Origin of the sequence: Aliiglaciecola sp. M165 (assembly GCF_007197995.1) — a bacterium.
Taxonomy (GTDB): Bacteria; Pseudomonadota; Gammaproteobacteria; order Enterobacterales; family Alteromonadaceae; genus Aliiglaciecola.
Window position 1 is genome coordinate 634385 of record NZ_VKKH01000002.1, and the last position, 115343, is coordinate 749727.

General features: G+C 43.3%; 121 protein-coding genes and 1 pseudogene (2 of these 122 running past the window's edge). 31 read left to right on the forward strand and 91 right to left on the reverse strand.

Annotated features, from left to right (window positions below):
• The 6 genes from FM019_RS05080 to lexA all read right to left on the reverse strand — a co-directional run.
• On the reverse strand, positions 1-797 hold the 5' portion of the coding sequence (locus FM019_RS05080; RefSeq protein WP_143834803.1) for a cytochrome c oxidase subunit 3. 100 nt of this gene lie to the left of the window's left edge; only the first 797 of its 897 coding nucleotides appear in the window; it begins with the start codon at positions 795-797; its stop codon lies off the left edge, out of view.
• Between the two features lie 13 nt (positions 798-810).
• A complete protein-coding gene (locus FM019_RS05085; protein ID WP_409553360.1) occupies positions 811-1380 on the reverse strand; it encodes a cytochrome c oxidase assembly protein in 570 nt (189 codons plus the stop codon).
• A gap of 11 nt (positions 1381-1391) precedes the next feature.
• Positions 1392-2981 (reverse strand): cytochrome c oxidase subunit I, encoded by a 1590-nt coding sequence (gene ctaD / locus FM019_RS05090; RefSeq protein ID WP_143834804.1) that lies wholly within the window; start codon positions 2979-2981, stop codon positions 1392-1394.
• Positions 2982-2991: 10 nt separating this feature from the next.
• Positions 2992-4122, reverse strand: coding sequence for a cytochrome c oxidase subunit II (gene coxB / locus FM019_RS05095; protein ID WP_143834961.1), 1131 nt, complete (start codon positions 4120-4122; stop codon positions 2992-2994).
• A gap of 316 nt (positions 4123-4438) precedes the next feature.
• Positions 4439-5596, reverse strand: a complete 1158-nt coding sequence (gene chrA / locus FM019_RS05100; protein WP_143834805.1) for a chromate efflux transporter — start codon at positions 5594-5596, stop codon at positions 4439-4441.
• 140 nt (positions 5597-5736) lie between these two features.
• Positions 5737-6360 (reverse strand): transcriptional repressor LexA, encoded by a 624-nt coding sequence (gene lexA, locus FM019_RS05105; protein ID WP_143834806.1) that lies wholly within the window; start codon positions 6358-6360, stop codon positions 5737-5739.
• A 209-nt stretch (positions 6361-6569) separates the two neighbouring features.
• Between lexA and plsB the strand changes: the two genes are divergently transcribed.
• Positions 6570-9020: a glycerol-3-phosphate 1-O-acyltransferase PlsB gene (plsB, locus tag FM019_RS05110; protein ID WP_143834807.1), complete on the forward strand. Its 2451-nt coding sequence runs from the start codon at positions 6570-6572 to the stop codon at positions 9018-9020.
• A gap of 168 nt (positions 9021-9188) precedes the next feature.
• On the opposite strand, the gene ilvA is transcribed toward plsB, so the two are convergent.
• Together ilvA and ilvD are read right to left on the reverse strand one after the other, a co-directional pair.
• A complete protein-coding gene (ilvA, locus tag FM019_RS05115) occupies positions 9189-10736 on the reverse strand; it encodes a threonine ammonia-lyase, biosynthetic (RefSeq protein WP_143834808.1) in 1548 nt (515 codons plus the stop codon).
• The gene (ilvD, locus tag FM019_RS05120; protein ID WP_143834809.1) at positions 10737-12584 is read right to left on the reverse strand and encodes a dihydroxy-acid dehydratase; all 1848 of its coding nucleotides are present in this window, start codon (positions 12582-12584) and stop codon (positions 10737-10739) included.
• Between the two features lie 471 nt (positions 12585-13055).
• Between ilvD and FM019_RS05125 the strand changes: the two genes are divergently transcribed.
• Entirely contained in the window at positions 13056-13682 is a 627-nt protein-coding gene (locus tag FM019_RS05125; RefSeq protein WP_143834962.1) for a trimeric intracellular cation channel family protein, read from the forward strand.
• Between the two features lie 85 nt (positions 13683-13767).
• Positions 13768-15282 carry a YifB family Mg chelatase-like AAA ATPase gene (locus tag FM019_RS05130; protein ID WP_143834810.1) on the forward strand — a complete coding sequence of 505 codons (1515 nt, stop codon included), beginning with the start codon at positions 13768-13770 and terminating at the stop codon, positions 15280-15282.
• A gap of 24 nt (positions 15283-15306) precedes the next feature.
• Here the strand turns inward: FM019_RS05130 and ilvY are convergent, their stop codons facing one another.
• The gene (ilvY, locus tag FM019_RS05135; RefSeq protein ID WP_143834811.1) at positions 15307-16170 is read right to left on the reverse strand and encodes an HTH-type transcriptional activator IlvY; all 864 of its coding nucleotides are present in this window, start codon (positions 16168-16170) and stop codon (positions 15307-15309) included.
• A gap of 171 nt (positions 16171-16341) precedes the next feature.
• Here ilvY and ilvC point away from each other — a divergent pair, with 171 nt between their 5' ends.
• Both ilvC and FM019_RS05145 read left to right on the forward strand, forming a co-directional pair.
• Positions 16342-17826: a ketol-acid reductoisomerase gene (ilvC, locus tag FM019_RS05140; RefSeq protein WP_143834812.1), complete on the forward strand. Its 1485-nt coding sequence runs from the start codon at positions 16342-16344 to the stop codon at positions 17824-17826.
• A gap of 541 nt (positions 17827-18367) precedes the next feature.
• A complete protein-coding gene (locus FM019_RS05145; protein WP_143834813.1) occupies positions 18368-18700 on the forward strand; it encodes a hypothetical protein in 333 nt (110 codons plus the stop codon).
• Between the two features lie 39 nt (positions 18701-18739).
• Here the strand turns inward: FM019_RS05145 and FM019_RS05150 are convergent, their stop codons facing one another.
• From FM019_RS05150 to can, 4 genes are all read right to left on the reverse strand, one after another.
• Positions 18740-20050, reverse strand: a complete 1311-nt coding sequence (locus FM019_RS05150; protein WP_143834814.1) for a multidrug effflux MFS transporter — start codon at positions 20048-20050, stop codon at positions 18740-18742.
• A gap of 181 nt (positions 20051-20231) precedes the next feature.
• Complete coding sequence (locus FM019_RS05155; RefSeq protein WP_143834815.1) at positions 20232-22160, reverse strand: alpha/beta hydrolase family protein; 1929 nt, start codon at positions 22158-22160, stop codon at positions 20232-20234.
• A 115-nt stretch (positions 22161-22275) separates the two neighbouring features.
• Complete coding sequence (locus FM019_RS05160) at positions 22276-24882, reverse strand: TonB-dependent receptor plug domain-containing protein (RefSeq protein WP_143834816.1); 2607 nt, start codon at positions 24880-24882, stop codon at positions 22276-22278.
• Between the two features lie 192 nt (positions 24883-25074).
• The gene (can, locus tag FM019_RS05165) at positions 25075-25671 is read right to left on the reverse strand and encodes a carbonate dehydratase (RefSeq protein ID WP_143834817.1); all 597 of its coding nucleotides are present in this window, start codon (positions 25669-25671) and stop codon (positions 25075-25077) included.
• A gap of 124 nt (positions 25672-25795) precedes the next feature.
• Between can and FM019_RS20900 the strand changes: the two genes are divergently transcribed.
• Positions 25796-25963, forward strand: a complete 168-nt coding sequence (locus tag FM019_RS20900; RefSeq protein WP_221934357.1) for a hypothetical protein — start codon at positions 25796-25798, stop codon at positions 25961-25963.
• A 6-nt stretch (positions 25964-25969) separates the two neighbouring features.
• On the opposite strand, the gene FM019_RS05170 is transcribed toward FM019_RS20900, so the two are convergent.
• Positions 25970-26557 carry a hypothetical protein gene (locus tag FM019_RS05170; protein ID WP_143834818.1) on the reverse strand — a complete coding sequence of 196 codons (588 nt, stop codon included), beginning with the start codon at positions 26555-26557 and terminating at the stop codon, positions 25970-25972.
• Positions 26547-27047: an RNA polymerase sigma factor gene (locus FM019_RS05175; RefSeq protein ID WP_143834819.1), complete on the reverse strand. Its 501-nt coding sequence runs from the start codon at positions 27045-27047 to the stop codon at positions 26547-26549. Before FM019_RS05175 ends, FM019_RS05170 begins: the two co-directional genes overlap by 11 nt.
• A gap of 167 nt (positions 27048-27214) precedes the next feature.
• Here FM019_RS05175 and FM019_RS05180 point away from each other — a divergent pair, with 167 nt between their 5' ends.
• A complete protein-coding gene (locus tag FM019_RS05180; RefSeq protein WP_143834820.1) occupies positions 27215-27487 on the forward strand; it encodes a hypothetical protein in 273 nt (90 codons plus the stop codon).
• 43 nt (positions 27488-27530) lie between these two features.
• On the opposite strand, the gene FM019_RS05185 is transcribed toward FM019_RS05180, so the two are convergent.
• From FM019_RS05185 to FM019_RS05195, 3 genes are all read right to left on the reverse strand, one after another.
• Complete coding sequence (locus FM019_RS05185; protein ID WP_143834821.1) at positions 27531-27956, reverse strand: hypothetical protein; 426 nt, start codon at positions 27954-27956, stop codon at positions 27531-27533.
• A 48-nt stretch (positions 27957-28004) separates the two neighbouring features.
• Complete coding sequence (locus FM019_RS05190) at positions 28005-28529, reverse strand: helix-turn-helix domain-containing protein (protein ID WP_260681528.1); 525 nt, start codon at positions 28527-28529, stop codon at positions 28005-28007.
• Between the two features lie 153 nt (positions 28530-28682).
• Complete coding sequence (locus FM019_RS05195) at positions 28683-29591, reverse strand: DMT family transporter (protein WP_143834822.1); 909 nt, start codon at positions 29589-29591, stop codon at positions 28683-28685.
• Positions 29592-29725: 134 nt separating this feature from the next.
• Between FM019_RS05195 and FM019_RS05200 the strand changes: the two genes are divergently transcribed.
• Positions 29726-31189 carry a M20 family peptidase gene (locus FM019_RS05200; protein ID WP_143834823.1) on the forward strand — a complete coding sequence of 488 codons (1464 nt, stop codon included), beginning with the start codon at positions 29726-29728 and terminating at the stop codon, positions 31187-31189.
• Between the two features lie 251 nt (positions 31190-31440).
• Here the strand turns inward: FM019_RS05200 and FM019_RS05205 are convergent, their stop codons facing one another.
• From FM019_RS05205 to FM019_RS05260, 11 genes are all read right to left on the reverse strand, one after another.
• A complete protein-coding gene (locus FM019_RS05205; protein WP_143834824.1) occupies positions 31441-32688 on the reverse strand; it encodes a glutamate-5-semialdehyde dehydrogenase in 1248 nt (415 codons plus the stop codon).
• 33 nt (positions 32689-32721) lie between these two features.
• A complete protein-coding gene (gene proB / locus FM019_RS05210) occupies positions 32722-33819 on the reverse strand; it encodes a glutamate 5-kinase (protein WP_143834825.1) in 1098 nt (365 codons plus the stop codon).
• 183 nt (positions 33820-34002) lie between these two features.
• Complete coding sequence (locus FM019_RS05215) at positions 34003-34425, reverse strand: hypothetical protein (RefSeq protein ID WP_143834826.1); 423 nt, start codon at positions 34423-34425, stop codon at positions 34003-34005.
• Between the two features lie 157 nt (positions 34426-34582).
• On the reverse strand, positions 34583-34942 hold the full coding sequence (locus tag FM019_RS05220; protein WP_143834827.1) for a TerB family tellurite resistance protein: 360 nt from the start codon (positions 34940-34942) through the stop codon (positions 34583-34585).
• Between the two features lie 157 nt (positions 34943-35099).
• Positions 35100-36794 carry a Mur ligase family protein gene (locus FM019_RS05225; RefSeq protein WP_143834828.1) on the reverse strand — a complete coding sequence of 565 codons (1695 nt, stop codon included), beginning with the start codon at positions 36792-36794 and terminating at the stop codon, positions 35100-35102.
• Positions 36795-36868: 74 nt separating this feature from the next.
• Positions 36869-39685 (reverse strand): cyanophycin synthetase, encoded by a 2817-nt coding sequence (gene cphA, locus FM019_RS05230; RefSeq protein WP_143834829.1) that lies wholly within the window; start codon positions 39683-39685, stop codon positions 36869-36871.
• Between the two features lie 213 nt (positions 39686-39898).
• Positions 39899-40714, reverse strand: a complete 816-nt coding sequence (locus FM019_RS05235) for a cyanophycinase (protein WP_143834830.1) — start codon at positions 40712-40714, stop codon at positions 39899-39901.
• A 2-nt stretch (positions 40715-40716) separates the two neighbouring features.
• Positions 40717-41889 carry a beta-aspartyl-peptidase gene (iadA, locus tag FM019_RS05240; RefSeq protein ID WP_143834831.1) on the reverse strand — a complete coding sequence of 391 codons (1173 nt, stop codon included), beginning with the start codon at positions 41887-41889 and terminating at the stop codon, positions 40717-40719.
• 140 nt (positions 41890-42029) lie between these two features.
• The gene (locus FM019_RS05245) at positions 42030-43223 is read right to left on the reverse strand and encodes a hypothetical protein (RefSeq protein WP_143834832.1); all 1194 of its coding nucleotides are present in this window, start codon (positions 43221-43223) and stop codon (positions 42030-42032) included.
• 305 nt (positions 43224-43528) lie between these two features.
• Positions 43529-44860 carry a DASH family cryptochrome gene (locus FM019_RS05255; protein ID WP_143834833.1) on the reverse strand — a complete coding sequence of 444 codons (1332 nt, stop codon included), beginning with the start codon at positions 44858-44860 and terminating at the stop codon, positions 43529-43531.
• Positions 44861-44910: 50 nt separating this feature from the next.
• A complete protein-coding gene (locus tag FM019_RS05260; protein ID WP_143834834.1) occupies positions 44911-46125 on the reverse strand; it encodes an alpha/beta fold hydrolase in 1215 nt (404 codons plus the stop codon).
• Between the two features lie 206 nt (positions 46126-46331).
• Between FM019_RS05260 and FM019_RS05265 the strand changes: the two genes are divergently transcribed.
• Positions 46332-46958 carry a hypothetical protein gene (locus tag FM019_RS05265; protein WP_143834835.1) on the forward strand — a complete coding sequence of 209 codons (627 nt, stop codon included), beginning with the start codon at positions 46332-46334 and terminating at the stop codon, positions 46956-46958.
• 57 nt (positions 46959-47015) lie between these two features.
• Here the strand turns inward: FM019_RS05265 and FM019_RS05270 are convergent, their stop codons facing one another.
• The 3 genes from FM019_RS05270 to FM019_RS05280 all read right to left on the reverse strand — a co-directional run bounded on the left by FM019_RS05270 (position 47016) and on the right by FM019_RS05280 (position 49157).
• Positions 47016-47456: a VOC family protein gene (locus FM019_RS05270; protein ID WP_143834836.1), complete on the reverse strand. Its 441-nt coding sequence runs from the start codon at positions 47454-47456 to the stop codon at positions 47016-47018.
• Between the two features lie 76 nt (positions 47457-47532).
• Positions 47533-47835, reverse strand: coding sequence for a DUF6482 family protein (locus FM019_RS05275; RefSeq protein ID WP_143834837.1), 303 nt, complete (start codon positions 47833-47835; stop codon positions 47533-47535).
• A 71-nt stretch (positions 47836-47906) separates the two neighbouring features.
• The gene (locus FM019_RS05280) at positions 47907-49157 is read right to left on the reverse strand and encodes a sterol desaturase family protein (RefSeq protein WP_143834838.1); all 1251 of its coding nucleotides are present in this window, start codon (positions 49155-49157) and stop codon (positions 47907-47909) included.
• A 180-nt stretch (positions 49158-49337) separates the two neighbouring features.
• On the opposite strand from FM019_RS05280, the gene FM019_RS05285 reads away from it, so the two are divergent.
• From FM019_RS05285 to FM019_RS05305, 5 genes are all read left to right on the forward strand, one after another.
• Positions 49338-50189, forward strand: a complete 852-nt coding sequence (locus FM019_RS05285) for a DUF3014 domain-containing protein (RefSeq protein WP_143834839.1) — start codon at positions 49338-49340, stop codon at positions 50187-50189.
• An 18-nt stretch (positions 50190-50207) separates the two neighbouring features.
• On the forward strand, positions 50208-50744 hold the full coding sequence (locus tag FM019_RS05290; RefSeq protein WP_143834840.1) for a DUF1285 domain-containing protein: 537 nt from the start codon (positions 50208-50210) through the stop codon (positions 50742-50744).
• Positions 50745-50962: 218 nt separating this feature from the next.
• A complete protein-coding gene (locus tag FM019_RS05295) occupies positions 50963-52204 on the forward strand; it encodes an amidohydrolase family protein (protein ID WP_143834965.1) in 1242 nt (413 codons plus the stop codon).
• Positions 52205-52223: 19 nt separating this feature from the next.
• Complete coding sequence (locus FM019_RS05300; RefSeq protein ID WP_143834841.1) at positions 52224-52940, forward strand: hypothetical protein; 717 nt, start codon at positions 52224-52226, stop codon at positions 52938-52940.
• Between the two features lie 136 nt (positions 52941-53076).
• Positions 53077-53841 (forward strand): class I SAM-dependent methyltransferase, encoded by a 765-nt coding sequence (locus tag FM019_RS05305; RefSeq protein ID WP_143834842.1) that lies wholly within the window; start codon positions 53077-53079, stop codon positions 53839-53841.
• A 229-nt stretch (positions 53842-54070) separates the two neighbouring features.
• On the opposite strand, the gene FM019_RS05310 is transcribed toward FM019_RS05305, so the two are convergent.
• From FM019_RS05310 to FM019_RS05330, 5 genes are all read right to left on the reverse strand, one after another.
• Complete coding sequence (locus FM019_RS05310; protein ID WP_143834843.1) at positions 54071-55030, reverse strand: family 16 glycosylhydrolase; 960 nt, start codon at positions 55028-55030, stop codon at positions 54071-54073.
• Between the two features lie 170 nt (positions 55031-55200).
• On the reverse strand, positions 55201-55464 hold the full coding sequence (gene tusA, locus FM019_RS05315; protein ID WP_143834844.1) for a sulfurtransferase TusA: 264 nt from the start codon (positions 55462-55464) through the stop codon (positions 55201-55203).
• Positions 55454-56095, reverse strand: a complete 642-nt coding sequence (gene pyrE / locus FM019_RS05320) for an orotate phosphoribosyltransferase (protein ID WP_143834845.1) — start codon at positions 56093-56095, stop codon at positions 55454-55456. Before pyrE ends, tusA begins: the two co-directional genes overlap by 11 nt.
• Before the next feature lie 28 nt (positions 56096-56123).
• Complete coding sequence (gene rph, locus FM019_RS05325; RefSeq protein WP_143834846.1) at positions 56124-56837, reverse strand: ribonuclease PH; 714 nt, start codon at positions 56835-56837, stop codon at positions 56124-56126.
• Between the two features lie 122 nt (positions 56838-56959).
• Positions 56960-58918 (reverse strand): alpha/beta hydrolase family protein, encoded by a 1959-nt coding sequence (locus FM019_RS05330; protein ID WP_143834847.1) that lies wholly within the window; start codon positions 58916-58918, stop codon positions 56960-56962.
• Between the two features lie 270 nt (positions 58919-59188).
• Between FM019_RS05330 and FM019_RS05335 the strand changes: the two genes are divergently transcribed.
• The 10 genes from FM019_RS05335 to FM019_RS05385 all read left to right on the forward strand — a co-directional run bounded on the left by FM019_RS05335 (position 59189) and on the right by FM019_RS05385 (position 65648).
• Positions 59189-60052 carry a YicC/YloC family endoribonuclease gene (locus FM019_RS05335; protein ID WP_143834848.1) on the forward strand — a complete coding sequence of 288 codons (864 nt, stop codon included), beginning with the start codon at positions 59189-59191 and terminating at the stop codon, positions 60050-60052.
• Between the two features lie 469 nt (positions 60053-60521).
• On the forward strand, positions 60522-60878 hold the full coding sequence (locus tag FM019_RS05340; protein WP_143834849.1) for a hypothetical protein: 357 nt from the start codon (positions 60522-60524) through the stop codon (positions 60876-60878).
• A 551-nt stretch (positions 60879-61429) separates the two neighbouring features.
• Entirely contained in the window at positions 61430-61744 is a 315-nt protein-coding gene (locus FM019_RS05345; protein WP_143834850.1) for a hypothetical protein, read from the forward strand.
• Between the two features lie 135 nt (positions 61745-61879).
• Positions 61880-62242: a hypothetical protein gene (locus tag FM019_RS05350; protein WP_143834851.1), complete on the forward strand. Its 363-nt coding sequence runs from the start codon at positions 61880-61882 to the stop codon at positions 62240-62242.
• 126 nt (positions 62243-62368) lie between these two features.
• A complete protein-coding gene (locus tag FM019_RS05355; RefSeq protein WP_143834852.1) occupies positions 62369-62701 on the forward strand; it encodes a hypothetical protein in 333 nt (110 codons plus the stop codon).
• A gap of 113 nt (positions 62702-62814) precedes the next feature.
• Positions 62815-63129, forward strand: a complete 315-nt coding sequence (locus FM019_RS05360; RefSeq protein ID WP_143834853.1) for a hypothetical protein — start codon at positions 62815-62817, stop codon at positions 63127-63129.
• A gap of 151 nt (positions 63130-63280) precedes the next feature.
• Positions 63281-63649 carry a hypothetical protein gene (locus FM019_RS05365; protein ID WP_143834854.1) on the forward strand — a complete coding sequence of 123 codons (369 nt, stop codon included), beginning with the start codon at positions 63281-63283 and terminating at the stop codon, positions 63647-63649.
• A gap of 140 nt (positions 63650-63789) precedes the next feature.
• Positions 63790-64119 (forward strand): hypothetical protein, encoded by a 330-nt coding sequence (locus tag FM019_RS05370; RefSeq protein WP_143834855.1) that lies wholly within the window; start codon positions 63790-63792, stop codon positions 64117-64119.
• A gap of 96 nt (positions 64120-64215) precedes the next feature.
• Positions 64216-64587 carry a hypothetical protein gene (locus FM019_RS05375; RefSeq protein ID WP_143834856.1) on the forward strand — a complete coding sequence of 124 codons (372 nt, stop codon included), beginning with the start codon at positions 64216-64218 and terminating at the stop codon, positions 64585-64587.
• Between the two features lie 719 nt (positions 64588-65306).
• Complete coding sequence (locus tag FM019_RS05385; protein WP_143834858.1) at positions 65307-65648, forward strand: hypothetical protein; 342 nt, start codon at positions 65307-65309, stop codon at positions 65646-65648.
• An 84-nt stretch (positions 65649-65732) separates the two neighbouring features.
• On the opposite strand, the gene FM019_RS05390 is transcribed toward FM019_RS05385, so the two are convergent.
• The 20 genes and pseudogenes from FM019_RS05390 to FM019_RS05480 form a co-directional block, all read right to left on the reverse strand.
• On the reverse strand, positions 65733-66104 hold the full coding sequence (locus tag FM019_RS05390) for a hypothetical protein (RefSeq protein WP_143834859.1): 372 nt from the start codon (positions 66102-66104) through the stop codon (positions 65733-65735).
• A 155-nt stretch (positions 66105-66259) separates the two neighbouring features.
• Positions 66260-66541 (reverse strand): annotated as a pseudogene (locus FM019_RS21120) (DUF5992 family protein); the annotation flags it as partial.
• 189 nt (positions 66542-66730) lie between these two features.
• Positions 66731-67048, reverse strand: a complete 318-nt coding sequence (locus tag FM019_RS05395; RefSeq protein ID WP_143834860.1) for a hypothetical protein — start codon at positions 67046-67048, stop codon at positions 66731-66733.
• Between the two features lie 106 nt (positions 67049-67154).
• Positions 67155-67514, reverse strand: coding sequence for a hypothetical protein (locus FM019_RS05400; protein ID WP_143834861.1), 360 nt, complete (start codon positions 67512-67514; stop codon positions 67155-67157).
• A gap of 286 nt (positions 67515-67800) precedes the next feature.
• Positions 67801-68160 (reverse strand): hypothetical protein, encoded by a 360-nt coding sequence (locus FM019_RS05405; protein ID WP_143834862.1) that lies wholly within the window; start codon positions 68158-68160, stop codon positions 67801-67803.
• A 70-nt stretch (positions 68161-68230) separates the two neighbouring features.
• Positions 68231-68575, reverse strand: a complete 345-nt coding sequence (locus tag FM019_RS05410; RefSeq protein WP_143834863.1) for a hypothetical protein — start codon at positions 68573-68575, stop codon at positions 68231-68233.
• 152 nt (positions 68576-68727) lie between these two features.
• The gene (locus tag FM019_RS05415; RefSeq protein WP_143834864.1) at positions 68728-69021 is read right to left on the reverse strand and encodes a hypothetical protein; all 294 of its coding nucleotides are present in this window, start codon (positions 69019-69021) and stop codon (positions 68728-68730) included.
• A 196-nt stretch (positions 69022-69217) separates the two neighbouring features.
• On the reverse strand, positions 69218-69526 hold the full coding sequence (locus FM019_RS05420) for a hypothetical protein (protein ID WP_143834865.1): 309 nt from the start codon (positions 69524-69526) through the stop codon (positions 69218-69220).
• A 144-nt stretch (positions 69527-69670) separates the two neighbouring features.
• Positions 69671-70018, reverse strand: a complete 348-nt coding sequence (locus FM019_RS05425; protein ID WP_143834866.1) for a hypothetical protein — start codon at positions 70016-70018, stop codon at positions 69671-69673.
• 104 nt (positions 70019-70122) lie between these two features.
• Positions 70123-70455, reverse strand: a complete 333-nt coding sequence (locus tag FM019_RS05430; protein WP_143834867.1) for a hypothetical protein — start codon at positions 70453-70455, stop codon at positions 70123-70125.
• 435 nt (positions 70456-70890) lie between these two features.
• Positions 70891-71154: a hypothetical protein gene (locus FM019_RS05435; RefSeq protein WP_143834868.1), complete on the reverse strand. Its 264-nt coding sequence runs from the start codon at positions 71152-71154 to the stop codon at positions 70891-70893.
• Positions 71155-71682: 528 nt separating this feature from the next.
• On the reverse strand, positions 71683-72300 hold the full coding sequence (locus FM019_RS05440; RefSeq protein ID WP_221934358.1) for an NADAR family protein: 618 nt from the start codon (positions 72298-72300) through the stop codon (positions 71683-71685).
• Position 72301: 1 nt separating this feature from the next.
• The gene (locus tag FM019_RS05445; RefSeq protein ID WP_143834870.1) at positions 72302-79546 is read right to left on the reverse strand and encodes an FG-GAP-like repeat-containing protein; all 7245 of its coding nucleotides are present in this window, start codon (positions 79544-79546) and stop codon (positions 72302-72304) included.
• A gap of 129 nt (positions 79547-79675) precedes the next feature.
• Positions 79676-80014 (reverse strand): hypothetical protein, encoded by a 339-nt coding sequence (locus FM019_RS05450; protein WP_143834871.1) that lies wholly within the window; start codon positions 80012-80014, stop codon positions 79676-79678.
• A gap of 11 nt (positions 80015-80025) precedes the next feature.
• Entirely contained in the window at positions 80026-80421 is a 396-nt protein-coding gene (locus FM019_RS05455) for a hypothetical protein (RefSeq protein ID WP_143834872.1), read from the reverse strand.
• A 430-nt stretch (positions 80422-80851) separates the two neighbouring features.
• Positions 80852-81091 carry a helix-turn-helix transcriptional regulator gene (locus FM019_RS21125; protein WP_143834873.1) on the reverse strand — a complete coding sequence of 80 codons (240 nt, stop codon included), beginning with the start codon at positions 81089-81091 and terminating at the stop codon, positions 80852-80854.
• 524 nt (positions 81092-81615) lie between these two features.
• Positions 81616-82503: a nucleotidyl transferase AbiEii/AbiGii toxin family protein gene (locus FM019_RS05465; protein ID WP_185969198.1), complete on the reverse strand. Its 888-nt coding sequence runs from the start codon at positions 82501-82503 to the stop codon at positions 81616-81618.
• The gene (locus FM019_RS05470; RefSeq protein WP_185969199.1) at positions 82484-83545 is read right to left on the reverse strand and encodes a type IV toxin-antitoxin system AbiEi family antitoxin; all 1062 of its coding nucleotides are present in this window, start codon (positions 83543-83545) and stop codon (positions 82484-82486) included. The genes FM019_RS05465 and FM019_RS05470 overlap by 20 nt, the downstream gene beginning before the upstream one ends.
• A gap of 308 nt (positions 83546-83853) precedes the next feature.
• A complete protein-coding gene (locus FM019_RS05475) occupies positions 83854-84306 on the reverse strand; it encodes a YybH family protein (protein WP_143834876.1) in 453 nt (150 codons plus the stop codon).
• A 126-nt stretch (positions 84307-84432) separates the two neighbouring features.
• A complete protein-coding gene (locus FM019_RS05480) occupies positions 84433-85884 on the reverse strand; it encodes a winged helix-turn-helix domain-containing protein (protein WP_143834877.1) in 1452 nt (483 codons plus the stop codon).
• A 299-nt stretch (positions 85885-86183) separates the two neighbouring features.
• Between FM019_RS05480 and FM019_RS05485 the strand changes: the two genes are divergently transcribed.
• The 5 genes from FM019_RS05485 (at position 86184) to FM019_RS05505 (ending at position 93666) form a co-directional block, all read left to right on the forward strand.
• Positions 86184-87785, forward strand: coding sequence for an ankyrin repeat domain-containing protein (locus tag FM019_RS05485; RefSeq protein ID WP_143834878.1), 1602 nt, complete (start codon positions 86184-86186; stop codon positions 87783-87785).
• Positions 87785-88867 (forward strand): ankyrin repeat domain-containing protein, encoded by a 1083-nt coding sequence (locus FM019_RS05490; protein ID WP_143834879.1) that lies wholly within the window; start codon positions 87785-87787, stop codon positions 88865-88867. The genes FM019_RS05485 and FM019_RS05490 overlap by 1 nt, the downstream gene beginning before the upstream one ends.
• A gap of 137 nt (positions 88868-89004) precedes the next feature.
• Complete coding sequence (locus tag FM019_RS05495; protein ID WP_143834880.1) at positions 89005-91833, forward strand: TonB-dependent receptor plug domain-containing protein; 2829 nt, start codon at positions 89005-89007, stop codon at positions 91831-91833.
• A gap of 272 nt (positions 91834-92105) precedes the next feature.
• Positions 92106-92639, forward strand: a complete 534-nt coding sequence (locus FM019_RS05500; protein ID WP_143834881.1) for a DUF962 domain-containing protein — start codon at positions 92106-92108, stop codon at positions 92637-92639.
• Positions 92640-92763: 124 nt separating this feature from the next.
• A complete protein-coding gene (locus FM019_RS05505; RefSeq protein WP_143834882.1) occupies positions 92764-93666 on the forward strand; it encodes a substrate-binding periplasmic protein in 903 nt (300 codons plus the stop codon).
• Positions 93667-93683: 17 nt separating this feature from the next.
• On the opposite strand, the gene FM019_RS05510 is transcribed toward FM019_RS05505, so the two are convergent.
• Positions 93684-96302: an ATP-binding protein gene (locus tag FM019_RS05510; RefSeq protein WP_260681529.1), complete on the reverse strand. Its 2619-nt coding sequence runs from the start codon at positions 96300-96302 to the stop codon at positions 93684-93686.
• Positions 96303-96865: 563 nt separating this feature from the next.
• Between FM019_RS05510 and FM019_RS05515 the strand changes: the two genes are divergently transcribed.
• Complete coding sequence (locus FM019_RS05515) at positions 96866-97048, forward strand: hypothetical protein (RefSeq protein WP_143834883.1); 183 nt, start codon at positions 96866-96868, stop codon at positions 97046-97048.
• Positions 97049-97093: 45 nt separating this feature from the next.
• Here the strand turns inward: FM019_RS05515 and FM019_RS05520 are convergent, their stop codons facing one another.
• The 3 genes from FM019_RS05520 to FM019_RS05530 all read right to left on the reverse strand — a co-directional run bounded on the left by FM019_RS05520 (position 97094) and on the right by FM019_RS05530 (position 100768).
• Positions 97094-98293, reverse strand: coding sequence for an HD-GYP domain-containing protein (locus FM019_RS05520; protein WP_185969200.1), 1200 nt, complete (start codon positions 98291-98293; stop codon positions 97094-97096).
• Between the two features lie 107 nt (positions 98294-98400).
• Positions 98401-98742, reverse strand: a complete 342-nt coding sequence (locus FM019_RS05525) for an MGMT family protein (protein WP_260681530.1) — start codon at positions 98740-98742, stop codon at positions 98401-98403.
• Positions 98743-98755: 13 nt separating this feature from the next.
• Entirely contained in the window at positions 98756-100768 is a 2013-nt protein-coding gene (locus FM019_RS05530; RefSeq protein WP_143834886.1) for a tyrosine-type recombinase/integrase, read from the reverse strand.
• Positions 100769-100968: 200 nt separating this feature from the next.
• Here FM019_RS05530 and FM019_RS05535 point away from each other — a divergent pair, with 200 nt between their 5' ends.
• A complete protein-coding gene (locus FM019_RS05535) occupies positions 100969-101538 on the forward strand; it encodes a tRNA-uridine aminocarboxypropyltransferase (protein WP_143834887.1) in 570 nt (189 codons plus the stop codon).
• 34 nt (positions 101539-101572) lie between these two features.
• Here FM019_RS05535 and FM019_RS20970 read toward each other — a convergent pair whose 3' ends face one another.
• The 30 genes from FM019_RS20970 to FM019_RS05680 form a co-directional block, all read right to left on the reverse strand.
• Positions 101573-101869 carry a hypothetical protein gene (locus tag FM019_RS20970; RefSeq protein ID WP_260681531.1) on the reverse strand — a complete coding sequence of 99 codons (297 nt, stop codon included), beginning with the start codon at positions 101867-101869 and terminating at the stop codon, positions 101573-101575.
• A gap of 132 nt (positions 101870-102001) precedes the next feature.
• On the reverse strand, positions 102002-102391 hold the full coding sequence (locus FM019_RS05545; RefSeq protein ID WP_143834888.1) for a DoxX-like family protein: 390 nt from the start codon (positions 102389-102391) through the stop codon (positions 102002-102004).
• Positions 102392-102433: 42 nt separating this feature from the next.
• Entirely contained in the window at positions 102434-102832 is a 399-nt protein-coding gene (locus FM019_RS05550) for a hypothetical protein (RefSeq protein WP_143834889.1), read from the reverse strand.
• 146 nt (positions 102833-102978) lie between these two features.
• A complete protein-coding gene (locus FM019_RS05555; protein ID WP_143834890.1) occupies positions 102979-103302 on the reverse strand; it encodes a hypothetical protein in 324 nt (107 codons plus the stop codon).
• 64 nt (positions 103303-103366) lie between these two features.
• Positions 103367-104266, reverse strand: coding sequence for a prenyltransferase (locus FM019_RS05560; RefSeq protein ID WP_143834891.1), 900 nt, complete (start codon positions 104264-104266; stop codon positions 103367-103369).
• 78 nt (positions 104267-104344) lie between these two features.
• Positions 104345-104803 (reverse strand): energy transducer TonB, encoded by a 459-nt coding sequence (locus FM019_RS05565; protein WP_143834892.1) that lies wholly within the window; start codon positions 104801-104803, stop codon positions 104345-104347.
• Positions 104804-104996: 193 nt separating this feature from the next.
• Positions 104997-105212, reverse strand: coding sequence for a TIGR02450 family Trp-rich protein (locus tag FM019_RS05570; RefSeq protein ID WP_143834893.1), 216 nt, complete (start codon positions 105210-105212; stop codon positions 104997-104999).
• A gap of 106 nt (positions 105213-105318) precedes the next feature.
• A complete protein-coding gene (locus FM019_RS05575; protein ID WP_143834894.1) occupies positions 105319-105663 on the reverse strand; it encodes a DUF4144 family protein in 345 nt (114 codons plus the stop codon).
• A gap of 12 nt (positions 105664-105675) precedes the next feature.
• Positions 105676-105951 carry a hypothetical protein gene (locus FM019_RS05580; protein WP_143834895.1) on the reverse strand — a complete coding sequence of 92 codons (276 nt, stop codon included), beginning with the start codon at positions 105949-105951 and terminating at the stop codon, positions 105676-105678.
• Between the two features lie 76 nt (positions 105952-106027).
• The gene (locus tag FM019_RS05585) at positions 106028-106414 is read right to left on the reverse strand and encodes a DUF6713 family protein (RefSeq protein WP_143834896.1); all 387 of its coding nucleotides are present in this window, start codon (positions 106412-106414) and stop codon (positions 106028-106030) included.
• Positions 106415-106451: 37 nt separating this feature from the next.
• Positions 106452-106898, reverse strand: coding sequence for a hypothetical protein (locus FM019_RS05590; protein WP_143834897.1), 447 nt, complete (start codon positions 106896-106898; stop codon positions 106452-106454).
• A 54-nt stretch (positions 106899-106952) separates the two neighbouring features.
• Entirely contained in the window at positions 106953-107561 is a 609-nt protein-coding gene (locus tag FM019_RS05595) for a class I SAM-dependent methyltransferase (protein ID WP_143834898.1), read from the reverse strand.
• A 21-nt stretch (positions 107562-107582) separates the two neighbouring features.
• Entirely contained in the window at positions 107583-108041 is a 459-nt protein-coding gene (locus FM019_RS05600; RefSeq protein WP_143834899.1) for an SRPBCC domain-containing protein, read from the reverse strand.
• Between the two features lie 109 nt (positions 108042-108150).
• The gene (locus tag FM019_RS05605; protein WP_143834900.1) at positions 108151-108309 is read right to left on the reverse strand and encodes a YqaE/Pmp3 family membrane protein; all 159 of its coding nucleotides are present in this window, start codon (positions 108307-108309) and stop codon (positions 108151-108153) included.
• 90 nt (positions 108310-108399) lie between these two features.
• Positions 108400-108744: a DUF2834 domain-containing protein gene (locus tag FM019_RS05610; RefSeq protein ID WP_143834901.1), complete on the reverse strand. Its 345-nt coding sequence runs from the start codon at positions 108742-108744 to the stop codon at positions 108400-108402.
• Positions 108745-108832: 88 nt separating this feature from the next.
• Positions 108833-109198 carry a DUF4870 domain-containing protein gene (locus FM019_RS05615; protein ID WP_185969201.1) on the reverse strand — a complete coding sequence of 122 codons (366 nt, stop codon included), beginning with the start codon at positions 109196-109198 and terminating at the stop codon, positions 108833-108835.
• A gap of 378 nt (positions 109199-109576) precedes the next feature.
• Positions 109577-109846: a hypothetical protein gene (locus FM019_RS05620; protein WP_143834902.1), complete on the reverse strand. Its 270-nt coding sequence runs from the start codon at positions 109844-109846 to the stop codon at positions 109577-109579.
• Between the two features lie 120 nt (positions 109847-109966).
• The gene (locus FM019_RS05625) at positions 109967-110311 is read right to left on the reverse strand and encodes a lactoylglutathione lyase (protein ID WP_143834903.1); all 345 of its coding nucleotides are present in this window, start codon (positions 110309-110311) and stop codon (positions 109967-109969) included.
• A gap of 557 nt (positions 110312-110868) precedes the next feature.
• Positions 110869-111114 carry a DUF2164 domain-containing protein gene (locus FM019_RS05630; RefSeq protein ID WP_143834904.1) on the reverse strand — a complete coding sequence of 82 codons (246 nt, stop codon included), beginning with the start codon at positions 111112-111114 and terminating at the stop codon, positions 110869-110871.
• Positions 111115-111230: 116 nt separating this feature from the next.
• The gene (locus FM019_RS05635; protein ID WP_143834905.1) at positions 111231-111542 is read right to left on the reverse strand and encodes a cupin domain-containing protein; all 312 of its coding nucleotides are present in this window, start codon (positions 111540-111542) and stop codon (positions 111231-111233) included.
• Between the two features lie 225 nt (positions 111543-111767).
• On the reverse strand, positions 111768-112127 hold the full coding sequence (locus FM019_RS05640) for a hypothetical protein (RefSeq protein ID WP_143834906.1): 360 nt from the start codon (positions 112125-112127) through the stop codon (positions 111768-111770).
• 121 nt (positions 112128-112248) lie between these two features.
• Entirely contained in the window at positions 112249-112635 is a 387-nt protein-coding gene (locus FM019_RS05645; protein ID WP_143834907.1) for a hypothetical protein, read from the reverse strand.
• 154 nt (positions 112636-112789) lie between these two features.
• Positions 112790-112942: a hypothetical protein gene (locus tag FM019_RS20790; RefSeq protein WP_185969202.1), complete on the reverse strand. Its 153-nt coding sequence runs from the start codon at positions 112940-112942 to the stop codon at positions 112790-112792.
• Between the two features lie 161 nt (positions 112943-113103).
• Complete coding sequence (locus FM019_RS05650) at positions 113104-113367, reverse strand: Txe/YoeB family addiction module toxin (RefSeq protein ID WP_143834908.1); 264 nt, start codon at positions 113365-113367, stop codon at positions 113104-113106.
• Entirely contained in the window at positions 113364-113606 is a 243-nt protein-coding gene (locus tag FM019_RS05655; RefSeq protein WP_143834909.1) for a type II toxin-antitoxin system Phd/YefM family antitoxin, read from the reverse strand. Before FM019_RS05655 ends, FM019_RS05650 begins: the two co-directional genes overlap by 4 nt.
• A 179-nt stretch (positions 113607-113785) precedes the next feature.
• Positions 113786-114082, reverse strand: a complete 297-nt coding sequence (locus FM019_RS05660; protein ID WP_143834910.1) for a type II toxin-antitoxin system RelE/ParE family toxin — start codon at positions 114080-114082, stop codon at positions 113786-113788.
• Complete coding sequence (locus tag FM019_RS05665) at positions 114070-114327, reverse strand: type II toxin-antitoxin system Phd/YefM family antitoxin (RefSeq protein ID WP_143834911.1); 258 nt, start codon at positions 114325-114327, stop codon at positions 114070-114072. The genes FM019_RS05660 and FM019_RS05665 overlap by 13 nt, the downstream gene beginning before the upstream one ends.
• A gap of 170 nt (positions 114328-114497) precedes the next feature.
• A complete protein-coding gene (locus tag FM019_RS05670; RefSeq protein WP_143834912.1) occupies positions 114498-114719 on the reverse strand; it encodes a hypothetical protein in 222 nt (73 codons plus the stop codon).
• Positions 114720-114832: 113 nt separating this feature from the next.
• Positions 114833-115126: a HigA family addiction module antitoxin gene (locus tag FM019_RS05675; RefSeq protein WP_143834913.1), complete on the reverse strand. Its 294-nt coding sequence runs from the start codon at positions 115124-115126 to the stop codon at positions 114833-114835.
• Positions 115126-115343: the 3' portion of a type II toxin-antitoxin system RelE/ParE family toxin gene (locus tag FM019_RS05680; RefSeq protein ID WP_143834914.1), read on the reverse strand. Its footprint extends 61 nt past the window's final position; only the last 218 of its 279 coding nucleotides appear in the window; its start codon lies off the right edge, out of view; its stop codon occupies positions 115126-115128. The genes FM019_RS05675 and FM019_RS05680 overlap by 1 nt, the downstream gene beginning before the upstream one ends.

Consider the following 115343-nt stretch of genomic DNA (forward strand, 5'->3'; position numbering starts at 1 on the left):
AAGTGTCCTTTTAGTACGCGCAAGAACAACACAATCAGGATAATAGTTCCCAGGGTTACGTGCATACCATGGAAGCCGGTTAACAAGAAGAAGGTGTTACCATAAATACCTGATTGCAGCGTAAGACCCATATCATTGTACGCATGAATATATTCCACTACTTGCATATAAAGGAAAAAACAGCCCAACAAAATGGTGATGCCTAACCATACTTTAAGTTTGGTGCGTTCATTTTTTTCCAAAGCAACGTGTGCCATATGACAGGTCACAGATGAAACCATCAAAATAATGGTGTTGTACAACGGCAAACCCGTCCAAGGCATAGCGGTTGTTTGTACCCCGCCGGGCGTAGAAAGTAAGGGCCACATGGCTTCAAAATCTGGCCATAACACTGCTCCCGTCATTTCGTTGTTTCCAGCACCGTCTAGCCATGGTATGGCAATAACACGGGCATAAAACAACGCGCCAAAAAATGCTGCAAAGAACATCACCTCAGAGAAGATAAACCAGGCCATGCCTTGTCGGTATGAGCGCCCAAGTTGAGCACTGTACAAACCTGACATAGATTCATCAATTTGATTTTTGAACCAGCCAATCAACATAACCAATAGAGTGGCGAAACCAGCGGTCAATATCCAACCACCATAGCCACTTTGAGCCTTGGTTTGTTCTACAACAAAGTTACCTGCTCCAAAGGCGATGAGAAAAAGTGCAACCGCACCAACAATAGGCCATGGGCTTTGGTCTGGAACGTAATATTTTTCGTAATCTTGTTCTGCTTGCTCAGTTTGTGCCATTTTATTTTCCTTTTTAGCCTTGGTTCATTGCAACAACTTGGGCACTAGCTGTTACGTCATACAAGGTGTATTGAAGCGTAAAAAACTTAATGTCTTTGGGCAGCTGTGGATCGATATAAAACTTCATCGGCATTAGTGCTTCTTCACCGGCTTTTAGCGGCTGATGATTAAAGCAAAAACACTCTGTTTTATTGACATACAAGGCTGCAGTACCAGGCGATACTGAGGGTATCGCTTGGGCGACATAGTCTTTGGCAGTGGAATTTTTAACGTAAAAATCCACTTGATTCATTTCTCCAGGATAAACCTCTATTTTGCGAGTTTGTGCAGTAAACTCCCAAGGCATCCCAGTATTTGTACGGGTGATAAATTCTACGGTGATAACTCTTGAGCGATCCACTTCCACAGCTTCATAAACCGCAGCGGTGTCGCTAGTTTTGCCATTAATCCCGGTGATCTCGCAAAACACTTCATAAAGTGGTACCAACGCGAAGGCAAAACCAAACATGCCAAATACAATGGCGACAAGCTTGATAACAAGCTTGCCGTTTTTTTGGTTCATGTCTTGAGTTTGATTACTCATAGTCTTATCAATTATTTCACTACAGGTGGTGTATCAAATGTGTGATACGGCGCAGGAGAAGGGATTTCCCATTCTAGCCCTTCAGCACCATCCCAAACTTGTGCACTTACTGGTTCACCTTGTTTGCGACAGGCTTTAATCAACAACGCTAAGAAAATAAGCTGGGATAGACCAAATGCGAAGCCGCCAAGACTAATCCACTTGTTAAAATCAGCAAATTGCAGTGCGTAATCTGGGATACGACGAGGCATACCCGCCAATCCAACAAAATGCATAGGGAAGAACAACACGTTGACCGAAATCAGTGAACACCAGAAGTGCCACTTAGCCAAGGTCACGTCAAACATCTTACCTGTCCATTTAGGAAGCCAATAATAAACTGCAGCCATAATCGAGAAGATCGCACCTGTCACCAGAACATAGTGGAAATGCGCGACAACAAAGTAAGTATCGTGATATTGGAAATCCACGGGCACTATTGCAAGCATCAAGCCTGACAAACCACCTATGGTAAATAACACGATAAATGCCAAGGCGAACAACATAGGCACTTCAAAGGTCATTGAACCTCGCCACATGGTTGCCACCCAGTTAAAGACTTTCACCCCTGTGGGCACAGATATCAGCATGGTGGCAAACATGAAAAAGAGTTCGGCCTCCACCGGCATCCCCGTAGTAAACATGTGGTGCGCCCACACAATAAACGACAATAACGCGATAGACGTTGTTGCATAAACCATTGAGGCATAGCCAAACAGTTTCTTACGAGAAAACGTTGGGATAATTGCCGAGATAATACCAAACGCTGGCAAAATCATGATGTACACTTCAGGGTGTCCAAAGAACCAGAAAATATGCTGGAACATCACCGGATCGCCACCACCCGCGGCATCAAAGAAGCTGGTGCCAAAGTACTTATCGGTCAGAACCATGGTGACCGCCCCTGCAAGCACTGGCATTACGGCAATAAGTAGAAATGCGGTAATCAACCAAGTCCAAACAAACAGCGGCATTTTCATCCAAGTCATACCCGGGGCACGCATGTTGAAAATAGTTACGATAACGTTGATGGCACCCATGATGGATGAGATACCCATGATATGCACAGAGAACACGAATAATGCAGTAGTATCGTTACTGTATGTAGTCGAAAGTGGTGCGTAGAATGTCCAGCCAAATGCCGGGCCGCCACCTTCCATGAACAGTGACGCTAACAGAATGGTAAACGCGCCAGGTAATATCCAGAAACTCCAGTTGTTCATTCGAGGCAGTGCCATATCAGGCGCACCGATCATCATAGGAACCAGCCAGTTAGCTAGGCCTGTAAACGCCGGCATGACCGCACCAAATACCATGATCAGTCCGTGGACTGTGGTCATTTGATTGAAGAAATTCGGATCAACAATTTGCAATCCAGGTTGGAATAACTCTGCACGGATGACCATCGCCATCGCGCCACCAACCAAAAACATAATAAAAGCAAACCAAAGGTAGAGTGTGCCTATATCCTTGTGGTTTGTTGTGTATAACCAACGTTTAATGCCGCTGGGCGCGCCATGATGGTGGTCATCATGATCTAGTTCTGTTGTTGCTGTGCTCATAACCAACCTCCTATTGACCCGTCATTACGGCGTTAATGTCTTTAGCTTGTACCATTTCACCTGTGTTATTACCCCAGGCATTTCTTTCATAAGTGACCACCGCAGCAATTTCGCTCATGGTTAACTGTTTCGAGAACGCTTGCATCGCAGTACCTGTTTTACCGTTGACGACTATGTCAATGTGACCAGGCATATCGTTTTTGATCATGTCGGTTCCAACTAGAGAAGGGAAAACACCTGGAAGACCTTGACCATTAGGCTGGTGACAAGCGGCACAGGCGCGCAGGTAAACTTGTTCACCTATAGTCATTAACTCGTCCATGCTCATATTCATGGCCAGCAAACGCTGTTCTTCTTCTTTTGCTTTGCGCTGCATTTCTTCTTGTTCGGCAATCCAGGCGTTATATTCTGCTGGATCTTTAGCGACAACAACGACTGGCATGAAGCCATGATCTTTACCACATAACTCTGCACATTGGCCTCGATAAATACCAGGCTCGTTTACCCTGGTCCAAGCTTCATTGATAAAGCCTGGGTTTGCATCTTTTTTCACTGCAAAGTCTGGTACCCACCAGGAGTGGATAACGTCATCTGATGTGACCAAAAATCTAACTTTCTGGCCCGTGGGTATAACAAGTGGGCGGTCAACTTCGAGGAGGTAGTTTTCGCCTTTATCAAATTTGTTGTTAATTTGCTCTTGTTGTGTGGCCATGACGGAGAAAAACTCAACATCATTTTCCATATATTTATAGTGCCACTTCCATTGCGAACCAGTGACCAAAACTGTCACATCGGGATTAGAAGAATCCTCCATCGCAATGAGAGTTTTGGCGGCAGGAAAGGCCATCACAATTAAAATAATGAACGGAATGATTGTCCATGCAATTTCAACTTTAACGCTTTCATGAAAATTGGCGGGCTTCACACCACGAGATTTGCGGTGAAAGAACATACTCCAGAACATCGCAGCAAAGACCAGTAGACCAATCACCACGCAGATAATAAACATCAGCATATGTAGGTCGTAGACTTCGGCGCTTATGTCAGTAACACCCTTGCGTAAGTTCAACTGATATTGATCAACAGCTGTACCCGAATCAGCAAAAGCTGAAAACGCAATGATACTCGTCAGTATCGTCATCGCGCCGGACCATATCTTCTTCACTCAACACCTCCTGTTGAATTAAGTCTTTTCCAAGGGAGTAACGCACAGTAAAAGAACCGCAGAAAAACTCAGTGTGGTAAATGACTTGATTTATTTTTGTTATATTGTTGTAAATTGCCGTATAAGAATTACTCAACTAGACGTTTGAGTCTAGTGTTTTTTGTTAATCCAATGAACAAGTGCCTGATTTTTATTCAAAATAGACTTTTATCAAGAGTTTATGGCTTTTTTACTTTTATAAATAAATTGCAGGAGAATTTAAGGCTTATTCAAATTTGGTCTTCTTTGACGATTAACCGACGAAGAATACAGCGGCAAGTCGCAATAACACGATGCCGATAATTAACATCCAAATTGGCAGCTTTTTCGATTGGATTAGCGCGATTCCAAGCACTACTATCGCACCATCTGAAATTGAGTGTATTGCAGTAATAGAAATCGGTTGAATTAACGCTGCGAGTAATAACCCCACCACCGATGCATTAATTGCTGCTGACGCCCCCGAGATTTTGGGCAAGTTTATAATCTGCAACCAGGCATCCTTGCATCCAAGCAGCAATAAGAACCCGGGCAGGAATATTGCCAAGGTTGCAATAATCGCCCCCGTCAGGGCGAATTCTTGATTCAGTTGAGCACCTAAATAGGTTGCAAGCGTAAACATCGGTCCCGGAACACCTTGGGCAAGGGCATATCCAGTTAAAAACTGCTGTTGAGTCAATTCGCTGCCCACAGATCCCTGGAGAAGAGGCAACACAACGTGGCCGCCACCAAAGACTAAGCTACCCGCCTGATAGAAACCTGCAAATGTGTTCCACAATGGACTGTCCTGATAGACAAAAAAAGATGCCGCAAACAAGACAACAAATACAAAAAGCCATGGCAACTTAGTTTGCAAAATAGGCCGCTCCTCACTCTCACTGTTCTTGACAGTGAAGGCTCCCCAAATCGCTGCGACTACAATTGCCAATATTTGCGTTAACATTGATGGGAAGACTAACAATATTACCGTGGTTAAAAGCATTACACTGATTAGTTTTATGGTTTGACAAAACTGTTTGTACATAGTCACGATTGCATCCGTCACCACGATTACGGCCAATAACTTTAATCCATCAAATACTGCAGTCACTATCCAATGGTCGAAATTGCTGACACTATTGGCCGCCACGAAAAACATGATCACAAAAGATGGCAGGGTAAACCCTATAAAGGCAGCGATGGCGCCACCCAAGCCACCTCTGTGTAACCCTATCGCAAATCCCAATTGGCTGGACCCAGGGCCAGGAAGAAACTGACTCAATGCGGTAAGTTGAGCAAAGCGCTGCGCGTCTATCCACTTAAGTTTTTCAACAAAGATTTTTTGAAAATAGCCAATATGGGCAGCAGGTCCACCAAAGCTGGTTAAACCTAATAAAAAAAACTGCCAGAAAACGTTCAGTAGTGTTTTCATAATTGTGCTTAGGGATGTGATGCGCTGAGTATATGCGGACACAAAAAAACCAGCAATACGCTGCTGGTTTTTGAAGAATAATTTTTTTGAGTCAGAAAGCGTGTACAACCATGATTTTAGAGACTTTCTGTTGGCTTTTACTACATCCAATCAGCATTACGAATAACACCAACGGCTATGCCTTCGATGTTAAATGGCTGCGTTGCCAAGTCCACCTTAATCGGACTGAACTCTTCGTTTTCAGCGTGCAACAACACTTCTCGACCGCGTTTTTCCAGACGCTTAACCGTGACATCTTCGTCTACTCGTGCAACAACCACCTGGCCATTATGCACGTCAGTAGTGCGATGCACTGCAAGCAAGTCGCCATCAAGGATGCCAATATCCTTCATACTCATTCCATTAACTCTGAGTAGAAAGTCTGCATTGGGTTTGAATAGCTCTGGGTCTACTTTATAATGACATTCTACATGCTCTTCGGCCAAAATCGGCTCACCTGCTGCGACGCGGCCAATTAATGGCAGCCCCACCTCTTCTTCAATGTCATCAAGTGGCACATTTAATTTAATGCCTCTAGAGGTTCCAGGTAAAATTTCGATCACCCCTTTGCGCGCCAGCGCCTTGAGATGCTCCTCGGCAGCATTAGCTGATTTAAAACCGAGTTGGCGAGCGATTTCAGCGCGAGTGGGTGGCATTCCCGTATCGGACATCGTCGTTTTAATGAGTTGTAGAATTTCTTCTTGTCTTGGAGTTAGTGGACGCATAACCAGCCTGTTTTTCTATACAGTTCAACTGGTAGTATATACAGTTAGTGACAGAACACAAATTTAGTTGATGTTTGACGAAATTCGTTACTTCATCGCTTTTTTGATAAACAAACATAATTTTTTACGCTTTAAGGATTCGTCAAAAAAGCATATTTCTGTGCTTCATGATATCCTCCGCTTGTTTTAGGAACCTCAAGGTGTGATATATGGTTTGGCTGCATAAATTGCTGCTTACATTATTTGCTTTTCCAGTGCGTTGGTTGGTTAGGGTCAACAACATTCCAACAGATATCGAAAACGAACTTGGCATTGATAAAACCAAGCCGATTATGTATCTGTTGCGTACCCACTCCATTACCGATCAATTGGCATTAAAAATGTCGACCAAACAGGTCGGCCTGCCAAGTCCAACAAAAAAAATCTCTATCGGTGACGAAGAGCACAGTGCATGTGTCTTCTTGCAGCAACCTCAATCCGTGATAGGTCGGTCCATCAAAGGGACAAAAATCGCCGCAGATTTTACCCATCTATTTGAGCTGCATCGCGAAAATAAGTCACTCGATCTGCAAATTGTTCCTGTTACAATTTTTTGGGGCCGAGCACCTGGCAGAGCATCTTCTGGATTAGCCGATATGCTTGCAGACCGAGCATCGCCAAGTTGGTTACGTAAATTCTTCATTGTACTGTTTTTAGGACGGGACAATTTTGTTTCCTACAGCAAAGCCGTATCTTCGCGCACCATGACAGAATTACCTGGCACTGAGGCTGATATCGCTCACAAGTTAATAAGGTTAGCGGGCACTCACTTTCATCGCAAACGCCAAGCTTTTAACGGTCCTACCTTGCTTGAAAGACAAGAACTGTATAACTCGATATTAGGTTCAGCGTCCGTTATGAACGCCATAAATGACGAGGCGCGGAACAAGAAAATCCCGCTAGGCAAGGCAAAGACCGTTGCCCGTTCATATATTAATGAAATCGCCGCGGATTATCGAGAAGGCCTGATTCGCTTTGGCGACAGAGTGCTTACCCGAATTTGGAATAAAATCTACGATGGTATTGATGTTGGGCACGCTGACAAAGTCCGCAAGTTGGCGCAGAATGGGCATGAAATTATCTATGTTCCTTGCCACCGCAGTCATATGGATTATCTACTGCTGACTTACGTTATTTATCATGAAGGACTAGTAACTCCTCATATAGCAGCAGGGATAAACTTAAATTTTTGGCCCGTGGGCGGTATTTTTAGACGCGGTGGTGCGTTCTTTTTACGCCGCAGTTTCGCTGGAAACAAGTTGTATACTGCGGTGTTCAGAGAATACCTGGAACTGCTTTTTAATAAAGGATATTCAGTTAAATACTACGCAGAAGGTGGCCGAAGCCGCACAGGTCGATTGCTTCCTCCCAAAACCGGTATGTTAGCCATGACGCTTCAGGCAATGATAAAAGGCGTTAACCGTCCAGTCAGTATCGTGCCAGTTTATATTGGTTACGAACACGTCATGGAAGTAGGCAGTTATCTAAAGGAGCTGAAAGGCAGCAGCAAACAAAAAGAATCTGTATTTGGCTTGTTTTCGGTTGTTCGTAAATTAAAAAATTATGGACACGGATTCTTAAATTTTGGCGAACCCATTCAGTTAAACAATTTCCTTGATGAACAAGTTAAAGATTGGCGCGATGCGCAAAATACAGACACAGACAAAAAACCCAGTTGGCTAACCCCTACAGTCAACACCTTGGCAAATCAAATCATGGTGCGAATTAATCAGTCAGCAGCAATTAGTGGCATGTCGATTTGTGCACTTTGTCTATTATCTGCCAAGAAAAATGCCATGGGTCAAAAGGAGCTTGAGCAAGCGGTTGATGATTACCTGCATTTACTCAAACTTTCTCCTTACAGTGAAATGGTTAGCTTGCCAAAGGAAGATGGCAAAACCATTGTTGAAAAAACGCTAAAGCTTGGGAAAATGAATGTTCATGAAGACAGTTTCGGTAAAATCATTTCATTGGAGCATCGTAACGCTGTTGCCTTGACCTACTATCGAAACAATATTCTTCATTTGTTTGCTATTCCAGGGCTGATTGCTGCAATTTTGTTTGCGCGCAAAGGGCTAGAAAAAGGCAAATTGATCGATTTGATTATGAGCCTCTACCCTATGTTTCAGCGGGAATGGTTCCTGTATATGTCTGAAGATGAGGCCAAGGATTACGCAGAAGGGCTTATCGACAGCATGAAAGAAATGGGCATGATTGCCACCAGCGGAAGGAAGCTGGTCCCAGTCGAGCCTACAGAAAAATCGTTTTACTCTGTTTGGTTGCTTAATCGCTGTGTACAAGAAACACTTCAACGTTATGCACTGGTCCTATCGTTGTTGGCCAGAGAGAAAAAAATGAGCCGCGCAGCATTGGAAAAACAAAGTGCTAAATTTGCCGAGCGATTGGCCGCCTTGCATGGCATTAGCTCACCTGAATTTTTTGATAAAAATGTACTGGCCACTTTTGTTAATGCGTTAAGAGAGAATAATTTATTGGCAGACAGTGACGATGGACAATTACAGCATTCAGAAGCCAGTGAAGCATTTCGTCAGGAAATCATAGGTTTAATCGCCCCAGAGATCGCCCAGCGTTTAGAGAAACTTTACGCCCAACAAGGTTGACGCGGAATCACCGCGTCTTCCAACCACCTACTGCACGTCATCCCGAAGCAAGAAGCTACGTCATCCCCGAGTGCTCTTGTCGGGGATCTTTTTGGGCCCTAAGATAGTCCTTAAATAATCCACGCCTTCGCGGGAATGATGTAGTTTTTGCCTTGAGGTGAAGCAGGCTTATCTCTCTAAACCGACGTCAGATAAGAAGAATTGATAAGCCGGATTGTCCGTCTGTTCTGCGTAAACATACCCGAGCTTTTCCAGATGTTGATCAAAATCGTCACGTCCGTTTTCCGGTAAATCAAATCCAGCGAGAACTAAACCTTCTGCGGCACCATGGTTACGATAGTGGAAAAGCGTGATATTCCAGGATTCTCCTAAGGTGTTGAGGAAATTCATTAACGCACCGGGGTATTCAGGGAACTCAAATGAGAAAATGTGCTCGTTTAACAGGCTCGGCGGGCGCCCCCCAACCATGTAGCGTACGTGCAATTTTGCCATTTCGTTTTCTGATAGGTCAAAACACTCGTATCCGGCTTGTGTTAATTCGCGCTCCAACTGCAAGAATTCCTCTTTTCCAAAACGTAGTTTTATACCCACAAATATGTGGGCTTCGCCGCTGTTAGCATACCGGTAGTTAAACTCGGTGATGGTGCGACCACCAAGCAGCTCACAGAATTGCTTAAACGCACCCGTTCGCTCTGGGATCTTAACCGCAAATACGGCTTCTTTTTGCTCGCCAAGCTCACATCGTTCTGAAACATATCTAAGGGTGTGAAAATTGATATTTGCACCACACAAAATACCCCCCAAGGTCATACCTGACATCGGGTTTTCTGCCAAGTATTTGCGTATCCCAGCGATAGATAAGGCCCCCGCTGGTTCAGCGATGACGCGAGTATCGTCGAAGATGTCTTTGATCGCCGCACAGATTTCATCCGTGTTTACCGTGATGACCTCATCGATATATTGCTGACATAAACGAAACGGTTCCTGACCAATGGTTTTAACTGCCACACCATCAGCGAAAATTCCTACAGAAGGCAATGCGACGGGTTCACCAGCGAGCAAGGCAGCTTGCAAACATGCTGATTCGTCAGACTCAACTGCGACAATTTTTAATTCTGGCTTGAGCTGTTTGAGAAAAACACTAATCCCAGCGGCTAACCCACCACCGCCAACCGCCACAAACAACACGTCCATATCAGGGAGCTGTTCAAGTAGTTCACGGCCAATGGTGCCTTGCCCAGCAATGACGTCTTCATCATCAAACGGAGGCACCAAGGTATATCCGTTCACTTGTGAGAGCCTAACAGCCTCGTCTTTTGCTTGATCAAAACTGGTACCGTAAAGCACTACATGAGCATATTCACCGCCAAAACGTCGAACCGCTTCAACTTTGATATCTGGAGTTGTTTCAGGCATTACTATGGTTGCCTGAACCTTTTTAATTTTTGCAGAATACGCCACGCCTTGCGCATGGTTGCCCGCCGAGGCGGCCACTACGCCAGCCTGTAACTGCTCTTCGCTCAAGCTGCACAGTTTGTTGTAGGCACCTCGTAATTTGAATGATTTGACTGGCTGCTGATCTTCACGCTTTAAATAAATGTTGTTGCCTAACGAGGCCGATAAACTATTCAGTTTAGTTAGTTCGCTGTTTACCGCGACGTCGTAAACAGGCGACAACAAAATGCGTTTTAAGTATTCATTTGCGGCTAAAGTCATTTAATCTTCCAACTTAGAAGGATCTCGAACTGCCCCCTTGTCCGCACTAGTCGCAAGCATGGCGAAGGTTTTCAATGATAAAGACACTTTTCTATCCCGATTTTTCGGCTTCCAAGGGTTCGCGCTAGCTTCCATCGCTTCACGTCTCGCTTGCAATTCATCTTCTGAAATCCGTAAATTGATCCCTCGACTAGGGATGTCTATGTCGATAATGTCACCATCTTCAACTAATGCAATCGCGCCACCAGCACCAGCTTCGGGCGAGGCGTGACCGATTGACAGCCCAGAGGTTCCGCCGGAAAAACGCCCATCGGTAACCAGTGCGCAGGCTTTGCCTAACCCTTTGGATTTAAGATAAGACGTGGGGTACAACATTTCCTGCATGCCAGGTCCGCCTTTGGGTCCCTCGTAACGGATGACGACTACTTCACCGGCTTGTACTTCGTCACTTAAAATCCCGTTTACTGCGTCATCCTGACTTTCGTAGACTCGGGCTTTACCCGAGAACACATGAATTGACTCATCAACGCCAGCGGTTTTGACGATGCATCCGTCCAGGGCAATATTGCCATACAATACGGCCAAACCACCTTCTTCACTAAAAGCATGCTCACGGGCACGAATACAGCCATTTTCCCGATCAATATCAGCGGTGGGATAGCGACAACTCTGACTAAACGCTTTGGTTGTTCTGATCCCAGCAGGGCCGGCTTTATAGAATTCTAAAATCTCATCTGAGGGTTGGTTAGCAATATCCCATTGGTCTATCACCTCTCCCATTTTTTTGCCCAACACGTGATGCACATCTTCGTGCAATAGCCCTGCACGTTTGATTTCAGCCAGGATACCCATCACGCCGCCAGCGCGATGCACATCTTCCATGTGATATTCAGGTGTTGCAGGAGCAACCTTACACAAATGTGGTACTTTTCGAGAAAGACGGTCAATATCCTGCATCGTAAAGGGCACTTCGCCCTCAATTGCAGCGGCCAATAAATGCAATATCGTATTGGTCGATCCTCCCATGGCTATATCCAAGCTCATGGCGTTTTCAAAGGCTTTGAAGTTGGCAATATTTCTCGGTAGCGCAGTATCATCATCTTCTTGATAATAACGTCTGCAAAGCTCAACGATTTGTCGTCCTGCTTGCTTAAACAACTCTTCTCGGTCAGCATGAGTCGCCAACAAAGAGCCATTCCCCGGTAATGACAAGCCTAGTGCTTCAGTTAAACAATTCATTGAATTTGCGGTGAACATACCAGAACAAGAACCGCAGGTTGGACAGGCCGAACGCTCAATCTCTTCTGAATCTGCATCAGAGACTTTGTCGTCTGCCGCAGCAACCATGGCGTCAACTAGGTCTAGTTTGATCAACTGATCAGAGAGTTTAGTTTTACCCGCTTCCATCGGACCACCAGAAACAAACACCACAGGGACATTTAAGCGCATGGCGGCCATCAGCATGCCAGGAGTGATTTTGTCGCAATTAGAAATACACACAATGGCATCGGCACAGTGGGCATTAACCATATACTCGACGGAATCAGCAATGATTTCCCGAGACGGCAGACTGTAGAGCATCCCCGCGTGTCCCATAGCGATGCCATCGTCTACAGCGATAGTATTAAATTCTTTTGCTACGCCACCGGCCGCTTCAATACTTCTGGCGACCAGTTGACCCATATCTTTTAGATGCACATGACCTGGAACAAACTGAGTAAAAGAATTTGATACAGCGATGATCGGTTTACCAAAGTCTTTATCGGTCATGCCGGTCGCTCGCCAAAGCGCCCGAGCACCAGCCATATTGCGACCTTGAGTTGTGGTAGATGAACGTAGTTTAGGCATGGTCAAACTCTCTTGCTCTCTTGGCCCAGGTTTTCTCTGGACAAAATTAATTCAGGTACGGGCGGTTTTAATGTGACAGAAACTCCGGCACCTTAAAACAAAAAACCCCCGCAATAAATGCGAGGGTCGGTGTACTCTTAACTAATACACCCTACCCCCGCTGGAAAATCTCCAACGCGCTAATATTAATAACTAACGCTTGCTCGATAGGTTGTATATTCATGCTCATGCACGGTAAATCGTCACTGCTAATAGAAATATCATGGTTAAGCAGGCGGGATCAAGCATTGATACTGTATATATTATACCAATCCATATGAAGAAGTGATCATTCAGCGAGAAAGCAACTGGTCGCATTCTGACTGATCGCTTCTTTCCACGGATTAGCATTATGCTGTTTACCTTTATAGCCGCTGTGTTAAGGTTTTTTCAAAGCTATAAAAAAACTAGAAGTCCTTTTATATGTTCACAATGTCAGTCTGGTTTCATTGGATCGATCTTGCCGGGGTCGCCGTATTTGCAGTATCTGGAACATTGATGGCCCACCGCAAACATATGGATGGTTTTGGTGTTGTCGTTTTAGCTGGAGTCACTGCTATAGGTGGCGGCACCTTGCGCGACATGATTTTGGACTTGCCGGTATTTTGGGTCAAAGATCCAAGTTTCTTTTATGTGATTATTCTTGCCGCGATTGCCACCATAATTTGGTTGCGCAAACATGAAACCTTCCCGCTGCGATATTTGCTGGTAGCCGACGCTATTGGTTTAGCATTTTTCAATGTAATGGGCTTGCAAAAAGCCTTGGCATACGGTGCAACGCCTTTTGTCGCCATCGCTCTGGGTACTATGACAGGGGTTTTTGGTGGTCTGATCCGCGACGTTATATGTCGTGAAATTCCATTGGTGCTCAAGGGAGAGCTTTATGCCACGACCTGCATCTTAGGCGGAGCCGTTTATGTTTTTGCCGTGATGTTCGACCTGCACACAGATATCGCCATGCTGGCTGCACTGCTGACCACTTTATTGTTGCGTTTGGCCGCTATGCGATGGCATTGGAACCTTCATGTTTTCCCACCTCATGGTGATGAAAAAAACTAGACATTAAACTAGACCTTAGACACTCGCAACAAGGAACCCTATAACTTAAGCTCAATGACATCAGATGATAAACAGGGAAGGTTTAATGTCATTGGCAGTCGTGTACTCAAGAGCCTGCGTGGGAATTCAGGCACCGCTCGTCACAATTGAGGTCCACTTAGCCAACGGGTTGCCAGCTTTTAATTTAGTAGGATTAGCAGAAACTGCAGTCAGGGAATCCAAGGAGCGGGTAAGAAGCGCGTTGTTAAATTCAGGTTTTGAATTTCCCGCCAAACGCATTACCGTAAATCTTGCACCTGCTGACTTACCAAAAGAGGGGGGTAGATTTGATCTTGCTATAGCTATCGGCATCATTGCCGCCTGTGGGCTATTTCCCGTTGAACACCTAAAACAGATAGAATTTATTGGTGAATTAGCGCTGACGGGAGATATTCGTGGCGTATCAGGCGCATTACCCTTCGCTTATGCCTGCGCCAAAAGCCAACGAATTGCTGTCGTGCCTGCAGCCAATGCAAATGAAGCTAGCTTGGTCTCTAATTGCCAGATTCTTTCAACTGACACTCTGACAGAGATATTTTTGCACCTGTCAGAACGACAAACTTTAGCTGTTTATCAGCATACAGAAAAAGAAACTTCGAGCCATTACGAAATGGATTTGGCCGACATTAAAGGCCAGCAAATGGCAAAACGTGCATTGGAAATCAGTGCAGCTGGCAATCACAATATACTGTTTTGCGGTCCACCGGGGACAGGGAAAACAATGTTGGCGCAAAGACTATTAACGATCCTTCCGCCGTTACAACAACAACAAGCGTTGGAATCAGCGACGATTCGGTCCGTTGCACAACAAGGCATCGATCCTAGCAATTGGCGACTGCGGCCTTTTAGGCAACCTCACCATACCAGTTCTGCTGTAGCACTGGTGGGAGGTGGCAGTCGTCCAAAACCAGGAGAAATTAGCCTCGCTCATCATGGTATTTTGTTTCTAGATGAGTTGCCTGAATTTGATAAAAAAGTATTAGATGTACTCAGAGAACCACTAGAATCAGGCAATATTCATATTTCACGCGCAGCGTTCCAAGTGAGCTATCCAGCGCGTTTCCAATTGGTTGCTGCTATGAACCCTAGCCCCACAGGGAGTTTGCACGATGGTCGTTGCACGTCTGAGCAAATTTTAAAGTACCTGAATCGAATTTCTGGGCCGTTTTTGGATAGAGTCGATTTGCAAGTGGATGTACCTAAACTGACGTCCGAGGAATTATATCAACCTCTACCCAATCAATCTCACGAGAACAGCAGTACTGTGCGTCAAAGAGTGATCAATGCCAGAAAAATGCAAACCCAGCGAGCAGGAAAGCTTAATGCACAGCTCAATAACCGTGAATTAGAAACTTACTGTGTACTGAGCCCTCAAGATCGACACTTTTTGCAAAATGCAGTAGAAAAACTAGGTCTATCGATGCGCGCATTTCACCGTGTGATGAAAGTTGCCCGCAGCATCGCGGACCTCGAACAAATTACTATGGTTAACCGGGAGCATCTCGCTGAGGCCCTTAGTTACCGAGCACTGGACAATATCATCAAGCAGCTAAGCCACTAATTGTTCCTGCGCAGAATATTTAAATTATTCACGAATTTGATTAACCATGGCATCGATCAAAGGCTCTTTAATTCGCGAGTTAAGGCAGCACAGCCCCAATTTGTAAGGCTCAATATTTTTTATATTGATACGCGATACGTGCTTTGCTGCCATAGAGTTGTCCAGAACCACCTTTGGCACTATACCTAGTCCACAACCTAGGGCAACCATACTTACAATGGCTTCATTCCCGCCCACCGAAGCATATACATTAGGACGTATTCCTATTTCAGTGAACCAATGATGGACGATACGTTTTGATGGTCCTGAGTCGGGTAGCACAACTTTGTGTTTTGCCCAATCAACATCATCTAAATGATTGAGTTGACTGTCTCTTGGTGCGATCAACTGCAAAGGTATGGTATCTAAGGCAACGAAAGCCAATTCGTTGGGCATATCAGGAGTATAAATGGCAATAGCCACATCGGCGTCATGATCCAGTACTTTAGAGACAGACAAAGCGTGATCGCCTGTCGTCAGTTTTACTTCAACTTGCGGATGTTGCTGGCGAAACTGATTAAGAATGTTTGGCAGATGGCTTTGGCTAGCAGTGACCGAACAATACAATCTGATTTCACCGGTTAACAGAGGATTAAGCCTGTCGAGATCTGCTTTTAACATGTGCCATTGATCTAGCGTCTGCTGACTGAAAAGACGCATTTTTTCACCTGCCGCAGTGAGTTTAACTGAACGATTATCTCTTACAAATAACGCAGCATCGCATTCATCCTCAAGTCTCTGTATAGCCCGGCTCAACGTAGACGGACTAACATAAAGCGCTTTGGAGGTTTTGCCAAAGTGTAGGCTTGATGCCAAATGTTGGAATAATTGTAAGCTTCGAAAATCCATGATGTTTCATATTTTGCAATACTATGTTGCAAATATATCATTTTAAACAATACAAAATAAAGCATAAACTCCTGATATCAAAGTCGTCACTGACTCGATAGGTTAATCTCATACATCGCCTTTGCAGCATGTGTGTCATTTAAAGAATGTTATTAAGCAAGTAGGTTTTCCATGGCAAATTATTTCAACTCGTTATCTCTTAGACAACAACTCGACCAACTCGGTCGTTGTCGCTTTATGCAGCGGAGCGAATTTGCCGATGGTTGTGATTTTCTCAAAGGCAAAAAAATTGTCATTGTGGGTTGCGGTGCGCAAGGTTTAAATCAAGGTCTAAACATGCGTGATTCTGGTTTGGATGTTTCTTATGCGTTACGTCAAGCAGCGATAGATGAAAAACGCGACTCATTTGAACGTGCCACCAGCAATGGGTTTGAAGTAGGTACTTATCAACAGCTGATTCCAACTGCAGATTTAGTTTACAACCTGACTCCAGACAAACAGCATTCAAGTGTTGTTGAAGCGGTAATGCCTCTCATGAAACAGGGTGCAACCTTAGGTTACTCTCATGGTTTTAATATTGTCGAAGAAGGCCAACAGATCCGCGCTGATATTACGGTTGTCATGTGTGCACCAAAATGCCCTGGCACGGAAGTTCGTGAAGAATATAAACGTGGCTTTGGCGTTCCAACGCTTATCGCCGTGCATCCTGAAAATGATCCGCAAAATCAAGGCTGGGACATCGCTAAGGCACTGGCTTCAGCCACAGGTGGTGACCGAGCAGGTGTACTTGAATCATCTTTCGTAGCGGAAGTGAAATCAGATTTAATGGGCGAGCAGACCATATTATGTGGAATGCAACAAACAGCGGCGATCTTAGGTTACGAGCAGATGGTAGCCGACGGTGTTGACCCAGCTTATGCCGGGGCACTTATCCAATTCGGACTAGAGACCATAACCGAAGCATTAAAAATCGGCGGTGTTACCAATATGATGGATAGGTTGTCGAACCCCGCTAAATTGAAAGCCTGCGAACTGTCTGATCAACTTACCAAGTTGTTGCGTCCATTATTTGAAAAACACCAAGACGACATTATCAGCGGTGAGTTTTCTAAAACCATGATGGAAGATTGGGCAAATGGTGATGCCAACCTATTAAAATGGCGCGAAGAAACAGGGCAAAGCGGGTTTGAAAATGCTCCTGAATACTCAGGCAAAATTGATGAGCAAGAGTTTTTTGATAAATGTATTTTAGTTGTTGCCATGATTAAATGTGGAGTTGAACTCGCGTTTGACGTCATGGTAGAAGCTGGAATTTTACCTGAATCAGCCTATTACGAATCGCTGCATGAAACGCCATTGATATCGAATACCATTGCCCGTAAACGCTTATACGAAATGAATGTTGTCATTTCTGATACCGCCGAGTACGGCAACTACTTGTTTGCCAATGCGGCAATTCCGTTACTTAAAGATAAATTGATGCCTGAAGTTGATGAACAGTTAATAGGTAAAGGTCTGAAATCTGCCTCTAACAGTGTCGATAACATGGCATTGGTTGAAGCTAACAAGAAAATTCGCTCGCATGGTGTAGAAACCGTTGGAGAGCAATTACGTGGTTACATGACTGATATGAAAGCTATCGTCGATGCTGCGTAAATACAAAATTCGCATGACAGCGCTCCCGTTTCTGTCGTTAGGTGCTTAAACCAAGCCCTTTTGCCCGGTCATTTTGGCCGGGCTTTTTATTTCTGTAGTAAGCTAGTGTTAATTGGAAAATAGAATTGGGTAAATATATAGCCCAACGACTTTAAATTATTATAAATTACGCCATTTATTACTGGAGTTTTGTTATAAAGTGTTATTAACTCCGTCTATAATGATGCCAGTGCTGGGGTTTTACCCCTAAAAAGCGTAGAATAAAAAATAGTCGCAAAAGCGATACAATAATAATAACGACAAAAATAGTAACTAAGTATTTGATTTACTAAAATAAAGCAGTCTTTTGTAAAACAAACGTAATTCTTTAAGTGGATTGTAGACAACTTTCTGTCTTCGATCAGGTACATTCTTTTTGTTTGAAAAACCCTGAGACGTGTAAATCCGTGACGTGGCACATTGGCCTACCAATTGCATTTATAACGGGTGAGACTAAAAAAGAGCGTTTCCATAACAAAATAGATTCTCAGTGGAGTACACTATGAATTCATCGATATCAAGATTCACTCAAATGGACGATTGGATCTTCGAAGTGAAAATGGTAAGAGCACTTCGAGTAAAAAAATATGGAGAGCCCTACACAGCATTAGCGACATTAACGGCTAATGGTGAATCAATGTACATCGATAGTCAGTTGACTCGTGAAAACGATGACTTCTCTCGCAAAGATTTTATGACTTTTTATAAATTCTGTCAGGCGTTAGAGATGAAAAATGTGATTTATGACAAAGTTAAAAACGGCGTCAGACATCCTCGTGTTGTAGACATAGTAGAGAACGTCAATCCTTCTCCAATTGTTCGTCTAGTAAAGTAACCCCCCTTAATCAATCTAAGGATCTGCAAGCACATCGGTTCACTTCGCATTGTCTGATGCGGGGTGCTCGTTGCTGATGTGTTTAGTCTTGCAAATCGCTTGTTCCTTTGGTTTGCCAGCAATCAATACACACAGTAACGCCACCATTCCAAAACCTAAGAAGCCGTAAGCAATCGGAAAAATTGTCTGGTCAATAAAGCTTCCAATAAAAATAGCAATTGGCACTGAAAAGGCACTACTTAATGATCCGATAATAGCTGCACCTAGTCCGGCGACATGTCCTAAAGGAAGCATCGCCATGGAATTGAGATTGCCAAACAAAATTCCAATAAAAAAGAAATTCACAAATAACACAATCATCGTCAAATGCAGTGGAGGTAAACCATTAAATTCCATGGTGAACCAGACCAGGATAGCTGACATAAGAATATTCCCAACCAAAGCACCAACGCAGAGTTTGAACATCCCAAGTCGCATTACCAACGCACCGTTTACAAATGAGGCAAAACCAATTGAAAAGGCCAGGACAGCGAAATAAACAGGGAACAAGTCGCCAACATAATAAAAATCTTCAAAGAGGGTTTGAGAGGCGCTCAGGTAGGTTAAAAAAGCCCCAAATATCAATCCCATTGCCAAGGTATAAAGCATAACCGCTTTATGAGTTAAGACGTACTTACTGGAGGTGACTAAGCCTTTGATTGAAAATTCGCTTCGCTTCTCTTTGGGTAGCGTTTCACGTTGACGACTAAAGAACCATATTCCCAACGCCAAACCGATAAATAGAAACGACTCAAATATTTCTCGCCACGATGCAAAAATCAAAATCGCCTTACCAAAGGCAGGTGCAATCATAGGCACCAAAATAAATACCATCATCATAAAAGACATGACCCGAGCCATCGCTTCACCTGCATATTGATCACGAATGAGTGCGATTGTGGCAATTCTAGGTCCTGAAACGCCAAAGGCTTGCACTAACCTGCCGGCCAACAGAACCTCCATTGATTGAGCAAACATGCAAATTAGCGTGCCCAACGCAAAAACAAGCAACCCTGACAAAATAGCGGCGCGCCTTCCTTTGGTATCTGAATACGGCCCATAATAAAGCTGACCCACAGCCATGCCGAGGAAAAAGATCGACACAATTAAGTGTGTCTGCTGGGGGCTATCGCTGGACAAATCCTGACCTATTTGATTCATCGCAGGTAACATTGCATCAATGCTCAACGCCACTAAAGACGTCAAAAACGCCATCAAGGCAACAAATTCCAATAAGCCTAAGTCTGGCTTGTTTTCACTACCAAAAAGCTTTTTCGCCAGTAACTTACTGAAATTAAACTGTTTTTTCATTTTGCTCCGAGATTGTTGATGCAGATGTTCTGCACAGGGGGAAAGAATCGTCGAAAAAAAGAGCGGTCAGTTTAGCGACTTTTAAAATAAAGGGAACAAAAAAACTCGTCTTAATTTTTAAGACGAGTTCATTGTTTAGGATGAACTGGCGCTGTTTGACCTAAGGTCATTAAAACTTGGGTTATTTAAGATGTTGTTTTAGAAACTTGTCCATGGCAGCAAAGGTAATGTGACGATTGCGCTGAATCGATAGATAGTGATCACCGTTTTCTAGCTCAATGTATTCAAAAGCCTTATCCTCATCATCAAGTTCGTTCGCCATCATACGGCTATGCTTAACATCGACCACCCGGTCTTTTTCGCCGTGTATCAATAAAATCGGGCTCTTAATTGCCTCTACGTTATAGTAAGGAGACCGGTCCGCCAAGTCACCTCTGTCATCCCCAATCTGATTTTTTACCATCTTGGTATTTACATAATCCCGGCTATCAGAGACCAAGGTTTTTAAGTTAGTTACGCCAGCGAAACTTATCGCACATTTGTATACATCTGGCGTTTTTGCGACCCCCATCAACGCTGCATAGCCTCCGTAGCTACCACCGACAATACAGACTTTAGATGCATCAGCGTAGCCTTTCTCAACCATCCAGTTCAGGCCATCTTCGAGGTCATCTTGCATCTCCAGCCCCCAGCGTTTCATCTGGCTTTGCTTAAACGCATAACCATAACCCTTGGATCCACGAAAATTAGGACGCAGTACCGCATATCCACGATTGGCAAAAAACGATGTCCAATAATCAAATCCAGTTGAGTCTCTGGCATAGGGTCCACCATGGGGGTGTATAATTGTTGGAAATGGCGCTTCCCCTGTTTTTGGTATCGTCAGATACCCTTTTATCTCCACACCATCGCGCGCTTTATAGGAAATATAATCATGTTCCGTAAGTACCTCTGGAACAAGCTCAGGATAGGTTTCGAAAAGAATACTCAGTGAGCCTTCTTTACGATTCCCTAAGTAATAAACGCCGGGCAAATAGTCGTTTTCTGAGTACAACAAATAAATATTTTCGTCTTGGCTAAACGCAGTTAAGTAGTTATCAGTGTCAGGCAGAACTTTATTTAACGAGCGTAATAACTTCTCTCGATTTTTGTCCCAATAAATTCGACCGGTGTCAGTATTAGCGTGATTGATGCCTATCACCTCACCAGACTTTGAGGAATAGATCAGCCCACCATCGACATCAAAGTCAGGATCTGCAAATACTAACTCTTGCTCTTTTGTGGTCAAATCAAGTTTGAACAGAGCGAGCTTGTCATCTTTATATTGTTTGAAATAGAGAATGTTAGGGTCGAGATCAAATCCCACAGGATAAACAGGCTGATCGGTTAGCGTGTTGTACTCAAACATGCGCTCAAAATCGCTGTCTTCATCTTGTCTTACGAGAATCGACTTTTCACCCGTTTTGTACTCTGTTACGTAACCTAAACGCAATCGGTGTTGCTGATCAGTCATCCAGTCACGGATCATCCGCTTACCTTTTTCGATGCGTTTCTTTTTTCCGTTGTTTACATTGAGTTTGTAAACCGACGGCATGTTCTGAATATCGAGATCAACTGCGATTAATATATGTTCAGGATCTTTAGGTAAAAAGTCGATGACATTGTCTTGAAACTGAGAAATATGATCATCTCTCAACCCCCCAGGACGAGGTTTAATCAATACTCTAGGGTCTTCCATTGTGCCATTCGCATCAATGGCGACGAGTCGGGTTTCGGTAGTATCAGTACCATATCGCTGCGCGGCATAGCGTACGCTAACCAAAAGCGTTTGTTCATTAGCCCATTCAAACCAATTAATTTTGACTTTTTCATTGTCTGATTGCACTAGATAATTCGACTTGCCAGTACTTAGATCAAATGCAGTGAGGACTGCAAGACCCGCTTCATCAACGTTTTGAACAAATGCAACACGGCTTCCATTCGGAGACAATTCTGGATTTGAAAACTGAGGTAATCTTGAAAAAGATTTAACTGGTAACTCGGTGGCTTGCAGCACAAAGCTACAAGTGAGTGCCGACACTAAAATAAGAAGGGTTAACCATCCTTGCATACTACTACTCCATAAACACAATTTAACCCGTAGATTATACTTAAAAACGCTTTAAAAAAAAGCACTGGCGAAAACGACCAGTGCTCCATTTAAAACGTATAAAGATGCTTGCTGATTAGAACTTATAAGCCCCCTGCAGGTAAACAAAGCGGCCTTGACCACTGTGAATAGACTGCACATAGCCAACAAATTCATGATGACTGAAGGGCGGTTCTTCATTGAGAAGGTTTGTTGCACCTATGGTCAGCGTTGTATTTTCAATACCACGATAATTCACCACTAAGTCAACGGTGGTCCAAGCATCAACGGTCTTGTCTCCAAAACCCGAATCCGCATCACCATCAAACTCACCTATATAGTTAATGGCAAGTGTGGCGCTGACATCATCTTGCATCCAGTCAAGGGAAGTCGTATGACGAATTTCCGGTTGCTCAAACTGACCTTCCTTGAGGTTAAGGCGTTTTCCACCACTAGCATCGGGTCTAAATTCCTCAAACTTCAACACGTAGTTCATCACAAACCCTAGTTTGAATTCACCCATGTCGGTATCCAGCTTGTAACCGACATCAAGATCCAATCCTGTGGTCTCCAAATCACCAATATTTTGGAATGAATCGAACACCCGCACCACTTCACCAGGATCGTTTGGATCTGCAGTAGGAATACGCTCAACAACGCTAGGATCGCCACCAAAGTTAGTAAAGACGAATTGGGTGTCGGAGTCGATGATATTTTCAATATCGTAGCTGTAATAATCGATAGAGAAATCTAAGTTTTCGGTGACTTCATAAATCACACCCAGGTTATAGCTGGTTGATTCCTCAGGTCCCAAGTCAGGGTTACCCGCAAACACTGCGGTATATTCAGCGGGCTGACATCCCAAGCCAACCGCATTACAACGAACGGTATCAACCAGATTTGGCGACTCGTCTGTGCGACCTAATCCAAGTTGATGTAATGATGGTGCTCGGAACGCAGTGCCATAAGAACCGCGGAACGACAAGTTATCCAACGGAGACCATAAAAACGATACTTTCGGGTCGGTGGTGGTACCAAAATCACTATAATCTTCATACCTTACCGCAAGTTGAACTTCCAAATTATCCATTACTGGAATGGCAAATTCTGCAGCCAATGCTGTACTGTCTCGCTCGCCGTTCGCTTGGGTAGCTTCGGTACCAAATACATCACCTCGTAAGAATTGGTCGTCAGGATTATCGCTGATCGCTTCCTCGCGATATTCAGCTTTAACCGCCAACATCACGTCTCCACCATCAATTTCCATCAAGGGTCCAGAGAAGGTCAGATCAAATGTTTTGTTGGTAGACTTACCTACACGGGTGGTCGTCGTTTCAATAAAGTCCAAAGATTCTTGGGTGTTTTGTGAGGGTTCAAAGGGGTTCCAAGACTCGTTATCAATGGCTTCCTGGATCCGTCGAGAATTGGGAAATCCGTCAACGCCGCGTTCGACCGATTCGCTCTTAATATAGCTGTACGCAGCTTCCCAATTCCAGGTTTCTAACTCCCCACTCATTCCAACGATTGTGCGGTAGTAATCGGTATCCACGCGTTTTTCACGATTACCAATGTCTACCGTACGACGTCGCATCGTTAAGTCTTGACCAAAAAACGGATGAGTAGGATCGTTCGCAAAGGGATGATTTGCGTTATCACCGTCCATAAATAACTCGTTAAAACTCGGGCTACCCGCACCGCGAACTATCGACTTGGAATTTTGGCCGTTGAAATCGATAAATGCCCGCAAGGAATCATTGATTTCGTAGCGTCCAAGGTAATTAAAGCTGAATCGCTCAGCATCAGGCACCATGGTCATAAAAGGTGCATAGTCGTAACGACAAAGAATGTTAACACGATCTATATCCTCAGGTGCGCATCGATCATTACCAAATTCGTCAATGATCCGGTTGGTGGGATCAGAACGCAATGCAATAGTGCCTGGAATACCTGATGAACTTCTGAAATCTACTGCATCTGGGTCGTTAGGTCTTAACGCTGCCTGGTTTGATGAACGAGAAAAATCTCGGTCAGCATAAAGAATTTCTTCTCTGTCAAAATAATCCAAAATAAAAGTATGCTTGAATTTATCTTGGCTACTTCCCCAAATGAGGCTGATATTCTGCTCTTCACCACCGCCATCTGCGGTGTCACCGTATTTGGCGGAAATTTCTGCACCTTCAAAATCATCACGCAACACCACGTTGATAACCCCTGCAATGGCGTCAGAGCCGTAAGTTGCTGAAGCGCCATCTTTGAGAATATCTACCCGCGCTATGGCCGACAGTGGAATGTTGTTGATATCAACAAAAGCCGTATCAATGCCCTTAGCAAATGGAGACACCGAGACGCGACGACCGTTGATCAGAATAAGCGTAGAATCGGCACCCAAACCACGGAGCGACACGCTCGAGCCACCATTGGCAGTATCATCACTGCTATTACCTTGTGTCGAAAACGTACCTTGTCCTGAAATGGGTAACTTAGTAAACAAACTGATTAAGTCTGTTACGCCCGTATTGGCGATTTGCGTTGCATCAATGGAGGTGACCGGCGAAGGACCTTCCATATCAGTGCGCTTTATCAATGAACCGGTAACCGCAATTTTTTCAATGCTTTCGGTTTCTTGCGCGAATACCGTATTGGAGCCCAGTGCGAGGCATACGGCGGAGGAGGTTACTGCTAACTTCAATATTGATTTATTCATGTGAATGTTCCCTAGTATTGATTAGTGTTCACAAACCCCGTGAACTTTTTTGCAAGCAACTGTTTTTAAACAGCATGTTGGTTATAGCACAGGTGAATAAATTACTCTTGGGAAATTTTAGGAGCCGAGCTCAACATTGTGTAAGTGAATATTTACAAACGTAAATTGACGCAGGAAAATGATGATTAATCGCTAGGATTCGTTGGTTTTTGATTGTAAATCTTTGATTAAACCGTTATCCAGACTATAAATCCAACTATGGATATGGAGTTTTTGACCTCTTGCAAGGGCATTCACAACAATAGCATTGTGACGAACATTTTTAGCCTGTTCGAGTACGTTTATTTCACATAAGCGGTCAGACTTTTGCTTGGCATTCAAAGGTGAAAGTTCTCCTTCGTATTGTTTCGCAATATCTCTGATATGCCCTAACCAATTACCGATCAGACCAAGGTGCTGCTCTTCAATCGCGGCGTCTACTCCGCCACAACCATAATGACCACACACAATGATGTGTTCGACTTTCAAAACGTCTACCGCATACTGCAGAACAGACAAGCAATTGAAATCAGTGTGCACAACCAGGTTGGCCACATTGCGATGCACAAAAACATCGCCTGGGGGTAAATCGACGATCTGATTGGCAGGTACCCGGCTATCAGAACAACCTATCCATAAATATCGTGGCTTTTGCTGTTTGGCTAGCGATTCAAAGAACTCGGGGTTTTGACGCCGTGTGGTCTCAGACCATTTGCGGTTGTTTTCAAGTAACTGTTTGATTTCGCTCATGGAATTAATCTAAGGCCTATTTGTTTATAATCATACAAGAAGTCAGAACATTCTGTTAGGAAAAAACCTGCATATAAGACCAGCACGCTTTTAGGACCTAAATAACCCCAATCCTGGATAAGCAATGCCTGTAAGCGTCAGAGTATTTTGCGAGCAAGGGCCAATGTTCCGCTCGCAAAGTCCTTTTTGCTGGATCATGCTGCAAACCCACATTAGTAATACAAAAGCACAAGGGCTTTACGAATCCCTTGGATATCAGCGCGATGAAGAATGTTACTACTATTATCTTTGATAGAATTCAGACTAAGCCATTGGCCCATTTAGCTTCGAAATCGGCCAAAAGCTTTTCAAATTTTTTCTGACGCCTGTCTGCCCAAACCCAGGAAGCAGGCAAAAACAGCACACTCACACCAAGCATAACTTTACTTTTTCGCCACAGTTCATCCGTACTCATTCCATCACCAAAGTACAACGCAAATAGAAATCCAATGAAAATCAGCGGCGTGTAAAAACATATAACTTTGTTTACGTAAGCGATGCGTATATTTTGTCGATATTGCAGTTTCATCCGTTCAACAAAATCTGCGGTACTGGCAGCATCGTTTGAAGAGCGCAAAGAATAACGACGCAACCAGACTAAATAGAAAAACCAAACGCTTAATAAAATAAACAGTACAGTGAAGCTGACAAATTCAGCTTTTGTCATTTTTTTCTCTACAAATAATAAAATAACCGGCAAAGATATAACGGCTAACGCATCCAATAAAACATAGAAAAATTGCTTAAATCGCATTTTCCTCCATTGTTTTTTCAACGCCCCAACATCTACCTTACTCACACTTTGTTGCTGCCAAAGCTGCTCAAAATTGTCATGCTCATCGTTCATGTTGCATGCGCTCCATTAAAGTCTTTTTTGTACGATTTAGAATCACGCCTACGTTTCCTGAACTGATCCCGCATACCTGTGCAATCTCCTGATAACTCAGACCCTCCATGGCCATGGTAAAAATTTGTCTTGGTTGCAAAGCGAGAGCTCGAACTGAATCCAAAAGTGCTTTAGTACTGGCCTGTTGACTCAGTTGTTGTTCTGAGCCTGGCATTAAACTCGCAAGCGGGCTTTCCACCTCACAGTAAGAATCATTGAAAGGCTGCTTGGCATGATAGGCGACATGAGAGACGGCTTTATTGTGAGCAACCCGCAATACATAGGTTTTTATAGAGCTGTCGCCTTTAAATCCTTTTAAGGCTTGCCAAACCGCCAAACTGATTTCCTGCAACAATTCCTGCTGCAAATGCGGGTTTGCCTCGTAACTGGATGCCACGCGGCTCAAAAGCGCACCGTATTCCTTAATAATGCTGTCAAAGTCTTGCTTCAAGCGATGGGTTCCTGCTCGTCAATGCTTTTTTGATGATGTCTGCATAGGGTAGTCTCGCCAACATTAAATTTATTACATTTTTTTGTAATTTTTTTCGTTCACTAATGACTACTCATATTGAATGCATAGATTTTGTGCTTACGACTTCGATAAATAAGGAGAACATAATGAATACTTTCTGGATAATAACCTTGCTTGTTTGCTGTTTCGCGGCCTATTTATATGCGGCGTGGTTAGACAACCAACATAATTGGAAGTTAGTAGATTGGTTCAATGGAAAAACCAGCAACCCTTTTAAGGTCAGTGAAAAAGCTCGTTATGAGAGATCTATCACCAAAAAAGATAAAGAAATTCAAGACTTAAAAGAACGCATTCAAGTGCTTGAAAAAATTGTGACTGAACCTGCATACGAGTTAAATAAAAAAATAAATGCGCTATAACAAAACGGTGTGCGCTCAAATGTGGCAGCGCACACCGAGAAACTTAGCCCTTACGAATTGCCAACCATGCACCGAGTCCGCAGGTTATCAACGGAGCAACCAGTTTGCCGAGCTGATGAATAAAAGCATGGTCTGGGTGCATTACAATACCCATTGCACCATAGATAATCAGCCCTAAAGCGAAGACCATCGCGGTTCTGAAACCTGATCCTTGTGTTTTTAGCGTTATCCAAAATGCCAACGCGATTGCCACAATGGCGGCCAAAAAGCTAGTTGTCAGCGCGACTTGAGGATCCTGCTCCATCAACTGCGCAATCTGGCCTTGTGAAAGACCATTTAGATCCTGGCCAGACATCCAATAAGACGTAATAAATGCCCCGCCAATAATGGTCAGAAGCAGATACCCCAGCCAACCAATCGTCACCCATTTAGCGGTTGTTTTAAGTGTAAGTTGCATTGAATTAGACATAATAATCCCCTTGGCAGTTAAGCCAATTGTTTAAAATTTAAAATGAATTTAGTAAAAGTCGGAGCGTGAAATCAGGCCAGCTTTAAAGGCGCGATACCCCACGCCAGCCAGTCCAACAAGAAGGCCAATAGAAACTAAGTTTTTAAGTAAGGAGAATTGTTCTTGGTCGATACGATTCTCGGCATAAGCAGAAAAAACACCCCAAAAACCAAAAGCAGCAGCAAAAGCTACCATGAAAGCCGCGATCAACAAGCGTCTTTTTAACAGGGTTTGTGATATGGCTTGGGGTTCGTGTTCGTGTGATCCAGTTTGCACATTTTCGGACAACTTCATATTGTCAGACTCAACGGGTTCTGATTGCATTGGCAATGGCTGGTCAGCTAAAAGTGTGTCGCAGTCGACCTCTAATACTGAGGCAATACTTTTTACCGTTTCTTGCGATGCAACAGATTTAGCTTCAACTCGCTGTAATGTGCGCAAGCTGATCCCTGCCATTTCTGATAGCTGAAGTTGCGACCAACATTTTTGGTCGCGTAGTTGCTTGATTCGTTTTGCGTTGACTAACATTTTCATTGTGTCGGTTTCCTGTGTTGTTGACCTGCTAAAAAGGTTAACAACCCAAACCGAATTTCAGTGACGACACTTATAAGTTAAAGGGACGTCACTAATATGACACTTTGCCGACAGTGATGCAATCCCTGCATTTAATTCATTGAATTATATAGGTTAATTGGTTTTTATTGATTTTCGAAAAAACCAATGAAGAGGTACTTTCCCCATCGCAATGGCATTACCAAAGAGCACAATGATCACACCGATAAGCGCTTGAAGTTGCCATTGATAACCTTCGAATAAGGTTGATAGGAATAATGCAACTAAGGGGTACATCAATACCACGTAGGCAGCTTTGTCAGAACCAATTTGTTGCACCAGTTTCATAAACGCGCCAAAAGCAAGCACCGAACCAAACACTGACAAAAACAGTAACGACAGCCAATAATCGGTAGCTTTAGGCAAAACGAATTCGGCACCACTGATAAACGCGTATCCATATAGAAAAACAAGCGCATAGGTCATTGCCCAAAAATTCATTTGAATTACCGGCGTGCCGTGATCCAGGATCCGTTCAGAGACCACGTTGCCAATGGATGCGCATACAAAGGATATGCAGGCCAATAGGATCCCTAAGGTTAAATATTCAGTACTTTGTACCTTGTCAAATTCAGGTACAAAGATCATTGCCATTCCTAGCAAACCCAGTGTAGCGCCAACCAAGACTTCAATTCGAATTGGCTTTTTCAAAAACGCTCTGCGCATGAACACGTTGATATAAATGATGCACGAGCTCATCAAAGCGAGCACCGCACTGATGATGTATTTTTGACTTTCGTACAAAAAGCTATAGTCCAGCGTGTACAGACTTAAGCCCACTGCAGCCATTTTGAAATGGATATGTAGCGGCAGTTTGAGTGGTAACTTTTTCACAACGCAAAAGATACCCAACAAAAGCGAAGCTAAGGTGAATCGATAGGCAACAGACAACACTGGTGCAACCTCACCTAACTGAAAGGTAATGGCAATCCAGGTTGAGCCCCATATCAGGGTGCAAATGACAAAAAGTTGGATATTCGACACGATTGATACACTATGACGTTACAGGTAAGCAGGGTAACAAAAGTCTGAGTTGCTAACACAAGACTTTATCGTTATATCATGTTTATACTAAGTCGCATTGGTTTGCATCACAGACAAGTTTGGGTTTCAGCAAAATGAAAAAGTTCTTTTTAGGGTTTGGTCTGGGTGTTGTGGTGTTAGCCATTGTGATGTTAGCTCGAGCACATTGGCTTTTCCCAGATACACAAATAGACGTTGTGCAACTAACACCGAATTTGAACGTCGATCAATCCGATGCCATCGCCCGTTTCGCCAAATCTATTCAATTTCAAACCATCTCCTACGACGATCCAAAAAAGTTGGACAACGAGGCATTTACCGGCATTCGCGCCCATATTCAACAGAGTTTCCCTTTGATCCATCAATTCGCCAAACATCAAGTATTCAATCAGCACAGTTTGCTATATGAGTTTACTGGCTCAGACAGCAGCTTGAAGCCGGCTTTGTTTATGGGGCATCTGGATGTTGTGCCAGTCGATGAAGTCACACAAGACCAATGGCAGCAACCACCATTTAGTGGAGCAGTGGTCGACGATATCGTTTGGGGCAGGGGCACAATCGACGACAAAGTCACTGTTTTTGCGTTGTTGGAGTCAATGGAGGCGATGCTCAAAGAAGGGGTTCAGCTCAAACGAACTGTGTATTTTGCCTTTGGACATGATGAAGAAATTGGTGGCAAACAGGGCGCGAAAAAAATCGCTGAGCATTTTAAGCAACAGGGCATACAATTTGAGTTTGTCTTGGACGAGGGCGGTGCGATCACAGAGGGTATTGTCAAGGGTGTAGAACATCCCGTGGCAATGATCGGCATAGCCGAAAAAGGGTTTGTAAACATTCAACTTACCGTTAATTCTGATGGAGGCCACTCTTCGCAGCCACCCAACCAGACGGCATTGGGGATCTTAAGCCAGGCAATTGTTAATTTGGAAAACAATCAATTTGAAACAGATTTTTCATACAGCCAAAAAACCTTTAAAAAGATTGGCTATTACGCACCGTTGAGTGCGCGCATCCCTCTTGCCAATATGTGGCTGTTAGAGCCTGTCGTTAAAAACGTCATGCTCAGCTCACCCACCACCGCAGCCAGCATCCGCTCAACCATTGCAGCCACAATGGCGAGCGGCAGCTCAAAGTCTAACATTTTGCCGACTCAGGCCAGTGCGGTAGTGAACATTAGAATTTTCCCTGGAGAAAGCGTCGCATCAGTAAAACAGCATGTGATCAACGCGATTGATGATCCCAGGGTGGAAGTTGACACCTTCATGGAAAATGAACCCTCTGCGGTATCTCCAACCGATAGCTTGGGCTTTAACTTGATAGAAAAACATATTCGCCAATTGGACAACGAGGTTCTCGTCGCTCCATATTTGGTTGTTGGAGGCACGGATTCAAAACATTTTTACGGATTGTCAGACAACATTTACCGTTTCATGATGGTTAGACTGGACCAGCAAGGATTAAAACGTTTCCATGGCGTAAACGAACAGCTTCCGGTCAAGGATTACATGAATGCCATCGCGTTTTTTCACGGGTTGCTAATGGAAACCGCCGCACAGTAGTATTTAACCCCAATCCCGGATAAGCAACGCCTGTAAGCACCGCTATTTATCCCCCTATCTTCGTTGTTCATTATGCGTTTAGAGCGACTAGACAACATAATTCTCGCCTCGATAAGGGAATAAATCACGGCACTTACCTATTAAAAACCAATATAAAAATGACAATAGCTTCTATGTCATTGATAAAGCTTTAAAAACTAAGCTATTCCGACATTTCTTATCCAGAATTGGGGTTATTTATAGACTAACCATTAACGCGTTTCGCCATCACCAAATACAACAAACTTTTGCGTGGTCAAGGATTCGGCCCCCATTGGACCGTAGGCATGCAGTTTACTGGTTGAAATGCCGATCTCAGCCCCTAGGCCCAATTCACCACCATCGGAAAACCGCGACGAGGCATTCACCATTACAACGGCTGAATCGACCACGCGTACAAACTCATTTGCAGCACTGTAGTCCTGCGTCACTATGACCTCTGTATGGGCAGAGCCATATTGTGAGATGTGCTCCACCGCCATATCAAAGTCGTCCACAACACGAATGGCGATTTCAAGAGCAAGGTATTCTGCGTACCAATCATCTTCAGTTGCTTTAATACCTGCATTAAAAAAGTCAATACTACGCTCGCAAGCGTGCACTTTAACCTGATGCTCAGTCAACATCTTGGCAGCCTGAGGCAAAAAACGATCAGCAACACCTTGATGAACCAACAGCGTTTCCAGTGAATTACATACGCTGGTACGTTGAGTCTTGCCGTTTTCAAGTAGTGCTAACCCTTTTTCTAAATCCGCAGCGCGATCAATGTATAAATGACATACACCCTTGAAGTGCTGGATCACCGGAATTTGACTGTTTTGTGTCACAAAACGGATTAGACCTTCACCACCTCGTGGAATAATGAGGTCGATATCATCACTTAAGGTCATCAATTCATTCATAACCGCGCGATCCGTATCAGGGACTATCGTCACAATCGCTGGATCGAGGTCTTGCTTCTCTAATGCTTGTCGAATGCAAGCTGCTAACGCCAAGTTGGAATGAATGGCTTCTTTACCTCCACGCAAAATCACCGCATTACCGGCTTTTAGGCACAGTGCAGCTGCATCGATCGTAACATTAGGGCGAGACTCATAAATCATTGCGATGACACCAAGAGGAATACGCATCTTGCCTACGCGAATGCCACTAGGTCGTTGCTGGATATTGTCAATTGCACCCACGGGGTCTGGCTGCTGCACAATTTCAAGTACCGCATTGGCAATACCCTGCAAACGAGATCCATCCAACCTGAGTCGGTCTTGCATGGACCCATCTAGCCCATCAATTTCCGCTTGGGCCAAATCTTTTGCATTGGCGGATAATATCGATTCTGACTCAGATAACATTGTGTTGGCAATGTCCTGCAGCAACTGATTTTTGTTTTCGCTGCTAAGAGTAGCGATAGCTCTGGAAGCTTGTTTAGCTCGGCGCGCGGCCTGTGAAATAGAAAACGTCATTATTGTTAAAAACCTAAAGTTCCCGTAGGTGGGTTAAACTAAAACCATATCGTCTCGATGCACGACCGCTTCACCATAGCTATATCCGAGTACCGATTCTATCTCGCTACTGCGTTTGCCCTTGATTTGCTCTAGATCTGTCGAACTATAAAGGGTTAGCCCCTTAGCCAACACGTGATCTTGATAGGCAATTTGCACTGCTTCACCAGGATTGAAGCTTCCTGAAACCTCCAACATGCCGCTAGGTAACAACGAAGCACCTTTACTCAGTATGGCGGTCTTTGCTCCGGCATCAATAATAATTTTGCCGGAGCTCTTTAACGTATGTTTGAGCCATTGACCGCGAGAGTTTTCTCGACTTGCAACAGGTTTAAATAAAGTGCCTTGGAGTTGGCCATCCAGCAACGCATCGAAGACTTCACCTTTTTGACCATTTACAATCACCGTCTGAATACCACTTTGTGTACACTTTTGAGCCGCCTGCAATTTAGTCAGCATTCCGCCCGTGCCGACAGCGCTCCCGGCCCCCCCTGCTAGTGCAAAGATACTTTCATCAATTTTTTCCACTGCTTGAATAAGGTTTGCTTCAGGGTTTTGTTGCGGATTTTGATCAAACAATCCATCAACATCAGAACAAATGATGAGCGTATCGGCTTGCGCAATAAGCGCCGTATATGCTGCCAGGTTATCGTTGTCTCCTACTTTTAGCTCATTAATTGCCACAGTGTCATTTTCATTGACGATGGGCAGTGCTTGATGGTTGAGCAACTCACGAAGCGTATTCTTGATATTGACGTACCGTGTGCGATTGTGCAGGTCATCGTAAGTCAGCAAAAGCTGCGCACATGGAAAATCGAAAAAACGCGACCAATTGGCCATCATTTGTGTTTGTCCAATCGCGGCCATGGCTTGTTTTTCTGCTATCGATGGCCGATGATGAACTTTAATTTTTCCCCTTCCAGCGGCGACACTGCCCGAAGAAACCAAAATGACTTCTTTGCCCTGTTCACGACTGGCAGTGATAAAGCGTGCTAGCGACAACAAATAGCGACCACTACATTGGGCACCATCCGGCGCAATCAGCGTACTGCCGACCTTAATTACTGCTCGTTGCCAAGTAAACGTTGTCATGGTGATCACTATCGATAATGTTTCCCCGTAGATTACGACAAAATGCAAACTAAACAAGCTGTTGGCGTTATAAGTTATGGATAAACGTAAAAAATATTTTTGCGATTAGGATTTTGACTAACTTAGTGATGGATTGGCGCATAAATAGTGCTGTTACCAGGCGCAACCCATCCAGACTCCAGGTTATTTAGCATAGTATTCAACAGCATTGATTTGCCCCTCTAGCCAATTTCGGGCTAAATCAATATCGTCAAAAAATGCGTAAGGATGATTGCCTTTGTCGTAGATATTTGAAATATGCTCTTTAGCAAAATTGGGGGAGTAACAATCATTAACTAGCAGTGCCGTCGCCACACGCCCTTCTTCGGATTCAAATTGCAGGATTTCGGCGAGTTTTTGACCTGCAGCGGGAACATAAATACATTCACCGTGCAATATTACCATCGCAGCCCAAGGGCTACCTTTTAAACGCTGCAAAAATGGCTGGACGAGTTGCGCAGATTGTTGCAACGACTCTAGATTCCAAGGCCCAGTTCCTTCAATCAAAAGCACGCGGCCATCGGAATCAATATTCCAAGTCCCATGAGCTTCAAACAGTTTATTCATAGATGGCCTCACTTGGTTAATATTTTAACCAAGAGGCCGAGTATATTTTTTATCTCGTTGAATTACCAGAGTTAGCAGAAATTGGTTGAGTATTTTTTCTCCAACTTACTCTGATAGCCTCGCAATATTGAGTGAAATAACGGAAATTAAAAGTTAATTAGTTTAGCGCTTTTGCAAGAACTCTGTTTTGCAAATAATCGAGGATTTCTTGCTCTTCGTCAGCAATTTCGCCATCAATGTGGGAAATGCCTTGAGCGACAGTTAGTGCTTTTTTGGCATTGAAACTCAAAGCATCTTTTAACGACAAAATAAAAGGCTTAATTTCTCCGCTATCTACGGCTTGTCGCACTTGGTAAATGGATTGACGCTGAAACTCTTCTAGATCGTCTTCACCCTGCCAATCAATATTGGCGTGCACCGCGTCATAATAATCTTGTTCGGAGAGAGTAATGCGACCATCAATACGGTACATCAAAATACATAATTTGAGTAACGCTTCATTGAAATGTTGTTCCATTGCTGACCTGATTCTAAATTCTGAACAGGTTTATTAGATGGGTGCTTTTGAAAAAAATTCAATTTAATGAAGCGCTTCTTACGAAGAATTATAGAGTCCTGAATTAGTTGAAATATTTATACTCCCTAGACGCTCTGGATTCTGAGTTGAGTAAGGGTTAGTTCAGACCACCGGATTTCAACAACTTGTCTACTTCTTCACGTTGATCCAATGTAAAGAGTATCACCACATCACCTTGTTTGGCTTGAGATAGTGCAAATTTGGCTCCTTCAACTGGCGTGCCTGTTAAATGGATTTGTGATGGATTTACTCCATTTGCCAATAAACGCTCTTCAACCAAATGCAAAAGGGCTTTTGGTTCTCTGCCGCGTAAATATTTGTCAATTTCGGCAACAATGTAGTGATGAGCGTCTAAGTCACGAATCGCATCTGTTAATTCGTGGATCTCTTCATCGCCGCGGTCCCCAGCATTACTAAACATCACAAGATATCGATTAGCGTGCATATGTTTTGCGGTTTCTATCATGGCTTTTACACTATGTGCATTGTGAGCGAAATCGACTAAAACGTTGGCGCCATTGTAAGTATAAACATTTCCCCGACCGGGATTGTCGCTTGCATCACTGCCAAAAGATTTTAACCCTTGCCTTATCGCTTCGAGAGATAAACCCATCGCCATGCACAATCCAATTACGCCCAATGCATTTTGAACGTTGTGCCGTGCTGCCCCATTCATCGTCATGGGCACATCGTTAACGGACAAAATATTGGTTTCTACCCCTTTATTGTCAACGAAGATGAATTGTTGGTCCCGCACAAAAACAACGGGTTTGCCAACTTGCAGGTTATGTTGGATCTGCGGACTATTGGCGTGCTCACTGAACCAACAAATGTCACAGTGAAGATTCTGCGCATAGTATTTGGTGAGTTCATTGTCTGCATTTGTCACTAGTGTACCTGTGTCGTTCAAGCCTTTAGCGACGACAAACTTTACTTGAGCTAATTCATCGACGGTATTAATCCCATATTGACCAAGATGGTCGCTTGCCACATTGGTAACGAGTGCTGCATCTACTTTTTCAATAGGCAGGCCGCGGCGTAATATGCCACCTCGAGCGACCTCTAAAAAAGCCATTTCAGTGCGCGGATTTCTGAGTAACATACGCGCGCCACCTGGACCAGAATAGTCTCCTGTGTCAATAACCTCATCACCGACTTTTATAAAATCTGTGGAGGTAACCCCAGCGCAATATCCGGCGGCTTTTGCGATTTCGCTAGCCAGTCTGACACTAGTAGATTTGCCGTTTGTACCGGTAATGAAAGCCCGAGGAATATCTTTATACGCTGACCATTTTATGTCGTGCGGATCGGGTAATTTGTCTACTGGCCATACTTCGACACTGGGGCCCATGCCCAGACTAAATTCGTCATCATCACTGATGGCACTTACGCCGTGAGTTTTAGCCTCGGACAACAGTGATAGCAGTGTTGCGTTTTGCTCTTCACGAAGCGCTGCTGTCAAATCCTTTAGCCGACTTTGCCAATCAATTTGCGCAGAAGAGGTTAATTCAGAGACGGTACAATCCCATGCCAATTCGGCTAAGTCGCATGCTGTGTACAATGCATCCATGGGTGCGCTGAGCGCCATGCTTGCACCGCCAGTATAAAGTCTATAGGTATGCGATTCTTGCCAACCAAATTCAGACAATAACTTGTCCATCCATTTTTGCCAGGTCTTTACCACTTCCACCGTATCGGCTTCATCAATGAACACATCTAAAATGGCACCGGGCTCGTCCCACAACAAATTTGGCCCGGTTAATCTGCGAACTTCGTCTAATTCCAATCGCATGATGTTGAACTACCTTCTGAATATAGTTTGCAGCGTCGCAATAATTGCCCTAATTCCCTGCATAGCCTGCTTATCTAATCTGAATCTTCATCGCGTTCGATAACCAAACGAACGCCTCTCTCATCGTGCACAAGTGTTTGCCCTTCGTTCAATTCAAACTTGTGCTCAACAGGTTCAAATAGTTTTTCCGGGAAGTCTTGTGAAGGTGTCTCTGTTGATTCTGCTGATTTACCATCACTTTGGAAATGGACAATTTGCTTCCAACAGCGAGTAATATTGTCACCCAGAATAATCAACAAATCGCCTTTTTCACAATCGCTCAATGCTTTGTCGATGGCTTCTTGTTCAGACGGAATAACCTGAATGTTGGCGTCATCCACACCATTGTCTAAGTAAGTTTTTCTAAGCAACTGCGGCACTTCATCGACGCCTCGTCCACGTCTGTCATCGTCAGCTTTGCAGACTATCCTATCAAAGGTTTTAGAGGTGATTTGCGCAGCTTCGATAATGTCCTCATCCCGTCTGTCGCCCGGCATGGCGATAACCAAACGGCGCTTGCCAGAGACTTCCAGACGCGATGCCAAATCAGTAATGGTCTTGATCGCAGCAGGGTTGTGCGCGTAATCCAAAATGACTTTAAACGGATGTTCATCATATATATTCAAGCGACCTGGTGCTTGATAGAAGGACGTATTGAAGATACGCAAGCCTTGGCGAATGTTTTCCAATGACGTATCAAAACAGTATGCCATCGCAGTTGCAAACATGGCATTTTGCACGTTATGCATGGCTTTACCTTCGATTGTTGCGGGGATCAAGTGTGTCCACAACAGCGGAATATGTGCGCCATTATCGTAAATGGTGATCATATCGCCATTGATGCCTTTTTCTAGCACCACGGCTAAACCACCTCTGCGAATATGTTCTCGCACCAGACCATGGCCGGGATCAGTTGTGACATAACAAATACGTTTAGCTTCACAATAATCAGCCATTTCCAAACAATGAATATCATCGGCGTTAAGTACAACGCAGTCTTTAGCGACTTCAACGACAACACGCTTAATCTGGGCCAATTGCTCTAGTGTGTTGATACCACGCTGGCCAAGATGGTCGGCACTGATGTTTAAACAAGCCCCCACATCACATTCAGAATACCCTAAGCCGCGTTTGAGAATTCCGCCTCGCGCCGTTTCCATAACGGCAAAATCGACGCTGGGATCTCGTAGCACAATTTGTGCAGAAGTAGGCCCTGTCATGTCGCCTTTCACGGTTAAATGTCCGTCAATGTAAACACCATCGGTTGACGTCATGCCTGTGGTATAACCCACACATTTCATGATGCTGGCCAGCATCCTAGAAGTAGTCGTTTTACCGTTTGTTCCGGTGATCGCAGCAATTGGAATTCTGGACTGATCACCAGGAGGAAACAGCATATCCATGACTTTTCCGGATACGTCCCTAGGTTTACCTTCGCTGGGTGCCACGTGCATTCTGAAACCCGGTGCAGCATTGCACTCGCAAATCCCCCCACCAATTTCTTTATAGGATTTACTGATATCATCCGTCAAAAAATCTACGCCGCCAATGTCTAGACCGATGGCCTTAATTGCCCTGACGGCCATATCGCGGTTATCTGGATGCACGATATCGGTCACATCGATGGCTGTTCCGCCCGTTGACAAATTAGCGGTCGAACGCAAATAGAAAATCTGACCATCCTCTAATACTGTGTTGCTGTCATAGCCTGCGTCTTCCATCAAGCGGTTCGCCTGACTATCCAGTTCAAGTCGAGTCAGCACTTTCTCGTGGCCGATACCCCGCCTGGGATCTTCATTGACAATATCAACCAATTGTTCGATTGTGTGATGACCATCGCCGACAACATGGCCAGGAACTCTTTTTGCTACCGCAACAAGCTCGTCATTGACCACCAGCATTCTGTGATCAAACCCTGTGAGGTAAGACTCCACTAACACCGCGCGACTGGTACCAAATTTTTGTGCTTCATTGAATGCGGTGACAACTTCGTCATCGCTATTGAGATTGATACTCACACCGCGGCCATGATTCGCATTGAGGGGTTTTACAACCACAGGATAACCTATTCGTTTGGCAGCCCTTATAGCTTGACGATCGCTATAAATCATCATTTGTTGTGGAACGGGTAGCCCCAAATCATTCAACAAATTGTGGGTATCTTCTTTGTCGCAGGAAATCTCTACAGCAATGTGTTTAGTTTCACTGGTTATGGTAGCTTGAATGCGTTTTTGGTATTTACCATGACCAAATTGCACCAAACTATAATTGTTTAAACGTAACCAAGGGATGTCGCGCTCTTCTGCGGCTTTCACTAAGCTACCGGTACTTGGACCAAACTCTTTTTTCTGTGCCATTCGCACAAATGCATGTAATTCGTCAGCAAAATCAAAATCATCGTCGACGTCTGCGTCTATCGCCTTTTGAACATCTTTGGGGAGGAGGTGAGTAAGTAATCGCATACCTAGACTACCAGCTTCGATACCAACATCCTGTTGTTTATACTGGTACACAACATTGTAGCAGCCCGGCTCTTCGAGACTTCTTGTGCGACCAAAACTTACTGGCGATCCAGCCAATTCTTGCAACTCCAAGGCAACATGTTCCCAAATATGTCCCATCCAAGTGCCTTCGTCTTCTTTAAGGCGACGAATGAATCCACCTTCCTCTCTATAAGAGCAACCGTGATTTTGCAGAGTAGGCAAGGCTTCAATTAAGCCATTAATAAACCCGTCACCCAGCTTCACCGATGGCCAATTCTCAAGCTCACCTAAATCGATTTGATAACGGATCACCGGGAAATTTGCATAAATATTGGGGCCGACGTAGACATTTCTGCTGAGGATCTTCATAAAATCTGGGTTCCCTTGCTATTACTGACTAAGCATTTGCCAATGCACGAATTTGGATGATGCGCACAATTATCGGCAAACGAGTATGAAAAGAATGTTAGAGCAATACTGCATGATCAGAAGATCAAAATAGCCTAAGGAATAGGCTATATAAAAACAGCGGCGTGCGCCACTGTTTTTATGTATTAGAAGAAACGTCGGAGCAGTGCTTGGTTAAGCAAAAGCTTGTCGATCACTTATGTTGTAGCGACTGCCAGCGGCGAGAATGTGAACTTTTAAGTTAAGAAGAGTCAGTGCATCACCTGTGCGAGCTTCCGCCATCGATGAGTATTCAATATCCGCCGGATCAACAACGGTTATTGCACCGCTTCCTACGACCGTAAATTCATTGTTACTATCGATAAAGGCCGCAGTGTCTTCATCTAATCCAACACCTATCAAGAAAGGGTTATACGACACCGCACTAAGCAATCTAGATAACCGGTTACGTTGATTGAAGTGCTGATCAACAACAACAGTGTTGATAAGTCCCATCCCAGGCGCCAAATTCACACCATCTTCGGTTGGCACTATCCCCGTGCTTCCACCGGCGATCATATGCTGCGACACAATGGCTGCGCCGGCAGAAGTGCCTGCCACGTGGACCCCTCTGGCATTAATTTGCCGAATGGTTTTTGCGATAGGCGTGCCGCCTAAGATGGTCGACAAACGTAACTGATTGCCACCAGTGATAAATACTGCCGTGCAACTCTCTAGTGCCTCAACATACTCTGCCTTTTGTGCGTCTGCACGTTCAGATATGGGCAACGAAAGCGTTTTACCTGCTCCTAGTTCAGTAAAAAGGTTTTCATACCTTTCACCCGTATCATCCAACTGTGAAGCAGTTGGGATAACACAAATCACAGCTTGCTTACCACCTGCAAGCTCGACAAATTTTTTCAGTATTTCAGGGTTATCTATTTTCTCTTCGGCACCGCCGATGGGGATCACATAACCTCTTTGCTGTCCTTCAATATTGGGAGACGGCATATTCAATCCTCAAACGTACCTTTTTTAATTATAGAATGGTCAAAAATGTGCCAGACGCCTTGCGCCATCACATGACTAATCCGCTGGTCGGCGCCGAGTATAACAAGATCTGCGTCAAAACCTGGCTGAATTTGACCTTTTTTATGAAAATTCATGACTTGCGCCACGTTTGAAGTAAAAAATGGCAAGCAATCTTGCAACGTGATGCCATTTTCTAGCAAGGTATACAACACCTCTGTCATTGACGATGCTGTAGCAAAGTCCATTCTGGTCATTTTTCCATGATGATCAAAGCACGGCAGACAGCCGCCACCATCAGAGCTGATGGTCAGTTTGTCTTGTGGGTATTCACTATGCAAATAACGCATCAACGCATCGGCGGGCTCATAGCCTACGTCTCCTGTTTCAAACGCGGTAACATCTACCCAACAGCCCTGTTTAGTCAGCTCGCAGGCTTCTTCAAATAATGCTTTTAGTCGATTGACATGCGTTGGGTTAAAGGTTCTGGCAGGGATCTCAGATTCGCTCAGTGCTTGCCGAACCAGACTCAAGCCACGATCGCCGTCTCCCAAATGCAGATGCACAACACCCGCTTTGCCGGTCATCAACCGCGCAACATGGGCTTCAGAGGCGACTTTAAGCAACTCATTGAGAGTAGGCTGACTAGAGCGATGGTCGCTAATGGCCAATTCACCGACAGCAACAATAGGCTCGATGAAAACGATATCGGTTTTAACTGACCCTGTTAGTGTGGTCGGCGGCAAATGATAACCACCGGTGTAACAGTACGCAGAAAGGCCTTCCTCACGCAAAGCATAAACCTGCGCAACCAAGGATTCAGTGCTGCGCGTCGTGTCATCTGTCCCCAGCAACCCCACCGCAGTTGTAACACCCGCTCGGGTAAAATCACTCAAAGGTACGGGCGGTACTCGGGTGGCAAATCCGGCTTCGCCCCCTCCACCGGTAATATGTGTGTGTGCATCAATCAGCCCAGGAATTAAACTGGCACCTTCAATGTCTATCACTTGCATTTCTATGGGAGAAATCTTGGATGGTATATCATCCAATATCTGCAAAATTTGACCGCCACCCACCAACAGGTGCTTCAATCCCAACGGGCGTGGGGAAAAAACCTGTGCGTTTTTGATAAGTGTTAAGGATTTTGTATGAACCACGCTTTGCCTTCACGACAGTTAAGATGGGCAGATCCTAATCGAAGCGCAGGGCTTAAGCAAAAAGTGTTTTGCTGGCAGACGGGAAAACTGACATAAAAAAGGTGGTCGCATGGTGGACCACCTTCAAATTGATGACTGGACTACAATACTTTTGAAAACTCGTTTTTGCTTCGGCTGTATAAATAGAAACCTAGCGTTTGGTCAGCACTTTGTGTTCTGACAATCCAATAGTTACCGTCTCGACTGCGCCCAGAAACGTCCACCTTCTGTCCTTCGAACATGGCGTAGATTTGCGAGAAAAAGTCTGATTCAACGCCGTTTGTATCTAGCATGGCATAAGGCGTTTCAAAGTCACTGGTTTTCACTGCATAAACCGAAGACTGGTCAACCGTCATGGCAATTTGAGACGGCTCTAAGCCACACTCATTATGCACCATTTCAATTTCTTTGGTGGCCAGATTTTGACGATATAAACAAGCCGAATCAGACTCTGAATTGTCGAGATAAACCATGCTTTGCAGGTCTTTGCTAAAAGAGATTGGCATAAATGAATCCCCTTTGCCTACATCCATTCTCTGCCACTCATCGTCCACATAGCGATACATTTTCATCTTCGTTCCAGGCTCTGCACCGTAAGCGAATACTAGCTTGCCGTCTTGGTCAGCGATAAAGGTTGTATTGGGTTCAGGAGAGCGTGTGTATGATGAGCTCATTCTTCTGGTTTTGAGATTTAATTTGTGCACACTGGAAAATAGTTTCGAGGTGTCTGCAGCCCTAACCAAGTTACGTTTTTGACGATCTTCAAACAGCTCACTACCACCTGGCATGTCTGTCGAGGAAATCAAAATTTCATCTTTGTCATTTGGCATTAAAGAGATGATCCGCGCCCAACCATAAATCGCTTCTTTGCGTTTACGTTTGCTACCTACTTGCTGCTCCCCCGCGCGAAATCCATACACCATGTCTCCATGTTTACCATTGTATTTTACCGCGTAGAGTTCGCCGTAGAATTTAGGATTGTCGTCCCACTCTTCGCGGTGCAAAATTTCCATTACCAGGCGCTCATCATTTGCCCAGTGAAAGTTTCCTACGTCTTGCATCCGGCCAAAGTTAACGCCACCAACAGACTTAAAACCATCCGTCTCGACGACAACTAACGAGCGACGCCCATCATTGACCAGTGCCATCGCCAAATATTTGCCATCGGGAGACAATTTAGCATCGGGTTGACGAAAATCGTATCCGCTTACGGAAGTGACGTAGCCCGCCGCATAGCTAGATAGTGAAAAGAGAGTTAAACCAACTGCACATGCTATTGCTTTAAAAAATCGCATGATGAAATTCCTTGTTATTGCCTGCCTTCAAAAGTTCGCCACATTGCTCACCGCAAAGACATACCTGGATAAATTAGTGATGGCTAGACTATAGAACGCAGTTGGATACAATTCCCGTCGTAAAATGTTTCAAGATATACATATGTCCAAAATCGCATGATTATGTCTCAAATGTGCAAGTGAAAGAAACTTAAGAGTCCAGTAAGAACAATGGCTGCAAGAGAATTTACCTAAATGTAACAATGACACATTTTTTTACGTTTGATTAGCGCATGTGTGTCAGTACCGATCAAGGCAAGTAACGTTTAGTTCCAGCTTATCGGCCAGTCAGACGGGTCGACGTCATCTAAAGGAAGGTTATTCTGCTGACTGCTCCACTTGTTGACAAATTCTCCGTTGGGGTCGTAGATCCGCGTTTGTTTCTCCAAATCAAATTGTCTATGTCCTCTTGGGTCCGCACCAACTCCTGCAAGATACTGCCAATTTCCATAATTAGCACCCACATCAAAGTCGATGAGCTGTTGCTCAAAATAAGCAGCGCCGTAGCGCCAATCGAGACCTAATTCATGAACTAGACAACTTGCGACCAGCTGACGCCCACGATTGGACATATAGCCAGTTTCATTGAGTTGCTTCATGCAGGCGTTAACAATTGGATAGGGGGTGTTGCCTGCGCACCATTTTGCAAACCTCTGAGGCCAGAAGCTTGTAAGTGGTTTTTTTTGACGAATACCTCCGAAACGGAAAAGCTTGTGCTGATGTTTGAGGGCGTACCAGTAAAAATATTCTCGCCACAACAATTCGAAAAACAGCCAATAGGTAGACTCATTAGACCCTCTTTCTGCTTCATATTTGTGGATCTGCGCCATGACTGCTCGAGCAGATAAACTTCCGTTGGCCAGCCATGCAGACAATTTGCTGGAAAAATCCCAACCATCAAGGCCGTTTCGAGTCTCTTTGTAAGTCTTAATTAAGTCCGTTTCAAATAAATAGTAGTTAAGCTGTTGATATGCTGCACAAGCACCACCTTGGAGTCTTTGAGACTCAGCGCCTGATGGAGGTAGCTCACCTGACCACCTTGATTCAAAGCCCGATATTTGCTCAGGTAGATGACCGACCTTCTGTAAAGGTGGGTCAACTTTGATACTCTCAACTTTTTTACGAAAAGGCGTAAAACTCTCTGGAAGCTCTTGCAGTGCAAACGGCAGCTGCTCAATATCAAACAGCGTATGTGTGCTTTCTTCCAAAAAACTTAGCTCGGGCCTGGCTTGTTGCAGCCTTTGCCATTGTTGCCTTTCGTAAACACCATTATGACGATTAGTGGAAATGATTGTTGCGCGGGTTGAATTGATTAACTGCTTTAGTTGCTCGACCGGCTCACCGTAGACAACGTGCAAAGTCTGCCCTAGATGTTGAAGTTGCTCGTCTAGATCACGCAGACTCTCGAGTAAAAATTGCCAACGAAATTTTCCCATATGAGACGATTGGTAGTGGCTAGGTCTGAACCATCTTGGGTCAACGATAAACACACAAAGCAGTTCCGAAGCTTTACCTGCCACAGCCCGTAACGCAGCATTGTCGTTGAGACGAAGGTCATGTTTAAACCAATGGATCGCGATGGGAGTTGAGGACTTCATGCTTTAGTCTTATGCAAAAGCTTTACGAATGGATCAACTCCCGCAGGTTATTAACGGTCGTCCAAATCAAAACTAAGTAGCCACTGGTAAATACTTTGATTGTAAGGATCGTAGTTTGGGTCGGTGGCCAGTTCGTCGCTTCCTCCTTGCATCGCACTGAGGTTGAACACTTCATGCTGGATGTTGTGATCTTCGCCGGTGAAAATTGTCAGCCTTGGCACTGTAGTTGGCTGACAATTGGCCTCTATCAGCTCAAGGCTTTGAATGCTGGAACTGACGTTAACAATATCATCTTGGTCACCGTGGAATGCCCATACTGGAACTCGCTCCACCCCGCAGAAGTTGTCCGGCAAGCTCGCTTGATCAGCGGGTATACCGCCAGAGACTGAGATAACCGCAGCAACGCGATCGGGGAACTCTACTGCATAAAGCATGCTCAAAAAGCCTCCTTGACTCCAGCCTGTAAAATAAATTTGAGATTCATCAACGGCGTAGGTATTGATTGCATACTCTACAAATGCATTGATTCGGCTTGGCACATCAATATTTTGTACATTGCCAAATTGTGGGGCTAGCACAACAAATGGCAATGCCGGATCCCATCTGCCACCACTGAGCAATAAAGGTGGCCCTGCATTTTGCAGCAGGGTATCCAGTGCTCTTAACGGATCATCCCCAGAAAACTCCACATTTGCACCATTTCCGTGATTATAGATAAGGAGTGGGTACTTTTTGTCTGGATCAGTACCATAATCATCCGGTAAGTGTTCGAAATATCCCAAATGCGATTGAGAAGAGCCTACTGGCCGACGAGAGTGGTCAATGGGCAAACTTTCCACCACTCGAACAATTCGAACTACCTCAATGGCGTCTTTTTGACTGCTATCGGTGACTTGATAGCGGACAAAGTAGTCACCTACCGAGTTACCAGACACCGTATTTTCTATCACTATGCTACTAGTTAAATTGCCATCCTGAGCATCCGTAGCAGTCGCTCCAAGCTCTGTATAGGATTCGCCTACACTCATAAATACAACCGCATCACCATTGAGTGTCACAACAGGTCTGTCTGGGTCGTCGCTAAAGTCTGGAGTGGCTATTTCCCAATAAGGTGGTGGCGATTCTACTGGCGGCGCAACAACTTGATTGTCGGGTGCAGACCCAGTTGTTCCACCTGTGCCGCAACCCACTAACAATATGACAAAGGAGGAAATTAAAAGACTGAGTTTGAACCAATTTTTCGTGCAATTTGCAAGCGTGAGCATAGTGAATACCCTTTTATTTTTCTCCAATCTACACGATTTTGAGCTCACATAACAACTAAAGCCTTCGTACTCATTTCACACTAGTTTGACCCGACAACGTCATGATAGAAATCCATTTGACCAGCATTTTTCGGTTTTTTTTCGATCTATTTCATCGTTTGAAGCATATAAAAAGTCGCGTAAACGTGTATATAGAGGTAATGACTATGCAGTTTCCCAACGACATAAATTCTTTGTGGGAAATGTGGGAAAAAAATGTTCTGGCTGGTGGCCTGGAGGACGATCAAGCCGATCGCCTGGGGCAGCATATTGAGCAGCTTGAAGAACAGGACAATCCTACTGAAAAGCACAGTGACGAGCCTCAAGCGGATGCCCTGACCAAAGCACATCGAATTCTTGATCAGCTTTGCTCCAAGCGCAAACAGATACACCCTAATCACTCTCAACCTGGCCATCGAGTCATGAAGACCCGATTTGGCGCTATTTATGAAGATTCTATCGCAGTGCGAGGAATGGAGCGTTTGCTGCAGCGCAATGCCAATGGCCATTCTGCGATTAAATTAAAAGACGGCTACTATCACGTAAATCATTTGCCTGGGGTTCAACCAACGGCGTCGGAGCAGGTCAACGCGCGAAATAAAAATGTCGAGAAAGTAGATGTTGAAACGGTAGAGCGGTTCATTCGAACGTGCAAAGCGACCGGCATGGACAAACGAGGTTGGAAAAAAACTGTTAACGAAGAATTTGATATGAGTCGTCAAGAATTTACCAAATGGCTGCTTCGTTATTTCCCGCTTTTTGACTTACCTGTGCCAATTGATAAAAAGTCCTGAGCGAGTGGCTTTCGTATTCTTTCAACAACCCATAATCCTATTAAGAATTGGGGTTGATTACCACTCACCGATATTTTTCATTGACGCCCAAGGTTCTTGAACCGGAAGTGAATCCCCCTTTTGTAACAGCTCGATGGATATATTGTCTGGCGAGCGGACAAATGCCATATGACCGTCTCGCGGCGGGCGATTAATCGTCACGCCTGCATCCATTAAGCGCAGACACAGGGCATAAATATCATCAACACGAAATGCTAAATGACCGAAATTGCGCCCACCTTCATAGCTTTCTTTATCCCAGTTGTAAGTTAGCTCAATCAGTGGTGCGGAGGTGTCTTTTGCGCGTTCAACATCGTCGGGTGCCGCCAGGAAAACCAAGGTAAAACGCCCTTTCTCACTGTCGCTACGTTTTGTTTCCACAAGTCCGAGTTGATCACAATAGAAAGTAAGTGCTGCGTCAAGATCGGAAACGCGCACCATGGTGTGTAAATATTGCATTTGATTTTACTCCAGAAGAAATTAATACCAGTTCCACTATATAAATGACTGCACAAAATGCGTCCAGTGGAATTGGTTAATAGGGTTGTGTCATCGAAAACGGCAGCACCATCGGCTCCTTCACTTTCGGAGGGTTACCAATCATTTCATCGTAAGGCGATTCGTGCATCATTACCGCTTCTACCACGTGCATCGTGGCAAAGGCGTCGCGAATTTGTTGAGTGCTGTGGAAACGCATCAACTTACCACCATTGTATAACATTCCTTGATGATCCTTGACGTACAATTTCACCAAATAAACATTCATTTCAAAAGACTGCACTTCAAGTTTATCGATGATGATCCGTTGGTCAGAAAGATTTTGGAAATCAAAAGCCATTAACAAGCCGCCTATGTTGAACAACCATTAGTTTTTACGGCGGCTGGCAAGGATTAGTTCAGTTGCTAAAACTAGGCAACTTGGTGAGACTGGTCATCACTATGATCGGGGGTTGTTTGCTGCCGCTTTTGACTGCGCTTAACCTGGACCATTAACATTAAACTGATTAAACCACCAAAAAACAGTACAGCCATCAACCACTGAGGCATATCGAGCAGCAATGATGATGCTAAGATCAGGCTGCTTCTTATCCATTCAGACCAAAGCGCAAAACGACGATTTTCCATCAACCATGCAACAGAGACACTGCTATAGACGACAAAACTAGCTAACAGTAATTGGTTGGTGACCAACATGTTGGACGCATTCATCATTAAAAACACACCTAAAATTGCCGTCATTAGGTACTGCAAAATGCAATACAGCTTTGCTGAGGTGCTCATAATAGTGTCGTAACGTTCAAAGCGACTCAAATCAACGCGGGGCAAAGGATATTGCTGCTCCATATCGGCAGGTCGCCAACCTGTGCGTCCAAACCAAACTTTGAATTTATCTGACCAACGTTTGGTACGAACAGAGTCTTTGACTAATTGACTGTAAACTTGCAGATTCGCCCAAAATGGATTCCAGCTATGCAAGGCCTTGCGCACACCATAAATTGGCTTTTCGTCGTCCAACTCTTCCTGATAGCTGCCAAAAAGGCGATCCCACAAGATGAAGACACCACCATAATTACGATCCAAATAAATCTGATTTTGTGCATGATGAACTCGATGATTTGATGGTGTTATAAAAATCCACTCATACCACCCGAGCTTTCCTACGTGCTGGGTATGCACCCAAAATTGATAGACCAAGTTTAACGAGCCAACAGTTAATAGCACTAAGGGGCTGAATCCCATTAACGCCATTGGCAGATAAAAGATAAAACCGAAAAACCCGCCTGACGACTGACGCAGCGCTGTTGACAAGTTGTAATCTTCACTGGAATGGTGCACCACATGTGACGCCCAAAATAAGCTCACTTCATGGCCAAATCTATGATTCCAGTAATAAAAGAAGTCATAAAGAATAAACGCCGTTATCCACATCCAGAGCGTGTCGGGTAAAGAGAATAAAGCGGCATTTTCGTAAACCAGTACATATAATGTAAACGGCACGATGTTTTTCATCACCCCAATCATACGACTCAAGACGCCAGCACTAAGGCTCGAGACCGCGTCGTTGACACGGTAATATGATGTATGTTTCACCTTTTCTAACAGCAATTCCAAGCCGATGAGCAGGAAAAAAAACGGGATGGCATACAAGATGATGTTCATAATTAATAAATGTTAATAAATCGTAAATGCTCCGACCAGTTTAATCTTAGTAACATTAGCTGTCTAGCGGTTGTTTTCTTGCAACATCGCTCCCAATAATGAATAGTGAGAAAAAATATTCAACAAACTGGTTTTAGGGTTGTCTTAACCTTTGAAAAGCTTGGATAAACAGGAGTTTGTATGACTGAAGAAGCTCAAACCAAATCACTGGTACCGCACATAGCATTGATTGCGGTGGTTGTTATCGTGTTAGTGGCGGTGTTTTTCTTTTTTTCATCAGAGGAAGAACCACAACCTGTGCCCGTTGCTGTGCCTGTTGTTGAAGACCCCATCCCAGAGCCTGAAATTCAACAACCCGATCCAGCATTAGACGAGCAGGAATACGCGACCATTGACGATACTCTCGAACAGACGGAGCCATCACAAATTTCGCTTCCAGATCCCGAGCCGGTGCCAGAACCTTTGGATACTAGTGATGCAACGGTAAAATCTTCGTTGATTGAAATAGCTGCTTACGAAGCCGCAGCGAGCTTGTTGGTGAACGATGACTTACTTCGTCGGTTTGTTGTTTTCACCGAAAATACTGCTCGCCAAGCCAGCGCTCCCAACTTCCAAATTGTGCAAACCCCTGATCAAGACTTTCGTGTGTACCAACAATCAGGTAATGAATACATTGATGCAGCAAGCTTCAAGCGATATACGCCATATGTGGACATGCTAGATTCAATGGACAACGAGGCAATGCTGTCGCTATACGAAACCTATAGCCCCGCATTGCAAGACATTTACGCTGAGATTGGCGATCCTGATGATAATTTCAAATACGTTCTGATTGACGCCATTAATCATGTTTTAGATACCCCAGAAGTGCCTGTGCCTATAGAGGTGTACACCGAAAGCGTCATGTATAAATTTAAGGATGAAAGGTTAGAGAACCTGACAGCTCCGCAAAAACAATTGTTGCGAACGGGACCGGAAAACATGCGACGCATTAAAGCCAAGCTGCGTGAGCTGAAAGAATCTCTGCAGTAGGCTAGCCAGGAGCTAATTTTGGATTTAGCGTCTCTACAGCAACAGCTTCAAGCACAACAAAACAAGGTTCCACCCGTTGACAAGTGGAACCCTGATTTTTGTGGTGACATAGATCTGCAAATTAAACACGATGGAAGCTGGTACTACATGGGCACACCGATAGGCCGTAAAGCCCTGGTAAAACTGTTTTCGTCGGTACTGCGAAAAGATGGCGATGACTACTTTTTAGTTACCCCTGTTGAGAAAGTTGGAATACAGGTTGAAGATGTCCCCTTTATTGTCACCCAATGGGAGCTAAACGAAGGTAAACTAGTATTTACAACGCTCACCGAAGATACGTTTATCGTTGGCGCAAAGCACCCGGTTGAACTCAAGCAAGACGCTAAGACCCAAGCATGGCTACCTTATGTCAAAGTAAGAAGAAACCTTTGGGCTCGCTTACACCAAAATGTCTACTATCAACTTATCGAAATTGCCACCGAATCTCTTGAAGACGGCAAACCTAGCCTGTTAATCAAAAGTGGAGATTACCACTTTTCGCTAGGCAGCTTTTAAGTCCTCAAGAGCCATCTCAAACGACAGCATTGATTGACGCGGACAGCCAAATAGATTTCTCCGCATTCTTTGACCTAGGTTAGAAGATCGCCTAATGTGGAGCTTTCCTGTTTTGATTCAAGAGCCCATAGACCATGCCAATAACCATCTTGCCTAATGTCACACACGACACCAAACCTGCACTTTTCGTATCGGTACTAGCCGCAGCGCTTTTTAGTATGTCGACGCACGCTGCAACCCTTATCCATGCTGGCTCACTCATCGCCGCAGATTCAGATAAAGTGCAGAAAAATATGACTGTTGTTGTTGAAGGCAACATGATTAAAGAGATCAAATCGGGTTTTATTGCACCATCAGAAAACGACACCTTAATTGATTTATCTGACTACACATTAATGCCAGGCTTAATGGATATGCACACTCATTTGACCTTTGAACACAGTGGCCCCGGCACCTATTTAGAAAGGTTTGTATTGAACGAAGCGGATTTCACCATTCAAGCCGTTGGTTATGCTAAAACCACACTCGAAGCGGGTTTTACTACAGTACGAAATCTTGGTGACGGTTATAACGAAACTGTTGCGTTGAGAAAAGCCATTAACAGAGGCGCCATTCCCGGCCCAAGAGTGTTTACTGCTGCCAAATCCATTGCCACAACCGGAGGTCATGCAGACCCCACAAATGGACAGGCAAAAATCATCTCCACTGATCCTGGCCCTAAGCAGGGCGTCATAAATGGTGTTGCAGAAGCCAGAAAAGCGGTAAGACAGCGATACAAAGACGGCGCTGATTTGATAAAAATCACCGCAACGGGCGGGGTGCTTTCCGTGGCAAAAAGTGGTCAAAATCCACAATTTATGGAAGATGAATTACAAGCCGTTGTTGATACAGCAAAAGATTATGGATTAACCGTAGCGGTGCATGCCCACGGCAAAGAAGGTATGCGCAGAGCGATCGTTGCAGGCGTTGACTCTATCGAACATGGCACCTACATGGACAAAGAAATCTTTCGGCTAATGAAAAAGCATGGCACCTATTATGTGCCTACAATCATGGCCGGTAACTGGGTAGCAGAAAAATCCAAAATTGATGGCTTCTTCCCAGCACTTGTCAGACCTAAAGCAGCAGAAATTGGCCCCAAAATTAAACAGACCTTTGCTGCTGCATACAAAGCAGGGGTAAAAATTGCGTTTGGCACTGATTCAGGTGTATCCGCCCACGGTGACAACGGACTGGAGTTTGTACTCATGGTAGAAGCGGGCATGAAACCTATCGAGGCGATTCGCAGTGCCACATATCACGGTGCGGCATTGCTCAACGAGTTAGACCGTTTAGGCACAGTTGAAGCCGGTAAGCTTGCCGATTTGGTCGCCGTGAAAGGCGATCCGCTTGCTGATATCACCGAAATGCAAGATATCGACTTTGTGATGAAAGATGGCAACGTTTATCTTCAAAAATAAACCGGAATAGCGAGGGTTCATGCGGCTAATAACTTTTTTACTATCGATGTTAATGCTGGTTAGCACATTACCAGCACTGGCCAAAGAGGGTCACGAGTTTAATGATTTATATCGCGTTACTTTGTTGCGCGCAGCACCCGGTGAATTTTCGCGGTTGTTGGCAGACATGCAAAACAAATCTAAGCGCGGAAATTATCACATTCTTCGCCACAGTCAGGGCGATCACTGGGATTTGATGACCATCGAACATTGGGGCAGCTACAGCGCCTGGTTTGACCCAGCTAATCCCAAACGCCAAACACAGGACAAGTCGTGGCGAGAGCACCTGGATCGACTTAGCAGTTACCGTTCAGAATGGTTTGCTTATGGTCCAGACAAACCAGTTATCGAGCAAGGCGTGCATAATAACGATTTGTACCATGTAGAAATGTTCCGTGCGTTGGCTGGACACAAGATTAAATTACTTCATCAACGTGCAATCGAAAACGAATATTTGCAACAGACAGGGCAGGTGGTCAACGTTGTTTTTAAAGGCGATCAAGGCACAGATTGGGATGTTATGACGATAGGATTTCACAAAAGCCTACTCAGTTTTGCCAAAGGCTCTGACTTGTCAGTGGATGAAAAAGATAAAATCGCTAAACAAGTAGGCTTTAAAGGCGTTGCTGATATTGGCCCATATTTACGCAGCTTATTGGCGTCTCACAACGATACGCTAGCAGTTAGTGTGAAATAGTGACAAAACGACAAAGCCATACAGAACCTTTCGTAAGGTTGAAATCACACAGACAAAGACTCGGTCTATGATCTGGATAGCAATAAGTTGCGTTTAACCATCAACAACAAACTGTACCCACAACATGGAGATAACAATGAAATTTCGAACTTCTGCGGTAGCATTGCTTGCAACACTAGGCCTTGCGTTTAGCGCTTCATCACTCGCCGATGGACATAGCATTGCCGACCATATCAAATCAGCCATGGACAGCGATATTCGTACTGATCGCGAAAAAGAACGTGATCGCAATCGCCGCCCAGTTGAGACATTGGAATTTTTTGGTTTGGAATCTGATATGCGGATCGTCGAGTTGATCCCTGGTGGCGGATGGTATACCAAACTTCTTGCTCCCGCTATGGCTGAAAAAGGCGAATATTTCGCAGCGATCGGAACCGGTAGAATTAAAGACCGTTTAGTTGGTAAGCCTGGCTTTGAGAAAATGAAAATCGTTGCTGAAGACGCCAAACTATGGCGTGAAGACGGCGATCGCTTCTACTCCTTGGAACTCGACTCACTGGGTGTTGATAACGTAGACATGGTTCTGACTTTTAGAAACTATCACAACTTCAACGCGCAAGGCCGTGCAGCAATGAATAAAGCGGCATTTGATGCGCTTAAATCTGGCGGTATCTATGCTGTTGTTGATCATACAACGCGTCACATGGAGCCAATGAACGAATCGAATAGACGCCGTGTCGACCCTGTATTAGCGATTAAAGAAATTCTCGCTGCGGGCTTTGAGTTTGTTGATTACAGCGACATCCACTATCGCGAAGACGACGAACTCGAATACGAAGTAGGCGCTAAGTCTGTGTCAGGCAACACTGACCGCTGGACCTTCAAGTTCCGTAAGCCGTAGGCAAGGCATTTGAATCTAATTTGAGAGATCCCGCACAAAGAGCATCTGCGGGATGACGTATTACGTTAAAGTAGTTGTCGCTCAGACAAATCCTAAAACGTACGTCACCTCAAACATAAAGTAATACGTAATCCCAAGCGTAAATTAATGAGTCATCCCAAGCGTCAATTAATACGTCATCCCAGCGTGCTCTTAGCTGGGATCTCTCTACTCAATCCGCTCTAATCCTTTACCACCCTTCCACTGGATGCGAATCTAACTGATAATAACGGATCCAGTCATATTGGGTTTTCATAGGGTATTGGTTATCGCGTTTATTACCACCAAATTCGTTTTGGATACTATCGTTCGGGATCCAAAAATTCATAAATATTGTCGTTGGATTATCAGGGATTGGCGTGGGATTTTTTTGTGGTGCTACACATTCTGGCTGACAATCAATATCACTCTGAGAAAGGGTTTTCACTAACTTTCCGTCAACATACCAACGGATTGCGTCGGGCACCCATTCGATAGCAAACACTCGCCACTCGTCAACCGGACCTACTACAATCTTATCCTCCCAAGCTCCATAATCCCTGGTGCGCCACCACTCCCAGGTATTTTTACCGTAGATTAAGTTTGCTTGGAATTTGTCAGGCCGACCGCCTTCTAATTCAACGTCAATTTCTTCCCACTCTTGGGCACCGACATTCGGAGCCAAGCGGTCAAAGTCGTTTGTGTAGGTAAATAATGAGGATATGTAACCAGACGCTTGATGCCGATTCGGCGCTTTCATGCGGGTTTCGATTCGACCGTAGCGCATTTTTTTGGATTGCACGGTGTGCAGTTCGCCACAGGAATAATCATAAGGGCCTTTTTGTTGATCGTGGTCGACAGACCAGCTTGCCGATACAGGCTCTTTGCGGATCACCAATTCCAAGTAGCCGTTCACCACTTGTACACCTTGATCCTGAAAACGGCACATTGATTCGCCCCCAACTGCACCGTCACCTTTTTTCCAGATTGCGCTGTTAAAACGATCAAAGCGTTCATCCAAGACCAATGTAAAGCCTTCGTATTCTCCGGTGTATTGAGGATAGGTAATAAAGGAACTGTTGTCTGAGTCGTTTGATACATTAGTACCAACATGTGTGCATGACACCAAACAAATGGATAAAACAACGCTTAGGAAAGCAGAAACTTTCATCGTGAACCTCGTGTTACACAGAGAAATGCGAGCAAGTTACGGCCCAGTAAAATCGGCTAATTTGATGTTAGTACAAACCGTTACCCTTCACAATTATGCACACAATAATAGTGTGCACAGCAGTAAAACAAGGCCTTGGCGATATTGTCTGACAAGCCCAACAATGAATGTTAGAGACCTTTCTTGATGAGGTATTGATAGGGGCTTTTGTCAGTGTGAGCACTTACTAATGTGTGGTCCATAAATCGACAGAAGCTAGGGATATCACGAGTGGTAGAGTGATCATCAGCAATCACACTTAAAGTCTGTCCATCCAGCATATTGCGAATTTGCAGACGCACCATCATTACTGGCTCCGGGCAGCGCATACCCAACGCATCAAGATGTGCATCGGCATCAGGAAACGCTAGGTTATGATCTGTCTCAGATGCCATAGTCTTGACGATATTGCTTGATGTTGGCCAGATGCTCAGCCATCTCAGGTTTGTCTTGCAAGTATTCGACTAGGTCTGCCAAGCTTACAATCGACACAACTTTTGTATTGAAGTCTCGCTCAACTTCCTGAATCGCAGACAACTCGCCTTTACCTTTTTCTTGTCGATCCAACGCAATCAATACGCCTGCAAGGCTTGCTCCGTGAGCGTCGATAAGCGCCATTGACTCGCGAATCGCCGTGCCAGCGGTGATCACATCATCCACCAGCATGATCCGACCGCTCAGCTCACTTCCAACCAGGGTGCCACCTTCACCATGATCTTTTGCTTCTTTGCGGTTGAAGCAATAGGGCGTGTCAATGTTGTGTTTATCGGCAAGGGCAACAGCAGTGGTTGTGGCAATGGGAATACCTTTATAAGCAGGACCAAACAACACATCAAACTCAACGCCCGCAGAGACAAGTGCCTGGGCATAATATTGGCCCAGCTTTGCCAAATCATTACCTGTATTAAATAGCCCCGCATTAAAAAAGTAAGGACTGGTGCGGCCAGATTTAAGGGTAAATTGTCCAAAACGCAATACGTCTCGCGCTAAGGCAAACTCGATAAATTCCCGTTGAAAGTCTTGCATGATTAAACTCTATTGATGACTAGGATAATTAATTAAGTGCGCTTTTTTGAATGTCGAACAATTCTCGTAAGCCGTGTTTAGCCAGCTCCAACATTTCGTTCATCTCTTCAAAGCTAAAGGGTTCGCCCTCAGCGGTGCCTTGCACTTCGATAAGCTTACCGGTGTCGGTCATCACCACATTCATGTCTGTTTCAGCTTCAGAATCTTCAGGATAATCTAGGTCAGCGACCGCATTCCCTTTGTAAACCCCTACAGACAACGCAGCAATCATATGCTTGAGTGGATTGGTTTTTAAAATACCTTTGCTACGCATGTAAGTCAGCGCATCGACTAAGGCTACGCAGGCGCCGGTAATAGATGCGGTGCGTGTACCGCCGTCGGCTTGGATGACGTCACAGTCTACCGTGATAGTGTTTTCGCCCAACAATTGCAAGTCTACGGCTGCACGCAATGAGCGAGCAATCAAGCGCTGGATTTCTAACGTACGGCCACCTTGTTTACCTCGAGCAGCTTCACGACCAGAACGGGTGTGAGTTGAACGGGGTAACATGCTGTACTCAGCAGTGATCCAACCTTTGCCCTGTCCTTTCATGAAACGCGGAACACCCTCTTCAACACTGGCGTTACAAATTACTTTGGTGTTGCCAAACTCAACTAACACCGAACCCTCGGCATGGCAGGTGAATTGACGGGTGATGGTAACAGGACGAATTTGGCTAACGGTTCTTCCGCTTGGACGCATGGTGACACTCCTCATTGATATGGCGCAGGATTATAGCCTAAGTATTGGGAATGTTGCAGCTTAGCTGCAAATAAAAAAGGATGGCGTAAGCCATCCCTTTTTCATTGAGAAATAGTTTCGACCTATTTTAGATGCTTCGCCAAAAATCCTGCGACTTTTTCAAAATACTCGGTACGATTTTTTTCATCATAAAAGCCATGACCTTCAGAACCACGAATAAAAGTTTCGTATTGCTTGCCGTTGGCATCCATCGCTTCCATTAGTTTCTCTGCATGAACAAATGGAGCACGCTCGTCTCGTTCACCATGAGCGATTAAAAATGGTCCTTTAACTTGCTCAATAAAATTAACTGGAGATTGTGAGCGTAATACTTCTTTATCGGTGCCAAGTTCGTCTTCCAGAAATGCTATTCCGGTGAAAATCCTTGGAATATCGCCTTCCTCGAACAACATTTCCAAATCATAGATCCCAGCATTTGCAACGGCGCATTTAAACAAGTTTGGCGCCATGGCTGAAGACATAGCTGCCGAATAGCCACCAAAGCTAGCTCCCATAATACATACTTTGTTTTGATCAATTCCGCCTTGCTGAATCACCCATTTAGTGCCCTCGATGATATCTTTTTGGACACGATCACCCCATTGCTGAATAGAGCCATCCAAGTGCTGATTACCATATCCCGTAGAGCCTCTGAAGTTTAGTCGAACAACTGCATAACCTTGTGCAGCCAACATTTGAACTTCACGATTAAATGACCAGTAGTCGCGCGCTGCAGGTCCACCGTGAACAAGGGTAATAAGTGGAACATTGATTGAAGGATCTATGGTTGCAGGATACGTTACATAACCATTGATTACCTGCCCATCAGAGGCGTTAAAAGCAAACGGAATTGATTCAGAAAGCTTATTTTGCGGCACATGAGTAAAGTTGCTGAATAACAATTTAAACTGATTGGCCTTTTTATCGTAGAGATAAAAGCCACCCGCAGATCTGTCATTGTGGGCGTATACCGTCCAAAGATTTCCATCAGCACTGCTACTCGTGATGGTAACGCGGTAGCCTCTAAAGCTGTTTACTAAGAATTCATATACCTTGGCTTCATCAGAACTTTTGTCGAATACCACGTAGTTTGGATAATCTGGATCAGTCCGAAAAGCGTAAATTTGCGTTCCGTCATAGCTAAACTCAACGTTTGCGATATCGACTTTTTCGTCGCGGTAAATAAGCTGTTTTTCACCACTTTCGAGATGCATTTTATAAAGACCTTCCTTGTCATGATCCTTATCGTCAATTAAATACAGGTACTCCCCTTTTGCATCTAAAACTAGCGGGTTGTATCCCCGACCAAAATTTTCGCGAGGTATTTCAGCCCAATCGTTTTTTTCCTCTAAATATCGAAATGCACGTTTTTGATTTTGATTGTCAAAACCGACAGCTAATTTTACATTGCCTTGTTTGTCGGTAACAAAATCGGTAAACGCAGCCGGGCCACCAGCAATGATCCCTCCTAAACGGCCATTGTTAACATTTAGCTTGTGCAACGTTGGTACACGAGAACCATCTCTTGACCAAGGAAATGAAGCAATCTGAATATAGTCTTCTTCATCATCTAAACGATTTACAACGACCGCAAATCCCCTAGTGCTCTCCTTTTTATTCATTTTGTTCCCAAGCCCTTGCTCACCCGCTCGGAAACCATAAATGATTTCACCTCTTTTACCGTTGTAGTCAATAGCAAAAAGCTCACCTGTTGGCACAGGCTGATCTTGCCATGGCAAATAATAATTAATGCCGATGACTAAGCGCTCATTGTTAACCCAAAAGAAATCGCCGACTTCTTGTTTTTTACCAAAATCTGCACCGCCAACTGAAGAAAAGTCTGACGATTTAACAACTGCCAGTTTACGTTTTCCGTCGTCATTAATAACTAATGCGATATGTTTTCCATCTGGAGAGATTTGCGCGTCATGATATTGATAATCTTTGGCAAAATCTGCAGGAGACATGGCCTGCGATATCGAACTAAATAAAACAAAGGTTACGCACAGAATCTGCGCAGCGAGAGGTTTTATATACTGCATAAAGAAATCCTTTTAATACTGCATCCAAATGAGAGAGCTCAATTGGAAAATTTTTTATTGTTCTTATATTTTTTAATCATAAATTCTTCAACAACTTTGCCAAATGTAACAAAGTGTTTCAGATTGATGGTAACAAAACTTGGCACGGGTTCAAGTGTTAACAAGGGTTACATGATGATTTTCCGCAAAAGCACTGCGCTTTTACCCCGTTTACGAGTAATATAGCTAACGAATTGTTTAAACGTTTATTCACACTGTTGAGGATTTTCCATGATTTACAGCATGACTGCTTTTGCCCGCAAAGAGATCACCGCCCAATGGGGAACCGCAGTGTGGGAAATTCGCTCCGTCAATCAACGTTTTTTAGAGACCTATTTTCGTTTGCCTGAACAGTTTCGCTCTCTTGAGCCTATGTTACGTGACCGCTTCAGAAAAAAGCTTCAACGAGGCAAAGTTGAATGCTCATTGCGCTATACCCCAAACGATGGTGCCGTGGGCAAATTAAGCCTCAATGAAGCCCTTGCCAAACAATTAATGAATGCCGCAGATTGGGTCCAATCCCACGGTCAATCGAGCGGTGTTAATCCTGTTGATATTCTGCGCTGGCCCGGTGTTATTGCCTCTGAAGAAGCAGACATGGATGCCATTCAAACGGACATCATGCAAGCACTAAACGAAGGTCTCGAAGACTTTATCCAAGCAAGAGCCGATGAAGGCGCCAACATGCGAGGCATGATTGAGCAGCGCCTAGACGGCATCGAAGAACAAGTTAAAATTGTTGCAACCAGAATGCCTGAAATCGTTATCTGGCAAAGAGACAAGATCACCAGTCGCTTTGAAGAAGCTAAAATAGAACTCGACGAAGGTCGCCTCGAACAAGAAATGATCATGCTAGCGCAAAAAATCGACGTAGCCGAAGAACTCGATCGTCTCAATTCACATATTGGCGAAACCCGCAACATCCTCAAAAAAGGTGGCGCCTGCGGCCGCCGACTCGACTTCATGATGCAAGAATTCAACCGCGAATCAAACACCCTCGGCTCAAAATCAATTCACACCGACATCACCCAATCTGCTGTCGAGCTGAAAGTGCTAATAGAGCAAATGCGGGAACAAATTCAGAATATTGAATAAGGGTTTCAAAGTCTTCTGCGTTCTCTCCTCGTTAGTTTTGGTTAACATACCCCTAGCAAGGCGTCACGGATAAATAGACCGTTACAAATAAGATTATGTACTCGACGTTATTCTGCAAAAATTTGTTGATTAATGAATACCTCAGTACCAGGAGATGGTGCGAGTTTTATATCCTGTACAAATTTCGTTGGGCTGGCTGAGAGTTTTTCGTAATTTTGCACTTCCACAAAGTCTTGTTCAAGGAGCCAAGCAATTTTGATTATGGTTAGTATTGTCTAGAATGCTTTATGCGAATTCACCACTTTTTCTCGCGTACCCCAAAATAGAAGCAAAACAAAGGACTAGAAGTTTCCGATATGTCGCTGTTACCATTTAGAATAGTAGGTAGCTATTGAGAGTTTAAAGTTTAACGATGGTCAGGTATTCCGCGAAATCTAGGTAAAACACTGTTATACATCAAAGGAAAATTATGAGAGTCATTGTTTATTTATCTGTCTTTTTATTGACTACTGTATCTGCATACTCAGACGCAGCGTTTAGATGTACTGGAAAAATTACCGAAATCCATTTAAGGCATTCAGGTGGAGTGTCTATCCGTTCAGAAGGCATGTGGGGTGGAAGCTCTGTTGGTAGGGATATATGCAATGTTTCTTCGGAGTGGAATGGAGTTGCCCTAGAAACCTGTAAAATTTGGTTGTCTACAGCTTTGGCGGCAAAGGCGAGAGATATTGAGTTATCAATTCAATATACAAATGACGATTATAATTGCGAAACAATGCCGACTTGGACAAACGCCATCAAACCTCACGCAATTATTAGCAAATGATGTATAACAAACCAATCAACCGGACAAATACTCGCTGGCTTGGGCTAATTCCAAGCTAGTATAGCCAGCAAGTATTTGCTTTTCATTGGGGGCATTGAGTAATCATAAACTGTAGTGGAGAATATGGATGAAAAAAATATTGGCTTTGATAGGAGTAATTATTGCCTTTCCGGCGTCAGCCGACCCATGGTCCGGTAAAACGAAAATTAGATGGTTATATCCTTCAACCGGCGGGTACGCATTTAGTACGCAAGACTATCAAAACACAGAGCTTAGCTCTTGTGACTCCGGAACAAGGTTTCTCATTTCCATAGATCACCCCAATTATAATGCAATGGTAAGTTCGTTAATTATGGCATTTGCTTCAGACAAAGAGGTGAACATCAACATTGATGGGGAGAAAGGGAAATCATGCAGTCCCACTATCAATAGAATGTTTGTATACAAATAAAGTCCTTATATCAAAAAGCATTTGCCACTTTTTAGGGCGGGGCTGATTTCAAAAAGGTTAATTTGAGTTAAAATAGTTATCCAAGATAAAGGAGTAGTAAATGAAAAAGGTTTTTTTGTTAGTTTTATTCAGTTTGTATTCAACGGCTAACCTCGCAGCTTCGCATTATCTCAGTGGCAATATAAAAAACATCGCAACATCAGGCTCAGCATTGTCAATAATGCTTCATAATGGGGTGCCTGATAACTGTCAGGGAGTTCCGTTTGGTTGGATGAGGATAAAAAAAGATGATACGCCTATGGTTTCCATGGCACTGGCAATGTGGCTTGCTGGTAAACACAAGGTTACTGTGTATACAAAAATGGAAAGCGGTGTTTGTTACATCTATTCACTCGACCCTACATTTGATCAATAGGCCGATTAAGGTTAGAAACCTAACAGTCCATTCATCTGAACCCATACTCACTGGCTGGTGCTCGTGCGTCGCACCTGTATACAACAAGTTTGTGCCGTTTTTTAAGGGCATTCTTTCCTGCATAAGGAGATAATTATGAAACGTTATTTTGATATCCTATTAGTAGCTTTTTTTCTATTTACTAGTACTGCACATGCGAATTTTGGAGCAACAAAAGTTACACCTAATTTAAAAGCTGGCAGATTGTACGTGGGAAAAAACCTAACTTATCTTACGTTTTCCAGTCCTCTTGAGGGGTGCAATATTGGTGGATATGCCGCTACTGATTGGCCAGCAGCTAATGGTGGTAGTGTAGACTCAGATAAAACCGATCAGTTAATTTCAGTGTTCTTATTTGCTAAAGCACAAAATGCCTCTTTTGAAGTTAGGTATCGAGTTAATCAAAGCGGAAATGGTGGTTGGAATAGTTGTGCAATTGATAACATCTATCTCAATTAAACCAACGGATAGCAATCCAATCAACCAGACACAAACTCGCTGGCTGGGTTCGCTTCGTTCTTGGTATAGTCAACAAATAATTGCCGTAAATTAGGGGCGTTAGCTTTATTTCAAATGGAGAAGAAATTGAAATTTGTTTTGTTACTGTTAACTATGTGCTCAAGCTATTCAATGGCTAGCGGTTGGTTAACAAATGATGGAAGCGCAATAATTACATCTATTTCATCAGAAAATGGCGTAGTAACAGTTCGTTTTAACGCGAATGATATTGCCGACCCAGATCAGTGTGAACAAGCTAATGCGTTTGTATTGGTAGACGACACCAAAAACGGCGATAGACAGTTCAGTATTTTGTTAGCCGCTAAATCAAGCAAAACGCCAATTAAAGTTTATGTAAATGGGTGCTATGAAGGTTGGGGTCAAAAATGGCCGAGGCTTTGGTCGGTTATTTCTTCATGATGCCAACAAACCGTTCAACTGGACAAATACTCACTGCCAAAGGCTCTTAACTTGCAATAATAACCAACAAGTTTGAGCCGTTTATTAGGGGCGTTATATTTTTAAGGATAATAATGAAAATTATACTTTTTTTATCACTACTTTTTTCTTTCCACGTATATGCAAGCTACTCACAAGATTCAGGCATTGTTTCTCAAGTGTATGTGAATCCTAATGGTTCAATTGCCCTAAAATTAGAAAGTGGCTTTCCAAACGCGCTGAGCTCAAACCAATGTGAAAACAATAATGGGTGGGCAGGTTTAAGCGCTTCAGACCCAGTTGTTAAATCGGTTATAATTGCTGCTAAGACTTCTGGTCAAACTTTGAAAGTAACTATTGAAGGTTGCGAAGGTCGTTGGTTCAAAATAAAAGACCTGTATTTACAGTAATAAATATAACAAATCATTCAACCGAACCCATTCTCGTTGTGAAGCAGTCACTGGCTTTGGTTCGTGCCACGCTAATTTTAACCAGCAGACATTTGCCGTTTAATAGGGACGTTAGCTTTCACCAGGTTGTACAAAAAAGGAAATTTTAACAGTGCAAAAATTCAAATTAATTCTAATCCTCACTTTGGTGTTTTCCCCACAAGCATTTGCTTGGAAATATATGACTGGGAAAGTAGAGGTTTTTTATGTCAATACATATGGTAACTACTCGTCAAGTTATCTGAATGGAGGATTTTGCTTTAAAATCGCTGGGTATGATCACTACTTAAAAATAGCTTATGCAGAAACCGGAGAGCAGCGTCAGAATTTGGAGTTAGTTCAATCTATGGTAATGGCGGCGAGTATGGCAGATAGGCGAGTAAAGGCAACTTATGTAGATTGGGGTAATGACACGTCTTGCAGAGAGAATGGTGCCCAAAAGCCCGCCAAATGGTTAGAAAACCTTCAAATGCTTAATTAATATGATGAGAGCTAATATAACACTCTACCGGACCCATTCTCTTTGTTAAGCAACCGCTGGCTTGATTCGTGCCTTGCTAGTTATAGCCAGAAGATTTGGGCCGTATAATAGAAGTCGTAACCGTTAAAAAAAGGATGTACATGATAAAGTTGATTTTATTTATAGTTTCTATGGCTTTTACTTGCGTTACATTGGCTTCAGAAATCAGTGGAACCAAAGTAACTCGAACAATGATGGATGCTACTTATGGTCTTGTTTTGTTTGTGCAGGTTGAAGGTTCACCGGACAGAACCAATTGTCACTCTAATTCGATGTGGGATTATGTTCTAGCGACCGACTCTGAATTGGGTAAGCAGATGCTATCAAAATTAATGGCGGCACACGCCAGCAATAGAACTGTCAAAATAAAGGGCAACGATACATGCCCAGTTGGCTCTACAGAGGCAATGACTAGGTTGGAAATATATTAACGGCTAACAAACCAATCAACGGCACAAATTATAACTGGCTGTGCTCGCTTCGCTCTCAGTGTAGCCAGCAAGTCTGGACCGTTGAATAGGAGAGTTATGTTCACCACAACTAGCACTTCGGATAAATTTATAAAGGAACTTAAATTGAAAAATCTTCTTATTGTTTTAATCTCAACACTAATGTTTTCTGCTTTTTCAAATGCAGCCACCACTTCTCGAACGGGTAAGATTACTGATGTTAAAATGTTTAATACAGTTTTTGTCATATATTTGAATGAGGTAGAGCCGGCATGTGGCAAAAATCACAGACGTGTCGCAATTGAAAGTGATCACCCTCTTTTTTCTGCGGTGGTTTCATCCGCTCTTACTGCCAAGACAACAGGAACTTTAGTTGAGATTGGATATAAGGATAGTTGTTTGTCGAATGGGGCGGCTTGGGATTTTCAGCATTTATGGTTAAAGCCGTAAATATAACAATCCATTCAACCGAGCTCGTACTTGTTATGGAGCAATCGCTGGCTTGGCTTATTCTGCGCCAGCGTAGCCAACAAGCATTTGTCGTGTATCAAGGGCGTTAGGCGCAAACATAAGGAAATTTTATGAAATTTAGGATTTTATTTATCACTTGTTTTTTGTTTCTTCAGTTCGAATTATCTGCAGCAGAAGATGTTCTTAACAAACAAGTTTCAAACGTTTACCAACTAGACTCCGACGCTACAACTTTCGAAATGCGTATAGAAGGGCCTAATTCATGCGGTGGTGTATATTGGAGAGTAAAAAGTCCAAATGAAGCGGTTGCAAACAGAAAGTTTTCACTAGTCTTGACCGCGTTGACAACCAAGTCGCCTTTATCTTTTCACGATATCGGTGTTTGCGAAGGTGATAGGTCAATCGTTTCATGGATTAGGCTAAGCAATTGATTGCGTCTAAAGGAAAAGATGATATCTCCAGTAATGTGTTATCGGCTTTAATGGCAGGGAGAGATGTTAAAATTTATTATAATGAAAACATTACATCAGGCTGTGGTGATAAACCAAGGATTAAATTTATTCAAATATATTAATTTGAACAGATGCCTAACAAACCATTCAACCGCACCCAAATATGCTGGCCTTGATGACTCTCCGTACAGCATGTATTTGAAGTTTTATAGGGGCGTTATGCCTCACTTCCAAATAAGGTAGTTTATGAGAAAGATAATTTTATTATTGAGTGCGTTAGTATTTGCTAGCAATAGCTTCGCCGGATGGCAAAAAGGGGTGATAACAAAGATACTTGTACATGACAATGGTGGCGGTGTTGAGAAAATTGATGTTCGCCTTTCCAATACTTCGGTAAACAACATGGAGTGGTGTTCATCTAGCAACGAATGGACCATCATATTGGCTAGCGAGGCGTCCAAAATACAAACTTCTCTTATTTTATCGGCTTACGTCTCTGAAAAGGAAATCACGCTTCATTCAGACGTCTCGAAAAACTGTCCTGCAGACGGTAATCGAAATCGCGTTAGAAATGTCGAAGTAAGGTGATACCTACAGACAAATACTAGCTGGCGTGGTTCGCTGAATCGGGTTTCAATTCAAAACGCTCTGGGTGTCCAAGAAATTATTCATTTAAAGGATCCTAACTTGTGTTACCAGCGTTCGCCCAAAAGGACCGCATCGCGTTGCATCAATATTAAAACCAATCTTTTTATTCGCTGCGTGGGCTGCCAGGAGTACTGACAACATCTCTGATCCCATTTCGTCCATTCTGATTCCGTAGTAATCATTAGAACAACCATTGTTAGGGTTGATAGGTGCTTCAACTGTCCTAAAACTCACCATATTACGATTACCTTGAACACGAATATCTTTAATAGTAAGTGGCTCATACCAGTTGTACCAACTTAGTTCTTGAGCGAAAGCTTGCTGATGGCATCCAATGAATATGGTTGCGAGGAGAATGAAAAGCGCGTATTTTCCGCGATTAAACTGCTCTATCATTTAGGTCTTACTCCAAATACTGATGCTATAAATACCACTATACATCTACCCGTATATGTCCAATTGCACAAAAACCTGTTGGCGAGCCGTTCTTGCGATTCGTGTAGAGGGTCACATTACTAAACTATATGAATTGCTATGTAATTTATTTAATTTTAGTCGCTGTATAAACCAATAAACGTCGCACCATCACAATCATCATCAGTATAGTTGTGTATGCGTATTTTTTTGTTGGCTACCAACGCTGTATTAACTAAGCCGAACGCGAATTTATAGGATTCGATATTGTCGTTAAAATTGGCTTGTTGTATTTCAATCCAAACATCTGCACAAACCCCTGTTGCACTAGGTTTAAGACGTACAGCGAATGCTTTTTTCGCAGCCAGAATATTGACAACTTCTCTTACCTCGCCTCTGGCAATTTCTCCTGCGAAACTATTTACTGAAAAACAAGGCTAACTAGTAAAAACATATATTTCATTATTTTGATTCCCATACTAATTAATAAAAATGCGAACAATCCTTTAGTGTGTAAAAGCGCCTTGTTAAAATGCACAAATATTTAATAGTCTCAATGGCCCAGTTTTAAAAGAACCGCATCAAATAAAAACCTCTGCCCATCATTTTTACTTTTCGAGATAAACCGAGCGAATCTCAGTACCCCAGCCATTACATTGATTATCCCGTAGCTCTAATCGAACTTGTTTTCCCGAAACTAAGGCTGTTGTCAACAAGGCATGCATTTCCTGACTTCCGGGTCGACTGAGGTTGATACTAAATGTAGAGGTCTCACATAAATAATTTTGCGTCGACACGTAAACATAAATTGCTCCATCTCCCTCAGCAAAGGCTCTCAGCCGAATCACATCAGTTCGCTCACCAGTAGGCTCTGCTAAAACAACGAATGACTTCAACAAAAATATGAAAAACAAAAAGAATCTCATTTTTTCCTCTTAATATAAGGCGAAACAAAAAATAGAAAACGGAGCAAACTGAATGGTAGCGCAACTGAACAATTCCGCGGTAATTCACTCCTCTCCCTTATTCCGTCTATTCATCAACCAGGCCAATAGCTGTAAGTATTGCCATTGTGGTAGGAACACATCCATTTTCATGGTTCGTATCTGGGGCCGCACTCGCTGTAAACCAGATATCGACCTTGCGGTTAGACATTTCCGCAGCCAATAAAATAGAAAGCATATTTTTTCCTGCTTCCGTCGTTGCATTGAACTGATAGTGTCGCCCAAAATAATCACAAACCTTACCTGCTGGCGGTTCGTCTACGCCAAAACGAATTGTCTCAGCACCATATATTTTTTGTGGTGTCACTTGGCCTACATAATTGGCAAAAGTTGAAAATGACAAGAGGGTTAAGGACAAAACGAGGAGTTTAGATTTTAGGTACTTCATACTACTTCCTTTAGAATTAAAACTGAGATTTCCTGAATTGGATACATTAACTAACTTTTCATATTATTGAGACTTGTGTCTACGTGCGCATTAAATATTGCCAGCGGCTTTTGGCTTAGGTGCAGCAACACTAATATAGGTTCCGTTTATGGATATGCGAACCAGAACGTTACTTTTTTCTCTTTTTCGCTTGAGAATACCAAAGCCGTCAACGAAAAACTCTGACGCCCTGCGAGCCAACAAAGTTTAATTAGATTTCTCCGCTACCTTTTTCTTCGACCCTTTTTCAGTTTGGCGCGTCTTTAATCATCACGACATAAGCGGCAGACTCGATTGTAGACCATACGTTGCAAACACCGCCTCCCCTTCCTCTTAACATATTGCCTGAAGCTTGAGCGGCAAGTGCAGCCGAAAGCATACCTTCACCACCTTCATCCAACGTCGTAAAAGCCATATTCGTCTTACGACCAGCACTGCATGCTGGAGGAGAACCATGAATTTCACGGTCGAAACTTATTAGCACTTTTCCACCGCGCTCGACTCTCACTTCAACGACATATCCTTCAACCACGCCATAAGACAAAGCGGATGTAGAAAAAAGTACTGCTGAAAAAAATATAGCTACAGCAAAACCAATCCTATTCACAATAACGTTCCTCTTAATTAAATATTTAGGCTAGGAAACTAAATGACCCGTTTTTTTTGAATTCTCAAAACTAATCGAACAGTGTGATATCAGAAGCTGTCGCAGTATTAGGCCAAGGCGAATTGGTGCAGGTGACATTTCTGGCTTTGATTTTTTTACCTGAGGTAATGGCCGTAAGGGCAATTGACATGGCAGTCTGCTTCATATCAGCATCGCTCACCCAAAAAGCGTTACCACCACAACCATTGTTGTCACCCTTAAGTGAAATAGAAATATTCCCAGAGCCGAATACTCGAACGGCATTAACCGCACTGGTTTTGCTGTCTACCGCCGACGCCTGTTGGCTAAAAACCAGGACACTACCAAGTATGAAAAATGCAACTAGCTTGCATGATTTTGAAAAGAATGACTTCATATCTTATTCCTTGTAGAGGGAGTGAACTACCTAATCTCGCTTGTTCCCTGAAATTGATTTATTGATATTCGGGCGACAGTTTTGATAACTAAATTCCCAGCGCCCTCTTACCTTTATGAGTTAAAAACATGGCTGTTCATGAAATCCTGAATTCACTTAATGATCGCAATAGACGTTGCATTCATTAGGTTTCCATTGCAGCCTTTAACTCTGAATTCCACTTTGGAAGACGTATGATAAGCAGATAGAGCGATTGAGAGTATGTGGTCTATCATCGCATTATTTAAATCGATTCTAATCGTTGCAGACGAACATCCTTCTACTTTGGTGCCCTCATTCGTTTCAATGAAAAGTGCATTGGGAGTCCAGCCTGTTCCGATACTTTTGATTGTGAGAGGAGGAGTGGTGGCATCTGCTGACGCTAATGTCGAAAACATTGTTAACAAGAGAAAGCACATTATTGTTCGCAAAACATAATCCTTTGGTAATTAAAAACGCCTTGTTAAAAGGCACAAATATATAATGGTATAAATCTCAACGGCTCAGTTTTAAAGTAATCGCATCAAATAAATGACTTCGCCCCCTTTTTCACTCCCACTACGAGCGAATTTTGAGTCAATTGTCTCCTTCGCTTTTTCCATTTTAGTTCGCATATATCGCTCTAATTTTACATGAAGCTTCGTCAATATTGATATTCACTGCTTTATCTTGGGATTTGGCCATCAGTAAAAAGGCGTACTCTTTTTCAAAGGTTTCTCTTGTTGCATCAAGACAATAACGGCCGGGCCAGGCGGGGTAACAAGTGCAATCAGTGCGTTCAAACCCTTCTTGGCCCACAGAAATAGTTTTCCCATCATAACCAAATGCGATTATACCGAGCTTTCCATGATGCCAATCTGCCATCGCTTCGGTAGCAAATAACATTGATAATACTGTGAACCATTTTTTCATTTCTATTTCCTTGTGCTGGAATCCTTATTCCATAAATTCACTTTCTATATTCCCGTCATCCCGAATGTTTTTGTCAGGGATCTTTTGAAAGGATTTGGGAACAAAATTAATTAACTCCGACCCTGAGGGATCCCCACGAATTTATTATTCGCTACGAATTACTATTGTCATAGGTCTTGGATAGCTGTTTGAATACTCGGTGACACATACGTTATTGTCGATCCAAAAATATACGCTTTTGCCATTGGAGTGAGCTGTAAGGGCAATAGTTAGAAAATGGTCGAAATTGTTATCCTCTTTGGGAACCACGAGTACTCTCTCTTTACCCGCAGTCGTACACGTTGACGCGTGAGATTCACCCTCTATGGTTATCTTTAAGTTGTCCTTTGAACTAATTTCCACTTGGAGGACTTTCTGGTCACCGGTTCCTGATCCTGCGGCAAAAGATAAACCGTTAACTGCAAGTAAGATTAACAATAAAATGTTTTTCATTTCTATTTCCCTCAATTAGAGATGTCTTATCTAAATACTTCATTTTTTGATTTCGTTGTAATTTTAGTCAAGGCAACTAGAGTGATTTAATTCACTCCGCCCCTTTATCCGATGGTAATGTTATACATGACGGGCACGCTGTAACCCCAGGGGGTGTCTTGGCATCCGGCAAACCAAGAGTTGATTTTCTTGCCCCCCATAAAAGCCGCGAGGGCGATAGAGACTTTGTCTTGCTTAGCCGGATCGGTGAAGTTGATCAGGGCGAAATCTGACCGACCACAGTTATCTGGATTCAAAAAAGCAGTATCAGGATAAATCAATGTGGCCATAGTGCCTTCGGCCTTAATGTGTTTGATCCCTCTCCAGCCGCTGCTACCATTGGCATAACTAAACTGCGTGGTACAGAACAAACATACAAAAACCAATACTCTTTTCATTTCCTTTTCTTTCCTTTTTCCTAATAGCAACCGTGTATTACTGAGATTTGGAGCCATCATTTTGCGATTTCCGCTTTTAAATGACTCCGACCCCTTTTTCCCCGTCTCCCAAGTTTAGCTTGCTAAAACTTATTTAATCAGTATCGGCTTCGCCATCCAAAAACATGCCTGTCCATGAATTCACAAGTGTTCTGACACCTTGATTCGGCAAGAACTTCCGTAATTTTAGTACTTGTGACGGTTGAAGCCTGTGCATGAGTGCACAGCAACAGCATTATTAATAACAACCTTTTCATATATATCCTTTGTACTTCATTCCTTTTGAGCATCACCAACTGTCAGAGTGAGTGATTCTCGGTCTATTTTTTCGGTTGTGGGTGCCTATTCCAAATAGTGAGTTAAATGACCCCAAACCTGTTATGCCTTGCCCATCTATCAATTGCCGATGATAATGTTATACATTACGGGCACACTGTAACCCCAGGGAGTGTCTTGGCATCCGGCAAACCAAGAGTTGATTAGCGCGAAATCTGACCGACCACAGTTATCAGGATTCAAAAAAGCAGTATCAGGATAAATCAATGTGGCCATAGTGCCTTCTGCCTTAATGTGTTTGATCCCTCTCCAGCCGCTGCTACCATTGGCATAACTAAACTGCGTAATACAGAATAAACATACGAAAACAAATACTCTTTTCATTTGCTATTCTCCCTTTATCCCTAATAGCTACACTACTTTGCTATGATGTGAAACCCTGCAATCGCACGAATCCAGCTTTTAAATTCCGACTCAACACAAGCATGTCTGCCTATGCAATTAAATGACTCCGACCCTGAGGGATCCCTCTTCCGTTTCCCTTGGTAATTAGCAATTACGACAGAATCGCTTGGTAATTAAGATACGATAAAGTCGCTTGGTTTTAACAAACTTAGTTGTGTTCGATTTCAAGTGTTCTGACACCTTGATTTCGCGTCAAAACCAATGTTAATTCTTTCGTTGGACGCCAACGCCATCATCGCCCTCGACAACAGCATCTGTCTTCGTTCGTACGGCACATTAGCAGAAATAACAAAGTAGTTAGGCTTGCAAGTCGCATGACTAGTAGGCTGATTTTTGGCTCTTAAGAATATATTGTCGATATTAATTAACTCCGACCCCTTTTTCCCGCCGGAGTAACCACATATGTCCATGAATGTACCGCCCCTTTTATCATTTTTCGAAAAGTTACTAATCCTTCCACTTTTTGGGAACTTCGTTTTCATAGTATTCATCTCGTTCTTGCACTGTCATTTGATTGATAAAACGTTGCCATTCAACAAGGATACTTTCCGCCTCGCCTTGCGACCAAAAAAAGTCATAAGGTTCGGCATCTGAGTTATACTCCCAAGGGGAAATTGGCTTTGTTTTAGTTTGAGTTGCTAGAGAACTTCTTACCTCCATTAAAATTTTTCCCAATTCATTTCTTCCAGAGCCATCTTTTCCTTCCCCCCAAAAATAATCTGCGGGTGACGCCTCAATAATTTTTTCACTCTGAGTTGACAGTAGCAAATTTCTTAGCTTTTCATTTTGAGAAAATTTTGCAGTTACTGCCTCTCTCATAATGTCTATTTTTATGGACTCCCAATCATCTCTCAATTTATTATTTGGGCTTCGCCCTATGGATGCAGCTTCATGAGGAGTTTTTGCATCCATAACAGATTGAAATAATGTGGGGTCTGTAAACTTGTTTGCTTGAAAATAGTGCTCTGAAGTTTTCCATTGCATACCAAGTAAAGAAATCGGATATAGCGCAAAGTTTGAAAACTCGCCATAGTCATCTCCAACTTTATAAAACCGTATGGCCAAATCATTCTCCCCCTTTACCATCCCAAAGAGTGAGTGCCTCTTGAGGGATATGCCCTTTGATCAGAACTTCTTGTGCCCAAAATGAACGATGATAAGCTAACTTGTAATGTAAAGGGAGATCAACCCAAACTTTACCTATAGTCTCGTAAGTCACTATTTCAGTGTCTACCTTACTTAAATCAATTAGCACTATCCCAGATTCATTGGTTACATATCCATCTTTTACAATATTCAATTGTGTTGAAGCGCTTATCCATGGACTATCATGAGCGACTTTTTTCCCCATACCGACATGCTGTTCTGGGGTCACACTACCTATTCTATTCCGTGCATAAATTCCTAAACCGCGATCAAACTGTTTTCGCTGCTCTGGAGTGAGTGCTCGAAACACTGTTCTAGACTTAATTGCCTCGGTAGCCTGATTAAACAAATACTGCGCGGCAGCAGTCTGCGCACCATTAGCAAACTTACCACCAGTTATCACAGAAGCCGTTCCACCGATAATCATCGAAACGACTGTTCCTTGCGCAATGTCCGCACCACTGAGATCACTTCCACCCGGCAGGTAAGCCCCGCCGAATCCTTTGGTCACACCAGCACTGACAAACCCATGCCCAAATTTACCACCCGATAGTTCTGCTGCAACCCCACCAACAACGGCATGAGCAGCTATTTGTTGCGCTATCTGTGATGCAGTGAGTTGATTGCCACCGAAACTGTATAGCCTTTCCAATTGTAAATTGTAGTTCCCAGTGCCATTAAATATTCCTTTAGATTGGAAATGCTGTCCAATCTTCTGGAAGGCTTTTGCCGTGACAAATGCAATCGCGCCATTTTTAAATGCTGTTCTCAGGTTCCCAGTCGTGGCATAAGTGGTTGCCGATGCATATGCCGCGCATCCCCATGCTTGGCCAAAGTAGCAAGCAGCAGCTTGAGCCACAGCATTAAGCACCGGCACGCTCGCCACCGATCTCAAAATTTGCTTAGCAAAATTATTGAAAGGTTTAAAGATACTAAAAATATAACCACTTGGGTCTGTGCCACTTAACGGGTTATTGATGATATAGCTGTATCTGTTAAACGACTGACTATTCTTCGGAGCCTGAATAAAGGGATCAGCCTGCAAGAATCTACCCAAGCTTGGATCGTAGATCCGACCGTTCATATGAATAATATCGGCGTGCTCCACATGTTCGTGGCCAGTGAATCCACGGATCGCAAGACTCATGTTGGTCAACGTAGGTGCGGCAATCGCTCTTGCACTGGCGCTCCATGTGCTGGTTGCGCCGAGTTTAGTGCGCTTACCCCAAGGGTCCATGTAGACTTTTTCGGTGATCTGACCATTTTGATTCAAAATGGTATCCACACTGCCCAAGTGGTCTTTTAACAAAAAACTGTTTTGTACGGCACTTGTGCTTGCATAGCGTGTTTGCACGCCACCTGGAATATAACGACGGAACTGCATTGGGCTCGCGTCACTAGATTGAATGATTTCAAGGTTACCCAAATAGTAAGTGGTCTTGGTTACGCCACTTTCACTGCTCACACGCTTATAACGATTACGATTTGCATCGTAGTAGAAGCTTGTAACTTCTCCATTGGCGGTTATTTGAGACGCTTTGTCAAAATGGTGGTAGTTGATGTTTCTGTGCAACGAACCATTTCGATACTCTTTGGTTTGATTACCGTTTGCATCGTAACAATAGGTTTGATTGCCTACCTGGGTGAGCGCATGCGGGCCTGCCGTTATGGAACAACCCGACGCACGCTGACCGTACTGGTAAGTTACGCCATTGGCCACATCGGACTTACTGGTAATGTTGCCGTTGTCGTCATAAGTGACATCCGCCACGGCCATACCGTTGGCGCCGGTTGACGAAGACGCGCCTAGTAGCCTAAAGGCATCGTCATATTCAAATTCCTGAGTGAAGTTGCTGGTAGCATTTTCACGGTTCCGCAAGTTACCAAAACCGTCAAAAGTCATGGTTACGCTTTGTGCAGTGCTATTTCTAGATGTGGCATTAATACTGGTGTTAAAACCTAGAATTGCATCGAATGTTTTAACCGTTGTAACGTGGCCAATGTTATTACTTCTGACATTTTTGCGCTGGCGAGTGACATTCCCCAATGCGTCCATTTCTTCAATTTCCATATAGGTAACTTTATTATCGTTACCTGCAGGCGCGTCACTGAACTTGGCTTCTTCTTGTTTGAATAAATATCCATAGCCGTTGTAGTGGTTGCGCACACCCCAACAGGCGCCTGTGGTGTTGCCACCTGATACTTCACAACCCAAAATCGAGCTTTCGTCAGCGTCAAACTGCTGGAATACCCTGCCGATTTCATCGTAGGTGGTTTTTTGGGTATAGGTGACACCGTCAATGACTGTACGCACCAGTTCAGGGCGACCAACACTGTCATAAATATACTGTTTGCTCGCGTGATTGGCATTAGGCAAAGATTCTGACTGCAACAAGTGGCTATTAACGAACTGGCCTTGCGCCGTTGAATAGGCCAAGTATGAATAGTTGGTACTCTCGTTAACGCCGTTGCCACTCACTGCACGCTCAAGGGTTCTACCCAATTTATCCATATAAAACTGCGTGATCGAACCACGAGCATCTTGCTGCCATACCAATTTACCTAAAGCGTTGTAACGGTAGCTCCAGTTGCCTTTGTCTGGGTCATTCATGCTAGTTTTGCGACCATAGTCGTCAAAGGCATTGGTGATCACGGTGCCATCAACATTGTTGGTCCGAACCAGATCGCCTGTTGCGTTATATCGATAGTTAGTTTCGCCAGAAATGGCGGTATCGGTAATTTTTTCTAATTTCCCAACGCGGTCGAAGAATTCGGACTTGGTCTGCGACACGGAATAACCGTTGAAGTTACTGCTGACGGTAGTTGTTACACTTAACCCGTTTGCAGCATAAGCTACCGATGACGATTGTAAACCGCCATCAGTCAAGGTCAAACTGGTTGATTGTAGACGGTTGAAATCATCATATAATGAGGTTTCAAAATACGCCGTTGCGCCCAGATAATGGGGTTTAGACGCGGCAACAGTTCGACCGTATTTGTCGTACCGATTAATTTGCACAATGTAAGTGCCATCAAAACCTTGTTTCGCCGACGCAACTTGTCGTCCCATTTTGTCAAAATAGGCAAAGACAGTAGGCTTACCACTGGTTTCCTGCTTTTCAACAAAATAGTAAGTTTCGCTTATCGCAGGCGGCGTAAAATCACTATCTCCGAAAAATTGACGTTCAACGGAAGAAGTCGCACCAAGGCTAGATTTGGAGGCCGTAACGTTACCCATAGCATCAAGCCCATGCTCGGTAACCACACCATTGATATCAGTGGTTTTTGTTGGTGTGCCAAAGATTGAGAAAGTGTCAATTGTGCTAGCATAGAAGTACGCGTTTTCGGTTGATACTGCGTAGCGGCTACTTGCGTCAAACGAGGTGCCCTGGTAACGATACACCTTATAAATATTGCCGCTGACATCCACATCGTCCGGCGATGTCGCACAAGTAATATTGGTGAAGTGGCTACTGTAAGTGTGGGTACCAGTTTCATTACCGAAAGTGTCATAACAGTGCAGTGTTGTTAGCTTTGTACGCTCATTGCCTGATGGCGCAATGACCTCGGTTTCTAACACACCGTTTGCGTTGTATGTAAACTCACTGCTGCGCGTGACTGTGTCAACGTCATCTGTAGCGAATATACGTTCATGTGTAACGGTTGTTGCACTAATGCGATTGAGCCACCAATTGTCTACGTTTTCATCACTGAATGAATTAACTGTGGTGACCCGATTCATCACGGTATTTGCCGCCAAACCTGCGCGGATTTCAACGGTCACTTGCTTAAGGTTTGCGTGGTTAGCTGTATTGTTTGCAACTACCAAGTTAGCACGATCAATGCGTTCATAGTCGTTATCGGTCACCACCACTGATTTGAGCAGAGTCGTGGTTCCCGCATCATTGACGGCAAACTCTTCCTGGGTAGAAATATCCAAGTAGGGGTAAAGTGTTGCCCCGCCGCTTAGTTGATACACATCGTACACATTTGTCGCACGCGACAGGATCTTGTTCGCCGCGGGTGTGTCGCTTATTTCGCCCAAATATTGCACTGTATTAGCTGGCATGCCTATAAATGGGAAATCTTGACGGTAGGTAGTGACCGTAGTTATGTCTCTATCAACATCGTGTGTGTAGAGCTTTTCAAACCCTAACATACCGCGACCACCGGATTGGGCGCGCATGCCCTCGTAGAAGTACTCCACCGATAGCGTATCGTTCGCGTTAGTATGGCTAGGCGCATCTGATGTTACTGAGCTAACCAAGTAATAAGGGGAAATTAAATCAAATACTGGTGAACATTCACGGCGTAAGTTTCCAACTGCTGTGCCATCAAATCGACATCTTCCCCAAAGCTGATTGTGGGCATTTGTACCTTTTTTATAAATGGACTCGGAATTCATCAAATTATAATTGATGGTGGTGGTCAAGCCAAAGCCATTAGTTATTTGCCTCAGTTTATTGGGCGCGTTGTTTGCGACGACATCGCGATAAACTTTCAATCTAGGCACGAACGAGCCGTCAGTGACCAATTGCAAATGACCAAGATCGACATCTCCATCACCAGTCCAATCAGCCAACAACACAGCGTTTTGATCTGGTTCGTAAAGCATGTTGCCGACACCACTTAAAGTACTGACATCTGTTCCATCGATAAAACCTCCGTCAGTATCTTGGTAAGCGACTTCCCATCTACCGTTGTATTTATCCAAGAAAGTGTTTTGACTATGTTTTTCGTCAAAGTAAATTAAGTCCGGTCGATAGTCTTTATCAAGATCAATGAATCGGATACTTGAAGCGTCTTCTCCTCTTGCGACATTGAGTGCGATACTTTGCACCGGTAAATACTGACCACTTCCATCGGATAATTGAAACCTAACGGTTGGACTGGTTGAGGTATCAGCAGGAACTTCATAAATATCTGACATTCCGTCGCCATTGATATCAGCAGCGAATATGCGAGTTGAAGGAGTGAGATCAGGCACTAGCGAACCGGTTAATCTTTTAAGTTCGTCTCCAACTAGCATTCCCCAGGAAATATTGTCATAGCGATCGACATTGCAATCTTGCCCATCACAATCTATTTCGGAAACTGTGTCGACGATTTTAAACAACAAATCGGCTGTTCCATTAGAGTCGATGTCAAAAAGTGTTAACCCACTGATCAACTGTAAGTTTGCGCCTTCGTATATTTCATCCTGTCCTAATCCTGAAGTGTCGAATGGCTCGACAGCAATACTCAAAGGGGATGTGAAACCGCCAGATTTGTTATTTGTTCTTTGGTATAGGTTTCTCCCAGACACATAAATCATGTCTGGATAGGCGTCGGAATTAATATCTGCAAAGGTTACTTTTGTACTCGTTCCACTAGTACCAGTTAAGTTGATACCCATATCGACTATACGGTTATCATCTTCGGCGCAAGTATCGACTTCAAAATCATCGGCGAAGCATGTATCAAAATCAATAATCAGTTGCTCATCAGCATCGAAATATTTCCATACGTAGTCGCCATTTTCTTGGGTGTAATAGATAAGTTCGACATATCCGTCGCCGTCAACGTCAACGGGATAGAATCGAGGTGGGTATAAATTTAAGTCGCTACTAGTTATGGAAAAAAGTCGAATCGCGTCTGCAAATCCATTCTCTGAATAGTTGTAAGCAACTTTTACTGAATGAACATTGCCGTTCCCAAGTGCGACAAAAACTACATCTGAGAAGCCATCACTATTCAAGTCTGCAGGTGAGGGAGAATACACTTGATTATTTCCAAGATCGATTTGGTTCCCAACGCCAGATCCAGTATAGAGATTTTGACCTTGATTATTCCACTCAAACGTTGTGGGTTCATAGCAGTCTGAAGCAGAGCTTCCACATTTGGTAATTGAGGCTAGTCGCAAAATTCCCGTATTAGAATCCGATTCGTAACCAAAATGATAACTTCGAACCTGTAAATCATCATGGTTACTGATGGTGATTGACTCTAGTCGCTCAGACAAGCCAGCCTTGGCACCTAACACATTTGAAATGTTTGCGTCTGTTCGACTGGATGATGCTGAATAATCGAAATCGATGGTATTTCCGCTGTAGCTTATTGTATCAAGAACAATCTCAGACACTTCAGGGTTAGAAGACAGATCAACATAATTGTAAGAAATGGCGTTGGACGTTAATTGGTAGTTATCTTCGACCTTGCTCATTAACCAACGAATGGCATTGCCGCCATGAGTATGACGTGAATCGGCTGAATCTCCGAAGTAGCTTGTTGAGCCGTCTGATCCTTCTACGGTGAAATAGAGCGGTCCGTTACCAAGCACTCCTTCAGATTTGACTCGAATTCCACTGTCAATTTCTGTGCGATACTCTGCGCCTGCATTACCATAGGTGCCACTTACTAAGATCAGCTTTTGACCGTTTAAGCAAAAGCGATCATCTCCATCATTGCTAATCGTTCCATTATAGCCATCTTGTTCTCTCGTCGCTCGGCACCTATCGATACTCGAAGCTGCAGAAATATTCCACCCTATCCCCAAGTGACCATTACCTGATTGGGAGTTATAAGAAACCGCGACTTCAGGAGTTACCCCAGCTATTCCAGATGGCAATTCCAGTGATACGGCATAGGTAGCGGCTCCTGACTCGCTTACACGGAATTCTCCGCCTACAACACCTACTAAGGTATTGCTAACTGTCGGTAGAGAAGGCGTGTTCACCTGAGGCGCTGACTCTACATAACTCAACAATGCAATATCGATTGCGAAACCGCCAGAACCATCGTTTTCAACGTAAACATATTCGTTATTACCAGAGGCGCCCAGAAATACAGTTAAATCCATAATGCCATCAGAATTTAAGTCGCTGTATGATACTGAACCCCCAGCCACCAGCGAGGGGTTGGCTGTTGAAAACTGTGAGTAAGTAATATTCTCAACTTGCCAACTTCCGCTGCTGTTAGTTAGCTTTAGTAAATCTCCCTCTTCATAAACGGGAATAATGATAAATACAGAGCCGCTGATCGGTACCCAAGTTGGATCTGTTTTTAGATAGTATTCGCCGTTTTTCTCATAAAGTTGATAACTCTCGTCAAGTGCGGATGCCGAAAACGACAGTGCGGCAAACGAAAGTAAGATAAACGATAAAAAACGAGAGTAGACTGATGGCATAGTCGATATTCCCTTATCCAAGTAAAAAATTAATAATCATGCAAGGAAAACTCGCATGCAAGTGTGATTGAAGCATGAAGGTATTAGAGAAAATTGTGAAAAAGAACAAAAAGTCACTCAAGATACTCATTACTTCTTAATGTACATTGCGCCGTCGGCGGTTAGTTCGTTGTACGTTCCACCATGCCAACCATAATCAATGCACTTATGTGAATAGATTTTGAGTTTTTTGTCTGCGGTAAACGCCGTCAAGGCGACAGACAGTAGTTGGTCATATTGGGGGTGATTAGTGGAGACAAATATGGAATCGCTACCAGAACAATTACTCGGATTACCAAAAGCCCCTTTAATTTCGAACCCTTGCCCTCGAATAATTTCAACATGTTCAACCGGCACAGTGTTTGTCCAACCACCTGCCATGGCAGCGCTAGAAAATACAAAAAGTAACGTGGCTAAAATACGCATCATTGGATTCCCCGTTACAAAATCTGAACGAAGTTAAACTTTGAATAAGGCCCAAAACACTGTTTGGCTCCCGTGGCATTTTGGTTGCTAATTTTCACCGTTTGGTCAGCTGATTTTGCTGCCAACAACATGGAAAATTGCATTTCGTTCACTTCGTTTGGGATGGCAATGAAAACGTCTGTTCTGTTTCCGCACGGATTAGACGACATATTCCCTTCGATCAATATTCCGAAATAGGGATCCACTTCTCTGTCGTGAAGGTAGATGCTCTTTATTTTGCCTTCAAACTCGGTGGCAAGTGCTTGATGTGTAATTAAAATCAAAAGGAGTGAAGAGATAGATTTTGAAAAGAAAGAAAGTCTTTCAGCTAGCAGCGAACGGCGATTCGTTCCTTCGAATATTGAGAGCATAATTTCCCTTTAATTAATACAACAACATCTTAATTAGCCTAAAATTATACACAAGTGTCGCGGTTAAGCATCATATTTCGTTACAAATAAGCGCCTTTACTGATAAACATTTGAACAATAAAGAAAATTTTAGTTGATTGAAAAGCAACCAAACACATAGCACTATTTACTTCAAACATAAGTCTAGTCATCAAAAAATACCGTTGCATTTAAGGAAAATTAGGGTGCTCAAATTAAATACAAGGATTTGTTTTTGTCTGATGTAGCGCGTGCAGCTGATACTTGTACTTAAGTGGAAAATATTCTACCCGAGAGTGTTTCACCATATAGTAGAGCGGCAGCAAAAATATTTTTAGAGAACTTGGCTCTAATCTCGGGGAAGGATCACCCCCTTGCTCAGACCGTTGATTAATAATGATCGAGCTTTTAGTCAAAGGGTCTGTTGCTCTATCCATTGCTGGACAGCGTTGAAAGAGAATGCGATCCTCCTAAGACTCAAATAAATCCGCGGAATAAAGCTATTCGAGCGCTCAAGCCTCCATAATGTTGTGCTCGAAATTCCTAAAATTTTACAAACTGTGGCTCTGTCTATTAATCGCAAGTTTTCGTAGTTTTTCATTTTTTCACTCATGTTTTTAGTATCTACCAAACAGAGTGGTAAAAAATTCATGGTTTTGATGTTGCATTGAAACGCGTTAGCCAGTTTTTTTTAAGAATCTGCTCTGTGATTCGAACGTGAGCAAAGTCCACATATTCGAATAATTTCCCGTAGAAAGGTTGTTCTTAGCTACCCAAAAAACACGTTTTCTGAAAATTCCCTGGCACGTGCCGGGGAATTCGGTCCTGAAAATTCCCTGGCACGTGCCAGGGAACATTAGTTTATTAGTGAATTCCTAGAGGATGAAAAATAGTTAGTGTTATGCTCATTCCACAGTCGTGATTTTTTAGCACTGTTTTGTAGCAGTTTAATCAACAATTGGTTATCTTAGATTTTGTTAAGCTAAAATTTTGAGAAAGTTGTTTAGCCATACTCAAAAGGCATTCAGTCGCTAGCCAATTGGTGACACGCTAGGTGACAAAAAAAGCACAGTACGCAAACCTGTTGCATTAACACCTTGTTTTAATTGATTTTTGTTATTTTACGCGATATTCAGATTCAGAATATTGAGTAAGAGTCGCTCTACTGTTGAGCGGCTAGTCAGATATTTCAAACTCTCGCTTAATTATGTTCAGTACTTTTTCTGCTTCTTCATACGTAATTTGCTGGCTGCGACTGATATCCAAAACAAGGTTATCTGCACTACGCTCACCGGCAAATAGTCGCTCGTTGATAAATGCGACAGTATCAGGTGATGCTATGCGTTTTGCATCCTGTGCTATTTTCATCGCACTGGCAGCAAGTTCTTCATAGTTTTGCGTTTCCATAAATCCTTGATTATAGAGAGCGTTAAGTACTTCTGGAATTTTTGCGTATTGTTTAACTAGGTAATAGATATCTGTCGCGTCTTTCTTTCGTATTTCTGACCCTCGTTCTAACCATGAGATCAATTTTAGAATGAGCATACCTGCGGGAGACGCCACTTTGATTTTCAGCTCTGGAGTCTCTGCGATCTTCACCGTTAACGCATTTTCGAATGCCTCGCTGAATCCCATTACATTCATAACAAAGTCTTGTTCTGGCGGCCAAGCAATTTCAATATGGTTCGTATTGTCGAGAGTGCTTTGTGCGATTTCACCAAATGGCACAATGTCGATTTCCCACGGCATGTTGTTTGAATCAATCATGTTCAACTGATGGATTTTGTCTTTGTGTTGCACAAAGCCTGACTCAAGCAAACGTGTTTTTAACTGATCAAATTGCTCCCATTTTTGCACTTGAATACCAAAGTCTACATCTCGCGTACCGCGCTCAATATTGGCATTGTATCCATGTACCAAGACAATATCCCTGGCAGTAGCACCTACCACTAAATATGGAATTCCCAGAGCAGTCGTGTGCTCATCAACAATTTGATAAAGCTCGACTAATCCATCTGGCAGTTTGTCTACAATATCAAGTGTTTTAAGCAAGGTATTCATCATACAGCCTCTTTGCCGCATCCATATTTCTAGGGTCAGTGCTGGTGATTAAACTTGCGTACACCAATAATGGATGTGCTAAGCCCGCTTGTTCACCTTGTATTTTCTTATTCTCAAAAGGTGGCTCGACTACCATTACTTTATGATCTTGCATTTCATTAATGGCAGGCTTTCTCAGTCGGGCAGCTTTCAGAAAAGCTTGCTTTTGATCTGGTGCTAGATAAATCAAAAAGTCTTTGGCATTTAGATAGTGAGCATATCGCTCAGCAGCAAGTTCTCCGCCCCAAAGCCCGCCATAATCACCAGCATCAATCGCCTTCAATTGTTCAGGGTTGTCGGCAGCGAATAAGGTTTGATTTAACTTGGCTTGCATATTTTCAGGGTAAGCATCTAGCCATTTATCGAGCAGGGCATTTGTATCTGCCACGACTTTCCCTTTTTCACCTTTTTGTATAATAAATCCTTGATAGTGCAGATCGTCCATCACTTGCTTCACTGTTCCAAGCGCGACCTCCGCTGTGTCAGCAATTGTCCTCATAGGTGCGTTTATCAACTCGGGCTGAGTTAACAGCATATAAACGACTTTCATCCCTTTGGGCTGAAACGCTTTTCCCATTTGTTTCGTTAATGTGACGTCCTGATGTGGCTTTGCTGGCTTTTTCCCTTGTATGTCGATGTAGACGGGTGGTTGATTGATAAATGCATTACCAGCGGTATCTATGAATTGAATGTCTTGTTTTTTTAATTGCTCTGCGAGGTTGGGGTTAACATAGTCTGTTACGAGCATAGTTTGAAGGTCGGGATCGTAAGCTTTCATTTGAAGTATTAGTCTTGGCAGATTTGCTTTATTGATCCACTTTTTACATTCGATATTGAGTGTCGTTTTGGTTTTTGGCAGCGTTAGCTGACCATCCACTGCTTTTGCAGTGTTCTTCGTAAGATTTTTCGTAGGATCACGCTCAAGAAAAGTTAGCTTAGCTCCCAGGTTTGTATGCTTATTAAGCTGCTCCACTGCTGCATCAACGATGTCTTTTTCTTTCGCCATGTCCATAACTCATATTTGTCTATATTTTTGCTTGTTCATTTTTTCTTGTCGTTCAATAACAATGAACAATAAACCAAAATGAACAAAACACAACTATTTGTTCAATATTATTACGCGTTCATAAATATTGAACACATTAAAATAATGAACAAAAGAAAGATAGATCCTACCAATAGAATCGATTTCAATTTATGAAAGAGGCAATCCTTTTGTTTATTTTGCAGAAAAATGTTCTAGAATAAAAACCGCTCAATAAATCAAACACATAAGTGTAAACGGGACTGAATAAAGAATAAAACCCAACACCTTCATTCAGATGTAATGGGCGAACTATGTGTAGAAATCGCTCTTGTCACGCCATCTTGCTTGCGATAAACATCTGTGAATCTGAGATTGACGAAACTTAATGCGCCGTCGGCTCCAAGGATATGTAGTTTTTCTTTAGCTGTGACTATCGCGATATCGTCGTAATAGCGAATGACAAGATCAGAAAACTCTATATCAGTCACTCGATAGTCACTGTTTGCAAGCTCGTTCAAGCTATCTTCTTTCCCTGAAGTTTGACCATCAGCTCCGCCTGAATACACCCAACTATCGTCTAAGATCTGCGCAAGTAATTTTGAGTCTTTTGTGGCGAATGCAACTTTCCAGTTTTGTAACAACTGGGTGACGTCCTCTTGAGTTATGGTGTTAGCCATGCCGTTTGCATAGCCTTTTGTCATAAAAAGAAATACAAAAAACATCGATATCAAAGCTTTCATGCGCGCTCCTTTGGTGTGATTGTCGCATTCGTTTGCAGAATAAAATGTGATAGCAAAACCCAGGGTAATATCAAATATGTAAAGGGCAGATTCAAAGAGAGAATAGGTTAGTGCGCTATCTCAATATTACAATCTAAGGGATTGTTTTAATTCTTGATAGGCCTGATCTTTCCACATAGGTCTGAATTCAGGATAGGCAAGCGCAAGTGGTACATATCTCTCTTTATTTTCGACAGCCTGTTTAAGTAATGACTCCGCCATTGGGTAGTCTTCGGTTGATGCTTTTAGGGTTGCAAGAAAAAACGCGGGAGCCTGATTTTTCTGCCACAAAGCAAATAACCATTCATAAAATGCAACGGTTTCTTGTTTGTTTAGTTGATTTTCGACCAATTCAATTTGTTCAGGTTTGGCCCCATATTTTTGCATAAAGGTAACATAGTAACGTTTAGCTTTTTCGTTGAGTCCAAGCGCCAACGCTGACTCGGCTGCACATTTGAAACTAAAAAGATGCTCAGGTTTAAGCTCTAAGGTTTGCTCACACTGCGCCAACGCAAGTCGATGATCTCCTCCAACTGAATATATCCAACCGGCATGATAGCGTTCTTGTACGCCACCGGGATCCAGTTGCAGTGCATGCTCGATACTCCTGTACGCTAAGTCAATATCACCTAAAATTGCACTAGTGACTGATAGCTCATGCCATCCAATAGTCAGTTTGGGTTCAATAGCGACCGCATCCAAAAACTTTTGATGTGCGCTTGAAATATCCCAATCCAAATAGAGTAAAACCATACCTTCAATCACCGATGTCATCGCCGATTCTGGTTGATACAACCTTGCTAGCTCACTGCTTTCTTTGATGATTTTTTGCGAGTTTTCCACATTAGAATACAACGCCGAAATCCCTAAGTACGCCTGCACGTCAGGGTACTCAGGGTATGTTTTGGTAATTTCACCAAACATCTTGTAGCTGCTTGCGTAATGGGTGTATTCACCTTTTTCAAATTGATGAACAGCGCGCTGGAAGTTGAGACTTATCTTATCTTCGTATTGTGTGCTTTGCTGGTGACTGTTTTCGTCTAAAGAGGGCTGCACTAGATTTGACCACCAAAGGGCAGCTGATACGGCAAAAACGAGCCCCGCTCCTGGTGCGACCAAATAGGTCAACAACCCCCTTTTAGTTGTATGAGATGTGGGATTAACCTTGCTATCTATCTTTGTCGGTGTGTGTGAAGAATGATCAAATTTACTTTCATTTGTCGCTTCATCTTCTACTGGCGCAACAAAACGGTAGCCTCTGCGCGGAATGGTCTGGATAAATACGGGTGCCTTCGGATTGTCGCCCAATGCTTGACGAATGCCTTTAATACAAAAGTTTATGCTCTGATCAAATTCGACGACGGTGTCTCCCCAAGCATCGGCTTTGAGTTCTTCTCTGCTCACAAGCGAACCAGGGCGTTGCAACAACAGACACAAAACATCGGCTTGCTTGGGCTGCAATGGAACTGACTGACCCGATTTCATCAGCTCTTTGGTTTCCAAATCAAACTCGAATTCTTTGAACGTCACCCGCGACATTTGTGCTTAACTCCTTCGACTTCTCTAAAGCTTTGCTTAGGTCAAATTATGACACAGGCAATGCAAAAATAGCCATATTCAGTATATGAGCAAGTTATGAGCAAGCTTATAAAACAAGGCCTGCAGCGCCATACCCCTCAAAAAATAGGTATTATTCAAGTGGTTAAAAAAGCGGAATCAACCTGATTGATTCGACTCTGTTTGGTTTTTATCAAACATCCTCAGGCAATGCTCATGGAAATATTCTCTTCCGCCCTTAGCCTTGCAAGTGTCCCATAATAATCTCAGAAGGCCCACCTATGACAAAATTGTACTTTCAGATAGCAGCGATTGGCGCGCTAGCATTTGCAGTTTCAACCAAAGCTATCGGATCAGATTCGCTTGAATGCCCTAAACCGACGGTTGCAATCGAAAACGTTTCGGCACTGATGAACGAAAACACGCAAACCCAAATACTGCGTAAGCTAGCCTGCGCAGCAAATCAACAAGCATTACTTGAAGACAATCAATTGTTGATGATTGCTGTGCAAAAAAGCTTACATGAGGTGGTTACATGGGCGATTGCCAATGGCGCTGAGGTAGACCAACCCGACAATCGAACGATGACGCCAATTATGGTGGCTGCCCAGTTGGGTAATTCTCAGATCCTCGTGAAGCTAGCGAATGCCGGCGCATCTTTGACCAGACAAGCCAGTAATGGCTATGCAACTTTTGATTTCGCTTTGGAAGGGAGTCACCTTGATGCAATGGCGGAACTCATTGAACTGCATTTACGCAATTTGGAACAACAATCACCGGCCATTTCGACAAAAGTGTTAAAGACCAAACGGCAATCATTATTGTTTATAAAAGCAGTCGTCGAAGACGATGTTGGTGCTATTGATGCATTACTTGAAGACGAAGCCGCAATAAACGTGCACAACATTACTAACTATGCACCGCTCCCTCTTGCCGTGAGGCTCGGAAATGAACCAATAGTGCGCTCGTTGTTGTCTCACAATGCCAACCCTAATATCGGCAATGACGGAAATGATGAGGCGATCCCCCTCAATCAGGCGGTGCGTGGTAACCGTCTTGGACTAATTAAATTATTGCTGGCTGCCGGTTCTGATATCAATAAAGAAAATGGTCGAGGGTATTCAGCACTGATGTTGGCCAGTTTGTATGGTCATAAGAATTTAATCGCCTTTTTACTCGGCCAAAACGCCAACATTAATCACGTTAACCACAGAGGAAGCGATGCGCTGATGATGGCAGCTGCATATGGCCATGCAGAGATAGTCGAAATTTTGTTAGCTTCCGGTAGTCAAGGCAAGCATCAAAACAATCAAGGATTTAGCGCAATGGATTACGCCATACAACAAGGACACCTAGATGTAGTGACGCGTCTTGTTACACATGCTACGAGTCAAAGCGTAGCAAATGCTTTGTTTTTAGCTAGCGATCCCATGAAGCAATCATTCACAAAAGATGCTATCCCTCCATCCATATTGGGCCATCCACCACTCAATCTTGTCGCTCGATTTGCTAACAAAAAATCGATGAAATTGCTTTTGGCGCAAGGAGCAAACCCGCAAGAACAATCAATGACAGGTTATCAAACCAATGCACTGATGAATGCATGTCAAAGTGGCGATCTTGAGGCAGTAAAATTGTTACTGGGCACAAATGTAGACGTCAATATGCAAGACGGTCATGGCGATCCGGCGATTAACTGGGCTGTCGCTTATGGTCATCAACATATAGTGAAATCATTGTTAGATGCAGGCGCAGATCCCAGAATTGCCAACAAAGATGGCTACACAGCAATTCGCACAGCGCAAGAGCGAGGGTTGACAGAGCTTGCTAAAACCCTTTCTTCCCATGCAATAGCGACCGCAAAACGCGCGGAGGGCAAATAGTGAAACCTGTTGTACTGCTGCTATCACTGGCGCTTTCGTTCAATGCCAAAGCAAATCTTGATTCGATGATCGATGCCATCAAAGCAGATGATCAGAAAAAAGCAGGATTGTTAATAACTGACAACGCCTATTCACTCAAAGACCAGGCAACGCTGTTGCAAGCATCAGTGAGTGAGCGGAGACCTCAAATATTAACACTGTTTTTGGCACACGGATTTACTGCAGACGCGGTAAAAAACGATGGATTTAATGCAACAGCACTTATGTTTGCTGCATACATAGACGACATTCCAATGATGGAAATGCTTGTAAAAGCAGGTGCTGATATTAACCAACAAGATGATATAGGTGACCCGGCTATTAATTGGGCCACCTATGCAGGAAATACCGCGGCGGTAAGCTGGCTACTCAATAAACAAGCTCAAACTGATTTGGTAGGCCACGGCAATGCATTGGAAATAGCAATGCGCCGGGGGTTTACTGGCATTGTTACCTTATTTTGCCAACGACAAGTATGCCACCGTGCAAATGCTTCAACCATTCAACTAGCCAGCCTGATTGACACAAAAACTGCGGATATTCCAGCTGATATCAGTTTGTTCACTTTGCAGAGTTTGGATGAGACAGGCCGTCCTTTGTTGCATCGAGCGAGCCGCCAAGGGCGAAGTGACATCCTTAAATTGGCGCGCAAAAACACACCTGATGAATCATTACAAAGCATCCTAAACATGACAGATCCAATCGGCTTTTCTGCCCTGATGGAAGCGGCCAGAGAAGGCCAACTGGAAGTCGTAAATTGGTTATTGTCCCACAAAGCTGATCCCGCAGTTTCTGCATCTAAAAATGCTTTGTCACTCACAGCACTTCATCTGGCATCCTTGTCTGGGCACCAAGACATTGTTAGGAAACTTGCAAAAGCCAAGGTTAACCTTAATGCGCAAGATACTGACGGAAACACGCCTGCGATGTGGGCGTATTTTTCCAACCACAAAGCAACAGCCAAACTGCTACTGGAATTAGGTGCAGACCCCACCGTAAAAAACAAACACGGTAATCAGCTCCCAGACTTAACCGATGAATGAGCAAGTTATTAGCGCGCCTTTTACTCGTTAATAAGGTTTTGCTCATTGACTGCTAATAGCCATATTAGAGTGAGTGTTTCAACTTAGTATCAGCGACTTCGATAAGGAAGTCGCCGTAAACTAGGGAAACACAAATCATGAAAAAGAATAATATTGCCAAAGCCATGAGCTTGGCGTTTTTAGGTAACTCTTTATTACTGGCGGGTAATTCCAGCTACGCTCAGCAAGCACCAGATGCAGACAGTAGTGTAGAAAAAATAGAAGTAACAGGCTCAAGAATTAAACGTACAGATATGGAAAGTACGGTACCAATTTCTATTATCAGTAGTGCAGAGATTGCCGCGTCAGGAAACATTAACCTTGCAGATGTGCTAAAACAACAACCGGTTACCATTTCAACCAACAATACCTCAAGTACAACCTTCACCACTTCATCAGTGGGTATCAACAACACGGCGCTGCGCAACCTAGGTACAGCTCGCACACTAATATTGGTTAACGGAAGGCGATTTGTCTCTGGCTTATCACCATCCGTTGGCTATGGCGTAGATTTGAACTCCATTCCTGCCGCCATGATCGAACGAATTGAGATCCTCAAAAGTGCTTCTTCGGCGGTTTATGGCTCGGATGCAGTAGCGGGTGTCATCAACATTATCCTGAAAGACGACATGGAAGGAGTCGAAGTCTCTACACAGTTCGGTATGGCCGAAGAAGGAGACAGCGAGCGCAATCAAATAAATCTAACCGCTGGGGGTAACTGGGACAAGGGCAACGCGTGGGTTTCTGTCGGATTTGATAAAACACGTGGTATTCGCGCACAAGATCGCTCGTTTTCTGAGTTCGATATCGCTGTGGTGCTTGATGAAAACGACAACGAAGTATACGACACGGTATTTTCGTCTTTTCCACCGCAAGGCCGTGTGGGCAGCTACAACGGTGACGGAACGCCATTTAATTTTGCTCAGGATGCTAACGGAACAGACAGGTTCAACCGAGCCTCGTTCAGACAACTTGTTACACCTCTAGAGCGTAAATACGCAGCCGCTGGCGCAAACGTTGAAGTGAATGATGAAGTAACGGTTTACAGTGAAATACAGTGGAACTCGACTGAAACCAATGATTCGACTATTGAACCCTTCCCGTTTGATTTAAATGACATCTGGATCCCAGAGCGAGGTGGTGAAGGTGGATTAGACGTTAATTCTCCATTGGTGCCTGACCTTCTCAGAGAAAATTTGCTGGCCGACGGTGTCACCAACCTAAACCAGGTGAGCTGGGTTAGGCGTATGGTGGAATTTGGTCCGCGCTCTACGGATTTAGCACGCGATACCGTTCGAATCGCAGCAGGCGTAGAGTGGGCGGTGTCAGATGACTGGGTATTAGATACTTATTTGACCTGGGGTAAAACTCAGCAGACTCAAGAAAACGGCGGGCAAATCAATCTAGAAAGAGCACGATTTGCTTTTGATGTAGAAGTGGGGCCGGACAATCAACTGCGCTGTACTGATCAAATAGCGCGATTACAAGGATGTGTGCCTTTTAACGTTTTTGGAGAAGGGACAATTAGTCAAGATGCCGTGGACTATCTGCGCACTCCAGCGAAAACTCTTGGTCAAGTTGAGCAATTTGTTGTGTCTTCGGTCATATCTGGTGAGCTACCAGTGGAATTGGGCGGCGGCCCGATAGGCGTTGCTGCGGGCATCGAATATCGCGACGAAAGTGGCCTTTTTAGCCCTGGTGATCTAGCGCAGACAGGTGCCTCTTCGACAAATCAGGCCAGTCCGACAGATGGCGAATTTGATACGTTCGATTATTTTGCTGAATTTAGTTTACCTGTGACCGAAGCAATGAGAATTGATTTGGCGGCTCGTTACTCTGACCATTCTATAGTGGGCGGACAAGCCACCTGGAACCTAGGATTTGAATATCGCCCTATTGACGAGCTAATGCTACGTGCGTCCGCGGCTCGCGCAGTAAGAACACCCAACATCAGTGATTTATTTGGTGGACGTGGCGAAACCTTTGCTGGTGTCACCGACCCTTGTAATGGCGTAACGGCGGCAGATACTTCAACCATTGCACAAAACTGTTTATCTATTCCCGGAATAGCGCAACGGGTGGCAGATAATGGCAGTTTCACCCTTTCTCAAATAGAAGCACAGGGCGTAGGTGGCACCATCGGTGGAAGCCCTGATGTTAAAGAAGAGACGTCCGACTCATGGAGCCTGGGCATTGTTTACCAATTCATGGAAAACGCCTCGTTGACATTGGATTATTACGATTTTGAAGTGAACGATGCCATTGCAACGACAACTCGCACAGTCGTATTGCAGCGCTGTTTTGATCAGACCGCCAATGAGTTCGAAGCCACCTGCAACGGCGCTGTTGTGCGCGGCGCTAATGGTGTTCTAGCTACGGTTGATTCAGGTAGCTCCAATGAGAACATATTGAAAACCTCAGGTCTCGATTTGGAGATGTCTTACCAAACAGAAATTGATGGGCTGGGAGATTTAAACGCGGCGTTGGTATGGAATCACATCACCAAGTTTGAGCAAATCGGTATCCTTGATGGTCGGGTACTTGACTACAAAGGTGAGCTAGCAAATCCAGAAAATCGTATTAATCTAAACTTAGGTTTAACGTCGGGCGATTTGACTTATTCTTGGCGAATTCGCTATTGGGATGAAGCCGTTGATTCCAATGAAGGTGAAAACTTCAACTTTAGCAATTTTCAACCGCTTGGCGAGTTAAATACTATAGACGCGCAGGTATATCACGACGTATCACTTTCATACAATGCAACAGACACCTTACTCATAAGAGCAGGTATCAACAATTTGCTTGATGAAGCACCGCCTCTCATTGGTCAAGGAACCAAGTATGGCGGAACGGGTATTAACACATTCTCAGCGGCCTATGATGTCGTAGGCAGATATTACTATGCAGGATTAACCTGGAATTTTTAATTGCTCATCAACTGATAAGCCAAACTCAGGGTTTGCTCACAGTAAACTATTCGTAAATCGTCATACTGTGATTGAACATCAACGTAAACAGTGATGTTTATCTCCCTGGCCATAGTTTGGCCCAAGCACACCTTTTGGTGTGCTTTTTTTTTGCTCCTTTCTACCCGTGTCAACGCACGTCTGATATTGCACAAAAACTGTCGCCAAATTGACATTTCAAATTTAGTGACTCTGCTAATATCCGACACAAATAGTTATTCGAGAGCTTAAATATGAAAAACTTTGTAGAGCATTTGTCGACTTACGCGGAGTATCACAGAGACCAGCGTAACATTTGGACTCACTTTGTTGGCGTTCCCATGATTGTTTTCGCAGTGATCGTGTTGTTGTCTCGCCCAACGTTTGAGATCGCAACTTATTCGATCACACCAGCCATTATCGGTTTTGTCTTATCAATGGTGTTCTATCTTCGACTCAACTTGGTGTTTGGTTTGATCATGGCAGTGCTAATGGGAGCAGGGTTGTATGCTGCGAATTCGTTGGCCGGAATGTCTACAACTGTTTGGTTATCGACTGGAATTGGCATGTTTGTAGTGGGTTGGATCATTCAATTTGTGGGTCATCACTATGAAGGTAAAAAGCCAGCTTTTGTGGATGACTTAGTCGGCTTAATGATTGGCCCATTGTTTGTTACCGCAGAGTTTTTATTTGCGTTAGGAATGTTCAAATCCTTAGAACAACAAATCGAACAACGAGCAGGTAAAGTCAGACCTTACCCGTCGGATGCCACTGCTACACAGAAATAGAGTACGCAAAAAATATAAGCCCAAAGTAGAGTTGAAATCAGCTCTACTGTTACTGCACCGTAAAGTCTCTTAGTCTACAATCAACACTCGTGTTAGGGTATACATGGAAGAGGCTTAAATTATAGTGCACAAACTGATTCAAAACATAGTTCGGAACCTACCCATCGTATTGATTTGGGCTTTCACCTTTGTTTCCCATTTTGGGCTGGCCATTAATGCACCAATGCCCAACGACTCTTCCGACGAATCCCCCACTAACAAGCCAGCCTTGCAACTAGTCACCGGTAGCAATTACTTTCCTTACATTAGTGACAAAGCACCCGATGGTGGTTGGTCCCAGGCGTTGATAGAAGCGGTTTTTAAACACATGGGCGAACGGGTTCAAATTGATATCTTGCCCTGGGCAAGAGGCATGCAATGGACCTTGGACGGTCGATATGTGGGCACCTACCCCTACGTGCATTCTGCTAAACGAGAAGCCAAATTTTACTACTCAGATCCTATCAATTGGGTTCCGGTAAAAATGTATGTATCCGCCGAAAGCGAATACACAAAATTGAGTCAATTGAGCAAAAAGAATCTTTGTTTGCCACATGGATACACTTTAGATTCTTGGTCTACACAATTTTTTGGACAATATGAATTTCGTATCAGTCGGGCAAAAGACGCCAATGCCTGTGCCGGGCAGATCATGAAAAAATGGAGTGATGTGGGGTTAATAAATGGATATTTCACATCGTCAGAGCTAATGAGTCGCTTTGGCTCGCTCGACAATCTTCGACTGCTTGATGATGAAATTGGTAAAGTTCCGTTGCATTTTATTGTACCTAAATCCTTACCCAACGCTGCTTCTATAGTTCAACAGTTTAACTTGTCGTTGCACGCCATTTCACAAAGTGGTGAAAAACAAATAATTGATCAGCGGTTTATTACCTGGTTAAAACAACAAGATGAAGAAACCGATGCCTTAAATACAACAACTTCATCGCTGCCCGAGGCAATAAAGAATGAAAAACGCGCTCACTAACTCCAAATGGGGTTAAGTTAATGCGCTTCTGATGCCACACTTTGCATGGTCGCGAGCAACACGTTTACCCTCTGTTGCGCTGCTTCTTGCTCTTCGGCTGCTAAATACACTTCAACATCAAGGGCCAATTGGCTAATTTGATCAAACCCATAGCTGCCAGCCGACCCTTTAATTTTATGCATCTGTTCTTTTAGCCCTTGCCAATCTTGTTGCTCAAGAGCTAGTTGAATAGTGTCTATTTTGCCGTAAAAACTCTTTCGATATTGCACAATCAGCTGTTCAAATTCAGAAGGCATATTATCGGGTTCGCGAGCTGGTGCAGATTCTTGATGCGACAGATAAGCACTCAACATCTGATAAAACAAAGCAGTATTGATTGGCTTGCCAAAATGACCACTGGCCCCGGCGTTGATCACCTTTTGTTGACTTTGTTTGTCAACGTTAGCAGTTAACATCACAATGGGTTTAGCAAAGCCACCTTCTAATATTCGCTTAGTCGCTTCGATGCCATCCATTTCTGGCATTTGCATGTCCATCAATATTAAGTCGAAATCCTCGCTGTCGACCAATTCAAGCGCTTGTTTTGCGCTTTGTGCCAAACTGATCTTGGCACCAGTTCTTTGCACCAAATACGCAACCAACTGCAGGTTGTCTTCATTATCATCAACACAGAGAATATGAGCGTTTAGCCTGGGAATATCTACCAATTCGTTTTGACCACGTTGGGCTATTTCATTGGCTTGCTCTTGAGATGTCAGCATCGATTTGTCGCTCGCTTCAGCCCAGGGTAAATACACGGCAAACTGGCTTCCTTGACCTTCCTGGCTTGTGACCTTGATGTGACCGCCCATGATTTCAAGGAGCTGTTTGGAAATATATAATCCCAACCCGGTGCCACCATATTTACGATTGATTGCCTGATTACCTTGGGAAAAAGCGGTAAATAATCGAAGTTGCTGCTCTTCGCTCATGCCCAACCCCGTGTCTGACACAACAAAAATAAACCGTCGTTTGTAACTGTCTAAATAGACCTGTAGCTCAACGCTGCCCTGATCGGTAAATTTGATTGCGTTGTTGCAAAGGTTGAGCAAAATTTGTTTTAAACGTGTTGGGTCAATATTCAGAAATTGCGGCAGGGGATAGTGCAATTGAAGATCAAACTTTAGTTGTTTTTCGTTAGCGAACCCTGTCATATGCGAGCACACTTCGTTGAGCAAACTGACCAGACAGGTATCTTGTTTATCTAACTGAATTTTGCCGGCTTCTATCTTTGAAAGATCCAGTACGTCATTAACAATGTTCAATAGATACTGACCGCTATTGTTAATTGCGTTAGTGGCTTGCTGCTTTTGTTCCTCGCTTACGGCTTTGTCGTTTAACATTTCTGAATAGCCAATTATGGAATTTAGTGGTGTGCGAATTTCATGGCTGACATTAGCCAAAAACTGGTTTTTCGCTTCGTTAGTAGAAGCGGTAAGCTCTTGTTCTTTGCGGACCATCTCAATTTGATACTTGGCTTTATTGGTTTCGCGGATCTCTTCAGCTTGCTCCTTGATTTTCTGCTCGCGGTCCATCACCGCACTTTGCATGGTGACGAACTCTTTGGCTAACTCGCCAAGTTCACTTTTTTCCGACACTCTGATTTTTTCATTGTATTGCCCGCTGGCCACTCGTTTGGCGGCTTCGAGTAAACGTCCAACAGGCCGGGTGATACTGCGAGCAATATAATAGGAACCGATCAAAGCCATCAGCACACCAACAATGAAAAATGGCATCAATTCCAACATAAAGGTGCGCAAGGTAGTCAGCCAGACTTGAATAGAGTCCTGTAACACCACAACAAACTGCCGGCGTTCATCTTCAAATAGCACAAACGGAAGTAGCACAGTTTCATGAGTATCAACGGTTTGAAATTCGATGGGTCCATCTTCATCTGGTAACATCAAACTCGCTTTTTGCACTTCTGCTTGCATCATTGTGTCGTTGACAGCGGTAGAAAGAGGTACATGGGCTTGAGCCTGGTCAATAACTGCCAAATTAATCTCTAATGAAATCAGGGCTTTTATTCGCTCAAAAAGTGCGATGTTGAGCTTTTTACCCATGATCAACCAACCAATAACGCCCGGTGCCCGGATAGGCTCGGCTGACACTAAGTAAGGATCGTCGCCCACCATGGCAACCCAAGCCTGTTGCTTTTGACTGTCATTGAGATCATGACCTAAAGCTTGAGCGACGGTTTCATCCTGACCACCATACTGAGTGATCAGCATAAAGTCTTTATCGAGCACCAAGGCAATATCTGCTTCAATGCGATTGCCAAAATTAAATAGCACCGTTTTGATTGATTCGAGATCTTCACCTGCGCCGATGGCACTGCGAAGTGCCCAGTCTTTTGAGATGGTTTCTACATTGACATCTAACTGAGCTTTGGCATTGGCTAATTCGTTCAGGAAAACATTTTTACCGACATTGAGGCGTGCCAAGAACTGCCGCTCAGCCTGATTGTAAGCAGCGTTATAAACACTCAATAAGGTTAACGCAAACACCAGTGTAAAAAGGCTCACCACCAGCACAAAAATCTTAATCTGCAGCGGTGTCCAAATCAGGTCTCTGCCTTTGCGTAAGTGCGATTTCACATAGTTATCCGGTTGCGATTTTCCCGCAATTCCTGAACGGCTTGATTCACTATTTTGTGATTGGCACATTCGAATTGAAGAGAATGAATAATAATAAGCCTAAGATGACACTTGTTGGACTGCAATGACTATTTGACCCTCAGTGATACAACTTTATTTCAACATAGAAGAATAATCGGAGCTTGGCCATAGGTTATCGCTGTAGCGCGGCGACCACCAGTAAACAAACAACGCGTCGTAAATTCTGGCCAAATTGACAAAAACTTGTCGAGTTTTTTAACACCGTATCTATTTTGAATCACCTCGAAAATATATTAAACCACTGATTTTAAATACTTTATTAAAAGTGGTTTGATTTATGCTGTATTTAATTCAACAACGTATGGAGTGAGTACTTTTAGTACAAGCGAAAACCAGATACGACCTACGTTGTAAACAACTAAGACGGTAGCTTTATACTAAGTTCGCTCATTATTTAGCCGATATGTGAATAGAGGACGGAGTATTAAAAGCATCGAAGGATTGAAATTTAAAGGAATGTCCTTGCAGTTTAAGGTGAATATATGTCTTGTTTAACACGTAAATTACAGCAAAATCTTATACGTTATCTAAAAAAGCGTGATGATTTAATTGAGCAAAAATCAGTAGAGAGTGTCAGAAGTGAATTAGTCAACATGGGCTTATGTCCGTCTGATGTGACAAATGATCAGATGCGCGACATACTGCGCGGCGCAAGCCAACGATAAATGCATTGACTCAGTTTACGCAAATTTGCTTGTCTGCAAATGGGATTAGATAGCGATTCTTTCTTGGAAGAAGCGATTAAAATCCAAACCAAACTCGCTGGGCGTTACCCCTTTATCAATTTTCAGTTGACCCGTCTTCAGGTTAACGTCTTTGATGGGCAAAAAGGCTTTGTTGCGAGAAGAATAGAAAATTTTCACCACAGGCTTTGTGGGTAACTCTTCATTTTGTTTGACCACCATGCCGATGTGGCCATTGTCCAACATGATTAAGCTGCCAACGGGGTAGATACCCACACATTTTACAAACTTCTGCACCAGCTCCATGTCGTACATTTTAGGTGAATCACCCAGCAGGATCTTCATCGCTTTTTGCGAAGGCATACCGGCTTTGTATACTCGGTCGGCAGTGATGGCATCGTAAGTATCGACAATTGCAATCATTCGTCCATATAGGCTAATTTCGTCTCCCCGCAGGCCATCTGGATAACCATAACCATCCAAACGCTCATGGTGCTCTGCCATGGTGCGCACAATGTGCTCCGGCAGCCCCATTTCCTCTAGTGTAACCACACCGTAATAAACATGGTCACGCATGATATTCATTTCAAAATCAGTGAGGCGACCAGGTTTGTGCAAAATATTATCCGGAATTTTTATCTTGCCTATATCGTGTAGGAAGCCGGCAAGTGCTAGCTCTTGAACTTCCTCTTCTTCCATGTCTAAGTACTTGGCAAACCTCGCTAGCAATACGGCAACATTAAGTGAGTGTTCAAGGAGATAACTGTCTTTTTCACGAATTTTGGTCAAACACATCAAGGCATTGGGATTGCGGTCAATTGAACCCACCAATTGCTCAGAAAACTCTTTAGGCATTTTTAGATCAACAGGTAACCCCTTGGCCACCGAGTTAAGCATGCGTTTTTGAATATTCTTGCCTTGATCATGAAGTTTTTTGGCTTGAGAAATCTCTTCATCAAACGCGACTTTTTCTTCAGTCTCTTCTGGCGGCTCTTCACTAAGGGGTTGTTCTGGCTCTGGAGTAGGGTCTTGTTCTTCAGCCTCGGGGGTAAATTCTTTGCTGGGATCTATGAGCAGTTTCAGGATCCCTTGTTTTCGCAGCTGACTGATGATCGCCCGTTTGGTAACTTTTCCCTGGCTTTTAATTTTCATATTGCCACGTTGTTCAACAATTCCTTGAACATACATACCTGGCTTCAATTCATCAATTGTGATTTCTTTCATCACTCACTACAAACTCGATGGGCTAAACAAAGTTAGACAAAAATAAACGATCCCATAACAGGGTACAAGCTTAAGGCGTATAAATGTGTTATTTGTCAGCAATTACTTGGTTAATAACGTAATTTAAACATTAGTTCACTCAAATCTGGCTGCCATTGGAAGGTTTTCAAATGGACTCGATGTTTTAGGATCGCGACGTTTTCTTCCTGTAACCTTCCAATTTGTTTTACGGCATGCTCGCTTCCCGGTGGAAAAGCAATTTTACCGTCAGAACGTAGTACTCGAAACCAAGGAACTGCCATATTTGTTGGTGCATAACCTAGCGCTTTACCTACTAGCCTGGCACGACCGGGCAACCCAGCCAAATCAGCGATTTGTCCATAGGTGGCGACTCGCCCCGCAGGGATGGCTAACACCGTTTGCCAGATCCGTTCGTAGTTTTTTTGGCTCACACCTAGGCTCATTTTAGCTATTTAGTGGATACCGTAATGCCAAGTGTTCAATGTCAACCGGATCGCCACGACGATTAACTTGACGATATAAACTCAGCTCACCCGGACTCACATAACCTGCAACTTGTTCAAGGTCATTCAGCCGTGCGCCTTGCGACACTAAATAGGTCAAGTAGGTATGTCGAAGCGCCGCTAAACTAAACTGCTCTGGGTAAGCCAGCCCTGCATCGTGCGCCATATTGATCATCATCTGATCAAATTGTGCCGCATCTAAACGAGCTGCCCAAAGTGGATCCTCAGCCGATTTATTCACCGTCAGGGCACGTAAAATCTCTGCACACTCCTCGGACAGCTCAAGAGTACGCGCAAAATCACCTTCTATTTTGACCTGGTCTTGCTCAACATTCTGGCAGCGTATGGACAATAACTCTTCCGGGCTAACACCGCTAAGGATCATTGCCAAGGCCACTTTGCCTTCGCGATTGGCGACCTTGTATAGAGCCTGACATTCCCCTTCGTTTAACAGGCGTTGTGGCCCATTATTTGATGAAGAAGTACTAATGTTGCCATTACTGGCTTGTTCAAGCTGCAAAGGCGAGGCTTGCTGGCCCAGCATTGCCATGCGTTGCTGCTCCAACGCCTGATGCTCTGCCTGTTGCCCAAGTGTTAACCCCGATGGCGGAACCACAGTGTAACTTGTCATGGTTGCAGCGGGCTGTTTTTGACGGTTGATAAAGCTAAATATCAACAACGCGAATAAGCTGGCTAAGGTGGCCACCGCAACAGCAATACCCGTGTCGCGCCAATAATGAGGCGAAATAGGAAAAGTGGGAGCAAATGGCTCTTCAAGAATACTAATTTTCGCTTCAAATGGCTTTTGGACTTCTGTTTCTACGAGCTGATCTTTTAACGCTTGGGCTTGTTCCTCAAGTTGGCGCAAAGAGCGCGCCTGCCGACCGTATTCCTGTAACTTCTGATTGAATTCCTGCGCTTCTTTACCAAGTTGATCCAGTTCCAGCTCTAGCTGTTGCTGTTTACCTCGCGAAGCTGCCACGGTGCGCTGCAAGTCCTCCAAAAAGTTCTGCTGACTTTCTGCACTCACCTCAATCAAACGTTGCTTTAAGGTCTCCAAATTACGTTTGCGGTTGACCACATCGGGGTCAAGTTTCATGTACTCTTCGGTATAACGCAACGCGAGTTGTTTAAGAATACCTTCAGAATCTCGAATTGAACTTCTTAAACTATCTAAACGGGTTTTATCTTGTGGATGGGTGATTTGTTCGCCATTGGCAATACTTTCGCGCACGCTTGCCAGGGTCGCTGTGGCTTCAGCTTGACGATTCTCAGCTTCATCCAACGCGCCCCCTAAGCTTTTAATTTTTGCCAAGGTTCTGTTTTCATCTCGCTCCATGGAAATGATATTGTTTTCTTCGCTAAACTGTTCAACAAAGGCTCGTTGTTCAATGATCTTCTCTTCCAGTGCAACCAGTTTTTGCTGCCCGAGCAAAATGTCTTCCTCGGTGTTATCAATGGTTTCTTCAGCCAGTTTTGCCAGATAAAGTGTTAGCCACTGCTCGACTACAGGCTGTAAAAGATTTGCATTGCCGTCTGTCGCATACAGATTAATAATTCGGCTGCTTAATTGAGGCTCGGTAGAAAGCATGGTTGAAAGCGCTTCAGGAGACAGCTCCAAAGAATACTCTTGTGCCAGCTGAGCGCTCAATTCTTCCAATATTCGGTAACTGGTTAGCCGTTTACTATTAAGGGTAATTTGCTCTTCAGACACTGACGATTGCTCGTCAGAGAGCTGACTTGCATAGCTAAAGTGCAAAATCGCCTGACTTTGATAAATAGGCGGACGAGACCAAACCCAAATCAAAGCAACCACCAGCACTACCAAAAAGGTCATCGAGAGTACCAGCCATTTGTGCTTTTGTAGTTTTTTTGCTTCTTCTGCTACTCGCTGATCCGAATTGTCACCACCAAATTGTGGCGAGATCACCTCAACATTTTCACTAAATGCCATGACTAGTTTCCGTTTGTACTTTGCATTTGCACCACATTATTACTGCGCACATCTATTTGTGTGCATTAGATTATCAGCATTGGTAAGGCTCTGCGACTGATATTCATCGATAATTGACCAGGGCCTGACCAATCACAACTTGTATCCTCCCTGCCACTTCTTGTATCGTCAAGGTACTCTCCAACCCAAGGTGATTTACCATGCCCAAACGCTCCATTTGCGAACGATGTCACTACCCGCAAAATGTGTGCGTGTGCGACGCTATCCGTCCTGTCAATGTGCCGCTTAAGCTAATAGTTTTACAACACCCAAGTGAAGTCAAACATGCCAAAAACACCGCTCGACTTGTGCCTTTATGCGTAAAGCAGTGTGAGATCCATGTGGGTGAAAGTGCCAAAGATTTTGAACATATTGTTCCCACGATGGAAGATGCATGGTTGATATATCCTAGTAAAACCAGCCAGCCTTTGGAATCCACAAATAAAAAGGAGTGCTCACCCAAGCGCTTAATCTTTATCGATGCGACGTGGAAAAAAGCTTTCAAGCTGTATCAACTTAACCCGTGGTTACACACCTTACCGAGTTGGCACTTTGATCAAGTGCCAGACAACCAATACCACATTAGAAAAACGACCTTGACGCACAGTGTCTCAACATTAGAGGCCATAGCTTATGCGCTAAAGCTAACAACTGAAATGGATTCAGAACCTTTGTTAAACGTTCTGCACCGAATGCAAAGTCATCGCCAACGCTTTACTGATAAACGCTGAGTCATTAATAGACCAAATCGGTTTGTGAATAGGCCTACTTTCTAAAATTGAACCAACGAGGCAGGCGACCAAAAATCACCACGTAATAGGCAAATATTCCCAATGCAGAAAAAATAATGCCACTGACTCCCGGCGCTTTCCAGTCTCCGAACAATAACGAATAAACCGAAAAAGCAATGATCAACAAAGTGGGCGAGGCCACTAATGCAATCATAACTCTGACATTGGCAGGTATCTGCTTTTGCAAAGGTTCATGACGGTCCTGAGCGGAGTGCTCGTTTTGATCATTGTGTGCTGGGTCGGAACTATCTGTACCACTGGTTTGCTTCATTGGGCTGTATTTTCTGAGTCAAGTAGCTGTACTTTACAACGAATTCTCGTATCTAAATAGAGGGAAATCGTAGGAGCACTGCCGACATTCGTAATTTAAGAGGCATAACCTGGCTCTGAGGTTCGAATCAGGCTATTTAACAGTATCATCATGTAATTGTCGTAACAAAATAAGGCTAAGCACCACGACCGGCAAGTTAGTGGTCACTGGGTTAAATGCTTCCAGCAATACCACCGGAACGCGCAAAATCACAAACCCCAACAGCGCCAGCAAAGCAATGATGTTTAATTTGATCAGCAGTGTATGGCGATAAAAAAGGATTAGGCAGCAACCAAATAGAATTTCAGCCACGCCTGCGGAGCGAGTAATAACGTGGGAAACCTCGTTAGAAAACCCCATTGCATTGGTCATTAATAACTCTAGCGGGGCGACATTGAGCAACTTTGGGACTAAACCATGATAAATCCACACTAAGCCAATACTAAATCGACATAGTTGTGTCACGTTTACCCGAGCTAACATCCTTGTAAATCTCCTTTGAATTCGACCTTAAGGCCAAGATATCTATTGCTGCTCAACACGCAAACATTTTTGATAAAGGTAATAGGTAATCAGAATTGGCCCCGCAAACAACCAAGACACGGTAATCTGAAATTGAACAAAGAACACGGCGCACATAAGACAACCGAAGCCGCCACAGAGCAAATGGAATTTGTGAAAGGAAATACTGTCTTCATAGGCATCAGGGAATAATGATTTGAGGATCATTTGAAACAAACCCCACAGTCCTACAGCACTGAGGATCACACCAAATACAATTGCATAACCCATCCAATGACCCGCGCTGATCATATCCATTCCAGCTAGAAATCCGGTATCTATGGTATAGACCCAAATAGCCAAAATCGGGATAAAACTAACAACGGTTTGTAAAAGAAAATATCGAATAGACGGAGTATGCATGGAAAAGGAAGCTCTAAACTTTATAACAGACCGGTAAAAAATGACTGTGAATAAGAATAAACGCGATTACGGTAAAAGCAAACCTCAAACGTTTGTTCGCAATATGCTGCGATGAAATTCACCGTTGGAGAGGACCCAAAAACACATTAACGGCTCACAGCGTACTTTTGTCGTCCATAAATCAGCACAACTAAAGGCACCAAGGCGGTAGGCAGCATAACCCATAAAAGATGCTCAGCCACCCAAGGGATAAAAGACCAGCCAACGATCACGGCAGACATGTAACACCCTAAAAACACCAACATACGGCCAATTAACACTGCATACGCATCGGCATCAGAGTAATCGTTTGGATCCCAGTTGGAGATAAAATCATAACGTTTTTTGTGCGCAATAAAATAGCCAGCAAGCAAACTGGGTAGCGCAGTGACGACAGAAATAAGCGCAACAATCATCCATTTTTCGTTCATGATAGATTCCATTTTATTATTCTTTTAAAGGTGCTAAGGACATGGCTCAAAACCGAGCGCTAGACTATCGGAGAATTAAACTGAGTGCCAATAAAAATGGTGTAATTAAAGCGATTGCCACGTTCAAACCCATAAAAGGTAGTAGTTTTTCGGTGTTGCCATGGTGCTTGAAAGCACCTTTGCTGACCCAAAAACCAACCACCAATAAGGGCAAACACATTGCGCTTAGCATTGGTAGCGTCTTTGACAACAGGCCGACAAGGACCAGTGAAATCGCCAGAACAACGTTAACAAGATAGACCCACACCGCAAATTTTGGACCGTATGCAATGGCTAGATGTCGCCGACCAACGTGCTTGTCAGGCTCAATATCAGGCAATTGATTAAGCAATAATAAATTGTTCGACAATAAAAAAGGCAGCAAAGACACATACCACACAAGAGCATGATATTCCTGAGACAACACCACATAGGTGCCAACCACCATCAATGGTCCAAAGCCCAGCCCAGGAGCGATGAAACACAGCCAAGGCCGCTGATTTAACCAAGGTGTATAACTTAATACCAGCGCAACGCCTACTAACCCAAGGGGCAACAACAACAAGCCATGCTTCAAAATAAAATACAGGCCAATCAGCATGGTAAACACAAGGCTGATAATGCCAACATTCAGTACCGCCTTTAGCGCATCGGGATTAATAACCAAAGCGCCACTGCCGCCGCTAAAAGGCGTTTTTACCGTCGTGGTGTCTAGCCCAGTCTTGTAATCGAAATACTCATTGAGTGTGTTCACGCTGATATGTGCGCAGATAGCCCCGAACATCACCAGCACAAAATCACTGTATTGAATTGGCTGTTGCAACGTAATAGCCACGGATAAACCCAGAAATACGCTCACCGGCGCAAGGATCAAAAATGGCAGCCGCATACTGCCGATAATGGTTTTGAAGGTAGTGGGACGCATGGCTAGATTGGATCACACATCACGGTGAGTTCGATTGCGATTGGCGAGGAATGAATCATGCCTTTTTCAAGCCAAGCATTACCCTACGCGCTGACCCACAGAGTAAATTACATCTCGCCCGGGGCACGCTTTTTCCTTTTCTGCACTTTGACAAGTGCCATCATCCTGCCGTAAACAGAATTCGAACCGCGTTTGGGTTTTCAGATCAGACGTTAAAATATATTTAGGCAGTTTCGACCAATTCCACTTGGTGATAACTTCCTGAGCTGATTCGGCAAACATATCGTGTGATGAGGATACAACGCGAATATCGGTAATTTTGTTTTCCGGCGTGACCACATATTCAATGGTTGCACAGCCTTGAACGTTGTTTTTTGCCGCTTCAACAGGATACTTAGCTGCAAATCGCTCAAGCCCTTTCCATTTTGCGGTGGTAAATTCTCCACGAGCAATTTGCATGTCACTGTCATTATTAAATGAAGAACCGCACCCACTGATAGACAATAAAGCAGTCACCACTACAAAACGTATAAACACCCCAATATCTCCTTGTTAAACCAGACGTAAATTACCACGCTGATAATAAAAACCATCGATCATAAACCATACTTTAGCGCACCGACTAGAGTGTGACCAAATATCAATGGTGTCAAGCGAACAGCAGATTAGTGTTTCAGGTCTTGTGGACGCATTCTCTAAACAAAGCGCGACAGCACTCTAAGCTTAAAGCTCACTTCCACCCTTGCAGCCAGCGAGAAGGATCCTTCAGCGTACGCCAATCTATCAACGTTGCGTCTTTTGTCATAATCGCTTCAAGGGTACAGGATTCAACGGCACCGTCTTCGTCCAGCTCCAGCTCAGTTACTAAAAAGTGCTTTTGCTTTTTAACCGGTTTTACCGCAGTCCATTTACTATTGAGTAATTTTTTGGGATTAAATGAATTCATAGGAGCCAACACTATCGAACATAGCAACCAAGGTAAATTATTTTCTCAAATTTTAATTATCATTCGACGAGTAAAGAAAAAACGTACTGATTACAGGCGGTGATTATTAAGCGTCGGGATTGAGCAACTCAAATCCCTGTGCATAATTTTTTATAGTGATTTTGGCGACACAACAGTCTCCAAGCTGAGATTGGTGAGCTCGGATATGTTCAACCAGCTCGTCAACACTGACATAAACCTTTGAGATTTGCATTTTGTTAACTTGTGTACCAGGTTCGTTCAATGGGATCGCTTGTCCTGTGACATCAATCAACTTGTCCCCTTCAGCAAAGAGCATCGCGTTAACGTCAGGATCTTCAGACCAGGCAAGATAATCTGCAAAATACGTTAACTCAGCGTCACCAGCCAACACGAGAATGGCTGGCCAATTAACTTGTTGCTCAAGGCTCACTTAGGCTTCCTGCTAGAGTTTTTGTCGCCCGGAAAGTGACGCCGCCACTAACGTCATGGCTTCTTTTTTACTGAATCCTTGTTCGACTAACGCCTCATAAAGCCCACGAATATATTTGGCATTTGCTTCCATGTTCTCTGGGTCATTCAAGGCTTTTAGTGAAGCTTTGAGTTCCTGAGACATTTTTTCGCTGAGGCTGTCATAAACGAAATTTCTTTCATTTTGCGCGTAGCTGCTAGGTAGATACATAGCCATAGCAAAGATACAAAGTAGGGCAGAAGTTTTCATAGAATTTCCTTTATTGTTGAGTAGATCTGCGTTGTATGACATCAATTGGACTAACCAATATATATTCAGTTCGCTCCTAAGCTTTTTTTAAACGTCTATCTTGCCAAGTCATGACTAGAAAAATCAAAGCAAAAAAGGCTGCACTAAAAATATACAAATTTGAGAGGACGCCTTCAAACTGGTATAGCTCATGGTCAGATAATCTGAAATGAAGTGCTCCATGAACAACTAAAAATAGCGCTACGAACGTTCTGAACAGCGTTTTAATTTTAGGCTTTTGATGGTTACTAAAGTACAAAAAAAAGAAAAACATCGGGAAGTGCATCGCCACAAAAATAGCGCTCGCCGTGACATCGGGCAACGTACGCAAATGATAGAGCAAGCGCCATTCAACGTTTAACACGGCATCCAGCTCATGAGTGATCAAGGCACTAAGCCCTAAATAATAAACGATACTTTTCATAGCCACACATTAGGCTGCTGCAACGGCAACCCCTAAGTTATTTCCCCATTTCCGTCCAATTATTAATTGTTCCAAACAAATAGAAAATGCCAATCGCACAACAAATACTTGAGCTGACAAGCCAAAATGTCACGGAGTTTTGCGTAATTGCCGGATGGGTAGTGAAAAAAGGCAAGAATAACCCGGCGATACCTCTAAGAAGATAAATTGTTGTAATTCCCACTAGCGCAACCCTAGGCCAAGGTAGCGGTGGAATGATGCCCGCTCCACTTAGGGCATATAGCCCCCAAATAGCCAAAATTAACGCGATAATCAAGGTAACAAAGGTTGGGTAATGACTGCCTGCTTCGGCTAACTTGGCCATGCTCTCGCCTGCACCAAAAAATCGGTACCAGTCAGGGCCACCAAAGACAATCGCAACATGTAGTAAAGAGGCAATAAAGCTCAATGTCGCTGCGACAAACAATTGCGTGTTTCCGTTCATTTTTAAGCTCTCCTTTTTTGTTGGCGATTTGTCACAGCGCAGGCGATGTGCGCCTTATTCTACTGAACGCTTCTGGGCAATAATATACAAATGCTGGTTAGGCCAATCATCATTTTCAAGATGTCGACAAATACATTCACTGTCACTCAGTATCTTTAAAAGATTCTGTATGCCCAAGGCTGCATGGTAAAGCTCCTGCCCAAGAAAAGGATTGCTCCCGTCACCGGCAGAGTCAACGGCGCCACTGGTAAAAATAATTACTCCGTCGTCTGCTAACCCATTGCAAAGCTTACGTAAAACACTCTCCTGCTGATCCAGAGGTACGTGCCAGATACTGTCCCACGCAGAGACAAAATCATATTGATAAGGCAATTGCCATTCACAAATATTGGCATGGTGAAAAACAACATCTGGATGTCTGGCTCTCGCCAACTTTAGCATTTCAGCTGAAAAGTCCAAACCTTCGACATTAAACCCTTCGTTGAGTATCAAATCAATGATTCTGCCACTGCTCCCACAGCCAATATCAATTGCGCGATTATTGTTCTTAACAAATTGAAGTGCACGTTTGTGCTGCGCCAGACCATTGTGTCGATTAAATCGGTCACTGTCCCAGTGCGCAGCAATTTTGTCGCAGTTTTGCGCTTGTTGAACGGGGTTCATTTAATGCCTTAAACAAAAGGTTTAGTTATCAGCATAGCCATCAAACCAAGAGCGTTTAGCGTCATGATTGCGAAGGTCAACGCCAAAATCTACCGAAGCCTTCATGGCCATTAACCAGGAAACCCAGCCTGCGGTAATTTCCATTTTATCTGCGTCAGGAATACCTTCGGCAACCATTTCCAAGTCAGTACCAATGTTACCGTCGGAAGATAAATTAAACGTCGTCTTCCAACCAAAATACATCACTGAAAATGTCTTATTAGGCGTTCGCTCAAGAATTTCACCGGTGTCTTCAATATCGTTTAAGAAAACGTAGTGAATTTTGCCATTCGTTTCGTCCGCCGATTCAGCCCAATAACCGCGTCTTCCATCGTCAGTACTCAATGCTGAATACACTTTTTCTGGTGATGAGGAAAAGTGCAATTTCCAGCGAATAACGCCTTCGGTAGATTGAAAGCTATCATCACTTGTTGAACTCATCAGAAACTCCTCTTCTTAGAGAATCAATTCAACCACTCCGCTAATCAAGGCCGAAACAAAACGCCAGTTAACATTTAACTCACTTCAAGGCAATACGTATTGCGCCAAATTACTTGGTCGCAACCCAGATAGCGTGAATGATGCCTGGTACATAAAAAAGCAGACATAACAGTATGTTGATCAGCAAATCTTTCCCCACGCCGCTTTTTAGAAAAACCGCAATAGGAGGCAAGAAGATGGCTAAAATTATAAGGACTAATTTATTCATATCATTTCTCTTTTTTTGTTGTTATCTCACTGAGATTTAGTGTAGCGCCGATTTTTGTCTGTTTCTTTATTTTTTTAATATTCAAAACGTTTATTTGATGTTCGGCTTAACTGACTTTTCAAAATGGCTCAGTCTCATCAAAAGATATAGCGCAAAACCCACTGCCACACCTGGAATGAGTCCCAATAGCAAACAGACCCAACCATGACGTATAGCATGGACTTTAGCTTCGTAGACGATCCAAACCATTAATATAAACCAACATAGGATCACGTCCGTTGCATAGCCACTGGCATAAGGGTTGACGAAACCCGCGGAAATCGCCGCCCAAATATCAAAATGTTCGAGCAAAGGTGGAATTATTGTCAACGCAAAAAAAAGCGTGAACATTAACGCAATTGCAATTAATGAGAGCTTATAAATACGAATAGACATAACCGTAACCTAGTGTAAACACATTAAAACGCCCGCAACATTGGATCGAATACAGGCAAATAATTGAAAAGCTCTACGTATTTAGCAGCTAATACTTGAGAAACCTAATAGTTAATGGATAGGTCCACAAAACCCCATCGTTGGCCTTTATCGCGGCAATAATTGCAAACAGAAAATTTAGGATGGCCAAAACAACCAAGCCGATAAGCCCAATAAACACCAAGGCAAGGATCCCGCAAATAACACTATAAATTAGACAGCTTATCACCCAATTAACGGTCACTTTGCCATGTTTGTCTATTTCAACACTTTTGTCTTTATTCGCTACCCACATAACGATGGGTAAAACAAACCCTAACCCCGGTGCGACAATACTAGCCAACTGGCTCAAATGAATGAGCATACAATATGATTTGAGTGACATTCCCCAATATTCTTCCTGCTGATCCAACATTTATGCTCCTTTGTGAGTTGATTCGTGATTCGCTAGAGTAATACCAATCCACATAAAGAAGTGATCAGTCAGAATGCGCCCATTTACTTTCTCGCTGCCTGACCACTTCTTTGTGTGGATTGGTATAAATTGTTACTTTAAACTAGTGTGTGTTCATCGTCCTGCTTCAGCGTCTAACGAATTTTTATATCTGGAGCAGTGTGTGGGCACATTGAATAATAGCCTACAATAATTTTTGTAATTTAACTTTCTAATTAAGTCGATCTTTGAATGTCATATTGGCATAAACAGTCATTAGACCAACACATGGAGAGGCACTACACTTTTATTCATTACAATATCCTTATTCTGTCGCCTTATAACCAACCATCGCTTATATCACTCGCCACAAACAATCCGCTCTTCGCCAAGATGATAGATGTTATTGATTGCAACATAGACCCCAGACACCACTCCACTTACTGGAACCAAGATTAAACCTGTAATCGAATAATAAGTATTGGTATCTTCAAAACCATTGATAATTTTAAGTGTTTTGCGGTCGCTTGATATCTTGCATTTATTGATAGAAGAATAATCCTTGGTTGGCACGACGACACAGCCAGATAACAAACTCATAGAAACGATTGCAAGAAGAATATATTTCACATGTATGACCATTTGCCTCAATATCCTTTTTAAAGCTACATACACATCGGCTAAGTTTGCTAAGAGCGAGCTGAATCTATCAACGCTACACGCCTAACAAGGTGCTCACTTGATGGTTTTTTAGTTGCTAAGTTGTGTGACATGCAACAACTCTCCTGAAGGCCCCCACAAATAAAAAACTTTGCCCCAACGCTCTGATTCTATTGGAGTGAGCTTTTGAGCGTATTTAGTTGCTTTGGCCAACTCATATGCGTGATCAATGTCAGCAACACAGACTTGCAACATCAGGTTTTCGGCGAAATCCTTATTGTAAAATCGTTGAAGAAAAAAAGTACAATCACCATTCTCAACAAGGGTTAAATCATCGGTAGCAGGTGCTTGTGAAAAACCCAAATCTGAATAAAATGCCTTAGATTCATCATAATTTTTGCACGGTACAAAAACTCTTATATCTTCAACTTTCAATGCGCGCTCCCAGATAACTCAAACCCTGCAAATGAGTTTACTGCAAACTAGCCATTTTTATCAGAAAAATAGTAAAGCCGATGAAAAACGTTAAACCAATAATTACCATTATGGTTAGCGTCTTAGATCTGCGCATAGACTTAAACAGCTCGCTTATTGGACTAACAAGCAAAGCCAAACCAAATATTTCCAAAAAATCCATTTTACAACTCCGGCATTCTTAATAGGCCGTGAACATTTGAATGTTCAAATTCAAAGCCGTTTGACTCATTTCCATAGTGGGGATAAAAGTCAATAAAGGCAAATCTCCGAATACAATTTCCTTCTTAAAATACCATCTCGATCATTAGTCTTTAACCAACCCTGAATAGACAAAGCAGCCAAATTGCTATGATCTGTGTGGCTGGCCACCCTAATTAAAAAAACACTCCTTGGTTCATAACACTGAAATTTGGCACTGTTTATCCGTAATAGCTGAAAAGAAAGCTGGGAGGTAGCGTTTACACCATCATCGGGTTTGGAGCTGCTTAAAAAGCATGATTATAGGTTGATTGCACCTAGCGTGTTTCCTTTTCAATCCCATAAAGATCATCATCTATGCTTTGAACGCGTTTTTCGAAGACCACTCTTGCATCATGTAGCCCTTGATTGTAGTAATACGCACCTAACTCTTTAGAGACAAAATCCAAAAGAAACTCCGCATCAAATTGCCCTAACTCTTGAGCAAGTTCTTTTTCAAAATAGGATTGAAGTTTAACAACCATCTCATCCTTTTGTTGATTCGTGAATTTAATCTCAGACATTTATTTCAATTTCCTAGGCATCTAACGCCCCTTTTTAAACGGTTTATACTTGTTGGCACTCATTGCGAGACTCGAGCGAAACCAACCAGCGAATTTGGACTCGGTAGAATAGGTTGTTATACGCTTCCTTCATTTTCAACAACTAAAATCCTCGCTTCACCTTCTGGGTGAGCTACATGTTCAGTGCCAATTGACGCGTAAAATATGTCACCTGCATTCAATGTAGTAGAACACTCGATTTCGTTTTCTTTGTAAAACATTTTCACAACACCATCTAAAACGACAAAAACCTCTTCTCCATCATTTATATGCCATTTGTAAGGCTTATCGGTCCAGTGTAATCGAGTCGTTATACCATTCATATTGGCGATGTCTTTTGCTCCCCATGCCTGGGCGGCTTTGAATTCTTTGCTTCTAATTATTTTCAAATGATTTCCTTAATCCTTCAACATACCAAAGCGTATAACATCCCCAAGCTTGCTGACTATAATGGAGTGGTTGAAGCCCTATTCAGAGAGTCAGGGGCAAGTCAGCAGCTTTGCTAGCTGACATGACGCAGTTTGAGCAGTTGAGAAATAACCACAATGATAAGTATCGGTATTACCTGTATTAAGCGCTAAATCCATTTACATTCTTTTACGTTGATTGGACCGCTATACCGCATATGCTTCAACAAAACATATTCCACTAACGGCCAAAAATGCTATCCACGATAAATGCTTACCCTTTGTAAAATAGATAGAGAGAAGGGCGCTTACCATAAAAACCGTTCCAATAACGCATAAGGTAAAAACGTCGTTGGACGATTTATTATACAAAATCGCGGCAAACCCAAACGCCACTAACGACAGAATGTGCCAACAAAAACGCAGGGTACCTTTTGTAAAATGATCACTACCCAACAAATGCGGAATATTGTCCCGTCTAAACAGACGCATAAGTATATATCTTTCGCCAAGATATGAATGAGTCACACCAATCAATACTAAGATTGCAGAAGCTATTAAAATCAATATGAATCTCCTTGGCGTATGACGCCCTAATAAATAGCAAATACTTGATGGCTATTCTGCCAGGCAGGAGCCAAAATCAGCGATTGCTTCACAACGAGAATGGGAGCGGTTGAATGGATTGTTAACTTCCATTTGCTGACTTTACTAATTTGAAACTAATGTTGCCAGCAGTCATCTTTTTACCGTTTACATAAAGATCCACTGTAAACAACATTTTCTCACTTGTTAGCTCATTGATTGTAAGTACTTCCTTTTTAGTAGGGTGAGTGACAACAATTTTATTCTCTTCGATTGTGTATGTTGCTGTCGATACTTCCCCCATTGCAGAAGACGTAAAATTTCCATTTTCAAACAAAAAGAAGTCGCCCTCTCCAGCAGGCATTTCACCGAGAGAGCCCATAATTAAAGCGACAACATCCCATTTACCAGTAACTTTTGACTCAGAAAGCTCAGAGGCATGCGCTGAGAAAGACAATAAAAACAAAGATAAAAAGAAGATTTTGTGCATAAATTTTCCTAGAAGTTACTATGGTTGCTAACGTCCCTATTACACGGTCCAGGTTTACTGGCTAAACTTTGTGAAGAATAAGCCTAAGCCAGCGAGTTTGTCCAGTTGATTGGTTTGTTATATTGCTGATGCACCGGCAATAGCTCAAAAGACATTAGTTTGATTTGAAGTCTTCGTCTAGAACTCTAAGTTCCTTCAATTTATTTTCAAGCTTATCTATTTTACTCATAGTAGTGATGCTAAATACAAAGCCTGACAGGCCCATCCCCATTCCTATCAAACCAAATATAAATCCCAGACTTTCCATTCCGTACTCCCTTTAAGACTGAATAGAGACTAACGTATCAACTCAAATCTTAAACAGCAATATAACGCCCCTAAAAAACGGCAAATACTTGTTGGCTATACTTGCGAGGAACGAGCCAAAGCCAGCGAGTATTTACCCGGTTGATTGGTTTGTTATATTCCTTATTCATAGTGCGTCCACATTCTTAAAACTTTCACTGTTTTTTTGGGTTCAATAATTTGATATACCAGTCTGTGCTGAATGTTGATTCGTCGCGAATAACAACCCGATAAGTCTCCAACTACTTTTTCATATGTTGGAGGAGTTTGAAAAGGGTTCACTTTAAGAATTTCTATTAACGCTGCCGCTTTTATTTTTAATCCCCTGCTAGCCAATTTTCGGGCATCTTTTTGAGCATGCATTGTGTAAACAACTTTCCATGTCACCAATCAAGATCCTCGCTACAATCTGAAATATCTTCTTCCATGCCAACTTTGATAGATTCGCGCATGTTCGGAATTGATAAAAGATGTAATGTCTCTTGAATGGAATCCCAATCACTTTCAGAAAGCAACACTGCATTGTTTCGTTTACTTGTTATCAATACGGGCTCATGTGACTCAGCAGCTTCATCGATGACGCGATAAAGGTTAGCTCTAGCCTCTGTAGCAGACAATGTAGCCATGACTTTCTCCTATAAAAGAAAAGCGTACGTTATTCCGTACAGAAATACAAGGAGGAATATAACGCCCCAATTAAACGGCAAATGCTTGTTGGCTTAAAATGCGAGGAACGAGCCAAAGCCAGCGATTGCTTCACAACGAGAATGGGTCCGGTTGAATGGATTGTTGGCCGTACCTTCCATTATTTTAACAAGTACCTAATAAAATCTCGTTCTTGACTCAAAACAAACAAGATATAAATACAGTTATTTTCGAATTTGTAAAAAATTCGGCACGGTTCGACTATTACTTCTCGATAATCTGATGATTCTAACTCTGGAACTTTACGTCCAGAATGAGGGTGTTCTTCTAAATGCTCAATTTTCTTAAAGACTGATTTAACTAGTGATGATGCTGCATATGGATTTGATAACTCGATGTAATCAGCTATTTCATTCAACCCATTTAATGCAGGCTCCGTCCAGACTATTTCAGCCATTTCGATAGTTTCTCTTTCGCTACAGAATGAGAAATTACTCGATCTTCCTTGATTGCCTTTTCACCTAGAGCAATCCCCTCTAAAATTTGAATGCGTTTTTGCATCAATTCATAATCTTGTACATCAACCAAATAAGCTGATGGTTGACCGTGTTCAGTAATCAGGACCGGTTCTTTTGAAATATGCAGATCCGCGAGGATTTTAGTTGCTTGTCGCTTAAGTGTAGTGACTAACTCTACTTTCATATTTTTCTCTCCAACAAATGTGATACTAAAGTATCACACGTTGAAACTCAACCTTGTACGGCTAACGCCCGTATTAAACGGCCCAGGCTTGCTAGCTATACTTTGCGAAGAATGAGCAAAGCCAGCGAGTATTTGTCCGGTTGATTGGTTTGTTATGCGTAAATAAAAAGCTAAACATTACTTGGCGCTGCCGGTAAGTCGCGCTTAAGAACCAAAACTATTAGATAAATTAAAGCGACTGGTGGAATGATTGCAGTAAAAAATCCGATTGCTGATACTAGAATAGGTGTTTCTGTTTTACGTTTACCTAGATAAAAGCAAATAGCTGCCATGAAAACTGCAAGCCCAAGTACTGCAATAAGCTGACCTAAAAGTGTTGCGTTGATATTCATTATCTATATTTCTCCTTTACGTATAACGCCCCTATTAAACGGCACAAGCTTGTTGGCTATCATTGCGAGGCACGAGCCTTAGCCAGCGAGTTTGGGTCCGGTTGATTGGTTTGTTAGGCGACATGCAAAACTAATGGCTGTACGTTCTTGAGATCTACGTTTTGTTTTGCTTGCCAAAGTTCAAAATTGTCCTGCATGCTTAGCCAACTTTCTGGGGATCTTCCCAAAACCTTGGAGAGACGCAGTGCCATTTCTGGGCTAATTGCACTTTTTCCTTTTACAACACGACTTAATGTCGATGCAGCAACACCCAAGTGACTGGCGAGAGTTCTGCAGCTTATACCATGAGGCTCGAGATAAATTGATTCTATAAATTCACCTGGATGAGGTGGGTTATGCATATTCATTAGTGATAATCCTCGTAGTTTAGGATGAAAGCATTGCCATCCTTAAATTCAAACGTAACCCTCCAATTACCATTGACCGAAATTGACCATATACTAGATCGCTCGCCTTTTAACTGATGTAAAGAGAAACCCGGTAAATTGATATCGTCAATTTCTTTGGCAGTATCAATAGCAGCTAATTGCATTCTAAGCTTCTTTGAATGCTTTGATTGGATAC

Coding starts and splice junctions, on each gene's coding strand:
- ilvD (WP_143834809.1), bottom strand. CDS start 12,584: ATGCCTAAACTACGTTCATCTACCACAACTCAAGGTCGCAATATGGCT.
- FM019_RS05130 (WP_143834810.1), top strand. CDS start 13,768: ATGTCATTGGCAGTCGTGTACTCAAGAGCCTGCGTGGGAATTCAGGCA.
- FM019_RS05555 (WP_143834890.1), bottom strand. CDS start 103,302: ATGAACGAAAAATGGATGATTGTTGCGCTTATTTCTGTCGTCACTGCG.
- FM019_RS05305 (WP_143834842.1), top strand. CDS start 53,077: ATGAAATTTCGAACTTCTGCGGTAGCATTGCTTGCAACACTAGGCCTT.
- FM019_RS05260 (WP_143834834.1), bottom strand. CDS start 46,125: ATGCTCACGCTTGCAAATTGCACGAAAAATTGGTTCAAACTCAGTCTT.
- FM019_RS05185 (WP_143834821.1), bottom strand. CDS start 27,956: ATGTCTAATTCAATGCAACTTACACTTAAAACAACCGCTAAATGGGTG.
- FM019_RS05180 (WP_143834820.1), top strand. CDS start 27,215: ATGAATACTTTCTGGATAATAACCTTGCTTGTTTGCTGTTTCGCGGCC.
- tusA (WP_143834844.1), bottom strand. CDS start 55,464: ATGGCATCTGAGACAGATCATAACCTAGCGTTTCCTGATGCCGATGCA.
- FM019_RS05190 (WP_260681528.1), bottom strand. CDS start 28,529: ATGAAAATGTTAGTCAACGCAAAACGAATCAAGCAACTACGCGACCAA.
- FM019_RS05205 (WP_143834824.1), bottom strand. CDS start 32,688: ATGACGTTTTCTATTTCACAGGCCGCGCGCCGAGCTAAACAAGCTTCC.
- FM019_RS05450 (WP_143834871.1), bottom strand. CDS start 80,014: ATGATGCGTATTTTAGCCACGTTACTTTTTGTATTTTCTAGCGCTGCC.
- proB (WP_143834825.1), bottom strand. CDS start 33,819: ATGACAACGTTTACTTGGCAACGAGCAGTAATTAAGGTCGGCAGTACG.
- FM019_RS05645 (WP_143834907.1), bottom strand. CDS start 112,635: ATGCACAAAATCTTCTTTTTATCTTTGTTTTTATTGTCTTTCTCAGCG.
- cphA (WP_143834829.1), bottom strand. CDS start 39,685: ATGAAGATCCTCAGCAGAAATGTCTACGTCGGCCCCAATATTTATGCA.
- FM019_RS05515 (WP_143834883.1), top strand. CDS start 96,866: ATGTCTTGTTTAACACGTAAATTACAGCAAAATCTTATACGTTATCTA.
- FM019_RS05395 (WP_143834860.1), bottom strand. CDS start 67,048: ATGAGATTCTTTTTGTTTTTCATATTTTTGTTGAAGTCATTCGTTGTT.
- FM019_RS05330 (WP_143834847.1), bottom strand. CDS start 58,918: ATGCAGTATATAAAACCTCTCGCTGCGCAGATTCTGTGCGTAACCTTT.
- FM019_RS05455 (WP_143834872.1), bottom strand. CDS start 80,421: ATGCTCTCAATATTCGAAGGAACGAATCGCCGTTCGCTGCTAGCTGAA.
- FM019_RS05155 (WP_143834815.1), bottom strand. CDS start 22,160: ATGCAAGGATGGTTAACCCTTCTTATTTTAGTGTCGGCACTCACTTGT.
- plsB (WP_143834807.1), top strand. CDS start 6,570: ATGGTTTGGCTGCATAAATTGCTGCTTACATTATTTGCTTTTCCAGTG.
- chrA (WP_143834805.1), bottom strand. CDS start 5,596: ATGAAAACACTACTGAACGTTTTCTGGCAGTTTTTTTTATTAGGTTTA.
- FM019_RS05085 (WP_409553360.1), bottom strand. CDS start 1,380: ATGAGTAATCAAACTCAAGACATGAACCAAAAAAACGGCAAGCTTGTT.
- coxB (WP_143834961.1), bottom strand. CDS start 4,122: ATGACGATACTGACGAGTATCATTGCGTTTTCAGCTTTTGCTGATTCG.
- FM019_RS05125 (WP_143834962.1), top strand. CDS start 13,056: ATGTCAGTCTGGTTTCATTGGATCGATCTTGCCGGGGTCGCCGTATTT.
- FM019_RS05665 (WP_143834911.1), bottom strand. CDS start 114,327: ATGAAAGTAGAGTTAGTCACTACACTTAAGCGACAAGCAACTAAAATC.
- FM019_RS05600 (WP_143834899.1), bottom strand. CDS start 108,041: ATGAGTTCAACAAGTGATGATAGCTTTCAATCTACCGAAGGCGTTATT.
- FM019_RS05420 (WP_143834865.1), bottom strand. CDS start 69,526: ATGAAAAAATGGTTCACAGTATTATCAATGTTATTTGCTACCGAAGCG.
- FM019_RS05245 (WP_143834832.1), bottom strand. CDS start 43,223: ATGCGATTTTTTAAAGCAATAGCATGTGCAGTTGGTTTAACTCTCTTT.
- FM019_RS05265 (WP_143834835.1), top strand. CDS start 46,332: ATGCAGTTTCCCAACGACATAAATTCTTTGTGGGAAATGTGGGAAAAA.
- pyrE (WP_143834845.1), bottom strand. CDS start 56,095: ATGCAAGACTTTCAACGGGAATTTATCGAGTTTGCCTTAGCGCGAGAC.
- FM019_RS05430 (WP_143834867.1), bottom strand. CDS start 70,455: ATGAAAAGAGTATTGGTTTTTGTATGTTTGTTCTGTACCACGCAGTTT.
- FM019_RS05670 (WP_143834912.1), bottom strand. CDS start 114,719: ATGAATATCAACGCAACACTTTTAGGTCAGCTTATTGCAGTACTTGGG.
- FM019_RS05545 (WP_143834888.1), bottom strand. CDS start 102,391: ATGTTAGCTCGGGTAAACGTGACACAACTATGTCGATTTAGTATTGGC.
- ilvA (WP_143834808.1), bottom strand. CDS start 10,736: ATGACTTTAGCCGCAAATGAATACTTAAAACGCATTTTGTTGTCGCCT.
- FM019_RS05295 (WP_143834965.1), top strand. CDS start 50,963: ATGTCGACGCACGCTGCAACCCTTATCCATGCTGGCTCACTCATCGCC.
- FM019_RS05410 (WP_143834863.1), bottom strand. CDS start 68,575: ATGAAGTCATTCTTTTCAAAATCATGCAAGCTAGTTGCATTTTTCATA.
- FM019_RS05605 (WP_143834900.1), bottom strand. CDS start 108,309: ATGAATAAATTAGTCCTTATAATTTTAGCCATCTTCTTGCCTCCTATT.
- FM019_RS05660 (WP_143834910.1), bottom strand. CDS start 114,082: ATGGCTGAAATAGTCTGGACGGAGCCTGCATTAAATGGGTTGAATGAA.
- FM019_RS21125 (WP_143834873.1), bottom strand. CDS start 81,091: ATGAATTTTTTACCACTCTGTTTGGTAGATACTAAAAACATGAGTGAA.
- FM019_RS05590 (WP_143834897.1), bottom strand. CDS start 106,898: ATGAACGGAAACACGCAATTGTTTGTCGCAGCGACATTGAGCTTTATT.
- FM019_RS05495 (WP_143834880.1), top strand. CDS start 89,005: ATGAAAAAGAATAATATTGCCAAAGCCATGAGCTTGGCGTTTTTAGGT.
- FM019_RS05610 (WP_143834901.1), bottom strand. CDS start 108,744: ATGTCTATTCGTATTTATAAGCTCTCATTAATTGCAATTGCGTTAATG.
- FM019_RS05465 (WP_185969198.1), bottom strand. CDS start 82,503: ATGATGAATACCTTGCTTAAAACACTTGATATTGTAGACAAACTGCCA.
- FM019_RS20900 (WP_221934357.1), top strand. CDS start 25,796: ATGCCTGTAAGCGTCAGAGTATTTTGCGAGCAAGGGCCAATGTTCCGC.
- FM019_RS05390 (WP_143834859.1), bottom strand. CDS start 66,104: ATGATAGAGCAGTTTAATCGCGGAAAATACGCGCTTTTCATTCTCCTC.
- FM019_RS05425 (WP_143834866.1), bottom strand. CDS start 70,018: ATGAAAAACATTTTATTGTTAATCTTACTTGCAGTTAACGGTTTATCT.
- lexA (WP_143834806.1), bottom strand. CDS start 6,360: ATGCGTCCACTAACTCCAAGACAAGAAGAAATTCTACAACTCATTAAA.
- FM019_RS20970 (WP_260681531.1), bottom strand. CDS start 101,869: ATGAAGCAAACCAGTGGTACAGATAGTTCCGACCCAGCACACAATGAT.
- FM019_RS05375 (WP_143834856.1), top strand. CDS start 64,216: ATGTTCACCACAACTAGCACTTCGGATAAATTTATAAAGGAACTTAAA.
- FM019_RS05350 (WP_143834851.1), top strand. CDS start 61,880: ATGAAACGTTATTTTGATATCCTATTAGTAGCTTTTTTTCTATTTACT.
- FM019_RS05200 (WP_143834823.1), top strand. CDS start 29,726: ATGAAAAAGTTCTTTTTAGGGTTTGGTCTGGGTGTTGTGGTGTTAGCC.
- FM019_RS05170 (WP_143834818.1), bottom strand. CDS start 26,557: ATGAACGATGAGCATGACAATTTTGAGCAGCTTTGGCAGCAACAAAGT.
- FM019_RS05310 (WP_143834843.1), bottom strand. CDS start 55,030: ATGAAAGTTTCTGCTTTCCTAAGCGTTGTTTTATCCATTTGTTTGGTG.
- ilvC (WP_143834812.1), top strand. CDS start 16,342: ATGGCAAATTATTTCAACTCGTTATCTCTTAGACAACAACTCGACCAA.
- FM019_RS05675 (WP_143834913.1), bottom strand. CDS start 115,126: ATGAATATGCATAACCCACCTCATCCAGGTGAATTTATAGAATCAATT.
- FM019_RS05145 (WP_143834813.1), top strand. CDS start 18,368: ATGAATTCATCGATATCAAGATTCACTCAAATGGACGATTGGATCTTC.
- FM019_RS05300 (WP_143834841.1), top strand. CDS start 52,224: ATGCGGCTAATAACTTTTTTACTATCGATGTTAATGCTGGTTAGCACA.
- FM019_RS05150 (WP_143834814.1), bottom strand. CDS start 20,050: ATGAAAAAACAGTTTAATTTCAGTAAGTTACTGGCGAAAAAGCTTTTT.
- FM019_RS05445 (WP_143834870.1), bottom strand. CDS start 79,546: ATGCCATCAGTCTACTCTCGTTTTTTATCGTTTATCTTACTTTCGTTT.
- FM019_RS05400 (WP_143834861.1), bottom strand. CDS start 67,514: ATGAAGTACCTAAAATCTAAACTCCTCGTTTTGTCCTTAACCCTCTTG.
- FM019_RS05615 (WP_185969201.1), bottom strand. CDS start 109,198: ATGTTGGATCAGCAGGAAGAATATTGGGGAATGTCACTCAAATCATAT.
- FM019_RS05580 (WP_143834895.1), bottom strand. CDS start 105,951: ATGAAAACTTCTGCCCTACTTTGTATCTTTGCTATGGCTATGTATCTA.
- FM019_RS05435 (WP_143834868.1), bottom strand. CDS start 71,154: ATGAAAAGAGTATTTGTTTTCGTATGTTTATTCTGTATTACGCAGTTT.
- FM019_RS05585 (WP_143834896.1), bottom strand. CDS start 106,414: ATGAAAAGTATCGTTTATTATTTAGGGCTTAGTGCCTTGATCACTCAT.
- FM019_RS05385 (WP_143834858.1), top strand. CDS start 65,307: ATGAGAAAGATAATTTTATTATTGAGTGCGTTAGTATTTGCTAGCAAT.
- FM019_RS05270 (WP_143834836.1), bottom strand. CDS start 47,456: ATGCAATATTTACACACCATGGTGCGCGTTTCCGATCTTGACGCAGCA.
- FM019_RS05485 (WP_143834878.1), top strand. CDS start 86,184: ATGACAAAATTGTACTTTCAGATAGCAGCGATTGGCGCGCTAGCATTT.
- FM019_RS05595 (WP_143834898.1), bottom strand. CDS start 107,561: ATGAACCCCGTTCAACAAGCGCAAAACTGCGACAAAATTGCTGCGCAC.
- FM019_RS05500 (WP_143834881.1), top strand. CDS start 92,106: ATGAAAAACTTTGTAGAGCATTTGTCGACTTACGCGGAGTATCACAGA.
- FM019_RS05220 (WP_143834827.1), bottom strand. CDS start 34,942: ATGGAACAACATTTCAATGAAGCGTTACTCAAATTATGTATTTTGATG.
- FM019_RS05235 (WP_143834830.1), bottom strand. CDS start 40,714: ATGCCGTCTCCCAATATTGAAGGACAGCAAAGAGGTTATGTGATCCCC.
- FM019_RS05550 (WP_143834889.1), bottom strand. CDS start 102,832: ATGCATACTCCGTCTATTCGATATTTTCTTTTACAAACCGTTGTTAGT.
- FM019_RS05275 (WP_143834837.1), bottom strand. CDS start 47,835: ATGGCTTTTGATTTCCAAAATCTTTCTGACCAACGGATCATCATCGAT.
- FM019_RS05360 (WP_143834853.1), top strand. CDS start 62,815: ATGAAAATTATACTTTTTTTATCACTACTTTTTTCTTTCCACGTATAT.
- FM019_RS05470 (WP_185969199.1), bottom strand. CDS start 83,545: ATGGCGAAAGAAAAAGACATCGTTGATGCAGCAGTGGAGCAGCTTAAT.
- FM019_RS05215 (WP_143834826.1), bottom strand. CDS start 34,425: ATGAATAAACTGTTTGAAGCTCATGGGACTTGGAATATTGATTCCGAT.
- FM019_RS05535 (WP_143834887.1), top strand. CDS start 100,969: ATGCCCAAACGCTCCATTTGCGAACGATGTCACTACCCGCAAAATGTG.
- FM019_RS05530 (WP_143834886.1), bottom strand. CDS start 100,768: ATGGCATTTAGTGAAAATGTTGAGGTGATCTCGCCACAATTTGGTGGT.
- ctaD (WP_143834804.1), bottom strand. CDS start 2,981: ATGAGCACAGCAACAACAGAACTAGATCATGATGACCACCATCATGGC.
- FM019_RS20790 (WP_185969202.1), bottom strand. CDS start 112,942: ATGGAAAGTCTGGGATTTATATTTGGTTTGATAGGAATGGGGATGGGC.
- FM019_RS05475 (WP_143834876.1), bottom strand. CDS start 84,306: ATGAAAGCTTTGATATCGATGTTTTTTGTATTTCTTTTTATGACAAAA.
- FM019_RS05255 (WP_143834833.1), bottom strand. CDS start 44,860: ATGAAGTCCTCAACTCCCATCGCGATCCATTGGTTTAAACATGACCTT.
- FM019_RS05655 (WP_143834909.1), bottom strand. CDS start 113,606: ATGGCTACATTGTCTGCTACAGAGGCTAGAGCTAACCTTTATCGCGTC.
- FM019_RS05630 (WP_143834904.1), bottom strand. CDS start 111,114: ATGTCTGAGATTAAATTCACGAATCAACAAAAGGATGAGATGGTTGTT.
- FM019_RS05345 (WP_143834850.1), top strand. CDS start 61,430: ATGAAAAAGGTTTTTTTGTTAGTTTTATTCAGTTTGTATTCAACGGCT.
- FM019_RS05285 (WP_143834839.1), top strand. CDS start 49,338: ATGACTGAAGAAGCTCAAACCAAATCACTGGTACCGCACATAGCATTG.
- FM019_RS05570 (WP_143834893.1), bottom strand. CDS start 105,212: ATGAATTCATTTAATCCCAAAAAATTACTCAATAGTAAATGGACTGCG.
- ilvY (WP_143834811.1), bottom strand. CDS start 16,170: ATGGATTTTCGAAGCTTACAATTATTCCAACATTTGGCATCAAGCCTA.
- FM019_RS05335 (WP_143834848.1), top strand. CDS start 59,189: ATGATTTACAGCATGACTGCTTTTGCCCGCAAAGAGATCACCGCCCAA.
- rph (WP_143834846.1), bottom strand. CDS start 56,837: ATGCGTCCAAGCGGAAGAACCGTTAGCCAAATTCGTCCTGTTACCATC.
- FM019_RS05370 (WP_143834855.1), top strand. CDS start 63,790: ATGATAAAGTTGATTTTATTTATAGTTTCTATGGCTTTTACTTGCGTT.
- FM019_RS05280 (WP_143834838.1), bottom strand. CDS start 49,157: ATGAACATCATCTTGTATGCCATCCCGTTTTTTTTCCTGCTCATCGGC.
- can (WP_143834817.1), bottom strand. CDS start 25,671: ATGAGCGAAATCAAACAGTTACTTGAAAACAACCGCAAATGGTCTGAG.
- FM019_RS05480 (WP_143834877.1), bottom strand. CDS start 85,884: ATGTCGCGGGTGACGTTCAAAGAATTCGAGTTTGATTTGGAAACCAAA.
- FM019_RS05560 (WP_143834891.1), bottom strand. CDS start 104,266: ATGCGTCCCACTACCTTCAAAACCATTATCGGCAGTATGCGGCTGCCA.
- FM019_RS05160 (WP_143834816.1), bottom strand. CDS start 24,882: ATGAATAAATCAATATTGAAGTTAGCAGTAACCTCCTCCGCCGTATGC.
- FM019_RS05225 (WP_143834828.1), bottom strand. CDS start 36,794: ATGCGATTGGAATTAGACGAAGTTCGCAGATTAACCGGGCCAAATTTG.
- FM019_RS05340 (WP_143834849.1), top strand. CDS start 60,522: ATGAGAGTCATTGTTTATTTATCTGTCTTTTTATTGACTACTGTATCT.